Source organism: Streptomyces sp. NPDC057287 (assembly GCF_042667905.1).
In the GTDB taxonomy this organism is placed as follows: domain Bacteria; phylum Actinomycetota; class Actinomycetes; order Streptomycetales; family Streptomycetaceae; genus Streptomyces.
This window is the reverse complement of record NZ_JBHUYV010000003.1, coordinates 55,773-168,760: the sequence shown is the minus strand read 5'-3', so window position 1 is coordinate 168,760 and position 112,988 is coordinate 55,773. Positions and strand designations below refer to the sequence as shown.

At 71.4% G+C, this 112,988-nt stretch carries 102 protein-coding genes, 1 tRNA gene, 1 pseudogene and 1 riboswitch (2 of these 105 cut by a window edge); of the genes and pseudogenes, 41 read left to right on the top strand and 63 right to left on the bottom strand.

The window, feature by feature from the left end:
* From ACFUNE_RS07310 to ACFUNE_RS07195, 24 genes are all read right to left on the bottom strand, one after another.
* Positions 1–205, bottom strand: the 5' portion of a protein-coding gene (locus ACFUNE_RS07310; RefSeq protein WP_014154046.1) for a F0F1 ATP synthase subunit epsilon. 170 nt of this gene lie to the left of the window's left edge; only the first 205 of its 375 coding nucleotides appear in the window; the start codon lies at positions 203–205; its stop codon lies off the left edge, out of view.
* 109 nt (positions 206–314) lie between these two features.
* Positions 315–1,757 (bottom strand): F0F1 ATP synthase subunit beta, encoded by a 1,443-nt coding sequence (gene atpD, locus ACFUNE_RS07305; RefSeq protein ID WP_383563493.1) that lies wholly within the window; start codon positions 1,755–1,757, stop codon positions 315–317.
* Entirely contained in the window at positions 1,757–2,674 is a 918-nt protein-coding gene (locus ACFUNE_RS07300) for a F0F1 ATP synthase subunit gamma (RefSeq protein WP_383563490.1), read from the bottom strand. Before ACFUNE_RS07300 ends, atpD begins: the two co-directional genes overlap by 1 nt.
* A gap of 3 nt (positions 2,675–2,677) precedes the next feature.
* Entirely contained in the window at positions 2,678–4,249 is a 1,572-nt protein-coding gene (atpA, locus tag ACFUNE_RS07295) for a F0F1 ATP synthase subunit alpha (RefSeq protein ID WP_383563487.1), read from the bottom strand.
* Positions 4,250–4,396: 147 nt separating this feature from the next.
* Positions 4,397–5,212, bottom strand: coding sequence for a F0F1 ATP synthase subunit delta (locus tag ACFUNE_RS07290; protein ID WP_383563484.1), 816 nt, complete (start codon positions 5,210–5,212; stop codon positions 4,397–4,399).
* Positions 5,209–5,754, bottom strand: coding sequence for a F0F1 ATP synthase subunit B (locus ACFUNE_RS07285; protein ID WP_383563481.1), 546 nt, complete (start codon positions 5,752–5,754; stop codon positions 5,209–5,211). Before ACFUNE_RS07285 ends, ACFUNE_RS07290 begins: the two co-directional genes overlap by 4 nt.
* Before the next feature lie 42 nt (positions 5,755–5,796).
* Positions 5,797–6,042, bottom strand: coding sequence for an ATP synthase F0 subunit C (atpE, locus tag ACFUNE_RS07280; protein WP_014048348.1), 246 nt, complete (start codon positions 6,040–6,042; stop codon positions 5,797–5,799).
* Between the two features lie 77 nt (positions 6,043–6,119).
* Positions 6,120–6,935 carry a F0F1 ATP synthase subunit A gene (gene atpB, locus ACFUNE_RS07275; protein ID WP_383563477.1) on the bottom strand — a complete coding sequence of 272 codons (816 nt, stop codon included), beginning with the start codon at positions 6,933–6,935 and terminating at the stop codon, positions 6,120–6,122.
* Positions 6,936–7,157: 222 nt separating this feature from the next.
* Entirely contained in the window at positions 7,158–7,595 is a 438-nt protein-coding gene (locus ACFUNE_RS07270; RefSeq protein ID WP_383563474.1) for a hypothetical protein, read from the bottom strand.
* A gap of 262 nt (positions 7,596–7,857) precedes the next feature.
* Positions 7,858–9,237 carry an MraY family glycosyltransferase gene (locus ACFUNE_RS07265; RefSeq protein ID WP_383563471.1) on the bottom strand — a complete coding sequence of 460 codons (1,380 nt, stop codon included), beginning with the start codon at positions 9,235–9,237 and terminating at the stop codon, positions 7,858–7,860.
* Positions 9,238–9,330: 93 nt separating this feature from the next.
* A complete protein-coding gene (gene glyA / locus ACFUNE_RS07260; protein WP_383563468.1) occupies positions 9,331–10,614 on the bottom strand; it encodes a serine hydroxymethyltransferase in 1,284 nt (427 codons plus the stop codon).
* A 109-nt stretch (positions 10,615–10,723) separates the two neighbouring features.
* Positions 10,724–11,365, bottom strand: a complete 642-nt coding sequence (locus ACFUNE_RS07255; RefSeq protein ID WP_383563465.1) for a protein-tyrosine-phosphatase — start codon at positions 11,363–11,365, stop codon at positions 10,724–10,726.
* Complete coding sequence (locus tag ACFUNE_RS07250; RefSeq protein ID WP_383563462.1) at positions 11,362–12,009, bottom strand: L-threonylcarbamoyladenylate synthase; 648 nt, start codon at positions 12,007–12,009, stop codon at positions 11,362–11,364. Before ACFUNE_RS07250 ends, ACFUNE_RS07255 begins: the two co-directional genes overlap by 4 nt.
* Positions 12,010–12,067: 58 nt before the next feature.
* Positions 12,068–12,913, bottom strand: coding sequence for a peptide chain release factor N(5)-glutamine methyltransferase (prmC, locus tag ACFUNE_RS07245; RefSeq protein ID WP_383563459.1), 846 nt, complete (start codon positions 12,911–12,913; stop codon positions 12,068–12,070).
* Between the two features lie 46 nt (positions 12,914–12,959).
* Positions 12,960–14,036, bottom strand: a complete 1,077-nt coding sequence (prfA, locus tag ACFUNE_RS07240) for a peptide chain release factor 1 (protein ID WP_205022357.1) — start codon at positions 14,034–14,036, stop codon at positions 12,960–12,962.
* Between the two features lie 154 nt (positions 14,037–14,190).
* A complete protein-coding gene (gene rpmE, locus ACFUNE_RS07235) occupies positions 14,191–14,412 on the bottom strand; it encodes a 50S ribosomal protein L31 (RefSeq protein ID WP_383563455.1) in 222 nt (73 codons plus the stop codon).
* Positions 14,413–14,590: 178 nt separating this feature from the next.
* Entirely contained in the window at positions 14,591–15,694 is a 1,104-nt protein-coding gene (locus ACFUNE_RS07230) for an LCP family protein (protein ID WP_383563452.1), read from the bottom strand.
* A gap of 619 nt (positions 15,695–16,313) precedes the next feature.
* Positions 16,314–18,386 (bottom strand): transcription termination factor Rho, encoded by a 2,073-nt coding sequence (rho, locus tag ACFUNE_RS07225; RefSeq protein WP_383563449.1) that lies wholly within the window; start codon positions 18,384–18,386, stop codon positions 16,314–16,316.
* A 388-nt stretch (positions 18,387–18,774) separates the two neighbouring features.
* Entirely contained in the window at positions 18,775–19,692 is a 918-nt protein-coding gene (gene thrB, locus ACFUNE_RS07220) for a homoserine kinase (RefSeq protein WP_383563447.1), read from the bottom strand.
* A 306-nt stretch (positions 19,693–19,998) separates the two neighbouring features.
* Positions 19,999–21,069: a threonine synthase gene (gene thrC / locus ACFUNE_RS07215; RefSeq protein ID WP_383563444.1), complete on the bottom strand. Its 1,071-nt coding sequence runs from the start codon at positions 21,067–21,069 to the stop codon at positions 19,999–20,001.
* Between the two features lie 6 nt (positions 21,070–21,075).
* Positions 21,076–22,386, bottom strand: coding sequence for a homoserine dehydrogenase (locus ACFUNE_RS07210; protein ID WP_383563441.1), 1,311 nt, complete (start codon positions 22,384–22,386; stop codon positions 21,076–21,078).
* A gap of 95 nt (positions 22,387–22,481) precedes the next feature.
* Positions 22,482–23,873, bottom strand: coding sequence for a diaminopimelate decarboxylase (lysA, locus tag ACFUNE_RS07205; RefSeq protein ID WP_383563438.1), 1,392 nt, complete (start codon positions 23,871–23,873; stop codon positions 22,482–22,484).
* A gap of 24 nt (positions 23,874–23,897) precedes the next feature.
* Complete coding sequence (nrtL, locus tag ACFUNE_RS07200; RefSeq protein WP_383563435.1) at positions 23,898–24,953, bottom strand: ArgS-related anticodon-binding protein NrtL; 1,056 nt, start codon at positions 24,951–24,953, stop codon at positions 23,898–23,900.
* A gap of 67 nt (positions 24,954–25,020) precedes the next feature.
* Positions 25,021–25,554, bottom strand: a complete 534-nt coding sequence (locus ACFUNE_RS07195; RefSeq protein WP_383564149.1) for a response regulator — start codon at positions 25,552–25,554, stop codon at positions 25,021–25,023.
* A gap of 124 nt (positions 25,555–25,678) precedes the next feature.
* On the opposite strand from ACFUNE_RS07195, the gene ACFUNE_RS07190 reads away from it, so the two are divergent.
* Positions 25,679–25,750, top strand: a tRNA-Arg gene (locus ACFUNE_RS07190).
* A gap of 623 nt (positions 25,751–26,373) precedes the next feature.
* Here ACFUNE_RS07190 and ACFUNE_RS07185 read toward each other — a convergent pair.
* From ACFUNE_RS07185 to ACFUNE_RS07160, 6 genes are all read right to left on the bottom strand, one after another.
* Positions 26,374–27,105, bottom strand: a complete 732-nt coding sequence (locus tag ACFUNE_RS07185) for a hypothetical protein (RefSeq protein WP_383563432.1) — start codon at positions 27,103–27,105, stop codon at positions 26,374–26,376.
* 45 nt (positions 27,106–27,150) lie between these two features.
* Positions 27,151–27,858 carry a formylglycine-generating enzyme family protein gene (locus tag ACFUNE_RS07180; protein ID WP_383563429.1) on the bottom strand — a complete coding sequence of 236 codons (708 nt, stop codon included), beginning with the start codon at positions 27,856–27,858 and terminating at the stop codon, positions 27,151–27,153.
* Between the two features lie 89 nt (positions 27,859–27,947).
* Positions 27,948–28,907 (bottom strand): D-2-hydroxyacid dehydrogenase family protein, encoded by a 960-nt coding sequence (locus ACFUNE_RS07175; RefSeq protein ID WP_383563426.1) that lies wholly within the window; start codon positions 28,905–28,907, stop codon positions 27,948–27,950.
* Between the two features lie 94 nt (positions 28,908–29,001).
* Positions 29,002–30,069 (bottom strand): NERD domain-containing protein, encoded by a 1,068-nt coding sequence (locus ACFUNE_RS07170; protein WP_383563423.1) that lies wholly within the window; start codon positions 30,067–30,069, stop codon positions 29,002–29,004.
* Positions 30,070–30,231: 162 nt separating this feature from the next.
* Positions 30,232–31,548, bottom strand: a complete 1,317-nt coding sequence (glyA, locus tag ACFUNE_RS07165) for a serine hydroxymethyltransferase (protein ID WP_383563420.1) — start codon at positions 31,546–31,548, stop codon at positions 30,232–30,234.
* A 4-nt stretch (positions 31,549–31,552) separates the two neighbouring features.
* A riboswitch (ZMP/ZTP riboswitch) is annotated at positions 31,553–31,675 on the bottom strand.
* Between the two features lie 166 nt (positions 31,676–31,841).
* Positions 31,842–33,329, bottom strand: coding sequence for a hypothetical protein (locus tag ACFUNE_RS07160; protein ID WP_383563417.1), 1,488 nt, complete (start codon positions 33,327–33,329; stop codon positions 31,842–31,844).
* A gap of 20 nt (positions 33,330–33,349) precedes the next feature.
* On the opposite strand from ACFUNE_RS07160, the gene ACFUNE_RS07155 reads away from it, so the two are divergent.
* From ACFUNE_RS07155 to ACFUNE_RS07140, 4 genes are all read left to right on the top strand, one after another.
* A complete protein-coding gene (locus ACFUNE_RS07155; RefSeq protein WP_383563414.1) occupies positions 33,350–37,816 on the top strand; it encodes a hypothetical protein in 4,467 nt (1,488 codons plus the stop codon).
* 244 nt (positions 37,817–38,060) lie between these two features.
* A complete protein-coding gene (locus ACFUNE_RS07150; RefSeq protein WP_383563409.1) occupies positions 38,061–38,741 on the top strand; it encodes an RES domain-containing protein in 681 nt (226 codons plus the stop codon).
* Positions 38,742–39,440: 699 nt separating this feature from the next.
* A complete protein-coding gene (locus tag ACFUNE_RS07145) occupies positions 39,441–39,845 on the top strand; it encodes an XRE family transcriptional regulator (protein ID WP_383563406.1) in 405 nt (134 codons plus the stop codon).
* Between the two features lie 195 nt (positions 39,846–40,040).
* Entirely contained in the window at positions 40,041–41,738 is a 1,698-nt protein-coding gene (locus ACFUNE_RS07140; protein WP_383563403.1) for a hypothetical protein, read from the top strand.
* 34 nt (positions 41,739–41,772) lie between these two features.
* Here ACFUNE_RS07140 and ACFUNE_RS07135 read toward each other — a convergent pair whose 3' ends face one another.
* Positions 41,773–42,864: a Ku protein gene (locus ACFUNE_RS07135; RefSeq protein ID WP_383563400.1), complete on the bottom strand. Its 1,092-nt coding sequence runs from the start codon at positions 42,862–42,864 to the stop codon at positions 41,773–41,775.
* A gap of 59 nt (positions 42,865–42,923) precedes the next feature.
* On the opposite strand from ACFUNE_RS07135, the gene ligD reads away from it, so the two are divergent.
* The 6 genes from ligD to ACFUNE_RS07105 all read left to right on the top strand — a co-directional run bounded on the left by ligD (position 42,924) and on the right by ACFUNE_RS07105 (position 50,435).
* The gene (gene ligD / locus ACFUNE_RS07130) at positions 42,924–43,817 is read left to right on the top strand and encodes a non-homologous end-joining DNA ligase (RefSeq protein ID WP_383563397.1); all 894 of its coding nucleotides are present in this window, start codon (positions 42,924–42,926) and stop codon (positions 43,815–43,817) included.
* A gap of 183 nt (positions 43,818–44,000) precedes the next feature.
* Positions 44,001–46,124: a PBS lyase gene (locus ACFUNE_RS07125; protein ID WP_383563394.1), complete on the top strand. Its 2,124-nt coding sequence runs from the start codon at positions 44,001–44,003 to the stop codon at positions 46,122–46,124.
* Complete coding sequence (locus ACFUNE_RS07120) at positions 46,121–46,441, top strand: zinc-ribbon domain-containing protein (RefSeq protein ID WP_383563391.1); 321 nt, start codon at positions 46,121–46,123, stop codon at positions 46,439–46,441. The genes ACFUNE_RS07125 and ACFUNE_RS07120 overlap by 4 nt, the downstream gene beginning before the upstream one ends.
* A gap of 83 nt (positions 46,442–46,524) precedes the next feature.
* Positions 46,525–47,889, top strand: a complete 1,365-nt coding sequence (locus ACFUNE_RS07115) for an FtsW/RodA/SpoVE family cell cycle protein (protein ID WP_383563388.1) — start codon at positions 46,525–46,527, stop codon at positions 47,887–47,889.
* Positions 47,886–49,343: a peptidoglycan D,D-transpeptidase FtsI family protein gene (locus ACFUNE_RS07110; RefSeq protein WP_383563386.1), complete on the top strand. Its 1,458-nt coding sequence runs from the start codon at positions 47,886–47,888 to the stop codon at positions 49,341–49,343. The genes ACFUNE_RS07115 and ACFUNE_RS07110 overlap by 4 nt, the downstream gene beginning before the upstream one ends.
* Before the next feature lie 24 nt (positions 49,344–49,367).
* Positions 49,368–50,435 carry an amidase family protein gene (locus ACFUNE_RS07105; protein ID WP_383563383.1) on the top strand — a complete coding sequence of 356 codons (1,068 nt, stop codon included), beginning with the start codon at positions 49,368–49,370 and terminating at the stop codon, positions 50,433–50,435.
* On the opposite strand, the gene ACFUNE_RS07100 is transcribed toward ACFUNE_RS07105, so the two are convergent.
* The 3 genes from ACFUNE_RS07100 to ACFUNE_RS07090 form a co-directional block, all read right to left on the bottom strand.
* Positions 50,420–51,262: a hypothetical protein gene (locus ACFUNE_RS07100; protein ID WP_383563380.1), complete on the bottom strand. Its 843-nt coding sequence runs from the start codon at positions 51,260–51,262 to the stop codon at positions 50,420–50,422. The two genes, ACFUNE_RS07105 and ACFUNE_RS07100, sit on opposite strands and share 16 nt — an antisense overlap.
* 108 nt (positions 51,263–51,370) lie before the next feature.
* Complete coding sequence (locus ACFUNE_RS07095) at positions 51,371–52,261, bottom strand: ADP-ribosylglycohydrolase family protein (RefSeq protein ID WP_383563378.1); 891 nt, start codon at positions 52,259–52,261, stop codon at positions 51,371–51,373.
* A gap of 53 nt (positions 52,262–52,314) precedes the next feature.
* Positions 52,315–53,424, bottom strand: coding sequence for a ferritin-like domain-containing protein (locus ACFUNE_RS07090; protein WP_383563375.1), 1,110 nt, complete (start codon positions 53,422–53,424; stop codon positions 52,315–52,317).
* A gap of 190 nt (positions 53,425–53,614) precedes the next feature.
* On the opposite strand from ACFUNE_RS07090, the gene ACFUNE_RS07085 reads away from it, so the two are divergent.
* The 5 genes from ACFUNE_RS07085 (at position 53,615) to ACFUNE_RS07065 (ending at position 59,739) form a co-directional block, all read left to right on the top strand.
* On the top strand, positions 53,615–54,550 hold the full coding sequence (locus tag ACFUNE_RS07085; protein WP_383563372.1) for a diiron oxygenase: 936 nt from the start codon (positions 53,615–53,617) through the stop codon (positions 54,548–54,550).
* Positions 54,551–54,633: 83 nt separating this feature from the next.
* Entirely contained in the window at positions 54,634–55,395 is a 762-nt protein-coding gene (locus ACFUNE_RS07080; RefSeq protein WP_383563369.1) for a TetR/AcrR family transcriptional regulator, read from the top strand.
* 24 nt (positions 55,396–55,419) lie between these two features.
* Positions 55,420–55,695, top strand: coding sequence for a hypothetical protein (locus ACFUNE_RS07075; protein WP_383563366.1), 276 nt, complete (start codon positions 55,420–55,422; stop codon positions 55,693–55,695).
* A 71-nt stretch (positions 55,696–55,766) separates the two neighbouring features.
* Entirely contained in the window at positions 55,767–58,412 is a 2,646-nt protein-coding gene (locus tag ACFUNE_RS07070) for a PQQ-binding-like beta-propeller repeat protein (RefSeq protein WP_383563363.1), read from the top strand.
* Between the two features lie 151 nt (positions 58,413–58,563).
* Entirely contained in the window at positions 58,564–59,739 is a 1,176-nt protein-coding gene (locus ACFUNE_RS07065) for an NlpC/P60 family protein (RefSeq protein ID WP_383563360.1), read from the top strand.
* 70 nt (positions 59,740–59,809) lie between these two features.
* On the opposite strand, the gene ACFUNE_RS07060 is transcribed toward ACFUNE_RS07065, so the two are convergent.
* From ACFUNE_RS07060 to ACFUNE_RS07040, 5 genes are read right to left on the bottom strand one after another with little or no spacing between them, the layout of a single operon-like run.
* Positions 59,810–61,051 (bottom strand): styrene monooxygenase/indole monooxygenase family protein, encoded by a 1,242-nt coding sequence (locus ACFUNE_RS07060; RefSeq protein WP_383563357.1) that lies wholly within the window; start codon positions 61,049–61,051, stop codon positions 59,810–59,812.
* A 37-nt stretch (positions 61,052–61,088) separates the two neighbouring features.
* A complete protein-coding gene (locus ACFUNE_RS07055) occupies positions 61,089–61,739 on the bottom strand; it encodes an ATP/GTP-binding protein (RefSeq protein WP_383563354.1) in 651 nt (216 codons plus the stop codon).
* Positions 61,720–62,133 (bottom strand): DUF742 domain-containing protein, encoded by a 414-nt coding sequence (locus ACFUNE_RS07050; RefSeq protein ID WP_103513691.1) that lies wholly within the window; start codon positions 62,131–62,133, stop codon positions 61,720–61,722. The genes ACFUNE_RS07055 and ACFUNE_RS07050 overlap by 20 nt, the downstream gene beginning before the upstream one ends.
* On the bottom strand, positions 62,130–62,609 hold the full coding sequence (locus ACFUNE_RS07045) for a roadblock/LC7 domain-containing protein (protein WP_383563351.1): 480 nt from the start codon (positions 62,607–62,609) through the stop codon (positions 62,130–62,132). Before ACFUNE_RS07045 ends, ACFUNE_RS07050 begins: the two co-directional genes overlap by 4 nt.
* Entirely contained in the window at positions 62,606–65,503 is a 2,898-nt protein-coding gene (locus ACFUNE_RS07040; RefSeq protein ID WP_383563348.1) for a nitrate- and nitrite sensing domain-containing protein, read from the bottom strand. The genes ACFUNE_RS07045 and ACFUNE_RS07040 overlap by 4 nt, the downstream gene beginning before the upstream one ends.
* Positions 65,504–65,874: 371 nt before the next feature.
* Between ACFUNE_RS07040 and ACFUNE_RS07035 the strand changes: the two genes are divergently transcribed.
* Positions 65,875–66,660, top strand: coding sequence for a protein phosphatase 2C domain-containing protein (locus ACFUNE_RS07035; RefSeq protein WP_383563344.1), 786 nt, complete (start codon positions 65,875–65,877; stop codon positions 66,658–66,660).
* A 22-nt stretch (positions 66,661–66,682) separates the two neighbouring features.
* Here the strand turns inward: ACFUNE_RS07035 and ACFUNE_RS07030 are convergent, their stop codons facing one another.
* Positions 66,683–67,180, bottom strand: coding sequence for a MarR family winged helix-turn-helix transcriptional regulator (locus tag ACFUNE_RS07030; protein WP_383563342.1), 498 nt, complete (start codon positions 67,178–67,180; stop codon positions 66,683–66,685).
* 414 nt (positions 67,181–67,594) lie between these two features.
* Between ACFUNE_RS07030 and ACFUNE_RS07025 the strand changes: the two genes are divergently transcribed.
* Positions 67,595–68,347 carry a polysaccharide deacetylase family protein gene (locus ACFUNE_RS07025; RefSeq protein ID WP_383564147.1) on the top strand — a complete coding sequence of 251 codons (753 nt, stop codon included), beginning with the start codon at positions 67,595–67,597 and terminating at the stop codon, positions 68,345–68,347.
* Positions 68,348–68,443: 96 nt separating this feature from the next.
* Here the strand turns inward: ACFUNE_RS07025 and lon are convergent, their stop codons facing one another.
* Positions 68,444–70,873: an endopeptidase La gene (lon, locus tag ACFUNE_RS07020; RefSeq protein WP_383563339.1), complete on the bottom strand. Its 2,430-nt coding sequence runs from the start codon at positions 70,871–70,873 to the stop codon at positions 68,444–68,446.
* Between the two features lie 372 nt (positions 70,874–71,245).
* On the opposite strand from lon, the gene ACFUNE_RS07015 reads away from it, so the two are divergent.
* The 5 genes from ACFUNE_RS07015 to ACFUNE_RS06995 all read left to right on the top strand — a co-directional run bounded on the left by ACFUNE_RS07015 (position 71,246) and on the right by ACFUNE_RS06995 (position 78,330).
* On the top strand, positions 71,246–71,929 hold the full coding sequence (locus ACFUNE_RS07015; RefSeq protein ID WP_383563337.1) for a spermidine synthase: 684 nt from the start codon (positions 71,246–71,248) through the stop codon (positions 71,927–71,929).
* A gap of 232 nt (positions 71,930–72,161) precedes the next feature.
* A complete protein-coding gene (locus tag ACFUNE_RS07010; RefSeq protein ID WP_014154105.1) occupies positions 72,162–72,899 on the top strand; it encodes a response regulator transcription factor in 738 nt (245 codons plus the stop codon).
* A complete protein-coding gene (locus tag ACFUNE_RS07005) occupies positions 72,896–73,972 on the top strand; it encodes an ATP-binding protein (RefSeq protein ID WP_383563333.1) in 1,077 nt (358 codons plus the stop codon). Before ACFUNE_RS07010 ends, ACFUNE_RS07005 begins: the two co-directional genes overlap by 4 nt.
* A 260-nt stretch (positions 73,973–74,232) precedes the next feature.
* The gene (locus ACFUNE_RS07000; protein ID WP_383563331.1) at positions 74,233–78,057 is read left to right on the top strand and encodes a multifunctional oxoglutarate decarboxylase/oxoglutarate dehydrogenase thiamine pyrophosphate-binding subunit/dihydrolipoyllysine-residue succinyltransferase subunit; all 3,825 of its coding nucleotides are present in this window, start codon (positions 74,233–74,235) and stop codon (positions 78,055–78,057) included.
* Between the two features lie 90 nt (positions 78,058–78,147).
* Positions 78,148–78,330, top strand: coding sequence for a DUF6104 family protein (locus ACFUNE_RS06995; protein WP_003961784.1), 183 nt, complete (start codon positions 78,148–78,150; stop codon positions 78,328–78,330).
* Here ACFUNE_RS06995 and ACFUNE_RS06990 read toward each other — a convergent pair whose 3' ends face one another.
* Entirely contained in the window at positions 78,331–79,209 is an 879-nt protein-coding gene (locus tag ACFUNE_RS06990) for a hypothetical protein (protein WP_383563328.1), read from the bottom strand. It abuts the gene before it with no gap.
* 168 nt (positions 79,210–79,377) lie between these two features.
* Between ACFUNE_RS06990 and ACFUNE_RS06985 the strand changes: the two genes are divergently transcribed.
* Together ACFUNE_RS06985 and ACFUNE_RS06980 are read left to right on the top strand one after the other, a co-directional pair.
* The gene (locus tag ACFUNE_RS06985; RefSeq protein ID WP_383563325.1) at positions 79,378–80,235 is read left to right on the top strand and encodes a DUF4097 domain-containing protein; all 858 of its coding nucleotides are present in this window, start codon (positions 79,378–79,380) and stop codon (positions 80,233–80,235) included.
* A 1-nt stretch (position 80,236) separates the two neighbouring features.
* Positions 80,237–81,214, top strand: a complete 978-nt coding sequence (locus tag ACFUNE_RS06980; RefSeq protein WP_383563322.1) for a helix-turn-helix transcriptional regulator — start codon at positions 80,237–80,239, stop codon at positions 81,212–81,214.
* Between the two features lie 117 nt (positions 81,215–81,331).
* Here ACFUNE_RS06980 and ACFUNE_RS06975 read toward each other — a convergent pair whose 3' ends face one another.
* The 5 genes and pseudogenes from ACFUNE_RS06975 to ACFUNE_RS06955 form a co-directional block, all read right to left on the bottom strand.
* On the bottom strand, positions 81,332–81,904 hold the full coding sequence (locus tag ACFUNE_RS06975; RefSeq protein WP_383563319.1) for a Clp protease N-terminal domain-containing protein: 573 nt from the start codon (positions 81,902–81,904) through the stop codon (positions 81,332–81,334).
* Positions 81,904–82,113, bottom strand: a complete 210-nt coding sequence (locus ACFUNE_RS06970; protein WP_033298277.1) for a sigma factor-like helix-turn-helix DNA-binding protein — start codon at positions 82,111–82,113, stop codon at positions 81,904–81,906. The genes ACFUNE_RS06975 and ACFUNE_RS06970 overlap by 1 nt, the downstream gene beginning before the upstream one ends.
* 31 nt (positions 82,114–82,144) lie before the next feature.
* Positions 82,145–82,585 (bottom strand): annotated as a pseudogene (locus ACFUNE_RS06965) (GNAT family N-acetyltransferase).
* The gene (locus ACFUNE_RS06960) at positions 82,585–83,547 is read right to left on the bottom strand and encodes a zinc-binding dehydrogenase (RefSeq protein WP_383563316.1); all 963 of its coding nucleotides are present in this window, start codon (positions 83,545–83,547) and stop codon (positions 82,585–82,587) included. Before ACFUNE_RS06960 ends, ACFUNE_RS06965 begins: the two are co-directional and overlap by 1 nt.
* Before the next feature lie 220 nt (positions 83,548–83,767).
* Positions 83,768–85,003 (bottom strand): NADP-dependent malic enzyme, encoded by a 1,236-nt coding sequence (locus ACFUNE_RS06955; RefSeq protein ID WP_383563313.1) that lies wholly within the window; start codon positions 85,001–85,003, stop codon positions 83,768–83,770.
* Positions 85,004–85,525: 522 nt separating this feature from the next.
* Here ACFUNE_RS06955 and ACFUNE_RS06950 point away from each other — a divergent pair.
* The 3 genes from ACFUNE_RS06950 to ACFUNE_RS06940 are packed head-to-tail and all read left to right on the top strand — an operon-like array spanning position 85,526 to position 88,242.
* On the top strand, positions 85,526–86,488 hold the full coding sequence (locus ACFUNE_RS06950; protein ID WP_383563310.1) for an ABC transporter substrate-binding protein: 963 nt from the start codon (positions 85,526–85,528) through the stop codon (positions 86,486–86,488).
* A 27-nt stretch (positions 86,489–86,515) separates the two neighbouring features.
* On the top strand, positions 86,516–87,484 hold the full coding sequence (locus ACFUNE_RS06945; RefSeq protein ID WP_383563307.1) for an amino acid ABC transporter permease: 969 nt from the start codon (positions 86,516–86,518) through the stop codon (positions 87,482–87,484).
* On the top strand, positions 87,481–88,242 hold the full coding sequence (locus ACFUNE_RS06940) for an amino acid ABC transporter ATP-binding protein (RefSeq protein ID WP_383563304.1): 762 nt from the start codon (positions 87,481–87,483) through the stop codon (positions 88,240–88,242). The genes ACFUNE_RS06945 and ACFUNE_RS06940 overlap by 4 nt, the downstream gene beginning before the upstream one ends.
* Positions 88,243–88,305: 63 nt before the next feature.
* Here ACFUNE_RS06940 and ACFUNE_RS06935 read toward each other — a convergent pair whose 3' ends face one another.
* From ACFUNE_RS06935 to ACFUNE_RS06925, 3 genes are all read right to left on the bottom strand, one after another.
* Positions 88,306–89,082, bottom strand: a complete 777-nt coding sequence (locus ACFUNE_RS06935; protein ID WP_383563301.1) for a hypothetical protein — start codon at positions 89,080–89,082, stop codon at positions 88,306–88,308.
* Positions 89,079–89,582, bottom strand: a complete 504-nt coding sequence (locus tag ACFUNE_RS06930; RefSeq protein ID WP_383563298.1) for a SigE family RNA polymerase sigma factor — start codon at positions 89,580–89,582, stop codon at positions 89,079–89,081. Before ACFUNE_RS06930 ends, ACFUNE_RS06935 begins: the two co-directional genes overlap by 4 nt.
* Before the next feature lie 136 nt (positions 89,583–89,718).
* On the bottom strand, positions 89,719–90,498 hold the full coding sequence (locus tag ACFUNE_RS06925; protein WP_383563295.1) for a class I SAM-dependent methyltransferase: 780 nt from the start codon (positions 90,496–90,498) through the stop codon (positions 89,719–89,721).
* A 78-nt stretch (positions 90,499–90,576) separates the two neighbouring features.
* Here ACFUNE_RS06925 and ACFUNE_RS06920 point away from each other — a divergent pair, with 78 nt between their 5' ends.
* Positions 90,577–91,206 (top strand): CGNR zinc finger domain-containing protein, encoded by a 630-nt coding sequence (locus ACFUNE_RS06920; RefSeq protein ID WP_383563292.1) that lies wholly within the window; start codon positions 90,577–90,579, stop codon positions 91,204–91,206.
* On the opposite strand, the gene sodX is transcribed toward ACFUNE_RS06920, so the two are convergent.
* Positions 91,110–91,547: a nickel-type superoxide dismutase maturation protease gene (sodX, locus tag ACFUNE_RS06915; RefSeq protein ID WP_383563289.1), complete on the bottom strand. Its 438-nt coding sequence runs from the start codon at positions 91,545–91,547 to the stop codon at positions 91,110–91,112. The genes ACFUNE_RS06920 and sodX overlap by 97 nt on opposite strands.
* Before the next feature lie 180 nt (positions 91,548–91,727).
* Here sodX and sodN point away from each other — a divergent pair, with 180 nt between their 5' ends.
* On the top strand, positions 91,728–92,123 hold the full coding sequence (sodN, locus tag ACFUNE_RS06910; RefSeq protein ID WP_033298259.1) for a superoxide dismutase, Ni: 396 nt from the start codon (positions 91,728–91,730) through the stop codon (positions 92,121–92,123).
* 192 nt (positions 92,124–92,315) lie between these two features.
* On the opposite strand, the gene ACFUNE_RS06905 is transcribed toward sodN, so the two are convergent.
* The 4 genes from ACFUNE_RS06905 to ACFUNE_RS06890 form a co-directional block, all read right to left on the bottom strand.
* A complete protein-coding gene (locus ACFUNE_RS06905; RefSeq protein WP_383563286.1) occupies positions 92,316–93,197 on the bottom strand; it encodes an SDR family oxidoreductase in 882 nt (293 codons plus the stop codon).
* Positions 93,194–93,556 (bottom strand): DUF952 domain-containing protein, encoded by a 363-nt coding sequence (locus tag ACFUNE_RS06900; protein WP_383563283.1) that lies wholly within the window; start codon positions 93,554–93,556, stop codon positions 93,194–93,196. Before ACFUNE_RS06900 ends, ACFUNE_RS06905 begins: the two co-directional genes overlap by 4 nt.
* Before the next feature lie 9 nt (positions 93,557–93,565).
* A complete protein-coding gene (locus ACFUNE_RS06895; protein WP_383564145.1) occupies positions 93,566–94,558 on the bottom strand; it encodes an NAD-dependent epimerase/dehydratase family protein in 993 nt (330 codons plus the stop codon).
* Positions 94,559–94,643: 85 nt separating this feature from the next.
* Complete coding sequence (locus ACFUNE_RS06890) at positions 94,644–95,597, bottom strand: LysR substrate-binding domain-containing protein (protein ID WP_383563280.1); 954 nt, start codon at positions 95,595–95,597, stop codon at positions 94,644–94,646.
* 254 nt (positions 95,598–95,851) lie between these two features.
* Between ACFUNE_RS06890 and snpA the strand changes: the two genes are divergently transcribed.
* Positions 95,852–96,517, top strand: a complete 666-nt coding sequence (gene snpA, locus ACFUNE_RS06885; RefSeq protein ID WP_383563277.1) for a snapalysin — start codon at positions 95,852–95,854, stop codon at positions 96,515–96,517.
* 71 nt (positions 96,518–96,588) lie between these two features.
* On the opposite strand, the gene ACFUNE_RS06880 is transcribed toward snpA, so the two are convergent.
* The 4 genes from ACFUNE_RS06880 to ACFUNE_RS06865 all read right to left on the bottom strand — a co-directional run bounded on the left by ACFUNE_RS06880 (position 96,589) and on the right by ACFUNE_RS06865 (position 100,577).
* Entirely contained in the window at positions 96,589–97,257 is a 669-nt protein-coding gene (locus ACFUNE_RS06880) for a DUF6304 family protein (RefSeq protein ID WP_383563274.1), read from the bottom strand.
* Positions 97,258–97,335: 78 nt separating this feature from the next.
* On the bottom strand, positions 97,336–97,932 hold the full coding sequence (locus ACFUNE_RS06875) for a GNAT family N-acetyltransferase (RefSeq protein WP_383563271.1): 597 nt from the start codon (positions 97,930–97,932) through the stop codon (positions 97,336–97,338).
* Between the two features lie 101 nt (positions 97,933–98,033).
* A complete protein-coding gene (locus ACFUNE_RS06870) occupies positions 98,034–99,077 on the bottom strand; it encodes a family 2 encapsulin nanocompartment cargo protein polyprenyl transferase (RefSeq protein ID WP_383563268.1) in 1,044 nt (347 codons plus the stop codon).
* 93 nt (positions 99,078–99,170) lie between these two features.
* Positions 99,171–100,577, bottom strand: coding sequence for a family 2B encapsulin nanocompartment shell protein (locus ACFUNE_RS06865; protein ID WP_383563265.1), 1,407 nt, complete (start codon positions 100,575–100,577; stop codon positions 99,171–99,173).
* Positions 100,578–100,846: 269 nt separating this feature from the next.
* Between ACFUNE_RS06865 and ACFUNE_RS06860 the strand changes: the two genes are divergently transcribed.
* Entirely contained in the window at positions 100,847–101,857 is a 1,011-nt protein-coding gene (locus tag ACFUNE_RS06860) for a questin oxidase family protein (protein ID WP_383563262.1), read from the top strand.
* A 5-nt stretch (positions 101,858–101,862) separates the two neighbouring features.
* On the opposite strand, the gene ACFUNE_RS06855 is transcribed toward ACFUNE_RS06860, so the two are convergent.
* A complete protein-coding gene (locus ACFUNE_RS06855; RefSeq protein WP_383563259.1) occupies positions 101,863–103,251 on the bottom strand; it encodes an FAD-binding oxidoreductase in 1,389 nt (462 codons plus the stop codon).
* 136 nt (positions 103,252–103,387) lie between these two features.
* On the opposite strand from ACFUNE_RS06855, the gene ACFUNE_RS06850 reads away from it, so the two are divergent.
* The 4 genes from ACFUNE_RS06850 (at position 103,388) to ACFUNE_RS06835 (ending at position 106,867) form a co-directional block, all read left to right on the top strand.
* Complete coding sequence (locus ACFUNE_RS06850) at positions 103,388–103,840, top strand: RrF2 family transcriptional regulator (protein ID WP_383563256.1); 453 nt, start codon at positions 103,388–103,390, stop codon at positions 103,838–103,840.
* 131 nt (positions 103,841–103,971) lie between these two features.
* Entirely contained in the window at positions 103,972–105,168 is a 1,197-nt protein-coding gene (locus ACFUNE_RS06845) for a globin domain-containing protein (RefSeq protein WP_383563253.1), read from the top strand.
* Positions 105,169–105,324: 156 nt separating this feature from the next.
* Positions 105,325–105,903: an N-acetylmuramoyl-L-alanine amidase gene (locus ACFUNE_RS06840; protein WP_383564143.1), complete on the top strand. Its 579-nt coding sequence runs from the start codon at positions 105,325–105,327 to the stop codon at positions 105,901–105,903.
* A 28-nt stretch (positions 105,904–105,931) separates the two neighbouring features.
* Positions 105,932–106,867, top strand: coding sequence for a 1-aminocyclopropane-1-carboxylate deaminase/D-cysteine desulfhydrase (locus ACFUNE_RS06835; RefSeq protein ID WP_383563250.1), 936 nt, complete (start codon positions 105,932–105,934; stop codon positions 106,865–106,867).
* On the opposite strand, the gene ACFUNE_RS06830 is transcribed toward ACFUNE_RS06835, so the two are convergent.
* Positions 106,843–108,444 carry a Na+/H+ antiporter gene (locus ACFUNE_RS06830; protein ID WP_383563247.1) on the bottom strand — a complete coding sequence of 534 codons (1,602 nt, stop codon included), beginning with the start codon at positions 108,442–108,444 and terminating at the stop codon, positions 106,843–106,845. The two genes, ACFUNE_RS06835 and ACFUNE_RS06830, sit on opposite strands and share 25 nt — an antisense overlap.
* Positions 108,445–108,479: 35 nt before the next feature.
* On the opposite strand from ACFUNE_RS06830, the gene ACFUNE_RS06825 reads away from it, so the two are divergent.
* The 3 genes from ACFUNE_RS06825 to ACFUNE_RS06815 all read left to right on the top strand — a co-directional run bounded on the left by ACFUNE_RS06825 (position 108,480) and on the right by ACFUNE_RS06815 (position 110,343).
* Entirely contained in the window at positions 108,480–108,740 is a 261-nt protein-coding gene (locus ACFUNE_RS06825; RefSeq protein WP_383563244.1) for a UBP-type zinc finger domain-containing protein, read from the top strand.
* Between the two features lie 230 nt (positions 108,741–108,970).
* Positions 108,971–109,384 (top strand): anti-sigma regulatory factor, encoded by a 414-nt coding sequence (locus tag ACFUNE_RS06820; RefSeq protein ID WP_014154139.1) that lies wholly within the window; start codon positions 108,971–108,973, stop codon positions 109,382–109,384.
* A gap of 23 nt (positions 109,385–109,407) precedes the next feature.
* On the top strand, positions 109,408–110,343 hold the full coding sequence (locus ACFUNE_RS06815) for an RNA polymerase sigma factor SigF (RefSeq protein WP_383563240.1): 936 nt from the start codon (positions 109,408–109,410) through the stop codon (positions 110,341–110,343).
* A 77-nt stretch (positions 110,344–110,420) separates the two neighbouring features.
* On the opposite strand, the gene ACFUNE_RS06810 is transcribed toward ACFUNE_RS06815, so the two are convergent.
* The gene (locus tag ACFUNE_RS06810; protein WP_383563237.1) at positions 110,421–110,873 is read right to left on the bottom strand and encodes a hypothetical protein; all 453 of its coding nucleotides are present in this window, start codon (positions 110,871–110,873) and stop codon (positions 110,421–110,423) included.
* Positions 110,874–111,022: 149 nt separating this feature from the next.
* Here ACFUNE_RS06810 and ACFUNE_RS06805 point away from each other — a divergent pair, with 149 nt between their 5' ends.
* Together ACFUNE_RS06805 and ACFUNE_RS06800 are read left to right on the top strand one after the other, a co-directional pair.
* A complete protein-coding gene (locus tag ACFUNE_RS06805; RefSeq protein WP_383563234.1) occupies positions 111,023–111,991 on the top strand; it encodes a diacylglycerol/lipid kinase family protein in 969 nt (322 codons plus the stop codon).
* A gap of 320 nt (positions 111,992–112,311) precedes the next feature.
* Complete coding sequence (locus ACFUNE_RS06800) at positions 112,312–112,569, top strand: WhiB family transcriptional regulator (RefSeq protein ID WP_003953983.1); 258 nt, start codon at positions 112,312–112,314, stop codon at positions 112,567–112,569.
* 193 nt (positions 112,570–112,762) lie between these two features.
* Here ACFUNE_RS06800 and ACFUNE_RS06795 read toward each other — a convergent pair whose 3' ends face one another.
* Positions 112,763–112,988, bottom strand: the final stretch of a protein-coding gene (locus tag ACFUNE_RS06795; RefSeq protein ID WP_383564141.1) for a sensor histidine kinase. The gene runs 1,244 nt beyond the window's last position; the window shows 226 of its 1,470 coding nt (coding positions 1,245–1,470); the start codon falls outside the window, past its right edge; the stop codon is at positions 112,763–112,765.

Here is a 112,988-nt window from a genome sequence, read left to right as displayed (position 1 = left end):
AACCGCCGTGCACAGCGGCGACAACGGTCCCGCCGTCGCTCGTACGGATCGTCACGGGGCCCGATTCCAGCACACCCAGGAGCGGCTGGTGACCGGGCATGACGCCGATGTCGCCGGACGTGGTACGTGCGACAACGAGGGTGGCCTCGCCGGACCAGACACTGCGGTCCGCGGCGACCAGCTCGACATGCAGCTCAGCAGCCAAGGGTGGCTCCTCGGGTCACCACCCGGCGGTCGTGCCGGGTGTTGGGTCAATTCTACGGGGCGTGGTGAGGGGGGCGGGACACACCCACCCCCCTCGGTGAGCCGGAGGCTCAGGAGACGCCGAGCTCCTTGGCGTTGGACTTGAGGTCCTCGATGCCACCGCACATGAAGAACGCCTGCTCGGGGAAGTGGTCGTACTCCCCGTCACAGATCGCGTTGAACGCGGCGATCGACTCGTCGAGCGGGACGTCCGAACCGTCCAGGCCGGTGAACTGCTTGGCGGCGTGGGTGTTCTGCGACAGGAAGCGCTCGACGCGACGGGCACGGTGGACAACGAGCTTGTCCTCCTCGCCCAGCTCGTCGATGCCGAGGATCGCGATGATGTCCTGGAGGTCCTTGTACTTCTGCAGGATCCCCTTGACGCGGCTGGCCGTGTCGTAGTGGTCCTGCGCGATGTAGCGCGGGTCCAGGATGCGGGACGTGGAGTCCAGCGGGTCCACGGCCGGGTAGATGCCCTTCTCGGAGATCGGACGGGAGAGAACCGTCGTCGCGTCGAGGTGGGCGAACGTGGTGGCCGGGGCCGGGTCGGTCAGGTCGTCCGCGGGGACGTAGATCGCCTGCATCGAGGTGATCGAGTGACCACGCGTCGAGGTGATGCGCTCCTGGAGCACACCCATCTCGTCGGCCAGGGTCGGCTGGTAACCCACTGCGGACGGCATGCGGCCGAGCAGCGTGGAGACCTCGGAACCGGCCTGCGTGAAGCGGAAGATGTTGTCGATGAAGAGCAGCACGTCCTGCTTCTGCACATCGCGGAAGTACTCCGCCATGGTCAGGGCGGACAGCGCGACCCGCAGACGGGTGCCCGGCGGCTCGTCCATCTGGCCGAAGACCAGCGCGGTCTTCTCCAGGACGCCCGAGTCGGTCATCTCGTCGATGAGGTCGTTGCCCTCACGGGTGCGCTCACCGACACCGGCGAACACCGACACACCGTCGTGCAGCTTCGCCACACGCATGATCATTTCCTGGATGAGGACCGTCTTGCCGACGCCCGCACCACCGAACAGACCGATCTTGCCGCCCTTGACGTACGGGGTCAGCAGGTCGACGACCTTCAGGCCGGTCTCGAACATCTCGGTCTTCGACTCGAGCTGGTCGAAGGCCGGGGCCTTGCGGTGGATCGGCCAGCGCTCGGTGATCTGCGCCTCGGCCTCCGGCTCGTTCAGGATCTGACCGAGGGTGTTGAACACCTTGCCCTTGGTGATGTCACCGACCGGGACGGTGATACCCGTACCCGTGTTGGTCACCGGGGCCTGGCGGACCACGCCGTCGGTGGGCTGCATCGAGATCGCGCGGACCATGCCGTCACCCAGGTGCTGGGCGACTTCCAGGGTCAGCGTCTTACGAGCGCCGGCCTCGGCCGGGTCGTCGACCTCGATGTGCAGGGCGTTGTAGATCTCCGGCATCGCGTCGACGGGGAACTCCACGTCGACGACCGGGCCGATGACCCGGGCGACGCGGCCCGTGGCAGCGGCCGTCTCAACTGTCGTCGTCATTACTTGTCACTCCCCGCGGACGCGTCGGCCAGCGCACCTGCACCGCCGACGATCTCGCTGATTTCCTGGGTGATTTCGGCCTGGCGGGCCGCGTTGGCAAGCCGGGAGAGGCTCTTGATCAGATCCCCGGCGTTGTCGGTCGCCGACTTCATCGCGCGGCGGCGGGCGGCGTGCTCGGAAGCGGCGGCCTGCAGCAGCGCGTTGTAGATACGGCTCTCGACGTAGCGGGGCAGAAGGGCGTCGAGGACGTCCTCCGCCGACGGCTCGAACTCGAACAGCGGGAGGATCTCACCCTTCTCGGTGCTCTCCTCCTCTGTCTTGTCGAGCGACAGCGGCAGCATCCGCCCGTCGACCGCGTTCTGCGTCATCATCGACACGAATTCCGTGAAGACGATGTGCAGCTCGTCGACGCCGCCCTCGGCCGTGTCCTTCTGGATGGACGCGATGAGGGGCTCGGCGATCTTCTTGGCGTCCGAGTACTCGGGGCTGTCGGTGAAGCCGGTCCACGACTCCGAGACCTTGCGCTCACGGAAGCCGTAGTACGCGACACCCTTGCGGCCGACGATGTAGGTGTCGACCTCCTTGCCCTCGGCCGCCAGCCGCTCACGCAGCCGCTCCGCCGCCTTGATGGCGTTGGAGGAGTAGCCGCCGGCCAGACCGCGGTCGCTCGTGAGGAGCAGGACCGCCGCCCGGGCCGGAGCCTCGGTCTCGGTGGTGAGCGGGTGCTTGGTGTTCGAGCCGGTCGCCACCGCGGTCACCGCGCGGGTGAGCTCGGTCGCGTACGGCATCGACGCCGCCACCTTGCGCTGCGCCTTGACGATGCGCGAGGCGGCGATCATCTCCATCGCCTTGGTGATCTTCTTGGTCGCGGTGACGGCTTGGATGCGGCGCTTGTAAACGCGAAGCTGAGCGCCCATCGATCAGCCCTCGCCCAGGAGCTTGCCGTCCGAGGTCTCGAACTGCTGCTTGAAGGCGGCGATCGCGTCGGCGATCGACTGCAGCGTGTCGTCGGACATCTTGCCGCCCTCGGCGATGCTGGTCAGGAGGTCCTTGCGCTCACGGCGCAGGAACTCGAGCAGCTCGCTCTCGAAGCGGCGGATGTCCTCGACCGGGACGTCGTCCATCTTGCCCGTGGTGCCGGCCCAGACGGAGACGACCTGCTCCTCCATCGGGAACGGGGCGTACTGCGCCTGCTTCAGCAGCTCGACCATGCGCTTACCGCGCTCCAGCGACGCCTTGGAGGCCGCGTCCAGGTCGGAACCGAAGGCGGCGAACGCCTCCAGCTCGCGGAACTGGGCGAGGTCCACGCGAAGCCGGCCGGAGACCTGCTTCATGGCCTTGTGCTGGGCGGAGCCACCGACGCGGGAGACCGAGATACCGACGTTGAGCGCCGGACGCTGACCCGCGTTGAACAGGTCGGACTCCAGGAAGCACTGGCCGTCGGTGATGGAGATGACGTTGGTCGGGATGAACGCCGACACGTCGTTCGCCTTGGTCTCGACGATCGGGAGGCCCGTCATCGAACCGGCGCCCATGTCGTCGGAGAGCTTGGCGCAGCGCTCCAGCAGACGCGAGTGCAGGTAGAAGACGTCGCCCGGGTAGGCCTCGCGGCCCGGCGGACGGCGCAGCAGAAGCGAGACGGCGCGGTAGGCGTCGGCCTGCTTCGAGAGGTCGTCGAAGATGATGAGGACGTGCTTGCCGTCGTACATCCAGTGCTGGCCGATGGCCGAGCCGGTGTACGGCGCCAGGTACTTGAAGCCGGCCGGGTCGGACGCCGGGGCGGCGACGATGGTCGTGTACTCGAGCGCGCCGGCCTCTTCGAGCGCTCCGCGCACGGAGGCGATCGTGGAGCCCTTCTGACCGATGGCGACGTAGATGCAGCGCACCTGCTTGTTCACGTCGCCCGAGCGCCAGTTGTCGCGCTGGTTGATGATCGTGTCGACGGCCAGAGCGGTCTTACCCGTCTGACGGTCACCGATGATCAGCTGACGCTGGCCGCGGCCGATCGGCACCATGGCGTCGACGGCCTTGTAGCCGGTCTGCATCGGCTCGTGCACCGACTTGCGGACCATGACGCCAGGGGCCTGCAGCTCGAGGGCGCGACGGCCTTCGGTCGCGATCTCGCCGAGTCCGTCGATCGGGTTGCCGAGCGGGTCGACGACGCGGCCGAGGTAACCCTCGCCGACGCCGACGGAGAGCACCTCACCGGTGCGCTGCACCGGCTGGCCCTCCTCGATTCCGCTGAACTCGCCGAGGACGATCGCACCGATCTCGCGCTCCTCGAGGTTGAGGGCGAGACCGAGGGTTCCGTCCTCGAACTTCAGCAGCTCGTTCGCCATGGCGGAGGGCAGGCCCTCCACCTTCGCGATGCCGTCGCCGGCAACGCTGACCGTCCCGACCTCCTCGCGCGAGGCCGCGTCCGGCTGGTACGACTGGACAAAGCTGTCCAGCGCGTCCCGGATCTCCTCCGGCCGGATCGTAAGCTCCGCCATCTGGGGTTCCCTGCTCTCCTTGTTGGGCCCGAAGTTTCTCAAAGGGGTCTGGGGGCGACCCCCAGGAATCTTCTGCAATTTCTGCACGGCCCAACCGGGCCGCAATTCTTGCTCGTTCAGTTGGTGCGGTGTGGGCGCTGCGCGCTGTCAGCCGGCCATCCTGCGGGTGACCTCTTCGAGGCGCTCCGCAATCGTGCCGTTGATGACCTCGTCACCGACGCGCACCGAGATCCCGCCGAGGACCTCGGGGTCCACGTCCAGGTTCAGGTGCATCTGCCGGCCGTAGATCTTCGCCAGTGCGGCGCCGAGGCGCTGCTTCTGCCGATCGGACAGCGGCACCGCCGAGGTGACGACGGCGACCATGCGGTCCCGGCGCTCCGCGGCGAGCCTGGACAGGGACTCGAGTCCCGCTTCCAGGCTACGTCCTCGGGGCTGCGTCACGAGGCGCGTGATCACGCGCTCGGTGACGGGCTGCGTCTTTCCGCCGAGCAGGCTGCGGAGCAGCTCGCCCTTGGCGGAGGCCGTGGCCCTGCGGTCGGTCAGTGCGGAGCGCAGCGCGACGTCGGAGCCGACGATCCGGCCGAACCGGAACAGCTCGTCCTCGACGTCGTCGAGCGCACCGGCGCGCTGTGCCGCGGTGAGATCCGCGGTGTTCGCCAGTTCCTCGACCGAGTCCACCAGGTCACGCGACTGCGACCAGCGGGAACGGACCATGCCGGAGACCAGGTCCACGGCTTCGCCGCCCACCTGACCGCTCAGCAGCCGTCCGGCCAGCTCGGCCTTGGCCTCGCCGCCCTGCGACGGGTCGGTGAGGACCCGGCGCAGCGATACCTCGCGGTGGAGCAGCGCGGTGACGCCTGCCAGCTCCTCGGCGAGCTTCGCCGCGTCGACCGACGTGGAGTCGGTCAGTGCGTCGAGGCGCTCGCGTGCGGCGGCCAGCGCCTCGCGGCTCGCTCCGTTCATCGGACAGCCTCGGCCTTCGCCTCGAGCTCGTCGAGGAAACGGTCGACGGTGCCGCTCTGCCGGGCGTGGTCCTCGAGGGACTCGCCGACGAGCTTGCCGGCCAGGGCGGTGGCGAGGGAGCCCACGTCCTGACGCAGCGCCGAGGCAGCGGCCTTGCGGTCGGCCTCGATCTGGGTGTGGCCGGCGGCGATGATCTCCTCGCGCTGCCTCTGACCTTCCGCCCTCATCTCCTGGATGATGACGGCACCCTGCTCCTGCGCCTCCTGGCGCAGACGAGCGGCCTCGTGGCGGGCCTCGGCGAGCTGAGCCTTGTACTGCTCAAGAACGCTCTGGGCCTCGGTCTGGGCCGCATCGGCCTTCTCGATACCACCTTCGATGGCCTCGCGGCGCTCTTCCAGAACCTTGTTGATGTTCGGGAGGAGCTTCTTGGCGAGGAAACCGAAGACGATGGCGAAGGCGATGAGGCCGATGATGATCTCAGGAAGCGCCGGGAGCAGCGGGTTCTGGATCTCTTCTTCGGACGCCAGCTGTAGGGCGTTCACATCAGTGCCTTTCGTCGCTTCGGGCAGTCGGAATGCCGCGAATTAGTCGACCGGGTAGACGAAGGGCATGACGAGACCGATCAGGGCGAGCGCCTCACAGAGCACGAAGCCGAGGATCTGGTTCGAGCGGATCAGGCCGGCAGCTTCGGGCTGACGGGCCAGCGCCTGGGTGCCGTTACCGAAGATGATGCCGACGCCGACGCCGGGGCCGATCGCGGCGAGGCCGTAGCCGATGGAACCGAGGTTGCCCGTGATGTTGACGGCGGCGAGGGTCTCAAGAGCGGACATGCCGTTTCTTCCTTCTCTTTCAGAACCGGTGGGGGTTGGCCACCGGACGACTATCGGGGGTGGTGCCGGGCTGCTGCTCAGTGGTTCTCTGCGAGAGCGCCCTGGATGTAGTTGCAGGCCAGAAGTACGAACACGTAGGCCTGCAGCGCCTGGATGAACAGCTCGAAGGCGGTCATCAGGATGGTCATCACGAACGAGACACCGGCGTAGGCGATGCCGATGCCGTTCAGCAGGTACCAGCTGGCGATCGTGAAGATCAGCAGCAGCACGTGACCGGCGAACATGTTGGCGAAGAGTCGCACGGCGTGCGTGAAGGGCCGGATCAGCAGGTTCGACATGATCTCGATGAGCATGACGAACGGGAGGGCCGGGCCGATCGACGGGTCGTAGCCGGAGATGTTCTTCCAGCCGCCGACGAAACCGTGCCGCTTGAAGGTCAGGCTGACCCAGAGGATGTACACGATCGCGGCCAGCGCCACCGGGAATCCGATGACCGAGACCACCGGGAACTGGGCGAACGGAATGATCGCCCAGATGTTCATGATCCAGATGAAGAAGAACAGCGAGACCATGAGGGGCACGTACTTCTTGCCCTCGCGCTTGCCGAGCGTCTCGTACACCACACCGGTGCGGATGAAGTCGTAACCCGCCTCGGCGACCATCTGGAGCTTTCCGGGCACCACCTTCGGCTTGTTGAAGGCGGCCCAGAAGAAGCCGACGACGACAACGGTGCTCAGGACCGCCAGCAGCATCGGCTTGTTGATCTCGATGCCGCCGACGGTGAACATCGGCTCGAAAACAAAGGAGTGCAGGCCAGGAGCCGGGAAGCCGCATCCGTCGAAGATGTGGCAGTCGGTCTCGAAGGCGAGCACCGTCGTCGGGTCAGCACTCACCGCGGGCTCCTTCAGCGTGGCGCATAGGTACGGCAACCTCGTTGTGTCGGCGCGGCAAGCAGCCGCTGGTCGGCACTGGACTGGTTTTACGGATGGGGGGCGGCTCAGGCATTACGCCTCGCGATGGAGCAGGCGCCGATTTTGATGCCCGCGCCCGCAGTGCCGCAGTTGGCACCGGACGATAGCAGGGTCTCGAACGCTCGCTTATCCCGGCCCTACCCCTCACGTCGAAGACCCCGTGTTCTCGGGCGTCTTACCCGCGGACGAGTCCGGCTCGACGTAAAGGATCTTGGTCTTCATGTGCACACGGATCTGCGCGGCGACCCACGCGAGCGTCGCTGCGATCAGCGACGCGGCGAAGGCCCTCGGGTTGAACAGCGTCGTGTTCTGGAAGGCCGCCACGAAGACGAAGAGCAGCAGCAGTTCGACCGTGTAGAGCACCAGCCCCATGGCCTGGAACAGGTGCGGCAACGACTTGGCCGTGCGCTGCAGGACACCGAGTCCGATCCCCATGAAGAGGATCACCACCAGCGTTCCGACCGCCGCGCCGATCGCCCCCTTGCCGCCGGCGAGCGCAGCGCTGACAGCGACGGCGACGACACCGACGGCAGCGGTGGGCACGGCGGTGTGGAGGAGAGTCCGGACGTCGTTGGACGGCATGGCGGTTACTCCGCGTTGCAGGGGGTGGGCAGTGGTCGTCAGGGACGAGCGTAGGCCCGGTCCGAGTCGATGCCTCGGGCCAATGGACCGTGCTACTCAGGTCCTTCGGCTCCTCACCGGGCTTCGTGAACGGTATCACAAACTATTTGATGAGGTCTTTACTCAGAAAGTGTGCCAGCTGTCACACATGAGAGTTACTTCGCCCGTGTGTGCAGAACATCACGGCGTCTTGTCTGGTATGGGGACTTCTGTGCCATGGCCGCTAACGCGGTGAATCGGCACGGTCCCGATCTGTGAACCGCGAACGGGGGCCGATCGCGGTCGCTCCGTTGACGCCGGAGACACCCACGGACACCGAGGGCCGGTCCGGACCCGGGGATGCCATGTGCGAGCCGTCGGGCCCCTGTTGACCCCGCGGGGTGACGTCCACGGCGTCCGCGGACTCCTCGTGGCCCGCCTGCCGGCGCCTGCGGTAGCGCGGCGGCACGAAGGACTCGGCCCAGTGCGGGGCACGCGGGGTGAAGCGCGGCATCAGCAGCAGGACCAGGCCCACGGCGCTGAGGCCCACGATCACCAGCACGATCCAGAGGGACGCGGAGTGCACGGAGTAGCCGACGGCTCCGAACGCGATCAGCGCGGACCAGAAGTACATGATCAGCACGGACCTGCTGTGCGAGTGCCCGATCTCCAGCAGCCGGTGGTGCAGGTGCCCGCGGTCGGCCGCGAACGGCGACTGGCCGTTCCAGGTCCGCCGCACGATGGCCAGCACGAGGTCGGCGGCCGGGATCGCGATGATCGTCAGGGGCAGCAGCAGCGGGATGAAGACCGGCAGCATCGCGTGGGTCGCCTGCCGCTCACTGCCCTCGAAGAGCTTCATCGCGTCCGGGTCGACCTGTCCGGTGACGGAGATCGCGCCGGCGGCCAGCACCAGGCCGATCAGCATCGAACCGGAGTCGCCCATGAAGATCCGGGCGGGGTGCATGTTGTGCGGCAGGAAGCCGAGGCACATGCCCATCAGGATCGCGGCGAAGAGCGTGGCCGGGGCCGCGGCCTCGATCCCGTACCCGTACCAGAGCCGGTAGGTGTACAGGAAGAACGCCGCGGACGCGATGCAGACCATGCCGGCCGCGAGACCGTCCAGTCCGTCGACGAAGTTGACCGCGTTGATGGTGATCACGACCAGCGCGACCGTGAGGAGCGTGCCCTGCCACTGCGTGAGCGCGACCGTGCCGATCCCGGGGATGGGCAGCCACAGGATGGTCAGACCCTGGATGACCATGACGGCGGCGGCGATCATCTGCCCGCCGAGCTTGATCAGCGCGTCGATCTCGAACTTGTCGTCCAGGACGCCGATCAGCCAGATCAGGGCGGCGCCGGAGAGCAGCGCCCTGGGCTCGTTGGACAGTTCGAAGACACCGTTCAGGTTGAACAGGTGGTCCGCGACGATCAGTCCCGCACACAGTCCGCCGAACATGGCGATGCCACCGAGCCGAGGTGTCGGTTCCCGGTGTACGTCACGCGCGCGGATCGCGGGCATCGCCCCGACCGCGATGGCGAACTTCCGCACCGGTCCGGTCAGCAGATAGGTCACTGCGGCCGTGACACAGAGCGTCAGCAGGTAATCACGCACGGGCTGCCCCACAGATTTCGCCGGCCATCTCAGCCCCACACCCTAGTCTCATGAGCAAGGACACCGAGCCACGGGTGTTGGTTGCACACGGCTCGTCCACGCCGTCTACCCCGGATACGGCGGGTTGCGCTCCGCCAGTCCGCGCACCTCGGCCCGCAGCCGGCCGGCGTCGCCCTCCCCCCTCACCGCCGCACCGAACAGTGCCGCGATCCGCGTCATGTCCGCCTCGTCCATGCCCTGGGTGGTGACGGCCGCGGTCCCGAGCCGGATCCCGCGCGCGTCCCCGTACGGCAGCGCGCAGGTGTCCAGCACCATCCCGGCGGCCGTCAGCCGCTCGCGGGCGGTGCGTGCGTCGACGCCCAGCGGGGCCGGGTCCGCCACGACGATGTGGGTGTCGGTGCCCCCCGTGGTGATCTCGAAGCCCTCGGACTCGAGAGCGGCGGCCAGGACGCGGGCGTGTGCCACGACACGGTGGGCGTAGACCGCGAAGCCCGGGGCCGCGGCCTCCCCGAAGGCGACGGCCTTCGCCGCGACGGTGTGCATCTGGGCGCCGCCCTGGGTGAAGGGGAACACCGCCCGGTCGATCCGCTCGGAGAGCTCGACACCGCAGAGGATCATCCCGCCGCGCGGTCCGCGCAGCACCTTGTGCGTCGTGGCGCACACCACGTCGGCGTACGGCACCGGGCTGGGAGCCGCTCCCCCGGCGACCAGCCCCATCGGGTGGGCGGCGTCCGCGATCAGATACGCGCCCGCCTCGTCGGCGATGTCCCGGAACTGCTCGTAGTCGGGGTGCCGGGGGTACGAGATCGACCCGCAGACGATCGCCTTCGGGCGCCGGGCCCGGGCCAGGGCGCGCACCTGCGCGTAGTCGATGAGCCCGCTGTCGGGGTCGACGCCGTAACCGGCGAACTCGAACCAGCGCCCGGAGAAGTTGCCCGGAGCACCGTGGGTGAGGTGCCCGCCGTACGGGAGGCCCATGGCCAGCACCGTGTCGCCGGGGCGCAGCAGGGCGGCGTAGGCGGCCAGGACGGCCGAGGAGCCGGAGTGCGGCTGGACGTTGGCGTGCTCGGCGCCGAAGAGCGCCATGGCCCGCCGGACCGCGACGCGTTCGGCGGCGTCGGCCTGTTCGCAGCCGCCGTGGTGACGGGCTCCGGGGTAGCCCTCGGCGTACTTGTTGGCGAGCGGGGAGCCGAGGGCGGCGAGGACCGCGGGTGAGGTGAAGTTCTCGGCGGCGATGAGCTGGAGGGTGCTCGACTGCCGGCCGGCCTCGGCCAGCAGGATCCCGCCGACCTCCGGGTCCTGGCGGAGCAGGGCGCCGAAGTCCTGCGGCAGTGCGGCGTCCGACGCGGACAGCGGCGGCGCGGGTGCGGCTGGAGTGGTGACCGGCATCGGGGGCTCCGGGCCTGGAGGAGGGGGGTGCGTGGCGTCAGATCCAATGTAGGCCCGCCCCGGGCCGCCTGCCCGCTGCCGGACGCCCCTGTACGCCGGTCGGCGCACCTCAGTGCGGGGCGCGCACTCCGGTCAGTGCCGTCATGACCGGATCGAGCGCCTGGCTGATCTCGTCGCCGATGGAACGGAAGAACGTGATCGGCGCGCCGTACGGGTCGTAGACCTCGTCCGCCTCCGCCGTGGGGGCCAGCAGCCATCCGCGCAGGGCCGCCGCGGCGCGCACCAGTGCGCGGGCGCGCTCGACGACGCCCTCCTCATGGGCGTCGGGCAGCGTCGCGGGGTCTATGGCCCGCACCAGCCGGGTGAACTCCTTCAGGGTGAAGGTCCGCAGGCCCGCCGAGTGGCCCATGGAGATCACCTGGGCGCGGTGGTCGCGGGTGGCGGTGAGGACCAGGTCCGCGCGGATCACGTGCTCGTCGAGGAGCTCGCGTCCGACGAAGCCGGTGGCATCGGCGCCGAAGTCGGCGAGGACGACCTCGGCGTTGGCCTCCATGGGTGCGCCCTCGTGTCCCCAGGTGCCCGCGCTCTCCACGATGAGGCCGCCGCTGAGCGGGTCTCCGAGGCGGTCCACGAGGGCATGGCGGGTCAGCCGCTCGGTGATGGGCGAGCGGCAGACGTTGCCGGTGCTGACGTGGAGGATGCGGAAAGTGTCGTGCTGCCCCGCTATGCCACGCCCCTCAGGGGCGGTCAATTGGCCACCTCGAGGTCGGGTACCACCTTGCGGAGTTCCTCGACCGTGAGCGCGCCGGCCCGCAGCAGGACCGGGATCCTGCCGGTGACGTCGACGATCGACGACGGGACGATGCCGGGGGTCGGGCCGCCGTCGAGGTAGACGGAGACGCTGTCGCCGAGCATGCCCTGGGCGGCGTCGCAGTCCTCGGGCGAGGGGTGTCCGGTGAGGTTAGCGCTGGAGACGGCCATCGGGCCGACCTCCGTGAGCAGCTCGATCGCGACCGGGTGCAGGGGCATCCGGACGGCGACGGTCCCCCGGGTGTCCCCGAGGTCCCACTGGAGCGACGGCTGGTGCTTGGCGACGAGCGTGAGGGCGCCGGGCCAGAACGCGTCGACGAGCTCCCACGCCTGCTCGGAGAAGTCCGTGACCAGACCGTGCAGGGTGTTCGGGGAGCCGATCAGGACAGGCGTCGGCATGTTGCGTCCGCGGCCCTTGGCGTCGAGCAGGTCGGCGACACCCTCCGAGCTGAAGGCGTCCGCACCGATCCCGTACACGGTGTCGGTGGGGAGCACGACCAGTTCGCCGCGGCGGACGGCGGACGCGGCTTCACGCAGGCCGGTCGTACGGTCGGTCGCGTCGTTGCAGTCGTATCGCCGTGCCATCAGCCGGCCTCCTCGGACATGTACGGGTAGGGATCGTGCGGTGCCGGCGTCCCGGTGATCACGGCATGGCCTTGCGGGCCGTCGCGAACCGGGGGCGCTTGTTCAGGTCGGGGTGGTCGGCCGCGTCGGCCCAGCCCCGCTCCTCGGTGAAGATCCACGGCACCTGGCCGCCCTGGGTGTCGGCGTGCTCGATGACGACGAGCCCGCCGGGACGGAGGAGGCGGTGTGCGGTGCGTTCGATGCCGCGGATGGTGTCGAGGCCGTCCTCGCCTGAGAAGAGCGCCATCTGCGGGTCGTGGTCCCGGGCCTCCGGCGCCACGTACTCCCACTCGGTGAGCGGGATGTACGGCGGGTTGGAGATGACCAGGTCGACCTGGCCGTCGAGCTCGGGAAGGGCGCTCAGGGCGTCGCCGCGGTGGACGGTGACCCTGGACCCCTCGGCGTTCTTCCGGGTCCACCTCAGGGCGTCCTCGGACAGCTCCACGGCGTGCACGCGCGAACGCGGCACCTCCTGCGCCATGGCGAGCGCGATCGCGCCCGATCCGGTGCAGAGGTCGACGATCAGCGGCTCCACGACGTCCATCGCGCGGACGGCGTCTATCGCCCAGCCGACGACCGACTCGGTCTCCGGACGCGGGACGAAGACACCCGGACCCACCTGGAGCTCCAGGTAGCGGAAGAAGGCACGGCCGGTGATGTGCTGGAGCGGCTCGCGGTTCTCGCGCCGGGCGATCGTCTCCCAGTAGCGGGCGTCGAAGTCGGTGTCCGGCACATGGTGCAGTTCGCCCCGCTTGACGCCGTGCACGAACGCGGCGAGTTCCTCGGCGTCGAATCGCGGTGAGGGGACACCGGCGTCGGCCAGCCGCTGGGTGGCCTGGGCCACCTCGGCGAGCAGCAGGTTCATCGCGGTTCTCCGTACGGGTTCACGAGCGGGGCGGGGCGGGTGCGGCTTATGCGGCGGCGAGCTTGGCGGCGGAGTCGGCGTCGACGCAGGCCTGGATGACCGCGTCGAGGTCGCCGTCGAGCACCTGGTCCAAGTTGTACGCCTTGAAGCCGACGCGGTGGTCCGAGATCCGGTTTTCCGGGAAGTTGTACGTCCGGATCTTCTCGGACCGGTCCACGGTGCGCACCTGGCTGCGGCGCACGTCGGAGGCTTCCTGCTCGGCCGCCTCCTGGGCGGCGGCCAGCAGCCGGGACCGCAGGATGCGCATGGCCTGCTCCTTGTTCTGGAGCTGGCTCTTCTCGTTCTGGCAGGAGGCGACGACACCGGTCGGCAGGTGCGTGATGCGGACGGCGGAGTCCGTGGTGTTGACGGACTGGCCACCGGGGCCCGAGGAGCGGTAGACGTCGATCCGGAGGTCGTTGGCGTGGATCTCGACGTCGACCTCCTCCGCCTCGGGCGTGACGAGCACACCGGCGGCCGAGGTGTGGATGCGGCCCTGCGACTCGGTGGAGGGCACGCGCTGCACGCGGTGCACCCCGCCCTCGTACTTCATCCGCGCCCAGACGCCCTGGCCGGGCTCGGTGGCCCCGTTGCCGCCCTTGGTCTTCACGGCGACCTGGACGTCCTTGTAGCCGCCGAGCTCGGACTCGGTGGAGTCGATGATCTCGGTCTTCCAGCCGACACGCTCGGCGTAGCGCAGGTACATGCGCAGGAGGTCACCGGCGAACAGGGCGGACTCGTCGCCACCCGCGCCCGCCTTGATCTCCAGGAGCACGTCCTTGTCGTCGCTGGGGTCGCGCGGGACCAGGAGAAGGCGGAGCTTCTCGGTGATCTCCTCGCGCTGCTTCTCCAGGACCTTGACCTCGGCGGCGAAGTCCGGGTCGTCGGCGGCGAACTCACGGGCGGTGCCGATGTCGTCGCCGGTCCGCTTCCAGGACCGGTAGGTGGAGACGATCGGGGTCAGCTCCGCGTAGCGCTTGTTGAGCTTGCGCGCGTTGGCCTGGTCGGCGTGGACCGACGGGTCGGCGAGCTTCTTCTCGAGATCGGCGTGCTCGCCGATCAGTTCCTCGACCGCCTCGAACATCTTCGGGCTCCTGGTTTCTGCGTCATACGTCTGCGGGCCTGCTGGACGGTGCGCCGCCTGTGCCGCACCTCGCGGGCACGGCCGGCCGCACAGCCGGAAAAAACGCCGGCCCCGGCGCCCGGTGAGGGGCGTCGGGAACCGGCGCAGTGGCTCGCTACTTGCTGGAGCCGGCGGCCTTGCCGAAGCGGGCCTCGAAGCGGGCCACACGGCCACCGGTGTCGAGGATCTTCTGCTTGCCCGTGTAGAACGGGTGGCACTCGGAGCAGACGTCGGCACGGATCGCGCCGCCGTCGAGGGTGCTCCGGGTGGTGAACGACGCGCCACAGGTGCAGCTGACCTGGGTCTCGACGTACTGGGGGTGAATCTCGCGCTTCAAGGTGTCTCCTAGTTTCGGGAGGGCTCCGGGTCGTTCGCGCGGATTGCGCGTCCGTGAACCGGGGCCGACGTACCAGTCTGCCAGGACCGGCCGTATCTCCCAAAACGAGGACCCTGCCCCGCATATTCCCGCGCGGTCCGGGGAACCATGCGCGACCGTACGGTGACGGAACGTGCGGTTATCGCACGACCTTCCCCGCGTCGCCCTTGTCGCCGGCCGACTTGGCGGTGGCGGACGCCGGAATGGGCTTGTCCTGCTTGAGCGCCGCCCACACCCGCTGTCCGGCCTTCTCCTGGGGCAGCACCCGGTTCGGGGACTCGGGGTCGTACTCCACGGGCAGGGTGACCATGTCGACGTTCGACGAGCCGAGCCCCTTGAGCCCGTCGGCGAAGCCTGTGAGCTTCTTGACGGAGGCCAGCTCGGAGTCGGTGGTGACGGCCTTGGTCGCGGTGTCGGCGAGCCCGAAGAGCGTCTGCGGGTCGGAGAAGACCCCGACGCTCTTCGCCTGGTCCATCAACGCCTTGACGAACGCCTGCTGGAGCTGGATCCGGCCCAGGTCGCTGCCGTCCCCGACGCTCTCACGGGTACGGACGAGACCGAGGGACTGCTCCCCGCTCAGGGTGTGGGGGCCGGGCTTCAGCGCGAGGTGGCTGTTGGGGTCGTCGATCGCCTTCGCGGTGGTGATCTTCACCCCGCCGAGCTCGTCGATGAGCTTCTTGAACCCGGTGAAGTCGACCTCGACGTAGTGGTCCATGCGGATGCCGGACATCTTCTCGACGGTCTTCACGGCACAGGCGGGTCCGCCGACGGCGTACGCCGTGTTGAACATCGCCTCCTTCTGCCCGCCCACCTGCTCGCCGGTGGTGTCGCTCGCACAGGCGGGGCGGTCGACGAGGGTGTCCCTCGGCACGGAGACCACGCTCGCGGACGTGTGGCCCTTGTCGACGTGGACGACCATCGCGGTGTCCGACCGCGCGGAACCCTGGTCCTCGCCGTACTTCGCGTTGGCGCCGGAGCGGGAGTCCGATCCCAGCACCAGGATGTCCTGCGAGCCGTCGTCCACGTCGTCGGGGCGTCCCGCGCCCAGGGCGGCGTCGATGTCGACGCCCTTCAGGTTCCCGTTGAGGGTGTAGTAGGCGTAACCGAGCCCGGATCCCCCGACGACCACCAGGGCGGCGGCGCCCCACAGGGCGATCCGCTTCACCCGGCGGGCCCGCGGCGGCTTCCTCCGGCGGCTGCCGGTGCCACGTATTCGGCCGGTGCTCCTGCTCTGCTCGCTCATCTGCTCCCTCTTCCGCTGCTCGCTGTTACCCCCTGCCGTGGTGCACGGGCGTGGTCCGGCGTCACTCGGTGGGACGGCCGGAGCAGCGAGAAGCGTTGCACAGCGAGCTGGGGCCCCCGTCCCGCGACGAGGGCCCCGGCAGTAGCCGGCGATCTTCGGGAAACCGGTGGCTCACCTGGTGTTTCGGGCCCGGGACGGAATCTGCCGGGGCCGGTGCACGGGCTCACCGGATGTGGTCAACGTCTCCGGACGGGCCCGGAGGCCCGATCCGTGCCGGCCCCGCGCCGCGGGCCGCGCGGCACGGCGTCCGGGACGCGGCCCGGGAAGATCCACAGGCCGTGACCCACGCCGCGGACGGCGGCGTCCGCGACGCCGCCCCTCCCGCCGGTGTGCGGAGCCGCGGACCTCCCGCTCCCCGCCCATGGCCCACGGCCTCCGCACCCTCGACAGGGCTACGCGGCGGGGTGGTTGGTCGCGGCGGAGGGGCAAATCCTGCGGGCGTGACGCGCGGTGGAGACGCGGACGCGCGTCCTCGCGCCTGCGACATGCCGGGGCGCGACGCGGAACTGCCCCCGTCACACCGTGACGGGGGCAGTTCCGTTCGACTCCTGATACGACGTCAGTCGTTGGCGTTGCCAGGCGTCGTCTTCTGGATCTGGAGCAGGAACTCCGCGTTGGACTGCGTCTTCTTCATGCGGTCCAGCAGGAGCTCGATGGCCTGCTGCTGGTCGAGTGCGTGGAGCACCCGGCGCAGCTTCCAGACCACGGCGAGCTCGTCGGTGCCGAGCAGGATCTCTTCCTTACGGGTGCTGGACGCGTCGACGTCCACCGCCGGGAAGATGCGCTTGTCCGAGAGCTTCCGGTCGAGCTTGAGCTCCATGTTGCCGGTGCCCTTGAACTCCTCGAAGATCACCTCGTCCATGCGCGAGCCGGTCTCGACGAGCGCGGTGGCCAGGATGGTCAGCGAGCCGCCGTCCTCGATGTTCCGCGCGGCACCGAAGAAGCGCTTCGGCGGGTACAGCGCGGTCGAGTCGACACCACCGGACAGGATGCGGCCGGAGGCCGGTGCCGCCAGGTTGTAGGCACGGCCCAGACGGGTGATCGAGTCCAGCAGGACCACCACGTCGTGTCCCAGCTCCACGAGGCGCTTCGCACGCTCGATGGCGAGCTCGGCGACGGTGGTGTGGTCCTCGGCGGGACGGTCGAAGGTCGAGGAGATGACCTCGCCCTTCACCGACCGCTGCATGTCGGTGACCTCTTCCGGACGCTCGTCGACCAGGACGACCATCAGGTGGCACTCGGGGCTGTTGACCGTGATCGCGTTGGCGATGGCCTGCAGGATCATGGTCTTACCGGTCTTCGGCGGGGCCACGATCAGGCCTCGCTGGCCCTTGCCGATCGGTGCGACCAGGTCGATGATCCGGGTGGTCAGGACGTTGGAGTCGGTCTCCAGACGGAGCCGGTCCTGCGGGTACAGCGGGGTCAGCTTCTGGAACTCGGGACGGCCGCGGCCGCTCTCCGGCGCCATGCCGTTGACGGAGTCCAGGCGGACCAGCGCGTTGAACTTCTCGCGGCGCTCGCCGTCCTTGGGCTGGCGCACCGCACCGGTGACGTGGTCACCCTTGCGCAGGCCGTTCTTGCGGACCTGGGCGAGCGAGACGTACACGTCGTTGGGGCCCGGCAGGTAGCCGGAGGTCCGGATGAACGCGTAGTTGTCGAGGATGTCGAGGATGCCCGCGACGGGGATCAGGACGTCGTCGTCGGCCACCTGGACGTCGGTCGCGAAGTCCTCGCGGCCGCGACGGCCACGGCGGTCGCGGTAACGGCCCCGGCGGCCGCGACGGCCGCCCTCGTCGTCGAAACCGTCGTCCTGCTGGGGGCCGCCGCCCTGCGGGCCCTGGTTCTGGCCGCCGCCCTGCTGGCCCTGGCGGCGTCCGCCACCCTGCTGGCCCTGGTCGTCGCCCTTGCCCCGGCGGTCACGCTGGCGGTCCCGGCGGTCACCGCGGTCCTGGCGGTCTCCGCGGTCCTGGCGGTCTCCGCGACGGCCGTCCTGGCGGTCTCCGCGGCGGCCCTCGGCGGTATCCGTGGCGGACTCCGCCTTGGCGCCGTCCTTCGCCTCGCCGCGCTCGTCGGCGCGGTCCTGACGGCCCTCGCCCTTCGGCTCGGACTTCGGCTCCGACTTCGGCTCGGTCCTGGCATCCGCCTTGGACTCGCCCTTGGTCTCGGGGCTGCCCGCCTGCGCGGTGGCCCGGCGACGGCGACGCTCACCCGCGGGCTGCTCGTCGCTGGCCGGCTGACCGGGGATGTCGATCTGCTGCTGCGCGGCGGCCTTGTCGGCGGCCGGCGCGGCAGCGGTCTCGTCACCGGTGCGCGTCTTGGACGTGGCGCGCCGCTTCGGCTTGCTCGCGGCATCCGTACCGGCGGACGCGGCGGCCTTGGGGGCGGGCGCGGAGGATCCTCCGGCCTGCGCCTCCTTGATGACCTCGATCAGCTGGCTCTTGCGCATCCGCGCAGTTCCCCTGATGCCGAGGCCGGACGCGACCTGCTGCAGCTCGGCCAGGACCATGCCATCGAGGCCGGTGCCGGAGCGGCGGCGCCGTGCGGTGGTGCCAGTGGCAGCACCTTCGGCGGGCACGGAGCTGTCGACGCTCTTGTCGGCGCTCACGCCCATCAGATCGGTGGTGTCGCTCACGAAGGGTCCTTCCCTGGAGCGGACGTCGGCCTTCTGGCTCGGCGACCGGTTGTGCTGTCCGACTGCGGTCTGTTGATCGTGTCGATCGCGGACCTTGCCGGGGCGGTGGTCCGCCGGGTACGGCGGAGAGATGAATGTGCGGGGTTCCGGCGCGAGATCCCCCTGCTCGGCCCACTCCTGGACGAGCAAGAGGGTGTCGTGCCGGTTCCGGAGCGTGTTCGAAGGCTCAGGCAGGCTGCTCAGGCAGTCGGGGAGGCTCCCGGAAGAGTGGTGGTCCCGAAGGGGGACACGAAGCAACGCGCCACGAAGACGTCGATTGCTGACTTGAGGTTAACACTACCGGCTCCAACAAACATTCCCCCTCTCATGCACCGGCAATCACATGGGACTACGCGGCGAGCGGCAACACGCTCGCACCGGCGGCGTCGAGAGCGAGCCGGTTCGCGGCCCAGCCCTCACCCGCCAGCCGGGCGACCTTGTCGGCCGATCCCTCCTCCGTCAGCGCGAGCACGGTGGGCCCCGCACCGGAGATGACAGCGGGGACACCGTCGGCGCGCAGCCGGTTCACCAGCTCCACGCTCCGCGGCATCGCCGGGCCCCGGTACTCCTGGTGGATCCGGTCCTCGGTGGCGGCGAGCAGCAGCTCGGGGCGCCTGGTCAGGGCCTCGACGAGCAGGGCCGCACGGCCGGCGTTGGCCGCGGCGTCCACGTGGGGGACGGTGCGCGGCAGCAGGCCGCGGGCGGTCTCGGTGAGCACCGGCACGGCCGGGACGAAGACCACCGGAACGACGGACTCCGCGGGGTCCATACGGATCGCCCTGGCGGCTCCGCCGTCCATCCAGGCGAGGGTGAATCCGCCGAGGAGACACGCGGCGACGTTGTCGGGGTGCCCCTCGATCTCGGTCGCCAGCTCCAGCAGCGCGGCGTCGTCGAGCCGGGCCTCGCCACCGGTCGTCACGGCGCGGGCGGCGACGATCCCGGCGCAGATGGCGGCGGACGAGGAACCGAGGCCGCGGCCGTGCGGGATGCGGTTGGCGCAGACGATCTCGAGGCCGCGGGGCTGGCCGCCGAGCAGGTCGAAGGCCGTGCGCAGGGAGCGTACGAGCAGGTGGCTCTCGTCGCGGGGCAGCGTCTCGGCGCCCTCACCCGCGATGTCGATGTGCAGCCCGGAGTCGGCGACCCGGACGACGACGTCGTCGTAGAGCCCCAGCGAGAGGCCGAGGGCGTCGAAACCCGGGCCGAGGTTGGCGCTGGTTGCGGGGACGCGCACCCGGACGGCGGCGGCTCGGAACGCGGGACCGGCCATCGGTTGGACGACTCTTCCTGTACGGCGGCGGGGATGTTGTGCAGGGTACTTCGACGTGCGTGGGGTGCCGTTGTGCGGGGGTACGGGAGGCCCGGCAGTCACGACGGCTGCTGCACCGCGGCGGATGCGGCGGGGCGGGTCGAGTACAGCTTATCGAAGGAAGGTTCTGTGGCGACATAGGGCGCACAGGAGGCGCACGATGCGTGTCGCACGCCTCCGATGCGCTCTCCGCCCGGAAGGGCGGCGGGGCCGGTCGGGGCCCTTTCCTCCGGATCGGGCGGGCGGGCCCGATCCGGAGGGGAGGGACTAGACGAGGCCCAGCTTCTCGGCCGCGGTCACGGCGTCGACAGGGACGGTGACCGGCTGCGGAGCGCCCGCGACGGCCCAGTCCGGGTCCTTGAGGCCGTTGCCCGTGACGGTGCAGACGATCTTCTGGCCGGGGTCGACCTTGCCCTCTGCGGCCGCCTTGAGCAGACCGGCCACGGACGCCGCCGACGCGGGCTCGACGAAGACACCCTCCTGGGAGGCCAGCAGACGGTAGGCCGACAGGATCTGACGATCCGTCACCTCGTCGATGAAGCCGCCCGACTCGTCCCGCGCGTCCAGCGCGAACTGCCAGGACGCCGGGTTGCCGATGCGGATCGCGGTGGCGATGGTCGCCGGGTCCTTGACGATCTCGCCGCGGACGATCGGCGCGGAGCCGGACGCCTGGAAGCCCCACATGCGCGGGGTGTGCGTCGAGATGCCGTCCCCCGCGTACTCCTTGTAGCCCTTCCAGTAGGCCGTGATGTTGCCCGCGTTGCCCACCGGCAGGACGTGGATGTCCGGGGCGTCGCCGAGCGCGTCGACGATCTCGAACGCTGCGGTCTTCTGGCCCTCGATGCGGACAGGGTTGACCGAATTGACCAGCGCCACCGGGTAGTTGTCCGAGAGGCTGCGGGCCAGGGTCAGGCAGTCGTCGAAGTTGCCGTCGACCTGGAGGATCTTCGCGCCGTGGACGAGCGCCTGGCCCATCTTGCCGAGCGCGATCTTGCCCTGCGGCACGAGCACGGCGCAGACCATGCCGGCGCGCACCGCGTACGCGGCGGCGGAGGCGGAGGTGTTGCCGGTGGAGGCGCAGATGACGGCCTGCGCGCCCTCCTCCTTGGCCCGGGTGATCGCCATGGTCATCCCGCGGTCCTTGAACGACCCGGTGGGGTTGGCGCCCTCGACCTTGAGGTGCACCTCGCAGCCCGTGCGCTCGGAGAGGACCTGCGCCGGGACGAGCGGCGTGCCGCCCTCACGGAGTGTGACGACCGGCGTCGTGCTCGTGACCGGGAGACGGTCCCGGTACTCCTCGATGATGCCGCGCCACTGGTGGGTGCCCTTGCTGGTCATGGGTCCTTACTCCCCTTCAACACGCATGATGCTGGCGACACCGCGCACGGTGTCCAGCTTGCGCAGCGCCTCGACGGTCCCGGAGAGGGCGGCGTCGGGCGCGCGGTGGGTGACGACGACGAGGGATGCCTCGCCGCCGGTTTCCTGACTGTCCGGCCGACTCTGCTGGCGGACCGTATCGATCGATACGCCCTGTTCGGCGAAGACCGTCGCCACCTGGGCGAGTACGCCAGGCTTGTCGGCCACGTCGAGACTGATGTGGTAGCGCGTGACGACGTCGCCCATGGGGCTGACGGGCAGGCGCGTGTAGGCGGACTCACCGGGACCGGTGGTCGCTCCGATGATGTTGCGGCAGACGGCCACCAGGTCACCGAGGACGGCGGACGCGGTCGGGGCGCCGCCGGCGCCGGGACCGTAGAACATCAGCTGCCCGGCGGCCTCGGCCTCGACGAAGACCGCGTTGTACGCCTCGCGGACGGAGGCCAGCGGGTGGGTGAGCGGGATCATCGCGGGGTGCACGCGGGCGGTGACGGACCTGCCGTCGGCGGCGCGCTCGCAGATGGCGAGGAGCTTGACGGTACAGCCCATGCGGCGGGCGGAGGCGATGTCCGCTGCGGTGACCTCGGTGATGCCCTCGCGGTGCACCTCACCGATCTTCACCCGGGTGTGGAAGGCGATCCCGGCGAGGATCGCGGCCTTCGCGGCGGCGTCGAAGCCCTCCACGTCGGCGGTCGGGTCGGCCTCCGCGTACCCGAGGGCGGTGGCCTCGTCGAGCGCCTCGGAGTACCCGGCCCCGCTCGTGTCCATCTTGTCGAGGATGAAGTTGGTCGTGCCGTTGACGATGCCGAGCACCCGGTTGACCTTGTCGCCCGCGAGGGACTCGCGCAGCGGCCGTACGAGGGGGATGGCGCCGGCCACGGCCGCCTCGTAGTAGAGGTCCCTGCCGTGCTTCTCGGCGGCGGCGTGGAGCGCGGAGCCGTCCTCGGCGAGCAGCGCCTTGTTGGCCGAGACGACCCCGGCGCCGTGCTCGAAGGCTGTCGTGATCAGCGTGCGGGCGGGCTCGATGCCGCCGATGACCTCGACGACGACGTCGATGTCGCCCCGTTTGACCAGGGCGGTCGCGTCGGTCGTGATCAGCGCGGGGTCGATCCCCTCCCGCACCTTGGAGGGCCGGCGGACGGCGACGCCGGCGAGCTCGACCGGCGCGCCGATGCGCGCGGCGAGGTCGTCGGCGTGCGTCGTCATGATGCGCGCCACTTCTGAGCCGACCACTCCACAGCCCAGCAGCGCCACCTTCAGCGGACGCGTACGCATCATCCGACCTCGTTTCTCATACTTCTGATGTGTGGACCAGTCTCACTCACCGGACGGGGGTTTCTGCCACCCGTCCGGATTTTGAGATGTAAATTTCATCAGCCGACATCGAGGCGCAGGAGATCTTCCTCCGTCTCGCGCCGGACGATGACCCGGGCCTGCCCGTCGCGCACGGCGACGACCGGCGGGCGCAGGGCGTGGTTGTAGTTGCTCGCCATGGAGCGGCAGTACGCGCCGGTGGCCGGCACCGCGATCAGGTCACCGGGTGCCAGGTCGGACGGCAGGAACGCGTCCTTGACCACGATGTCACCGCTCTCGCAGTGCTTGCCGACGACGCGGACCAGCATCGGCTCCGCGTCGGAGGTGCGCGAGACGAGCGCGACGCTGTACTCGGCGTCGTAGAGGGCTGTGCGGATGTTGTCCGACATCCCGCCGTCGACGCTCACGTAGGTCCGCAGACCCTCGAGGGGCTTGATGGTGCCGACCTCGTACAGCGTGAACGCGGTGGGACCGACGATCGCGCGGCCCGGCTCGACGGAGATGCGCGGGGTCCTCAGACCGGCCGACTCGCACTCTCGGGTCACGATGTCGCCGAGCGACTTGGCGATCTCGTGGGGCTCGCGGGGGTCGTCGTCGCTGGTGTACGCGATCCCGAGGCCGCCGCCGAGGTCGATCTCGGGGAGCTCGACGCCGTGCTCGTCACGGACCTCGGCGAGCAGCTGCACCACGCGCCGCGCGGAGACCTCGAAGCCGGCCATGTCGAAGATCTGCGAGCCGATGTGCGAGTGGATGCCGATGAGCTCCAGGCCGTCCAGGGTGAGCGCCCTGCGGACCGCCTCGGCCGCCTGTCCGCCCGCCAGCGCGATGCCGAACTTCTGGTCCTCGTGCGCGGTGGCGATGAACTCGTGCGTGTGGGCCTCGACCCCGACCGTGACGCGGATCTGCACGCGCTGGCGGGTGCCGAGCCGCTGGGCGATGTGCGCGACCCGGGCGATCTCCTGGAAGGAGTCGAGCACGATCCGTCCGACGCCCGCCTCGACGGCCCGCTCGATCTCGGCGACGGTCTTGTTGTTGCCGTGGAAGGCGATGCGCTCGGCGGGCATCCCGGCGTCCAGCGCGGTGGCCAGCTCGCCGCCGGAGCACACGTCGAGGTTCAGCCCCTCGTCCTTGAGCCAGCGCACGACGGCACGCGACAGGAAGGCCTTCCCGGCGTAGAAGACGTCGGCGTCCGCCCCGAAGGCGTCCGCCCAGGCACGGCAGCGCGCCCGGAAGTCGGCCTCGTCCAGGAAGTAGGCCGGGGTGCCGAACTCCTCGGCGAGACGGGCGACTTCCATCCCTCCGACGGTGAGCGCGCCGTCCGCGTCACGGGTGACGGTGCGGGACCAGACCTTCGCGTCCAGCTCGTTCAGGTCGGTCGCCGGGGCGGTGTAGTGGCCCTCGGGGAGGACGTCGGCGTGGCGGGGGCCGGCGGGGTGTGCGGATCGGCTCATCGTTCTGCTCTGCTCTCTCGGTTCTCAGAGGTGTTCGGGCGCGCTGATGCCGAGCAGGGACAGGCCGCCTGCGAGCACCGTCCCGGCGGCTTCGGCAAGGGCCAGCCGGGAGCGGTGGGCGGCCGAGGGTTTCTCGTCGCCGACGGGGAGCGCCGGGCAGGCGTCGTGGAAGTCGAAGAAGGCGTGCGCCACCGTCTCGAGGTGCCGGGCGAGCCGGTCGGGTGCCCGGTGGCGGGCGGCGGCGGCGAGGACGCCGGGATGGTCGGCGAGTGCGGCGTGCAGTGCGGGCGCGTCGACGTCCTCGTCGTAACGGGCGGTGAAGCCGAGGCGCTCCGCCTCGCGGGTGAGCGCACGGGCGCGGGCATGGGCGTAGCGGACCAGGAAGAGCGGGTTTCCCTCCCCCTGTACGAGGAGTTCGTCGCCGAGGGTCGCGCGGTCGTGCCCGGCGGGCCGCAGCAGGCCCCAGCGGGTGGCGTCGGCCCCCAGCCGCTCCAGCAGCTCCCCCGTCGTGGCCCCTGCGGGAACGGGCCGGGTCTGCGCGAGCGGGACGGGAGGCCGGCCGTTCGCGTCGACGGTGACGCCGAGGCGCGCCCAGCCGGGGTCGGACGCCTCCTCGCAGGTGACACGCCCCAGGGCGCCCTGCGCACGCAGCAGCTTCATCACCGTGCCCGCCACGACCGCCGCCCGGACCTCGCGCCGGTGGTGGAGCTGATGCACCTGCCCGGCGCACTCGGTGCTCCAGCCGTACCGGAGCCCGTGCTCCAGCACCTGGCGTACGCGGGCGGCGCCGTCGGCGGAGGCGTCGAGCGTGAAGTTCAGAAAGCCGGGCCCGGTGATCTCGACCCGTCCGATCCCGGGTGCGCCGACGACCCGGTCCCGCAGCAGTGCGGCGACCTCGCGCGCCGGGAGCGCGGCGGGGCCGGCCAGCTGGAGGGCCACGGCGCAGGCGTAGTCGCCGCTGCCACCGGGCCGCGTCCGCTCGACCCGCACGCGCGCCGGTACCGGCGCGCGCAGGGCGTTCTCGTCGACCGCGCGGCGCACAGCGTGCAGCACGGTCCGGGAGATGTCTGCGGGGGTCACAGGACAAGCGTATGGGAGGAAGGGGGGCCCTTCGCCAACCGGTTTCGCCATGCGGGCAGGGACCCGGTCAGCCGGCCGTGCTCCCCGCGCCGCGCCTTCCGTCGAACGGTGCGGGATCTTCGAGGCGCGCGAGCCGGCGCACCATGCGCACCAGCTCGCTCGGTTCGAAGGGCTTCGCCAGGAAGGCGTCGACGCCTGCGGCCGCCCCGGAGTCCACCTCACGGGGCGTACAGGCGCTGATGACGGCGACGGGGAGATGACCGGTCCGGGGATCGGCGCGCAGCCGGGCCGCGGTCTGTATTCCGTCGAGCCGGGGCATCACCACGTCGAGAGTGATCACATCCGGGCAGACCTCGTGCACCAGGTCCAGGCACTCGACGCCATCGGCCGCGGTCACGACCTCGAAGCCCTCCAGCTCGAGATTGACCCTGATCAGCTGCCGGATGACCTTGTTGTCGTCCACAACAAGCACGCGGCCGTACGCCCCTGACACCCTTCGAGAGTAGGTCGAGCGGAGTAGCTGCGTCCGGGTTTTGCCCACTTCCGCCCCCGCAGGGGTGGCCGGCACCTCCGCGGGCCCCGCCGCCGCCGGGCTCCGCATCCGGCCGCGCGGCGCCGCCGGATCCACCCGGCGACCGGTCCCGGCGGCGCGTGAATACCTGTTCCCGGACACCGGGTCGGAGCTGGTAGGGTTTCACTCGTCGCCGCCGAGAGCAGCGATTTTCGCCCCCGTAGCTCAGGGGATAGAGCATCGGCCTCCGGAGCCGGGTGCGCAGGTTCGAATCCTGCCGGGGGCACTTCGCAGGAAGTGCCGAAAAGACCTTCTGGTCAGTGGAGACACTGAGCAGGGGGTCTTTTTCATGTCGCGGTGGTTCCGGTCACGGCGAGCGGGTGCGCGGATCCATGACGGCATGAGCGCTCCGCCCGGCCGCGGAAAGATCGGGGGGTGTGGCCGCCGTGCTCTTCGGGCGTGGCGGAGCCCGGGAGTCGTATCCAGCTCCCGGGCCCCTGGGGTTGCCACCCAATTGCGCGTGCCAGCGCCGTTTAAGAGTGCGGATCAGTCGTCATACCATCGCGTTCTTCCATTGAACTACCGCGCCGTGGCAGAGGCGCAGGCCGGATTCGAACCAGCATTCAAAGGTGTTCGTCCGTACTCGGTCGATCTGGCAGTCGGTGGCGATACTGAAGCTGGAGCGAGAGTCTGAGATTGATCGCGGCTGCCTCTGCCATGTTGGGCCACCCCGGCAGGTGGTGCCGGGGGGAGGACTCGAACCTCCACCGTTACCGCGTCTTCAGGCTGAACGTTCAGTTTCAGCTTGCGCTCGTCACACGGGGCGGACCTCAGTTCCGCCTCGTGCAGGGTGCGCACCCCCACGTCATCGCGCGGGGGCGTTCTCGGGGTGTCGCCCGGTGTCCGGGGTCAGCCGAACAGGTAGCCGAACACCGCGTCGCCGACACGCTGGTCGGTGACCTCGGCGCCGTTGGCCTCCTCGCGGGCGAACTTCACCGCGTGCTGGAGCTTCTCGACCTTCTCCAGCAGCTCGTTGACCCGCCGGGCCGGGAGCGCGCCGGAGAACTTCACGGTCGTCCAGTACCCGATCGGCACGTCCTCGTAGTACACGTCGACCTGCGCCGGGTGCTTCTCCGTCGCCTCGGCCTTGACGTGGTTGCGGGGGACCTTCTTCGTCCGGATCGTGCGGACCGGGTCGGTCTTCCACCAGTCCGTGGACGGGTCGAGCGACCAGGACTCGGAGGCGTCGAGGACCGGGAGCTTCTTCACGAAGGTGTGCAGGTCGGTGAGCTGCTTCTCCAGGAAGAGCAGGTAGCTGACAGGGACTTCCGGGACGACGACCCGTCCGTCGACGGACACGTCCGCGCGGGCGGAGCAGTTGGCCCAGTCCTTGGTGGCGGTCACGTCGAAGAGCCGGGTCAGCGACGCCGCCATCTCCCGCACCACGTCCTCGGCCTTGACCTGTACGCGCGTGGACTCGGGCGGAAGCTGCTCGCCCTCCTCGTCCTTCGGCTGGTACGTACGCGAGATGCCTGCCAGCGGTACGGGCTTCTGCACCTTGTGGTGGGCCGCGGTGATGTCCTGGAGCGACTTGCTCTTGACACCCTTCTCCACGGCGATGATCTGGTTGAGCTTCGTCACTTCGCCCCCTTCGAGTGATCAGGAACGTACCGCACCCGTTTTCGATCAGTCGCGTGGTTTTTCGTCGTCCCCGCTCCGGAGGCTCCTGGCCATCCGGAAACCGAGGTCGTCGATCGCGAAGGTGGGGTGGCTGCGGCGGCGCACCGTGGCGCCGCAGCCGCGCTCGGTCTCGGCCCAACCGCCGCCGCGGAAGGTGCGGTAGGCGCCGTAGACCTCCTCGTCGTAGAGGTCCCAGCACCACTCCCAGACGTTGCCCAGCATGTCGTACAGCCCCCAGGCGTTCGGGGACCTGCCGCCGACCTCGTGGAGCCGGCCGCCCGCATTGCCCTCGTACCAGGCGATGTCGTCGAGTTCGCCGTAGCGGTAGCCGGTGGTGTCCGCCTTGCACGCGTACTGCCACTCCGCCTCCGTGGGCAGGCGGTAGCCGTCGGCAGCCGGGTCGCGGGTCACCTCGCCTCTGCGCGCGTCACGGGAGTAGGCCGGGGCCAGTCCGACGCGGGCGGAGAAGCGGTTGCACAGGTCGACGGCGTCGAGCCAGCTGACGTTCGTCACGGGCAGGGCGTGGGACACGGCGGGATCGGGGACCGTATCCGTGAGGGCCCAGTACTGGCCGAGGGTGACGGGGAGGCGGGCGAGGAGGAAGGGCCCGACGCTCTCCTGCCACTGTGCTCCGCGGCGGTCGTCACGGAGATCGACGGTGCCCGCGGGCATCCTGACCATGCCCGCCGCCGTCTCGTCGTCGAGCAGGCTCACGCGGCGCCCTCCCTGTCCGGAGGGCCGAAGTGCCCCCGCGCATACGCTACTTCGACCGGGCCGCAACCGCCGGTGAACCCGGCACCACCTCAGCCGAGCAGACGGACCGGCTGCCCGTCGAGCCAGGCGCGGATGTCCTCGACGGCGTCCCCGTAGTAGGCCGCGTAGTTGGCCTGCGACACGTAGCCCAGGTGCGGGGTGGCCAGGAGGCGCGGTGCGGTGCGCATCGGGTGGTCCGCCGGGAGCGGCTCGACGTCGAACACGTCGACGCCCGCCCCCGCGATGGCTCCTCGGTGCAGGACGTCCAGGAGTGCGTCCTGGTCGACGATCGCCGCCCTGGAGGTGTTGACCAGGTAGCTGCCGGGCCGCATCAGCGCGAGCTCCTTCGCGCCCAGCAGCCCCCGGGTGCGCTCGCTCAGGACCAGGTGCACGGAGACGAAGTCGCTGGTCTCCAGCAGCTCTTCCCTGGACGCGACGAGGACGGCTCCTGCCTCCTCGGCCCGTTCCCGGGTCAGGTTCTCGCTCCAGGCGGCCACCTCCATGCCGAAGGCCCGGCCGACCGCGGCGACCCTGCCGCCGATCTTCCCCAGCCCGAGGATCCCGAGCCGGCGCCCGTGCAGGTCGGCTCCCACGGTGGACTGCCAGGGACCGCCTCCGCGCAGGGCGTTGGCCTCGGTCACGATCCCGCGCGCCAGGCCGAGCAGAAGTGCCCAGGTGAGCTCGACGGGCGGGGTGGCGGTGCTGGCGGTGCCGCAGACGGTGATCCCGTGCCGTTCCGCGGCGGCGTAGTCGATGGACGTGTTGCGCATGCCGGAAGCGACGATCAGCCGGAGCCGTGGCAGCCGCTCGATCAGTGTCGCGGGGAACGGCACGCGCTCCCGGAGGGTGACGACGATGTCGAACCCGTCCAGCCGTTCCGCCAGTTCGTCCTCGGTGGCACAGTGGTCGGCGAAGCCGGTCACCTCGACGTCGTCGGCGACGGGGGACCAGTCCGCGGCGGTGGCCGCCACGGACTGGTAGTCGTCGAGCACGGCACAGCGGAGTTTCATGGCATCTTCCCCTTCGGCGGCACGGCGACGGCTGGTGCACACACTGCGGCGGCACTGCCGCAGCACCGGGAAATCTACCGGCCGCGTCCCGGGGTCACGCGTCCAGCCAGGCCTCCCCGTTCCGCGCGACGTCGTAGACCCGCTCCACCTGCGTGGCGGTGAGCACGCCCGTGAGCGGGGCGAGGGCGGACACCTGGCGCTCCCGGCAGACGCGGACGCCCGCCGGGGTGGTGGACACCTCCAGCCCGGTGACCCCGGTGAACACCAGCACGGTCTGCACGGGCACGTCGAAGGCGCAGTACGCCTCCAGCGCCGCCCGGGCCCGGCGGGCACCGGGGACGCCGTCGAGTGCGTACGGCTGCGCGGTGCCGTCGTCGATCCGCAGCGTGCCGCCACCGATGCGTACCGATGCCCCGGGCCGGTGCTCCGTGCTCACGGCGAAGACCCCTCCGGGCCCGATGAGCAGATGCCCGATCTCCGTGCCGTCCGGAAGCGGGACGGAGTGCAGGACCCGCCAGCCGTGCCGGGCCAGTCGCCTGAGCTCGGCCCCGACCCTCCGCTCCCCCGCGAGGGCTCCGCGCCGGGGGTCGGCGTCCCTGTGCCGGCGCAGGGCCCCGGTCGCCACCCGTACGAGCGCCCCGGCCCCGGACTCGCCGAGCTGTTCCCGGAGTCCGGCCCCGGGCCTTCGTGGAGCGAGGTCGCTCGCGGGTGTCAGCGGGGGCAGGGCGGCCGGCGCGCGGCGCCGCTCCGGCTGCGGGGCGGTCACCGGATCCGGCACGGACACCGGCTCGGCCACCGCGGCGGGTACGGGCTCCGGCTCCGGCTCCCGCACAGCCACCGGGTCCGCCGGGGGCGCGGTCGGCGCGGCGGCCCGCCCCTCACCGCCCCGCTTCCGCATCCCCCGCATGGGCGGGATCCGCGGGACCGGTGGCGGCACGGGAGGGCTCGGCAGCACGGCCGGGGCCTCCTCACCGACGAGGGCCGGCAGGTCCGGGACCTGGCGCGCGAGCGCGTCGGTCACGGCGTCGCGGTAGCGCGGGTGCAGGACCGTGATGGTGCCGCTGCCCCTGTCCGCCCACCCGATCGCGGTGCCGTCCGGCAGGTTCACGTAGAGCCGGTCGTGCCCGAAGAGCTGCCATGACGTGACCTTGAGATCCTGCATCGTGCCCCCTCTGTTCACCCCTCCGGCATCCTTGCTCCCCCAGCCTGTACGGCGGTTCGGCTCCCGCACAGGGCGCAGAGCGGGCGCGCGGAGTCGGGGGCACGGCGTTCCGGAGCGGTCCGGCCCCGGTGCGCCCCGGGCCGGACTGCTCCGGCGCCCCGCTCAGACCAGGGGGAGGCCCGGCGCCGGATAGGCCTCCATCATGGTCCTGACTTCGTCCCGGACCTTGGAAACGGCCGTTTCGTCACCTGTACGAGCGGCGTCGACGACACAGTCGATCCACTGCGCGACCGCCCCCATCTCCGAGGCCGGGATGCCCCGGGACGTCAGGGCCGGGGTTCCGATGCGGATGCCGGACGGGTCGAAGGGCTTGCGGGGGTCGTACGGGACGGTGTTGTAGTTGACGACGATCCCGGCCCGGTCGAGCGCCTTGGCCGCGATCTTGCCGGAGACTCCCTTCCCTGTGAGGTCGGCCAGCAGCAGGTGGTTGTCCGTGCCGCCCGACACGAGGTCGAAGCCGCGTGCCGCCAGTTCCTCGCCCAGCGCACGGGCGTTGGCGACGACCTGGTGGGCGTACGCGGCGAAGTCCGGCCCCGCCGCCTCCTTCAGCGCGACCGCGATGGCGGCGGTCGTCTGGTTGTGCGGGCCTCCCTGGAGGCCCGGGAAGACGGCGCGGTCGACGGCCCTGGCGTGCTCGGCCCGGGTCAGCAGCATCGCGCCGCGCGGCCCGCGCAGGGTCTTGTGCGTGGTGGTGGACACCACGTCGGCGTGGAGGGCGGGCGAGGGGTGGGCGCCGCCCGCGATCAGGCCCGCGATGTGGGCGACGTCGGCCACCAGGACCGCTCCCACCTCACGGGCGATGTCAGCGAACCCCGCGAAGTCGATCACGCGGGGCACGGCGGTGCCCCCGCAGAAGATCAGTCTGGGACGCTCGGCGCGGGCGAGGTCGCGCACTTCGTCCAGGTCGATGCGCCCGGTGTCGCGCCGCACCCCGTACCGCACGCCCCGGAACCACGTGCCGGTGGCCGAGACGCCCCAGCCGTGGGTGAGGTGTCCGCCCATCGGCAGCGACATCCCGAGGACGGTGTCGCCGGGCTCCAGGAACGCCATGTAGACGGCGAGGTTCGCCGGCGAGCCGGAGTACGGCTGGACGTTGGCGTGCTCCATCCGGAAGAGCGCCTTGGCCCGCTCGACGGCGAGGGTCTCCACCTGGTCGATGACCTGCTGGCCCTCGTAGTACCGCTTGCCGGGGTACCCCTCGGAGTACTTGTTCTGCAGGACGGTGCCGGACGCCTCCAGCACGGCGGAGGACACGTAGTTCTCGCTGGGGATCAGGCGCAGGGTGTCCGCCTGGAGCCGCTCCTCGGCGTTCACCAGGGCGGCGAGCTCCGGATCGGCGGCGGTGAGGGCGGGGCGGCGGGCATCGGACGGCTGTACGGCCACGGGGTTCCTCCCGGGTCGGTCGCACGGGGGCGACATGGACCCGGATTGCCCAGGCGGACGGCCCTCCGGCGATGACGCCCCGGGCAGGCCCGGAGAGTGCCGCTCCCTCGTGGTCGTTTCCACGGAGCACCCTGCCGGGTACGCGCCAGTCGCGGCACTCCGCACCCTACTGCGGGGCGGCCCGTCGCGACAGCGCGCCACGGCCCGCCCGGTGAGGGGAATGCGGCAGCACGCCGGAGACGCGGTGGCGACCCGCAAGGGGCACGGGAGCGCGGGAGCGGGGCCCGGAACACCGGCTCAGGCCCGGCGCACGGCGGCCGCCGCACACCTCAGGGCGCCTCCTCCGGGCGGAGCGCGGGGTCCGTCACGAGGACGACCTGGGTGATCCTGAACCCGTCCCGGGTCCGGGCCTCCACCCGGTGCAGCCCGGGGGTGCCGACGGTCACCCGGACACCGATGCCCCCGTCCATCCACCCGGGGCGCAGCTCCTGGCCCGTGCCCGGATCCTCGACGTCCTGGATGCGGCAGGTGAGGCCCGCCAGGGAATCGACCCCGCTCAGGGACAGCGTCCAGGCGCTGCCCGCCTCCGCGATGTCGGGGACGGTCAGGCCGCAGCCGAACTGGCCCTGGGGCGGCCCCAGGTGCGCGTCCCTGGACAGGATCTCCTCGACGGCGTCGAGCGCCGTGTCCTCGACGGCGAGCGAGCCGTGCTGCACGGGCAGGGTCGTCGCGGCGGCGGTGATCTCCGCCGACTCCTTGTAGACGGTGCCGTCTCCCTGCACGGTGAAGTAGCGCAGCCGGTCGTACCGGTCCCGGACGAAGGTGCCGTCGCCGTTCTGCCGGACCCCGTCGGGGAAGGCCTCGACCTGCCCGTCACGGATCGTGAGGCTCTGCGAGGTGGGCTGGTTGATCCCGACCACGGAGCGGTGGTCGGGCAGCTCGACGCGGTGCTGACCGGCGTGGAAATCGCGGGCGAGGGCCGCCAGTTCGGCGCTGCCTCCGATGGCCGCCACATCACCGGGCGTGAGATGGCGGACGTCGTCCTTCTCGCGGACGCTCCGGTAGCGGGGCAGCAGGTCGTGCAGTCCGGGCATGGTGGCGCACAGCGAGCGCAGCTTGCGCCGGGGAAGCGGTACGGGGGTGCCGCGCCCCGTGTTGAGGATGACCGCGGCCTCGACCGCACCGCTGAAGGGCGTGCCGAGGGTGATGACGCCCCGGGTGTCGGTCCCGAGGTCGCTGTCGTAGCCGTCGTCGAGGGCTGCCCGGGTCACCAGTCCGCCCATGGAGTGGGCGACGAACACCAGACGCCCGGGACGTTCGTCCACGCGGTGCCGGCGGGCCCGGTCGTGCGCTTCGTGGCTCCGCCACGCACTCAGGTGCCGGCGGGCCGCGTCGGCCAGGACACGCGCGTTGGTGGCCACGGGCAGCCGCCAGTCGTAGGCGAACGGCAGGATCGCCGCCTCGTGCGCCACGCACTTCCTGACCCGCTCGATCAGGGCGGTGTAGGGCTCGTGGCCGCGCAGATAGGGCGTCCACGCCGTCGAGGTGAGCAGTCCGGTGGCCCGGATCCGGCCGGTCCTCCCCTCGAGCTCGTCCTCGGTCAGGTGGAGCTCCTGGAGTCCCTTCGGGTGGGTCCACGCCTTGATGTACCAGGAGGCTCCGCCCAGTCCCCAGAGGTGACGCCCCGTCACCGCGTCCTCGAGCGTGCTGCCCATGATGCCCGGCACGACCACGACGGCGTCCTGGGTGACCCTCTCGGAGAGGGGCTGCTCGTCGTCGGCCTGCGGTATCGGTGTTCGGTGCTGCGGACGGTCCATGGTTGTGCAGAATAGGGACGATGCAGGGGGAGCGGGTGGAGATCGAGTTAACCGGTCGGCCTCGGCAGCCGGTTGCCGAGCGGGGGCAGCGGTCCGAACGGGCCGGTCTTCTGATCATGCTGGCCGTCGAGGACGGCACACAGCCGTTCAGCGCCGCGATCGACGAGCAGCTGCGGGCCGTCCGCGCCTGGTGGCAGTCCGGCCTGCCTCCCGGAGCACGCTTCGACGTGGTGGAGACGCGCGAGCCCCAGCGACGGCACGACGTCGAACTCTTCATCGAGGGCGCCGAGTTGCGCGAGGCGGAGCCGGACGTGCCGCTGGTCCTCTTCGTCACCGGGCACGGCCTGGCGGGTACGGGATCCCGGCACTACCTGCTCCTCCCGGAGACGGACCGCGGGCGTCTGCTGGCGACGGCCCTGCCCACCTGCGACATCGTCGTCGCCGCCCTGGACTCCTGCGCCCAGGACGTCCTGGTCATCGTCAACCTGTGCGAGGCGGCCGGCATCGGGAGCGAACTCCTCTCCTCCATGCGCGACCTGGCCCCGGGCCGCGAGCAGAAGAACCGGCTCAACGTGCTCGCCACCACCGGCGACCGGACGGCGGTGCTCGGCCTCGAGTTCGCCACGATCCTCCGGGAGGCGCACGCGTGGTCGCGGAGGGCGGGCGGGATCACCCGCCCCCATCTGTCCATGGCCGAGTTCATGGAGGCGTTACGGGCGGCCACCGACACCGTCAACATGAGGGACCACCGGAGGATCGAGGGCCCCCGCCCCATCCTGACGGCTTGCCTCGACTCGCCGACCGCCGCGATCCCCAATCCGGGTTACCGGGTTCAGGCGTCGCCGCTGGACGGCATCCCGGAACCGGGGATCTCCACGGCCGGGGAGACGGAATCCGGGCACTGGCTGGAGAAGGCCAGCGGCCGCCCCCGGCCCGAGGACACCGGCTGGTACTTCTCGGGCCGGGAGGATCTCAACCGGGACGTGGCCGGTTTCCTCCAGGGCCCCCCGGGCGTCCTGATCGTCACCGGCACCGCGGCGAGCGGGAAATCGGCGGTGCTCGGCCGGGCGGTGACCCTGAGCGCGCCGGTCTTCCGGTACTCGGAGGGGTACAGCGCGGCGGTACGCGACTCCCCGGCCGCGGCCGTGCCTCCCCATGGTGCGATCACCGCCGCGGTCAGCGCGCGGAACCGCAGCTCGTTCGACCTCCTGGAGGCACTCTGCGTCGCGCTCGGGGCGCGGGAGCGGCGCATGGAGCAGGGCGACGTCCGCCAGGGGCAGGCGAATCTGCGCGCGCTCGTCACGGAGTCCGCCGCCGTGGTCACGATCGTGGTGGACTCGGTCGACGAGGCGCTGAGCCCGGCCCGTTGTGTGAGCGACGTCCTGGCCCCGCTGGCCGCCCTGATCGCACCGGGGCCGCCCCTGGGCCGCGTACCGGAACAGACCGGCCCCGCGACGCGGGGATCCGGCCGGCGCGGGCTGCGGCTCCTGCTCGGGGTGCGCAGCTCGAGCCCCGGCCCCCTCGCCCCCGCCGGGCTCCGCGGGACGAACCTCGTGTCCGCGCTGCACGCCGCCTTCCCCGCCGCCCGGGAGCTCCGTACGGACGGCGAGGGCACGGAGGACGACATCGACCGGTACACGCGCGCCCTGCTGGAGAACGCGGAGGGCTGGAGCGGGCCGGAGCGGGCCGAGGCCGCGGGTCTCGTGGCCCGGCAGGTCCAGCCGTCGTTCCTGGACGCCCAGCGTGCCGCCGAGCAACTGCGCGTGGGCGGACCGTCCTTGCTGCGCGACCGGCAGTGGCTGGCGCAGCTCGCCGACGGCACGGCCGGCCTCCTGCTGGCCGACCTGCGCGCGGCCGCGGCCGACCTGCCCCCCGCGGAGGCGCTCGCGCTCCTGCGTGCGACGGCGTTCGCGCAGGGCCGGGGCATGGCCTGGGGGGAGGTCTGGCCGGCCGCGGCCGGAGCGGTCCTCGGCCACCCGCTGGCGGGGGCCGACGGCAAGATCGACAGGCTTCTGCACAGTTCGCTGTCGGGGTATCTCAGCCACGACGTCGAGGACGAGCGCATCGTGTACCGCCCCGCCCACGCGCGCCTGACCGACATCCTGCGGCGGATCCCGCCGTGGACCGACGAGGCCGCCGGCACCGACGACGGGGCGCGAGGCGGTCCGGGCGCCGGGGCTCGGCCGTCCGGGGCGGAGGACGAGCGGGCGGCCCACGCCGCGATCAGCGCCGCCCTGGCACACACCTCGGAGCGGTTGCAGGGCGATCCGCCTCCCCCGTACATCCGGCGTCACCTCGCGGAGCACGCCCGGCTCGGCGGGGTCCTGGACGACGCGCACGTGCCGGTGTGCGTGCTGCCGTGGGAGACGGGTGGAAGCATCCGCGGGCTGCTCAGCTCCTCCACGGGCGGCGGACCTCGCGACTGGCTGGAGGCGTACGCCGTCATCGAGCCGTACGCGACGCGGGCGGACGCGACGTCACGGCTCGCCGGCCTGCACCTGGCGCACACCGCGCTGAACCACCCCGGCGTGCCCCGCTCCCGGCTGCCCGGCGGTTCCGCGCCGCCGGGATCCTGCCTGGAGGTCCTGTGGTCGCGGTGGACGCCGCCCACCAACGTGCTCGCCACCGTCGCGCATCGCGTGCAGGCCCTCGCGCCCGTCGTCGACGCGGACGGCGAGACGCTCCTGGCCGCCGGGGACGACCGGGGCGGGATCGAGTTCATCGACCCCGCCACCGGAGGGCTCGTCGGTGACCGGCTGCTCGCGCACGAGGGCGCGGTGCGCTCCCTGACCAGCGTCCGGCACCCCGCCGGCAGCATCCTCGCCTCGGGGAGCGCGGACGGCACCGTACGGATCCGGGAGATGCTCACCGGCACTCTCGTCAGCCAGCTCGGCAGCCCGGGGGCGGTCTGGGCGGATGACGTGACCGGCTACCTGGACGGCGACGGACTTCCCGTGGTGGTGTCCGGGAACGGCGACGGCGCTCTGACCCGCTGGAGCGAGCCGGACGGTGTCCGCGCCCTCGCGTCCATCGGCCCGTCGAACAGGACCTGCGTCACGACCGTCCGCCGCGAGGACGGCAGCCTGCTCCTGGTGACCGCCGGTGAGTTCCTGACCGCGCGGGCACCCTCCACGGGCGAGGTCCTCCACAGGTGGCCCCTTCCCGGTCCGGCCGACCAGGCGCTGCGGGTCCTCGCACCCACCCGGCGCCCGGGGGAGGTCGCGGCCGGACACGCGAACGGCACCGTCGTCGTGTGGAACGTGACCACGGGCGGGCGGACGGTCCTCGGGGGCCCCGGCTGGCCGGTGACCGCTCTGGTCGCGCTGGAACTCGGCGAGCGGCACCTGCTCGCGGTGGCCGACGGAAGCGTGATCGACCTGTGGGAGACCACCGGCGCCCGGCCGGCCGGGCGCCTGGCGGGGCACTCCGGCCCGGTCACGGCACTGGCCGTCCTCCGGGTGTCAGGTGAGGACGTCCTGGCCTCGGCGTCCGAGGACGGGACGGTGCGGCTGTGGGACCGGGCAGCCCTGTCCCGTTGCACGGACGGCGGCGGGACCGGTGCCGAGCCCCCCGCGGCCGCCGCTCTCGGCGGGGGCGCCGCCCCTCTGCTCGCCGTGGCCACCACGGAGTCGGTCGCCTTCTGGGACGTGCAGACGGGGGCGTCCGAGGGCGGATTCAGGACCGGGGGCGGCCGGGAGCTGCCCGCCCTCGCCTGGGCGGGCCGGTCGTCGGCCAGGACCCTGCTCTGGGCCGCGCCCGACCACAGCGTCCGCCTGTGGGACGCGGCGGCGCGCAGGAGTCCGTCCGTCAGGCTCAAGGGGCACACGCAGCGCGTGAGTTGCCTCGCCACGTGCACCACCGCCGACGGACGTGACGTCGTGCTCAGCGGCGGCCGCGACCACCGGGTCGCCCTGTGGGACCTCGACGGACCGGCGCTGAGGCGCATGTGGCGTGCTCACTCGTTGCCCGTCCTCGCGGTGGCGGCGGCCTCCGGCCCGAACAACGACTGGTTCGCCTCGGGCAGTTCGGACGGCACCGTACGTCTGTGGAGCGTCGACGACGCGGCTCCCACAGCGGTGATCGCCTGCGACCAGGGCACGATCGGGTCCCTGGCGGTCAACGCGCTCCCGCAGGCGGGCCTGCCGCCCTATCTGGTGAGCGGGGGAAGTGACGGATCGGTCAGGCTCTGGGACCTGCTGACGGCACAGCCGCTCTGCCCCCCTCTGCTGGGTCACACCGCTTCCGTCGACGCCTTGGCCACGTGGTCCGCCGAGGGCGCGGGGCCGTTCGTGGCCGGCGCGTCACGGGACGGGACGCTGCGGATCTGGGACGCGGCAACCGGCCGTGCCCTCCTGCGGCTCGCCATGACCGTGCCCGTTCGCACACTCTCGGCGCACCCCTCCGAGGTGGAGACGGGTCACGTCACACTCACCGTGGCCGGACACGCCGGCGCTGTCGTGATGGACCTGGATGTCAGGGATCTCTGACCGCCGACCCGGTGCCCGGGTGTGCGCCCCCCAGAAGCTTGCGTGCGCCCCTCGTTCATTCCGTGCGCGGGCCGCGGAGGAGCGAACCGGGCATAAAAATGATCGTCCCGCGTAAGAGGCTGTCGCTTTGCGCGGAGCCGGCCGGACCGGCAGTTCCGCCCGTCCGGCGGCCCGTCCCCCGAGCAGGCCGGCGGAATGAAGTCCCGACGCTTCCGAGCGCCGTCCACCGAGTGAGGAGCCGTGCATGACCGTACGAGGAAACCAGCCGGACGTCAGGCTGATCCCCGCACCCGAGCGGGGCGTATGGCGGCTCGGAAAGGTCCGTGAGCCGCTGAGGTACGAGCAGATCAGCCGCGACGACGCGGACAGCTCCGCCGGCAACCAGTGGAGCCTGGTGGGGTACGGGACCCTCTACTGCGCCTCCGAACAGGACGGCTGCCTGGCCGAAGCCCTCGCCCCGTTCCGTGTGCATCCCGACTGGCGGGACCTCGCGGCCGCCGACTGGGAGGACGAACCCGACCTGGTCCCCCCGGACTGGCCGACGCGGCACACCCTGGAGCGCTTAGAACTGTCCAAGGACGCGCGGTTCTTGGACGTCGACGACGAGCGCACCCTGATGACCCTGTCCGACGAGCTGAGGGAGACGCTGACGCTCAACGGGGTGGACAAACTGGCCCGCAACCACATCGAGGGCTTCAACCGCAAGATCACCCGCGCCATCTCCGCCTGGGCCATCAGCCAGCGGGACCCCGAGCAGGGCGGCCGCCTCATCCACGGGATCGCCTACCGGTCCCGGCTCGGCATGCACCAGTGCTGGGCGGTCTACAACGACGTCGCCTTCACCCGGATCGAGTCGAACCTGATCTTCCCCGAGGACCCGGCGCTGCGCAGAGTGGTACGGGAGTACGACCTGCGCCTGCAATGACGGCGCAGGGCCCCGACGGACGACGACGGCATCGGGCTCCGACGCACCTCACCGGAAAACCACCGGAAAACCACTGCTGAAGCGCCGGAGAACCACCGGGAACCGCTGGGGAAGAACGTCACACCCTGACCCCAAAGAGGTGAACATCCCCGGCCGTCCGTCTTGCCCGGATCGCTCACCACAGGCTCGAACCAGCAGGTCATCGCCCCAACACGCCGCCACACACGTCAACTTGACGCGTCCTTACGTGTCTGAAACAACAGTCAAAGCGGTGGAGTTGAACAGACTTGATGGGTAGTCTAAATGCATCTTCTTCAGATGGGGGTACGATCATGATTGAGCAGAGGACCGTCTTAGGCCCGTCACAAAGACTGCTTCTCCGCGGTGCGCATCCGCACCGGAACACCGGCCGCAGTGTCGACGCGACGCCGCACCAGCCTCCATGCACCGGATCCCAGACGACCGGCAGGCATCGAGACTGAGAGCTGGCGCGCACCAGCTCATCCCACCCGCCGAGGTCACGCTTCCCCGCGGGTGCGCACCAAGAAGCGTTCACAGCACCTGGCACATGGTTCCCGCACCGACCGGAAGTCGGCGCGCGGCGCCTCCTGGTGCCCTCGCACCGCCCATGCCCATCACCCGTCGTCCGGCACGCGACCGCCTCCAAGGCGTGCAGCCATGACAACGAGGGAGACCCCTATGACCACCATGACGCATACCGTCACGCACACGCCTCGGAGCACCGACCTCGCCGAGATCGCGCACGGCACGGCCACGCGCATGCGCATCGCGGAGATCGCGCGCTTCCTGCAGGAGAACCTCGGGCCGCGCATCACCGCCCGCATCACGCGGGTCAGCGATCCGCGGCAGGTGGGCAAGTGGGCCGCAGGCGACACGCGGCCACGCGACGAGGCCGAAGAGCGGCTGCGAGCGGCGCTCCAGACGTTTCACGTCATCCAGAGCGCCGAGGACAACCACACCGCCCGCGCCTGGATGATCGGCATGAATCCGCAGCTCGAGGACGAGACGCCCGCGCAGTGCATCGCGGACGGCCGCTTCAAGGACGTCATGGTCGCCGCCCGGGCATACGTCGACGGTTGTTGATCCCGCCGCGGGCCGCAGAACGACGCCGGCGGCCTGCGGCGTGACCGGGTCGTACCGCCGGCGCACCCCGCCGGATCCCCATCAGTCACACCATCCCGCACCAATACCGCACGGACGCCCCAAGGACGCGTGAACGGGAACGTAGCTGGGCAGTTTCCCGGGGACCTGACAGGGTTCGGCGGTGGGGGGACCGTGATGGAAGCGAGTGATCACCCGGGCGCGCCGGGGGCCAGACCCGGGGACGGGCGGGAGGCCGACCCGGGGCACACCTGGGAGCCCGGGCCGGGGCACACCTGGGGGATCGAGCAACCGCCCCCGCCACCTGCCCGGCCACCGGCGGTCGGGCCGCCGCCACCGGGCGCCGCGCTGCGGTGCGTCGCCGCCGGGCTGCTCAACCTCTCCGGTCTGGGCCTCGGTCACGTCCTGGTGCGCCGTTGGGGCAGGGCCGCGGTCAGCTGGGCTGCCACCGGCCTCGTCCTGCTCGTCGCACTGCCCGCCGATCCGGACGGAGTGCCCTCCGCCCTCGTCGCCGGCTACCTCCTGCTGCTCGTTCTCGCGGGTGCCGACGCGGCCCGCATCGCCCTGCGCACGGACGTCGGCCGGTGGCCCCGGCCGGTCCTGGCCTGCGCGCTGGGGCTGCTGCTGCTGGGTGTCCCTGCGGCCGGGACCCTCGCCTACGGCTCCGCGCGGGACGAGGCGGTCGAGCAGGAGCTGCTCGGCAAGCTGGAGGAGGGCGACGATCTGGTCGCGAAGGCGGCGAAGAGCTCGTTCCTCCTCTCCGAGCCCGACTACCGGCACGCGCTCACCCTCTACCGGGAGCTGGCCGATGACCATCCCGGCTCACGCGCCGCCGCCCTCGTGCCCCGGCGCCTGGAGTCCTTCTACACGGCGGTCGCGACTCCGTACCGCGCGAAGAAGCACTGCGAGGCGGTCGAACCGCTGACCTATCTGCGCACGGTGCCCGACACGGTGGACCGGAAGCTGCTCGACGGCCTCGCCGCCTGGCCCGACACCCCGCTCGCCGAGTCGTTGTACGGCTGCGGGGTCTCCCGCCTGGACGGTACGGGGCCGGACTCCGGCAGCAAGGAGCTGGGCACGCTGCTGCGTACGTTTCCCGAGTCCTCGCAGGCCGGGCAGGTGGGCCCCGCCGTCAGCGGGAAGATACGGCAGCAGGTCGCCGACCTGAAGGGCGGGGATCCCTGCACCGTCACGGAGGAACTGCGCCGGACGAGCACCCTGGTCTCGCAGCTCCCCGGGACCACCCTGCCCTCCCTGGGCCGGCAGGCCGGCGCCGGTGTCCAGGACGGCGTGTACGCCTGCGGAGTGGACGAGTTCAAGGACAAGCGTTTCACCGACGCGCGGCAGACGCTGACGGAGTTCGCGGACACCTACAAGGAGGACCGGCGCAGGCAGCAGGCCCGGAACATCGCCATAGCGGCCGAGATCGCCGAGGACCGGCCCTCCGCCGGCAAGCGGTTGCCCGGCAGCGGCGAGCCGGGCGGCGTCCGCATGGAACTCGTCATCAGCAACGGCGCACCCAACGAGGTCGAGGTGCTGTACACGGGTCCGGTCACCGGCACGGTGAAGCTGAAGCCCTGCGGCGGCTGCGAGCGTTTCAGCAGCGAGGCCGCCGGCTCGGCCGGCGCCTGCAGGGCGGGCGGCACGTCGTACCCGAAGGCGCGGCTGCGACTCCCGGCGGGCGAGTACCACTTCCTGTACAAGCACGGCACGGGAGCGACGGCGGCCGTGGACAGCTACTCCTCCGGCTCCAGGGCCCAGCCCGGCTACACGTACACGAGCTGCACGTACGTCGTGGAGAGGGACAGGTACGGACTGGATCTCCCCACCGTGCCCGACCTGTCCGACCTGCTGAAACCGGCGTCCGCGTCCTGAGAGGCGGACCTCGGCCGGCGCGGGCGGTCCCGCGTCAGGCCGAGGTGCGCTTCCGGGGGCCCGGGGAGCTCTTCTTCGCCGTGCTCCTCCCGGCGGCAGCCTTCCCGGCGGGCTTCTTCTCCGCCGCCGCCTTCTTCGCAGGGGCCTTCTTCGCGGGGGCCTTCTTCGCGGGTTCCTTCTTCGCAGCCGCCTTCTTCGCAGGGGCCTTCTTCGCCGGGGTCTCCCGGGCGGCCTTCTTCCCCGGGCCCTTCCGTGCCGTCTTCCCCGGGGTGCGGCTCCTGCTCCCGCCGGCCCGCGGCGCGCGGCCCTCGATCGGGTGGACGTCGGCGTCCTTGCCGTCCTCCTCGCCGCCCTTCGACGCCTCGGCGGCCCGCACGCTGCTCTCCAGCGCCGCCATGAGGTCGATCACCTTGCCGCCGGGCTCCTCGGCCTCCTCCTCGGCGACGGGCTCACCGGCCGCCTTCGCCGCGACGAGTTCCTCGACGGCCTCGCGGTAGTCGTCGTGAAGGGTGTCCATGTCGGCGTCGCCGAGGGTGTTCATCAGCGCGTCCGCCAGGTCGAGCTCCGCGTCGCGGACCTTGACGCCCGCGTCCGGGGCGACGCCTTCCGGAGCGCGGATCTCGTCCGGCCACAGCAGGCCGTGCATCGCGATCACGTCGTCGACCACCCGCAGCATGCCGAGCCGTTCCCGCCCGCGCAGCGCGTACTTCGCGACCGCGACCTTGCCACTGCGCCGCAGCGCCTCGCGCAGCAGGGCGTACGGCTTGGCGGCCGGGACGCCGTTGGCCGAGAGGTAGTACGCCGAGTCCAGCTGGAGGGGGTCGATCGCCGAGGCAGGCACGAATCCCTCGATCTCGATCGTCTTGGCGGTGTGGAGCGGGAGCGAGGCCAGGTCCTCGTCGGTCACGGGGATCACCGTGCCGTCGGCGTCCTCGTACGCCTTGACCGTCTCGGAGGCCGGCACCTCCTCCTCGTCCAGCTCGCAGACCTTGCGGTAGCGGATGCGTCCGCCGTCGGCGAGGTGGATCTGCCGGAAGGAGATCGCGTGGTTCTCCGTGGCGTTCATGAGCTTGACCGGGATGCTGACCAGCCCGAACGAGATGGAGCCGTTCCAGATCGACCTCACCGCTCACCCCTTACGCCCGCTACGCCCACACTCATCCGATTTCGTGTGATTCTTATCGTATGACGCCGATCACGGAGGTGGAGGGGCGGCGCCTGGCGCTCAGCAATCTCGACAAGGTGCTGTACCCGGACACCGGGACGACCAAGGGCGAGGTGCTGCACTACTACGCGGCCACGGCGGCGGGGGCGATGCTGCCGCACCTGCGTGACCGCCCGCTGTCGTTCCTCCGGTACCCGGACGGTCCGGAGGGGCTGCGCTTCTTCACGAAGAATCCGCCGCCCGGTACACCCGACTGGGTGCGGACGGCCCCGGTCCCCCGCAGCGACGACCCCGGGGCCCGGCAGGTGCTCGCACAGGACCTCCCGTCGCTGATGTGGGCGGCGAACCTGGTGGTCGAGTTCCACACCCACCAGTGGCTGAAGGACTCCCCCGCCGTCGCCGACCGGCTGGTGTTCGACCTGGACCCCGGGCCCCCGGCCGGTGTCGTCGAGTGCTGCGAGGTCGCCCTCTGGCTGCGGGAGCGGCTGGCCGGGGACGGACTGCCCTCGTACGGAAAGACCTCCGGCTCCAAGGGGCTCCACCTCCTCGTGCCGCTGGAGCCCACCCCCTCCGAGGAGGTGACGGCCTACGCGAAGGAGCTGGCGTTGGAGGCGCAGGGTGCGCTGCCCGAGCTGGCCGTGCACCGGATGACGCGCTCGCTGCGCCCGGGAAAGGTGTTCGTCGACTTCAGCCAGAACGCCGCCGCGAAGACCACCGCGGCCCCGTACACCCTGCGGGCCAAGGGAAGTCCGACCGTGTCGGCGCCCGTCACCTGGGACGAGATCGAGGCGTGCGGCGCTCCTGGCGACCTGGTCTTCCTCGCCGGCGACATGGCCGCGCGGCTGGAGCGGCACGGAGATCTGCTGGCTCCGCTGACCGACCCCGGGCAGGCCCGGCCGCTCCCCGGGGGCTGAGGGGGAGCCGACGGGAACACAGCGGGCACGGCACCTTCACAGCCCCGGGCGGCGCGGCGAGGAAAGGCCGCAAGTGGAGGGTGGATTGTCCTGGCGGTGGTGCACACTCTGCGCAGACGCTGCTTCACGGGCACGGTTCTCCGCCGTGTCGGGCGCAGAAGGAAGACACGGGGAGGGCGTGGCGTGTTCACGGGGATCGACGAGGTCGGCTGGGCCTCGATGAAGCATGCCTACGGCCCGGCCGACGACGTGCCGGGGCTCCTCTACGGGCTCGCGTCCGCCGATCCGGCGGAGCGGGAGAGCGCCCTCGACGGGATGTACGGCGCGGTCCACCACCAGGGCAACGTGTACGCGTGCACGCTCGCCTGCATCCCGTTCCTCTTCGAGCTGGCCGCCGACCCCGGCATACGCGACCGGGGCGGCATCGTGGAGCTGCTCACCAGCATCGGCGGCATCGATCTGGACGAGGACGAGGAGGAGGACGAGCTGGACGAGGACGAGATCGAGGGCGTGGCGAACTACGCCATGGCGGCGGCGGCCGTGTCGGCGGGCTCGCCGGTGTTCTTCGAGCTCGTCGCCGACGAGGACCCGGGGGTGCGGCTCGCCGCCCCGCTGGCGCTGGCCACGCTGCACGCCCGGCCGGGCAGGGTTCTCGCGCTGCTCCGGGAGCGGCTGCCGGTGGAGGCGGACGACGAGGTGCGGCTGGCTCTCGTCGAGGCCGCGGGACGGATCGCCCTGCGCCACGGGCAGCTGGCGGAGCGGGCGGCGGACTGGCTGAGCCGGCTCGCGGCGGAGGCGTATCCCCCCGGGCTGCGGCTCGCGGCCCTCGCGCAGCTCGCCAGGTGCGCCCCCGACGCACTGCCCGGCGATGTCGTGCGGGTGGTGTCCGGGCTGCTGCGGGAGCTGCGCTCCGGGCCGGCCCGTCCGGAGCCCTCCGCCGCGGAGCCGCCGGGCGGGGACGAGGCCGCGTCGGACCGGACCACCGCCCCGACGCTGGTCGGGCAGTTGCGCGAGCTGTCCACCGACGAACAGTCCGGGCGCGGCACCCCGTGGGCCACCGACCTGCTGCGCACCCTGCACGTCGGCCTGGACGACCGCGTGGCGGACCGCACGGCGCTGCTGACGGACCAGCTGCGCAGCCCCGACCCCTGGCAGCGCATTGACGCGGTACGGATGAGCAGTGGGCTGATGCGCGCCTGGCGCGGGGCCTACGAGGACCTGGTGCGGCTGGTCGGCGTGCAGCTCGCGGATCCGGAGCCCCGGCTGGCCGAGGCCGCCGCGTACGCGCTGGAGGATCTGTTCGCGCTGGCCGCCCCGGCCGGCGACGCCCTGGCCGGGCGGGTGGCGGCGGATCCCGGGGCGTGGGTGAAGGAGTGGGCGAGCGGTCCTCCGGGGCTCGGCTCCGCGGTGAAGGCGCTGGCGAGGCTGGGGGACGTGCGGGTGCTGCCCGCGCTGGCGGAGGCTCTGGAACGGCCGGACGTGCCGCACGACGTGGGTTTCGCGATCACCTGCCTGGGCGATGCGGCCGTGCCGCTCGCCGGGGCTCTGCGGCGCCGGCTGGGCGAGGTCGGCCTGGACGAGGGCGCGTACGACCGGGCGAGCCCGCTGCTCGCCGGGCTGACGGCGCTGCGCGCGGGCGAGGCGGCTCCCGAGGTGCTGCGGGTGCTGCGGGGGGCGCCCGAGTACCGGGGCGAGTGGCTGCGTACGGCGGCGCTTCGGGCACTGGGCTCGTTCGGGCCGGCCGCCGGCTGCGCGGTCCCCGAGCTCCGGCGCCTGCTCCGCCGGCCGGGTACGGCGGCGGCGACCGAGGCCGCGGAGGCGCTCTGGGCGGTCACCGGGGACGTCGGCACGGTGCTGCCGGTGCTGGCGGAGGGTCTGCGGGCGGAACAGGTCCGCGACTGCCGGGCGGCAGCTGCCGCGCTGGGCGCCCTGGGTCCGCGTGCCGGGGCGGTGGCGCCGCGTTTGCGGGCCCTGCTGGCGCACGACGAGCTGTGGCTCCGGGTCGAGGCGGCCATCGCCCTGTGGGAGATCTCGGGACAGGCCGGCGAGGTGGTTCCGGTGCTCCTGTCCGCGTGGGAGCAGAACTGCCACGTCAGGGTCCGGGTGGCGGAATGCCTGGCGCGGATGGGCCCCGGCGGTGCAGGCTCGGACACCACACGGGTGCTGCGCGCCGAGCTCCTGTCCGTACGCCGCCACAAGGCGATGGACGGCGGATACGGCAGTCACGACACTTATGAGGACGAGAGACTGCTGGCACTCTGCCGGCGGGCACTCCTGGGAAACACGGGGAAAGGAATTACAACATGATCATTTTCGGTACGCGGGGCTACCTCTACCAACTGGCGGTCCTGACGATGGTGTGCGGCTGGTGCGGCAATCCGGCGGCGCACACCCTGCGCAAGCGGGTCACCAAGTTCACACTGTTCTTCGTGCCGCTGTTCCCCTTCTCCACGAAGTACGCGACGCAGTGCACCTTCTGCGGCGGGGAGCGGCAGATACCGAAGGAGCAGGCCGAGCAGCTTCTGGCGCAGGCCCAGGGCGGACAGGACGGCAATCCGTACGGGGCGGCGCAGCAGCAGCCCGGATACGCGCCTCCCGGCGGCCAGAACCCCTACCAGAGCTGATCCCGTCCGGCGGCACCCACCGGGGAAGTGCCACGAAGCTGACATAAGGGAAATAGCACCCGCCTCTTGCTACGTTGCGGGGCATGACCGCACCGACGGCGGACGCACGCCCGCCCGAGCTACGCCTGCCCAAGCGGCGCGGGGTCGAGCTCTCGCTCCTGGCCGGGGCCGTGCTCATCTCCGTCTACGGCTACGCCGCCGTCGGCCTCGCCCGGAACGACGCGGTACCCCCCGACGTCGCCGGGTACGGCGCGGGGCTCGGCCTCCTCGCCCTGCTGGCCCATCTCGCGGTGCGCTTCCGCGCGCCGTTCGCCGATCCGCTCCTGCTGCCCATCGCCGTCCTGCTCAACGGACTGGGGCTGGTGCTGATCTACCGGCTCGACCTGGAGACCCCGGGCGACCGGGCCGCGACGACGCAGCTGATCTGGTCCACGCTCGGGGTCGCCTTCTTCATCGCCGTCGTCGTCCTGCTGCGGGACCACCGGGTGCTGCAGCGCTACGCGTACCTCTCGGTCGCCGCGGCGCTGGTGCTGATGATCGTGCCGATCTTCTTCCCCGCGGTGAACGGGGCCAAGATCTGGATCCGGGTCGGCGGACTCTCCTTCCAGCCGGGCGAGTTCGCCAAGATCCTGCTCGCCGTCTTCTTCGCCGCCTACCTCGCCGCGAACCGCAACGCGCTCGCGTACACCGGGCGCAGGATCTGGAAGTTCCAGTTCCCCACAGGCCGGGTGCTCGGACCCATCGTCGCGATCTGGCTGCTCAGCGTCGGCGTCCTCGTCCTCGAACGCGACCTCGGCACGTCGCTGCTCTTCTTCGGCCTCTTCGTGATCCTGCTGTACGTCGCCACCGGCAGGACCGGGTGGATCGCCGTCGGGCTGCTCCTCGCCGCGGCGGGCGCCTTCGCCGTCGGCTCGTTCGAACCCCATGTGCACAGCAGGGTGGAGGACTGGCTCGACCCGTACGCCACGATCGACGCGGGCCAGGGACCCAGCCAGCTCGCCCAGTCGCTCTTCGCGTTCGCCGCGGGCGGCATGCTCGGAACAGGCCTGGGGCTCGGCCACTCCATCCTCATCGGGTTCGCCGCCAAGTCCGACTTCATCCTGGCCACCGCGGGCGAGGAGCTCGGCCTGGCCGGCCTCACCGCGGTCTTCCTGCTGTACGCCCTGCTGGTGGCCCGCGGTTTCCGCGCGGGGCTGGCCCTCCGGGACCCGTTCGGGAGGCTGCTGTCGGTCGGTCTCGCCTCGATCCTCGCCCTCCAGGTCTTCGTGATCGCCGGCGGGGTGATGGGGCTGATCCCGCTGACCGGGATGGCGATGCCGTTCCTCGCCCAGGGCGGCTCGTCCGTCGTCACCAACTGGATCATCGTGGCGCTGCTGATCCGGGTCAGCGACGTGGCCCGCACACCCGACCCCGGCACCGGAACCGTGCCCGCCGCGGAGGAACAGTGATCCGCTACATCCGGCACGCCGCCGGCTTCTGTCTGCTCCTGCTCCTCGCCCTGCTGGCGAACGCCGCGCGCGTCCAGCTCTTCGAGGCCGACGAGCTCAACTCGAACTCCGCCAACCGCCGTACGGTCATCGACCGTTACGACCAGCCGCGGGGGAACATCCTGGTCGGCGGCGAACCCGTCACCGGTTCGAAGGACACCGGCGAGCAGCTCGCGTACGAGCGCACCTACCGCCACGGTCCGCTGTACGCGCCCGTGACGGGCTACGCCTCGCAGACGTACGGCACCACCCTGCTGGAGAACGCCGAGGACGGAATCCTCTCCGGCACCGACCCGATCCTGGCCCCGCTCCCGCTGTGGGGGGACATCACACGCAGTCTCCAGCCCGGTGGCGATGTCGTCACCACCGTCGAGGAATCGATGCAGCGCGCGGCGTACGAGGGCCTGGACGGCAGGCGCGGCGCGGTCGCGGCCCTCGACCCGGCGACCGGCCGGGTCCTGGCGCTGGTCTCCTCCCCCTCGTACGACCCCGAGGTCCTCTCCGGGACCGGCTCGACCGTCACCGGCGCATGGGCACGGCTCAACCGTGCGCCGAGCCGGCCGATGCTCAACCGGGCCATCCGGCAGACCTATCCGCCGGGCTCCGCCTTCAAGATCGTGACAGCGGCGGCGGCGCTGGACGCGGGCGTGGTCGACGATCCGGACGCGGACACGGGCACCCCGTCGCCGTACGTCCTGCCGGGGACCTCGACCGTGCTGCCCAACGAGGCGAAGGGCTGCGAGAAGGCGTCGCTCGCGGAGGCGATCCGGGTGTCCTGCAACACGGTGATGGCCCATCTCGGTGTCCGGGTGGGGCTGGACGGGATGCTGGACGCGGTGGACGGATTCGGGTTCAACGACGACGATCTGACGATTCCCTCCCGGGTCGCCCGCAGCAACTTCGACGAGGACATGAGCGACGACCAGCTCGCCCAGTCCTCGATCGGCCAGTTCGACACGACCGCGACCCCGCTCCAGATGGCGATGGTCGCCTCGGCGGTGGCGAACGGCGGCGAGCTCATGCGCCCGCACCTGGTGGACCGGGTGACCACCGACGACGGCGACACGGTCCGGCAGCAGGGATCCGACTCGTACCACCGGGCGATGAAGCCCACGACGGCCCAGCAGCTCCAGCGGATGATGGTCGACGTGGTGGAGAACGGCACCGGCACGAACGCCGCGATCGACGGCGTGACGGTCGGCGGCAAGACGGGCACCGCCCAGCACGGGGTCGACAACTCCGGGATTCCGTACGCCTGGTTCATCGCCTGGGCGCAGGCGCCGGACTCGGGGCGCCCGGCGGTCGCCGTGGCGGTGGTCGTGGAGGACGCGGAGGCCGACCGGGCCGACGTCAGCGGGGGCGGCAACGCGGCCCCGATCGCCCGGGCGGTGATGGAGGCGGCGCTGCGGGAGTGAGGCCGGCTCCACGACACTGGGGAGATGTCATCGGCCCTGGCGGCGGCCCTCGCCCGCATCGACCGGCTCGACCCGGACCTGTGCGCGTTCACCGAGGTCTGGCACGAGGAGGCGCGGGCACGGGAGGCGGAGGCGTCCCGGCTCCCGCTCGCCGGGCTGCCCTTCGCGGTGAAGGGGCCCGCGGGCATCCGCTCGTACACGGCCCGCCGCCTGATCGCCGCGGGCGGGATCCCGGTCGGTGCGACCTCGGTCCCCGGCCTGGGCACCCGGTGGCAGACCTGGGGACAGGGGGCGCACGGCCGTACGGTCAACCCCTGGCGCCCCGACCGGACTCCGGGCGGGTCGTCGGCGGGCTCGGCGGTGGCGGTCGCGGCGGGCATGGTGGACGTGGCCACGGGCAGCGACGGCGCCGGGTCGGTGCGGATCCCGGCGGCGTGGTGCGGGGTGTTCGGTCTGCGGACGACGAGGGGACTGCTCCCCTCCCCCGACCGTACGGGCCTCGCGTCAGCGGGACTGCTGGCGAGCTCCGCCGGGCGCGCGGAGACCTGCCTGAGCCACGTCCTCGACGGGTACGTGCCGCGGCCCGCGCGACTCCCCGTTCCCGCCGTCTACAGCCCCGATCTGGGCTTCGCCCGCGTCGACCCGGAGGTCGCGGAGGTGACACGGGCCGCGGTCGGCCGGCTGGTGGCGGCGGGAGCGGTGCGCCTGGTGCCGGGCTCCTGCGGACTGCTCGACCCCGCGGAGGCGTGGCTCGCGGTGCGCGGGGGGACACCGACCCCGTCCACGGAGCGGCTTCGCGCCGCCAACGACCGGACGCTCGACGCCCTCTTCGCCCGTGCGCCCCTGCTGCTGACCCCGGTCACGCCCAACCGGCCGCACGGCCACGAGGGGCCGGGCGACGTCTACTCCACCGCGCTCACCTGGGCGTTCAACGTCAGCGGTCATCCTGCGGCGAGCCTGCCGGCCGGGTTCACCCCGGACGGCTGCCCGGCCGGTCTCCAGTTGGTGGCCGGCCGGGGGAAGGACGCCGAACTGCTCGGCACGGCCCGCGCCCTGGAGCGCCACCTGCCCCGGTCTCAGCCGATCGGCTGACGGATCTCCGCCCGCACCTTCAGCGTCTCCTCGGCCGACTTCTCCAGGTCGATGTCCGCCGCGTCCTTCGTCACGTCGCCGGAACGCACCACGGCGACCATGGCGGCGGTGTTGCCGTCGCCCCAGGCGCACATGGGCATGTTGGCCGTCCCGCCGCCCTCCGTGTACGCCACGACCTGGCACTCCACCACGACGCCGGACCCGCCGGGCCTGAACTCCGTCGCCGGTACGACGACCTCGCCCCCGTCCGACTCGGCGGCCCCTTCGAGCATCTTGGTCCGCGCGAGCGCGGGACTGGCCAGGCTCCCGTACATGCCGGAGACCACCAGCATGTCACCGTCCTCGCCCGAGGTGTACTGCCCGATCGCCGCCTTCGGGTCCCGGATGCTCGGGTCGTAGGTGTCCTCGATCCCCTTGCCCTCCGTCTCCGACAGGTCCTGGCCGAGGGTGAACTCCTCCTCCAGCAGGGTCTTCGGCACCACCAGCTTGTGGGTGGCCTCGGGGAACGCCAGGTCCGCCCCCTTGCCGGCCAGCTCGAACCCCCCGAATCCGACGGCCGCGACGAGCGCGATCACCCCCACCACGATGCCGACGACGAGCCAGCCGCGGTTCTTCCGCGGCGGCTGCGGCGACATGCCCGGCTGCCCCCACGGGCCGGGAGCATGGGGCCCGGGGGCGTGGGGCCCGGCGGGGTACGGCTGCGGCGGGTAGGCGTACGCCGGCTGCGGCGCCTGGTACGGGCCGGGCGGGGGCTGCTGTCCGTACGGGGAGTGCTGCGGGGGAGGCGGCCCGTACGGACCCGGCGGCGGCTGCGGCGGCATGCTCATGCGCTCACGTTACGTCACCGAGGCGAACAGGAATTCGACGTACCTACGGACCAGCGGTACCGGGTCGGAGGACCCGGCCCGGCAGCGCCAGGAACCCCGGCGCTGCCGTCAGTTCAGCGGTTCCCTCCGCTGCCGCCACTCCGCGGGAGCGCCCTCCACCCCGGTCCGCGCCCCGACGACGCCGCCGGTGATCGCGCAGGTCGTGTCCACGTCCCCGAAGCCCTCGGCCGTGGACCACAGGGCTCCCTCCAGGTCGTCCGGGTGCCGGGCGGCCGTCCACAGCGCGAACGGCACCGTGTCGTCGGCCCTGATCCGCCGCCCGTTGCCCAGGAGATCGGCGGCCTTCCACGGCTCCGTGGCGAACGGCACCTCGGCGGCACGGAGCACTCCGTCCCGCACGAGGCCCTCCGGTGTCCGCCCGGCGACGGCCTCCAGCGTGAACTCCCCGCGTACGGAGAGCGCCGCGGCCACGGCGACCGCCACCGCGCCGGCGACGCCCTCCGGATGGGCGTGGGTGACGACCGCCGAGAGCGCGGCCTGTTCGGCGGCGTGGCCGAGGTCCGTGTGGAAGCGGGCCCCGAGCGGGGCGACCCGCATCGCCGCGCCGTTGCCGAGACTGCCCCCCTCGAAGAGCCCGGGTGCCAGAGTGCGCCAGTCGCCCGGCGAGGTCAGCAGCTCCGGGAGCAGGATGTGCATGCCGTGTCCGTAGCCACGGGCCTGGTCCGCGTCGAAGGCCTGGGCGTAGTACAGGGCGAGCCTGTCCTGTTCGACCTCCCCGTGTTCGTCCAGGACCCGTTGCAGGGCGAGCGCCAGCGCGGTGTCGTCGGTCCAGTGCCACACCGGCTCGTGCGGGGTCCGGCGCGCCCGGACCTCGGCGTACGCCTGCCGGGGTGGCCGGAAGAGCGGGAACCAGCGCTCACCGAAGGCGTCGCCGAGGGCGAGTGCTTCGAGGCTGCGGCGTGCGGCGGCACGGTCCCCCGTGACGGTGGTCGGGCTCATGCGGCCATCCTCATCCGGCGCCCCGTCGGCGTACACCCGTTTTCCGGGCGCGCTCAGCCCTGCGCGCCGCCCTCCGCTATCGCCTCGGCGACCTCCCCGACCCGCGCCTGCTCCTCCACGGCGAAGCGGTCCCGGTCCAGCTGCTCGGCGATCTCCTCGTCCTGGGCCATCAGCAGGTCCAGATTCGAGTCCCCCAGCTCGAACACACCCATGTCGACGTAGGCCTTCTGGAGCCGTTCGCCCCAGAGGCCGATGTCCTTGACGCAGGGGACGATCCGGCTGAACAGCAGCTTGCGGAAGAGCTGGAGGTACTCCGAGTGCTCGGAGAGGTCCTTGGCCTCCTGCTTGCCTATGCCGAAGTTCTCCAGCACCTCGACGCCGCTGAGGCGGTCGCGCATCAGGTAGCAGCCCTCGATGACGAACTCCTCGCGCTCGCGCAGTTCGGCGTCGCTCAGCTGCTTGTAGTAGTCGCGCAGGGCCATGCGCCCGAAGGCCACGTGCCGGGCCTCGTCCTGCATGACGTAGGCCAGGATCTGCTTGGGCAGCGGCCTGGTGGTGGTGTCGCGGATCATGCCGAACGCGGCGAGTGCCAGCCCTTCGATGAGGACCTGCATGCCGAGGTAGGGCATGTCCCAGCGGGAGTCTCGCAGGGTGTCACCGAGCAGCCCCTGGAGACTGTCGTTGACCGGGTAGAGCATCCCGACCTTCTCGTGCAGGAAGCGACCGTAGATCTCCGCGTGGCGCGCCTCGTCCATCGTCTGGGTCGCGGAGTAGAACTTCGCGTCCAGGTCGGGGACCGACTCCACGATCCGTGCGGCGCAGACCATGGCGCCCTGTTCACCGTGCAGGAACTGGCTGAACTGCCAGGAGGTGTAGTGCTTGCGCAGCTCGCCGCGGTCCCGCTCGGTCATCTTCGCCCAGTGCGGGGTGCCGTAGAGGGTGAGGGCCTCGTCCGGGGTGCCGAGCGGGTCGGCGGGATCGACCTCCAGGCTCCAGTCGATGCGCTTGTTGCCGTCCCACTGCTTGTCCTTGCCCTTCTGGTAGAGGGCGAGGAGGCGCTCGCGGCCGTCGTCGTAGTCCCAGTTGAACCGGGCCGCTCCGGAGGCGGGCACCTGCCATGTCGGGGCCGCGGGCGGGGTGATGTAGAGGTCGTGTGTCGACACGGACAGCTCCTTCGCCTGGCGAGGATCGTGCGATTCCGTGGTACTGACGTCAGTTGGCAGGTTCACACGTTGGTAGACGCGCGGTCAACAAGTCGTGCACAGGGGATTGACTGCCTTGCTGACAGGCAGTCTCATAATTCATGACCGGAAACCTGACCGCCGGTAACCCCTGTGCGAGGTGCCTTCAGCCATGACGACCGTGACCGACGAGGACATCCAGGCGCTGCGCGACGCGCTCGGCCCGCTCAAGGACCGCGAACAGGTCGCGGCCCGCCTGCTCGAGGCCTCGGCCAAGCACTCCTTCGATCCGGACACCGAGCTGGACTGGGATTCGCCGGCCGAGGACGGCAAGTGGTTCTGGCCACCGGAGCTGGTCTCCCTCTACGACACCCCGCTGTGGCGGAAGATGTCGGAGGACCAGCGGATGGAGCTGGCCCGGCACGAGGCGGCGTCGCTGGCCTCGCTCGGGATCTGGTTCGAGATCATCCTGATGCAGCTGCTCGTCCGGCACATCTACGACAAGTCCGTGACCAGCAAGCACGTCCGGTACGCCCTCACGGAGATAGCCGACGAGTGCCGGCACTCCATGATGTTCGCCCGCATGATCGAGTGGGGCGGGGCTCCCAGCTACCCGGTCCCCCGGCGCTACCACAACCTGGCGCGGGTGCTGAAGACCATCTCCACCACCCCGGGCTCCTTCGCCGCGACCCTGCTCGGCGAGGAGATCCTGGACTGGATGCAGCGGCTCACCTTCCCCGACGAGCGCGTCCAGTCGCTCGTGCGCGGAGTGACCCGCATCCATGTCGTCGAGGAGGCCCGGCACGTGCGCTACGCACGGGAGGAGCTGCGCCGCCAGATGGTCACCGCGCCGCACTGGGAGCGCCGGCTCACCCGGATCAACTGCGGGGAGGCGGCCCGCGTCTTCTCCGTCTGCTTCGTCAACCCGCAGGTCTACGACAACGTGGGCCTGGACCGGCACGAAGCCGTCGCGCAGGTGAAGGCGAGCGGCCACCGGGCGGAGGTCATGCAGACGGGGGCGAAGCGGCTCACCGACTTCTTCGACGACATCGGTGTGCTCAACGGGGTGGGACGCAGGCTGTGGAAGAGCTCGGGTCTGCTGGCCTGAAGCCGTCCCCGGCCGGGCGGCAGGGGGCGCCGGCACCTCGCGACGCCGCCCCCTGCGCGCCGGTCGGCCTTAGGCTTCGGGGTATGACCTCCGCACCCGCAGCACCGCCGGCCCGCGCGTACCGACGGCTCGGTGTCGAGGAGCGCCGCGCCCAACTGCTCGGCGCGGCACTCACGCTCTTCGCCCACCGGGCGCCGGACGACGTGTCCATCGACGAGGTGGCGGCCGCGGCCGGGGTGTCCCGCCCCCTGGTCTACCGCTACTTCCCCGGCGGCAGACAGCAGTTGTACGAGGCCGCCCTCGGATCGGCCGCCGAGCAGCTGACGCTCTGCTTCGCGGAACCCGCCGTCGGCCCGCCCACCGAGCGCGTGAGCCGGGTCCTGGACCGGTACCTCGGCTTCGTCGACCAGCACGACGCCGGGTTCAGCGCGCTGCTGCGCGGCGGAAGCGTGGCCGAGACCTCGCGGACGTCGACGATCGTGGACGGCGTGCGCCGGTCGGCCGCCGAGCAGATCCTGCTCCACCTCGGCCGGGGCGGCGGTCAGGGGCAGGAGCCCGCCGGGCCGCGCCTGCGGATGATGGTGCGCACCTGGATCGCGGCCGTGGAGGCGGCGTCCCTGATCTGGCTGGACGAGGGGAAGCGACCGGACGCCTCCGACCTGCGGGGCTGGCTGGTCGACCATCTGATGGCCCTGCTCGCGGCCACCGCCGCCTCGGACGAGGAGACGGGGACCGTGGTGGCGGAGCTGCTGGGCAAGGAGACCGCCGACGGCCCCGCCGGACGGCTGGCGACGCTGATCATCCCGGTGGCCGGCCGGGCCGCGCACCTGCTGCCGCCGGGCTGAGGGTCCCTGGGTCAGACTGGCCCGGTGAAAAGCGAGAACACGCCCTTCCGCGGCGGCCCCCTGGACGGCCGGGTCCTGCCCGTCCTGCTCGGACCGACCGGCCATCCGCCGAAGTGGTACGAGGTCCCGGTGCCGGACGCCGACGGTGGCCCCGCCACCGTGTACGCCTACCGGCGCGCCCCGGCCGGCCATTCGAAACGGCTCGGGCTCCAGCGCGGCTGGGTGTACGAGTACGCCCCCGACGGCCGGGAGCACTTCACCCCCAAGTGGCCCTGGACCAGGCGCCGCAGTGGGTCCTGAGCGTCATCAGGGCACGCGCCCGTAAGATCGGCGGTCAGGTGCCGAGGGCACGGTCACAAGGGGGGTGCGCCATGGAGGCGCTGCGTCAGGACGATCCACGCCGCTTCGGCCCGTACACCGCGCTGGCGCGCTTCCGCGAGAGTGCGAGCTCGGTGCACTACCTGGCCCGGGGCGCGGACGGCGACGATCTCGCCGTGGTGACCGCCGCACGCCCCGCCCTCGCCTCCGTACCCGCCTTCCGGCGCCGCTTCCGGTCCGAGGCCCGTACCGCCGAGCGTCTCGCCGGCGGCTGGGTGCAGCCTCCGCTCGCCGCGCCGGAGGACGACGCGCTGTGGACGGCGGCGGCCTACGTGCCCGCGGTGACGCTCGCCGAGGCGATCGGTCTCGCCGGTCCGCTGCCCGAGCGTGCCGTGCGGATAATCGGTGCCGGCCTGGCCGAGACCCTCTCCCGGGTGCACGCCACCGGGGCAGTGCTTCAGGGGCTGGCGCCGGAGACGGTGCTCCTGGCCGCGGACGGGCCCCGGCTCACCGCGTTCGGGCCCCTGGGGGCGGCGGCCTCCGCCGAGTCCCGGGAGAGCGGACAGCTGTCGGTGCGGCTGGGCTATCTCACCCCGGAGCAGGTGGAGGGCGAGGAGGCCGGCCCGGCGTCCGACCTGTTCGTCCTGGGCCTGCTGCTGGCGTACGCGGCGACCGGGACGACTCCGCTCGCCGACGGACCCGCCGACGAGGCGGCCGAGCGCATCGCGCACGGCTCGGCGGAACTGGGCTCGGTGCCGGACGAGTTGCGCGCGCTGATCGCGGGCTGCCTCGCGAAGGACCCGGACGACCGGCCCGGTGCGGGAGCGGTGGCGGCGGAGCTGGCGCTGGAGGGCGCGGCCGGCCTCGCCAAGGGCGGCTGGCTCCCCGGACCGCTGTCGGCCGCGGTGGCGGACCAGGCCGCCCGCGCGCGAGCCCTGGAGCCTCCGGCCGACCCGGTTCAGGAGCCTCCGGTGAACCCGGTCGAGGACGCGGTCCCCGCCGCCGAGGGGACGCCCACGGACGAAGTGCCCACGGACGGCGCCTCGACCGGCGGCGCGGTCACGGACGGGGCGCAGGGCTACGGGGACATCGGCGAGGACAGCCGGACGACGCGCTTCCTGGGAACCGGCGCACGCGTGCCGCAGTCCGACCGCGCGACGACCCAGCTCGCCCTCCCCCACGAAGCGACCGGCACCGCGCCCCCGCGCCCCGCCGCAGCCGCCCTGCCACCGGCACCCCAACCCGCACCCGCACCCGCACCCGCACAGCCGTACCCCTACGCGTACCCGGCTGCCACCACGCCCCCGGCACTGCCCGCGCCCGCCCCGCTCCCCCTGCCCGCCACCGCACCGGCCGCCGCGCCCCGCGCCGAGTCCGCGCCGGGCACCAGCCGGCGGGCGCTGCTCACCGCTGTCGCCGCCGGTGCGGCAGGGCTGGTCCTGGGCGGAGCCGCCGTCTCCGCCCTCGGGTCGGACGAGCCCGCCTCCGCCGCCGACGACAAACCGGCCGGCAGGACCGGCCCCACCGTCCCCGGCCGGGCCCCGGATCCCCGGTGGATCTACACCCACCCGGCCGCCTCGCCGGCTCCGCTCACCGCCGGCATCTGGCGGGACAGGCTGCTGGTACTGACGGACGAGACACGGGCGACCGCCGTCGACCTGCGGACCGGGCGGAAGATCTGGGAGCGTGCCGACGCCGCGGGCGCCCAGGCGGTCCTGGCGGCCGGCGACGGCCTGTGTTTCCTGGCGAGTCCGACCGAGTTCCTCTGGCTGTCGCCGAAGGACGGGCGGATCGAACACCGGGTGCGGTTCGTGGACCAGTTCACCGGCGTCCCGAACATGAAGGTGGGCACGCTCACCGGTCTGTCCGGATCCGTCCTCTGGTTCACCGGCTCCCACACCGTGACCGTGAAGGCGCCCAAGCCGAAGAAGGGCAAGAAGCCCGGCAAGGACACCCAGGCGGTCAAGGCGTACCTCTTCGCGTACGACATCGTCCGGCGCAAGGAGCTCTGGCGCGCCGCCGTCCCCGCGGGCCGTGCTCCCGGCACCCCGGTCCACCGCCTGACCGCCGTCAGGGACACCGACCTCGTCGTGCGCCAGGACGCCGGCACGCTCACCCCCGCCGATGCCGCGGCGGGCAAGGGCAAGGCGTCCTTCCGGTGCTTCGACCGCGCCACGGGAAAGCTGCTGTGGACCCGTCAGTTCGGCACCGTCACACCCACCGGCTCGGCGGTCGGTGACGAGGACGGACGGCTGTACGGCGCGGTGGGCGACGATCTGCAGGCGTTCGAGACCGGCACCGGAAAGCCGGTCTGGACCCTCAACGGCACGGCGGCGTCCGTCTTCGGCACCCCCGTCCCGGCGGGGGCGGTGCTCCACACCACCAACCGCAACCAGGAGGTCGCCGCCGTCGAGCGGGCGACCGGGAAGCTGCTCTGGCGGCGTTCCACCGAGGTTCCGCTCGGCGACTACGCCCCCGCCATCGCGCTCAGCGGCGGCGGAAAGACCCTGCTCGCCGCGGACGGCTCGCAGGTGACCGCGTTCGGCGCGGCGGACGGACGCCGGCTGTGGAAGTTCCAGGACAACGGGGCCCGGGACCCGAAGGGCGCCACCGTCACCGCGTGGTACCGGGTGCTGGCCGCCGGGAGGACGACGGTCGTCCAGAGGGAACGGGCCTTCTACGCCTTCCCCCTGGCGTGACGTCCGCGCGTCCTCCGTTCGGGGTGCGCCCTGGGCGGCGCGCGGGACGGTCCTTGCATCACCTCCGGCCGAGTGACCGGATGGTCGAGATCCGACCATTTGTGGGGTAGTCCGATTAATCGGCATCACCCCTGTCACCGGAGGTGATGTCGTGTCAGGAAGACTCGTACGTACCCTCTGCACGGCGGCGCTGGCCGCGGTCGTCGCCGCCTCCCCCGCCCTCGCCGAGCCTGCCGGACCCGGCCGCGGCACCACCGGGCCGCCGACGGGGCCGGGCCCCGCTCCGGCTGCCGGAGCGGCGCCGCAGAGCGTGGCGGGGCTGCTGAAGCAGTTGCAGACGCTCTACCGGACGGCCGAGGAGGCCGGCGAGCTCTACAACGGCACCGAGGAGGAGCTGAAGAAGCGTACGGCCGAGGCCGGGAGACTGCGGGCCGAGCTCGCCAGGGCCCGGACGGCACTGGACTCGGGCCGCCGTGACGCCGGGCGGCTGGCGCGTGACCAGTACCAGGGGCACACGGACTTCTCCGTCTATCTGCGCCTGCTGCTCGCCGATGACCCGGCGCGCGCCCTGGAGCAGACCCACGTCATCGAGCGGGCCCAAGCCGGCCGGTCGGCCGTGGTGGACCGGCTGACCGGCGCGGAGAAGCACGCCGAGAAACTGGCGGCCAGGTCCCGGACGGCGCAGGACCGGCAGCGGGCACTGGCCACGCAGCGGAAGAAGCAGCGCGACACCGTGGAGACCCGGCTGAAGGGCATCGAGGCGATGCTGGCCTCGCTGTCCGCGGAGCAACTCACGGCCCTGTCGGCACTGGAGCGGAAGAACGTCGGCGAGGCACAGGACGCGCTGACCGCCTCGGGGGCACTCAGCTCCGTCCGGCCGCCGTCCGAGGAGGGCGGCGAGGCAGTGCGGTTCGCGGTCGAGCAGATCGGCAAGCCGTACGTCTGGGGCGCCGAGGGGCCGGAATCCTACGACTGCTCCGGGCTCACCTCGCAGGCCTGGTCGGACGCGGGGCGGACGATTCCGCGGACGTCGCAGGAGCAGTGGCGGGAGCTGCCGAAGGTTCCGGTCGGCTCGCTGCGCCCCGGTGACCTGGTGGTCTACTTCCCGAAGGCGACGCACGTGGCGCTGTACATCGGCAACGGCCTCGTCGTGCAGGCTCCCAGGCCCGGGGCCTTGGTGAAGGTGTCCCCCCTCGCGTCCAACCCCCTGCTGGGCGCGGTCCGCCCGGATCCGGACAGCGAGCCGCTGAGCGCGTACACCCTGCCGGAGCTGCCCGACGACGCCACCTCGGGGTCGGACACGGGGTACGACGCCCCGGACGCATGAGAACCGGGCCGTCACATCCGTCCGTGTCTGCGTGACGGAGGTGACGGCCCGGTTCCTGAGCGCGTGGGTGTCAGCCCTGGGCGCCGGTGAGCGAGGCGAGGTACGCGTTCGTCTTCTCGGGCTCGAAGAAGAAGTTGTCGAAGTCCGCCGGGTTGTTGAACCCGTTGGCGAAGCGGTCGGCGGCCGGTTGGAGCTGACCGGAGGCACCGATCAGGTTCAGCACGTGCTCCGGCGGCGGCCCGAGCATCGCGTTCGTCCACTTCACGACGTGCTGCGTGTTCTCCCAGTGACGCTCGAAGGTGGCTTCCATCCACTCCTCGTCGAACGGACGGTCGCCGTGCTCGAGGATCGAGTGCAGGTAGGAGTGCGCGCACTTGGACGCGGTGTTGGAACCCTGGCCGGTGATCGGGTCGTTGGCGACGACCACGTCCCCGACGCCGAGGACCAGGCCACCGCCGGGCAGCCGACCGACGGGCTTGCGGACGGTCGGGGCGTAACGGCCCGCCAGTGTGGCGTTGGCGTCGGTCAGCTCGACCTTGGTGGCGCGCGCGTATTCCCACGGGGTGTACTGCTCCATGAGCTCCAACGTCCTGGCCAGGTGCTCCGACGGGTCCTTGATGCCCTGGAAGGCATCGAGGGGACCGCCGGGGATGCCCTCCCAGAACAGGATGTCCGCGCGGCCCGACGTCGTCAGGGTCGGCATGATGAAGAGCTCACCGACGCCCGGGACCAGGTTGCAGCGCACCGCGTCGAACTCGGGGTGCTCCGGGCGGGGGCCCAGACCGTGGACGTAGGCGACGGCCAGCGCGCGCTGCGGGGCATCGTACGGCGAACGGGAGGCGTCCCGGCCGAACATGGAGACCAGCTCGCCCTTGCCGGCGGAGACCATCACCAGGTCGTACGTACGGGAGAAGTAGTCCAGGTCGGAGACCGCGGCACCGTGGATGACGAGCTGCCCCCCGCGCTGGGCGAAGGTCTCCATCCAGCCGGCCATCTTCACGCGCTGGTCGACGGACTGGGCGAAGCCGTCCAGCTTGCCCACCCAGTCGATGACGCGCGAGGAGTCGGGCCCGGCGACCGAGACGCCGACACCCTCGATCTGCGGGGCCTGCGACTCCCAGAAGTTGAGCTGCAGGTCGCGCTCGTGCTGGAGGGCCGTGTGGAACATGCACTGCGTCGACATGACCCGGCCGGACCGGATCTCGTCCGCGGTGCGATTGGACATCAGGGTGACTTCGTACCCGTTGGACTGCAGTCCGAGGGCCAGCTGAAGACCGGACTGGCCGGCTCCGACTATGAGTATCTTCCGCATCGCGGTTCTCCGTTACGTGTACTGGGTGCGTCTGTCGTTACTCGGGGGCGACGTCGAGTGCGTGGCCCACCAGGGCGAGCAGCGACTCGACGACGGTGATCCTCTTACGCGCATCCATGATCACAACAGGCACGTGCGGAGCTATGGTCAGGGCCTCCCTGACATCGGCCTCCTCGAAACCGGGCGACCCCTCGAAGTGGTTGACCGCCACGATGTAGGGGAGGCCGCAGCTCTCGAAGTAGTCGAGCGCGGCGAAGCAGTCGGCGAGCCGCCGTGTGTCGGCCAGGACGACGGCACCGATCGCGCCGCGCACCAGGTCGTCCCACATGAACCAGAAGCGCTGCTGACCGGGGGTCCCGAAGACGTACAGGACGAGGTCGTCGTCGAGCGTGAGACGGCCGAAGTCCATCGCGACGGTCGTGGTGACCTTGTCGGGCGTGGCCGTGAGGTCGTCGGTCTCCTCGCTGGCCTGCGTCATCAGCGCTTCGGTCTGCAGCGGGGTTATCTCGGAGACCGAGCCGACGAACGTCGTCTTGCCCACGCCGAATCCGCCCGCGACCACGATCTTGGTGGCGATCGGCGCGCGCGTGTGGTCGAGCTGCCAGGACTGGACCGATTCCTCGGGCCGGTCCTGCGGACCCCGCTGACGTGGGGTGGAGAGCGGCGCCTCAGAGACGACGGAGTCCATTGAGCACCCTTTCGAGCAGCGCGCGGTCGGGCTGGCCGGTGCCGTGACCGGTCCCGTAGACGCGGATCTTTCCTTGGTCGGCCAAGTCGCTGAGCAGCACCCGCACGACACCGAGCGGCATCTTCAGCAGGGCCGAGATCTCCGCGACCGTACGCATGCGGCGGCAGAGTTCGACGATGGCGTGCAGCTCCGGCATGACCCGCGAGGCGAGGTTGCCGTTCGTGAGCTCGCGGCGCTCCTCGGGAGCGTCCAGCGCGGCCACGAACGTCTCGACGAGCAGGACGTGGCCGAAGCGGGTCCGGCCGCCGGTGAGGGAGTACGGACGGACCCGTGCGGCCTTGCGGTCGGCACCCCTGACGGGGAGTTTTCGTACGGGTTCAGCAGCTGACGTCACTGGGTGCTCTCCATCGATTTGCGCAGCTCACTGCGGAGTTCGGGGGTGAGTACGTGTCCGGCACGGCCGACGAAGAGCGCCATGTGGTAGGCGATGACACTCATGTCGCAGTCAGCGGTGGCGTGTACACCGAGCAGCGATCCGTCACTGATCGACATGACGAAGACGCTGCCCTCGTCCATCGCGACCATCGTCTGCTTGACGCCGCCGCCGTCCATCAGTTTGGCGGCGCCTATCGTGAGGGAACCGATGCCGGAGACGATGGTGGCGAGGTCGGCGCTGGAACCCCTGGGGCCCGTATGCCGTTCCGCCGTCCTGGCCGCCGCGAGACCGGGGTCCGAGGAGAGCAGCATCAGCCCGTCGGACGAGACGACGGTGACGGAATGGACCCCGGGCACCTCCTCCACGAGATTGCTCAGCAACCAGTGAAGATTCCGGGCCTCGGTGCTCAGCCCGAATGTGCTGGGCGCAGTCAACTGCGTGCCTCCTCGACTGTGTCCCCCGTCTCATCGATACGACCGTCGGTACGGTCGTGGTCGGTCTGTGCGCCGCTGTCGGCGATCTCGGCCTCGACATCGCGGCGGCCGTCCTTCGCGCCCTGGTGGAAGCCTCCGAGCCGGCGACGCAGGGCGTCCTTGTCCAGGCTGCCCTTCCGCTCGGTGACCGGGGCCGACGGAGCGGCGGCGATCCTGGGGGTGCGCTTGGGCAGCCCCTTGTCGGTGAGGCGCTCGGGCGAAGGCGCCGGGTCGGGCACCTCCTCGCCGATTCCGGTCAGCGGCTGCCGGGGGGCCGGAACGGCTTCGGCGGCCGGAGCGGGTGCCGTGGCGGGACTGGTGTCGGCGGCGCGCTCGTGGCGGTCGGGCCCGATGGCGTACGGGCTCGGCGCGTCCCTCTTCGCGTCCTTCTGCGCGTCCTTCTGCGTGGGGAGCCGGACCTGCATGGTGGTCTCGGCGTCGGGCTCCTCGTCGGCGGAGGGCGCGGGCGTGGCGGAAGGCGTTGGCGCGGCGGGGACCGCGGGCTCGGTGTCGGCCGTGGGCTCGGCGGGAGCCGGGACAGAGGCGGGCTCGGTCGCCACCGGCTGCGACGCGGCGGGCTCCGTGCCCGCCGCCTCCAGGGTCCGCTCCGCGGCCGCGATCAGCGGGTCCCCGGCGGCCAGGGCCGAACGGGGCGGCAACGCGTTGGAGTTGGCCTCGGCCACCGATCCCGGAAGGTTCAGGGCGGGCGCGTCCCCCGGCAGCGTGACGGGCGGCGGGGAGGCCGCCGGCGGCGCCTTGGGCAGCAGCGCCTGCGGAAGAACGACGACCGCGGTCACCCCGCTCCCCTTCTGTTCGCGCAGCTGCACTCGTACGCCGTGGCGGGCAGCCAGCAGCGAGGTCACCTGAAGACCCAGCCCGGCCCCGTCCGCGGCCTGTTCGCCCGCTTCGAAGGATGCCGGGTCGGCCAGCCTGGCATTGAGTTCGCCCATCCGGACCGCCGACATGCCGATGCCCTCGTCCTGCACGGAGAGCATCACCTCCCCGGTCTCCAGCAGCCAGCCGGAGAGCTCGACATGGGAGTCGGGCGGCGAGAAGGACGTCGCGTTCTCCAGGAGTTCGGCCACGAGGTGGCTCAGGTCGTCGGCGGCGAAGCCCGCGACCTGGGAGTGCGGCGGCAGCGACTGGATGGTGACCCGCTCGTACCGCTCGATCTCGCTGACCGCGGCGCGCAGTACGTCGACGAGCGGGATCGGGCCCGAGTGCCCCTGGTTGTGGTCGGTGCCGGCGAGGACCAGCATGTTCTCGCTGTGGCGCCGCATGACGGTGGCCATGTGGTCCAGCTTGAAGAGGGTCGCGAGGCGCTCGGGGTCCTGCTCGCGCTCCTCCAGTCCCTCGATGACGCCGAGCTGGCGCTCGACCAGGCCGAGGGTGCGCAGCGACAGGTTGACGAAGGTGTGGTGGACCGTGTTCCGCAGCCGCTCGAGCTGCCCGGAGAGCTCCGCCACCCTGACCTGGAGCTCGGCCCGCTGGAGCGTGAGGGCCTCGCGGCCCGCGACCAGTTCGTCCCGCTCGGTCTGCATGGTCCCGAGCCGGCCGGCGACGTCGTGGTGCAGGCCGTGCAGCTTTCCGTGCAGGGCGTTGATGGACCGTACGACCTGCGCGAACTCGTCGTTGCGCCCGGTGTAGCGGATCGGTTCGGCGGTCTCGGGTTCGGCGGCGATCCGGCCGGCCCCGATCCGCAGGACGGCGAGCGGCTGGGTGAGGGTGCGGGCGACGGCCGTGGAGACACCGACGGCGATCAGCAGGCAGCCGCCGAGCAGGGCGAGCCGGAGCTCCAGTGCGGTGACGTCGTCGTCGCGCAGCAGCTCCAGGCGCTTGACCTGCGCGGTGCCCAGCGCGGACTCGACGCCGCGCATGCGGTCGATCCGTGCGGAGAGCGCGGCCTCGACCTTTGCGGGGTCGGCCGCCCGGTCCTCGTCCGACAGCTCGGGGCGGTCGGTGAACCGGGTGAGGTACCTCTCCGCCCTGGTGACCTCGGGGCCGGTGACCGTGGAGGCCAGCCGGTCCCGGGCGGAGGGCCCGGCGGACTGGTCGAAGTCGGCGAGGGAGGCGAGTTCGCGTACCCGTGCCTGCTGGGCGGCGGCGCTCAGCTCGTCGCGGTTGCGGTCGTCCTCGCTGCCGCCCTCGTCCTGGCTCTGCACGGGCAGGCCGGTGAACGGGTCGATCTGCTGCTGCTGCGGCTTGGTGCCGGGCACGGCGAGCGCGGCCAGGAGCAGGCCCCTGGCGGCCGAGGCCTGTTCGACGGCGCCGCCGAGGGCGAGCGGGGCACGGGTGGCGTCGGCGGCCCGCGGCGGGGTCTTCTCGGCGAGTTCGTCCGCGAGGTCGTGGAGCTTCTCGATGACCTCGGAGTAGGCCTGGTAGGCCTCCATCGCCGAGCCCTTGCCGGTGAGGGCGGTCCGGCGGAGCGAGGGGATCGCGGCGAGGTCCCGGCGCAGGGCTGCGGGCGCCGCCTCCCGGATCTCGTCGACCTGCTGGTCGACACGGGCCGCGGGGCTCGACGTGCCGTCGTCGCCGTCGTTGGGGTCCTCGTCCTCACGCCCGCCCGCGATGTGGGCGGTGACCTCGTCGCGCTCGTCCGCGAGGGAGTGCGCGAGGGTGATCGCCTGCTGGTTCAGCTCGGCGAGCGTGACCAGCCGCTGGGACTCGTTGAGATCGGAGGACGCGCCGAGGGCCGCCGGGGCGCCCGCCGCGATGACGGTGATCCCCACGACGGCGACGCCGGCGACGAGCCGGCTGCGTACCCGCGCGGTCCGCTTGGCGGCACCCGCTGCCTGAGGCATCGCCCCGGACTCCTCGCGCGTGCTGTCCTTGCTCCGAGGCCGCTTCTTCTGCACCGGTGCTCGCAATCTTGACTCGTCCGCCCTTGAAGCAGAGGTGACGCGCAGTCACGTGAATGGGCACCCCGCCCTGGTGGGCACCGTACGGCTTCCGACCATTCCAGCGCATTTGGGAGGGGGGCCGCGCATCAACCGCTCCGCCACTCGAACGAGTGAACATCAATCCGGAGTTGGCGAACAAGTCTCCCCACGGACGCCGCCGGGCATGCATGGACCACCGGGTGGAACTTCGCGCCCGGCTTTGGCAGTATGCCCGCCCGCATATGCGGGGAGCCCCGGGTTCCGGGCCCGGGGCCATTCTGACCTGCTGGTACGGTCCAACCCCGGGATCGTGCAGGCTCCGTGAAGGCATCGTGCAGACTGGCTGGATGCGCATCGAACTCGCCACCGAGCCGGGCAGCCCCGAACGCCCCAACGAGGACTGGGTATCGGCCATCGCCCCTGCGGGCGGCCGGGGTGGCGCCCTCGTCCTGCTGGACGGCGTGACGCCGCCCGCGGGCGGCGACGGCTGTGTGCACTCGGTCCCGTGGTTCACGGCACGGCTCGGAGGCACTCTGGCCGAACTGTCCGCTTCGCGGAGGGATCTGACGCTCACCGAGATCCTCGCGGAGTCCATCCGGCGCACCGCCGACACGCATCGTTCCCTCTGTGACCTTTCTCACCCCCGCACGCCTCAGGCAACGGTGGTCCTGGCGCGTTGGGACGACGAGAGGGTCGAGCACCTGGTGCTGTCCGACTCGGCCCTTCTCGTCGAGGGCCCCGACGGCACGGTCGGACCGCTGCTCGACGACCGCCTCGACCGGCTGCCGCCCGGCTCCCTCGCCTCGGAGGAGATCGCGGACGCGCGCGTACGGAACAAGGAGGGCGGCTTCTTCACGGCCGCCGCGGACCCTTCGGCGGCGTCACGCGCGGTGACCGGCGAGACGCCCCGGACGGAGGTCCGCGCGCTGGCGGCGCTGACCGACGGGGCGAGCCGCTGGACGGAGAAGTTCGGGGAGGGCGACTGGAAGGCCGCCCTGAGGGTGCTGCGGAAGGAAGGGCCCCAGGGGCTGATCGACCGCGTCAGGGAACTGGAGCGCGCCGACACCGACCGCGTGTACCTGCGTCGCGGCAAGACGCACGACGACGCGACGGCGGCCCTCGTCGAGCTGTAGTCCCGCACCTCCAGGACGTGCGTCACTCCTCGGCGCGCTCGTTGAAGTGATGCAGCAGGCGGGCCAGTTCCGCGACCTCGGTCCGGTCCCAGCCCGCGAGCTTCCGGGCGTAGCGGCCTCGTCGCGCGTCGCGGACGCTGCGGAACCGGGCGAGGCCCTCGTCGGTGAGACGGACCAGCGAGGCACGGCCGTCCGCCGGGTCGGTCTCCCGTGCCACCAGGCCGAGACCCTCCAGGGCACGCAGCTGACGGCTCATGGTCGCCTTGCCCACCCCGAAGTAGGCGGCGAGATCCGTGGCCCGCTGACTCCCGGCCGACTCCAGCCGCACGAGGAGCCCGTAGGCCGCGGCTTCCAGATCCGGGTGGACCTCGCGGGCCATCTCCCCCGAGGTGGCCCGTGCGCGGCGCAGAAAGACAGCCAACTCACGCTCCAGCGCGAGGAACTCATGGTCCACCACGCTCCCGGCCATGAAGCCGGGCTCACCGTCGCTTCCGCTCCCGTGCACGTCAGCACCCCTCATACGCTTTCCCGCCGATGAAAGTTTCTTTCGGCTCCGGCCATCTCCGCAGCTGAGCCCAGTATTTCGCAGGCGCGGGCCTCCGGCGGCGGCCGGACCCCCTTCCGGGCCGCGGGTCAGCGTGCGGCTTCGTCGCCGGACCCGGGCGGCCGGCGACCACGACCACCCGAGCAGCGCACCCGACCGCGTGGGGCCCGGCGCCGCCGCACGCGTCCTCAGGCGTTGGCGAGTGCCACCAGGTGGCGAGCCCCTGGCCGTGGGGTTTCGACGCCACCCCGAACCCGCTATGCACTGCACGTATACACCCTATGTATAGTCACGACGTGCCGCACCGCCGGTGTGCGGCCGACCCACGGGGAGTGACGTGCTGTGCCTGCTGTGCCTGCTGTGCCTGCTGTGCCTGCTGTGCCCGGAAAGATGACGTCCATCGGCAGAGGGTTGACCGCCGCCCTGGTGACGGCCCTCACACTCACGCTCGGCGGTTGCTCGATGGAGACCACGGCTCCCGGATCCGCCCGCGCCGACGCCGCCTCCGACGCCAAGGGGGCGTTCGGACCGGTGGACTGCCGCAAGGCAAAGTGCATCGCGCTGACGTTCGACGCAGGACCCGCGGAGGACACCCCGCACCTCCTGGACGTCCTCAAGGAGAAGAAGGTGCCGGCCACGTTCTTCCTCCTGGGGAAGAACCACGTCCTGAAGCACCCGGAGACGGTGCGGCGCATCGCCGACGAGGGCCACGAGGTCGCCAACCACACCTGGTCGCACGAGATCCTGACGGGCAAGAAGCCCGACGAGATACGGGCCGAGCTGGAGAAGACCCAGCTCGCGATAGAGCGGATCACCGGGAAGAAGCCCCGGCTGATGCGTCCTCCGCAGGGCCGCACCGACGACACCGTCTCCGGGATCTGCGAGGAGCTCGGGCTCTCCCAGATCCTGTGGAGCGCGACCGCCAAGGACTACTCCACGAACGACTCCGCGCTGATCAGGCAGCGGATACTCGACCAGGCGGGCAAGGACGGGGTCATCCTGCTGCACGACATCTACAAGGGGACGGTACCCGCGGTGCCGGGCATCATCGACACGCTGAAGGAGCGGGGGTACACCTTCGTGACCGTCCCCCAGCTGATGGCCCCCGCGGAGCCGGAGCCCGGCACGGTCTACCGCCCCTGACCCGTCCCGGCACGCGGAACGGCCCGCCCTCCGGGGGGAGAGCGGGCCGTCCGTACCGGCCGCGGACGTGGAGCCACGTCCGTCACAGCGTGACGCCTACGCGGCGGCCGGGAGCCTGTCCCGCGCCCTGGCCGAGGCCGGGGCCAGTGCGATCTCCAGCACCTGGCGGACGTCGGTGACCGGGTGGACCTCCAGCTTGTCGAGGACCTCGGCCGGGACGTCGTCCAGGTCGGCCTCGTTGCGCTGGGGGATCACCACGGTGGTGATGCCCGCGCGGTGGGCGGCCAGCAGCTTCTGCTTCAGGCCACCGATCGGCAGCACCCGTCCGGTCAGCGACACCTCACCGGTCATCGCCACGTCCGTGCGGACCAGCCGCCCGGAGAGCAGCGAGGCCAGCGCGGTCGTCAGGGTGATACCCGCGCTCGGTCCGTCCTTCGGGACCGCGCCCGCCGGAAAGTGGATGTGCACGCCCCGGTCCTTGAGGTCCGCGACGGGAAGCTCCAGCTCCGCACCGTGCGAGCGCAGGAAGCTCAGCGCGATCTGCGCGGACTCCTTCATCACGTCGCCCAGTTGACCGGTCAGGGTCAGTCCGGACGCGCCGGTCTCCGGGTCGGCCAGCGACGCCTCGACGAACAGCACGTCGCCGCCCGCTCCCGTCACCGCGAGCCCGGTGGCCACGCCCGGCACCGCGGTGCGGCGCTCGGCCGGGTCCTGCGCGGACTCCGGCACGTGGTGCGGTCGTCCGATCAGACCCCGCAGGTCCTCCTCGGACACCGTGGACGGGAGTTCCCGCTCACCCAGTTCGTGCTGGGCCGCGACCTTGCGGAGCAGGCGTGCGACGGCCCGCTCCAGGTTCCGCACCCCGGCCTCCCGGGTGTACTCGCCCGCCAGCTTGCGCAGTGCGGACTCGTCCAGACCGACCTCGTCCTTCTCCAGACCCGCCCGCTCCAGCTGGCGCGGGAGCAGGTGGTCCCGGGCGATGACGACCTTCTCGTCCTCGGTGTAGCCGTCCAGGGTGACCAGCTCCATGCGGTCGAGCAGTGCCTCGGGGATGGATTCGAGGACGTTGGCCGTGGCCAGGAACACGACGTCGCTGAGGTCGAGCTCGACCTCCAGGTAGTGGTCCCGGAAGGTGTGGTTCTGCGCCGGGTCGAGCACTTCGAGCAGGGCGGCCGCGGGGTCGCCGCGGAAGTCCGAACCGACCTTGTCGATCTCGTCGAGCAGGACGACCGGGTTCATCGAACCGGCCTCCTTGATCGCCCGGACGATCCGCCCCGGGAGCGCGCCGACGTACGTGCGCCGGTGGCCCCGGATCTCCGCCTCGTCCCGGACGCCGCCGAGCGCGACCCGGACGAACTTGCGCCCCATGGCGTGCGCGACGCTCTCCCCGAGGGAGGTCTTCCCCACGCCGGGTGGGCCGACCAGTGCCAGCACCGCGCCGCCGCGCCGGCCTCCGACCACACCGAGCCCGCGGTCCGCACGGCGCTTGCGCACCGCGAGGTACTCGGTGATGCGCTCCTTCACGTCCTGCAGACCCGCGTGTTCCGCGTCGAGGACCTCCTGGGCGCCGCGGATGTCGTACGCGTCCTCGGTCCGCTCGGTCCAGGGGAGCTCCAGGACGGTGTCCAGCCACGTCCGGATCCAGGACCCCTCGGGGCTCTGGTCGGAGGCGCGCTCCAGCTTCTCGACCTCCTTGAGCGCGGCCTCACGGACGTGCGCGGGGAGATCGGCGGCCTCGACGCGCGTGCGGTAGTCGCCGGACTCGTCCTCCGGATCGCCGTTGAGCTCGGAGAGCTCCTTGCGTACGGCGTCGAGCTGGCGCCGCAGCAGGAATTCGCGCTGCTGCTTGTCGACGCCCTCCTGGACGTCCTTGGCGATGGACTCGGCGACGTCCTGCTCGGCGAGGTGCTCGCCGAGCCACTGGATGGCCAGCTTCAGACGGGCGACCGCGTCCGCGGTCTCCAGGAGCTGGACCTTCTGGGCCGTGGTGAGGAAGGGCGAGTAACCGGAATTGTCGGCAAGGGCGGAGATGTCATCGATCTGCTGGACCCGGTCCACGACCTGCCAGGCTCCGCGCTTCTTCAGCCAGCTGGTCGCGAGGGCCTTGTACTCCTTGGCCAGCTCGGTGACGGAGCCGGGCAGGGGGTCGGGCAGCGCTACGTCGACACGGGTGCCCTCCACCCACAGTGCGTTGCCGGGCCCGCTCGTCCCGGCGCCGATCCGCACCCGGTCACGGGCCCGGATCAGGGCGCCCGGATCGCCGTCCGACAGGCGTCCGACCTGCTCGACGGTGCCCAGGACACCGGTCCCGGTGTAATTCCCGTCGATGCGTGGGACGAGCAGCACCTCGGGCTTGCCGCCGCCGGGCCGTGCGACGGCCTGCGCCGCCTCCACGGCTGCGCGCACCTCCGCGTCCGACAGGTCGAGCGGCACCACCATTCCGGGCAGCACGACCTCGTCGTCCAGCGGCAGCACGGGCAGGTCGATCGGCGTGGACGCCTCGGACGCGTTGGACTCTGCAGTCATGATCTCCCCTTCGGCAGGCAAGTTGAGCTATGTGGACTCAATGCTTGTGAGCCTTGGGATGTTCCCCCGAGCCTGTTCGCTCTCAGCGATCGACCGCCCCGCCTGCGCGAATCCGGTGCCGCGGCGCCCTCCCCTGCCACGCGGCACCCTCCCGTGCAACAGCGCCCCGCCGGGCGCGGCCATTCCCGGCCGCGCCACGGACCGGAGCCACAGGCGGTCCCTCAGGACGGACCCCCTCGCGGGCCGCGCCGCGACCCGCGGGGCGGAAGGCCCTCCGGAGGGCGGCATTCCGGGAATTCGCTGGTCCGGAGGAGCGGGAGCGGGGAAGGATGGCCGCCGGGAACAGTCCCGCCCGAGACCGGAGACCGCGCCATGCCAGCCACAGAGGCCCACCGGCCCATCGTCCTCGACCGGCGCGAAGGGCCGTTCGGCGAAGTCGTCCTGCGCGAGCGTGGTGACGACTTCGAGATCATCGCCAACGGATGCTTCCTGATGGACACCTCCGACGGGCGCTCCGAACGGCTCCTCGTCGACGCGGCGCTCGCCGCCCTGCCCGCCGCGCGGCCGGCCCCGTCCGTACTGATCGGCGGGCTCGGCGTCGGGTTCTCACTGGTGCGCGCCGCCGACGAGCCGCGCTGGGGCCGGATCACGGTCGTCGAGCGGGAGCAGGCCGTCGTGGACTGGCACCTCGACGGGCCGCTCGGCCGGATCTCCGGGGCGGCGCTCGCCGATCCGCGGACCGCGATCCTCGGCGCGGATCTCGTCACCCACCTCCACACGACCACGGAGCGTTACGACGCCCTGTGCCTGGACATCGACAACGGCCCCGGCTGGACCGTCACCGAGGACAACGAGAGCCTCTATTCGCCCACCGGTCTCGCGGCCTGCCGGGCGCGCCTGACGCCGGGCGGAGTCCTCGCGGTGTGGTCCGCACAGCCGTCCGCCGACTTCGGGGAAGCTCTGCGGAATGCCGGATTCCACGCAGTAACGACCGAAGAAGTAGCCGTTGCCCGAGGTGTTCCGGACGTGGTCCATCTCGCACTCCGGAAGGACTGAACCCCCACCCGGTATGCACATCCCGGTCGCGCCACGGGCCGGGCCCCACAACTGCGCCGATCCGTCTCCTTTCCGCGGGTAACACCTTCACGACGGACAACACCCTGCGTAGCCGGGAGGCGTCCTCTGCCTCTACGCTGCTGACCGGCACAAGGGATCACCGACGAAATCCACAAGCGATAACCGTGCCTCCGGGGGAATGGCCTCCGCGAGAACGGGCAGGGGCGGGGCGATGGAACAGACACACACCACCCACAACGGCGTCGCGGCCACCCCCGGGGCTCAGCGCCGGGTGCTGGTGGTCGAGGACGACGCGACAATCGTCGACGCCATTTCCGCCCGGCTGCGGGCCGAGGGCTTTCTGGTGCAGACCGCACTGGACGGCCCCGCGGCCGTGGACGCGGCCGAGGCCTGGCAGCCCGACCTGATGGTGCTCGACATCATGCTTCCCGGCTTCGACGGCCTGGAGGTCTGCCGTCGTGTGCAGGCCCAGCGTCCCGTTCCGGTGCTGATGCTCACCGCACGCGACGACGAGACCGACATGCTGGTCGGACTCGGGGTCGGCGCCGACGACTACATGACCAAGCCGTTCTCCATGCGGGAACTGGCGGCGCGGGTCCACGTCCTGCTGCGCCGGGTCGAGCGGGCAGCACTGGCCGCCGTGACACCGCGCAGCGGCATCCTCCGTCTCGGCGAGCTGGAGATCGACCACGCGCAGCGCCGCGTCCGGGTTCGCGCCGACGACGTCCACCTCACCCCGACCGAGTTCGACCTGCTGGTCTGCCTGGCCAACACCCCGCGTGCGGTGCTGTCCCGGGAGCAGCTGCTGGCCGAGGTCTGGGACTGGGCGGACGCCTCCGGGACCCGTACGGTCGACAGCCACATCAAGGCTCTGCGCCGGAAGATCGGCGCCGAGCGGATCCGCACCGTGCACGGCGTCGGCTACGCCCTGGAGACACCCGCGCCATGACGCGGCCCGGCTCAGGACTGCGGCCTTTCTCGATCAAGGCCAAGCTGGGCACGCTGGTGGTGGTCTCCGTGTTCATCACGACCGGACTGCTGATCGTCGCTCTGCGGACCAGGACCGAATTCCGGTTCATCACGGTCTTCTCGGTGATCGCCACCCTGCTGATCACCCAGTTCGTGGCGCACGGTCTGACCGCGCCGCTGGACGAGATGCGCGCCGTGGCGCGGTCGATCTCGCACGGCGACTACACGAGACGGGTGAGCGGCGCCGGACGCCGTGACGAGCTCGGGGACCTCGCGCAGACGATCAACCGCATGGCGGACGATCTGGAGGCGGAGGACCGGCACCGCAAGGAGCTGGTGGCCAATGTCTCCCACGAGCTGCGCACACCGATCGCGGCGCTCAGAGCCGTCCTGGAGAACGTGGTGGACGGGGTGTCCGCCGCGGACCCCGAGACGATGCGCACGGCCCTGAAACAGACCGAGCGCCTCGGCAGGCTGGTGGAGACCCTGTTGGACCTCTCCCGGCTGGACAACGGCGTGGTGGCCATCAAGGCGCGCCGCTTCGAGGTGTGGCCGTACCTCTCGGGCGTGCTGAAGGAGGCGAATCTCGCCGCCTCGCAGCGCCGGCTCTCGTCCGGTTCGGGCAACCACTCCCGTACGGACGTCCATCTGCACCTCGACGTGTCGCCGCCCGAGCTGACGGCGCACGCGGACGCGGAACGCCTGCACCAGGTGGTCGCCAACCTCATCGACAACGCCGTCAAGCACAGTCCGCCGCACGGCCGGGTCACCGTGCTGGCGCGGCGCGGGGAGTATCCCGAGTCGCTGGAGCTGGAGGTCATCGACGAGGGGCCCGGCATCCCGGAGGCGGAGCGCCACCGGGTCTTCGAGCGCTTCAACCGCGGCCAGGCGCCGTCCCCGCACGGCCCCGGCAGCGACGGCGGCACGGGGCTCGGGCTCGCCATCGCCCGCTGGGCTGTGGATCTGCACGGCGGGCGCATCGGGGTGGCCGAATCCGCCCGAGGCTGCCGGATCCAGGTCACTCTTCCGGGTAAGCATCACCTGCACGGTTGACCCCGCGTTCGAAGCGGAGGGACCCGTTTCTCCCTCACGGCCAGGAAAGAGATACGGTCGAGGGGGCCGTACCACCGGCCTCGCGTACCCGAAGGGCAGCGGAACCCTGCTTGTTTCCCGCCATTTCATGCGCCGAAACCCGGCTTCCGATGTGATGTGCACGACGAAGACCGGCCCGGCCTGCACGTAACGGCTCGGGAGGCGTAGCCTTGATTTCCGCTGTCCATCACCTTGTGAAGCGGAAGAGGGCGGTTGCCGCCGTGTCGTCTCAGTCCCCCAGTAACTCGAGCATCTCGACCGATCAAGAAGCAGGCTCCGGGTCCAACCCCGCTGCTGCTTTCGGCCCCAATGAGTGGCTCGTCGACGAGATCTACCAGCAGTACCTCCAGGATCCGAATTCGGTCGACCGCGCCTGGTGGGACTTCTTCGCCGACTACAAGCCGGGCACGTCCGGCACGGCGGACAAGTCCGTCCCCGCACCTGCGGGAGCGGTGACCCCGGCCCCGGCCGCCACCACCGCGAACAACACCGCTCCGGCACAGGCCGCGGCGCAGGCTCCGGCCGCACCTGCCGCGGCCCCGGCCGCGGCAGCTCCCGCTCCCGCCGCTCCTGCGGCTCCCGCGAAGACTCCCGCAGCTCCCGCCGCTCCCGCGAAGGCGGCGCCCGCCAAGGCCGCACCGGCCCCCGCGAAGACGGACGCCCCGGCCGAGGCCCCTGCGGGCCCGGAGTTCGTGACGCTGCGCGGCCCCTCGGCCGCCGTCGCGAAGAACATGAACGCCTCCCTGGAGCTGCCGACGGCCACGTCGGTCCGCGCCGTGCCGGTGAAGCTGCTCTTCGACAACCGCATCGTCATCAACAACCACCTGAAGCGGGCCCGCGGCGGGAAGATCTCCTTCACGCACCTCATCGGGTACGCGATGGTGCAGGCCCTCAAGGCCATGCCGTCGATGAACAACTCCTTCACGGTCAAGGACGGCAAGCCGACCCTGGTCAAGCCGGAGCACGTCAACCTCGGTCTGGCCATCGACCTGGTGAAGCCGAACGGCGACCGCCAGCTCGTCGTCGCGGCCATCAAGAAGGCCGAGACGCTCAACTTCTTCGAGTTCTGGCAGGCGTACGAGGACATCGTCCGCCGTGCCCGCGTCGGCAAGCTCGGCATGGACGACTTCTCCGGAGTCACCGCCTCGCTGACCAACCCCGGCGGCATCGGCACCGTCCACTCGGTGCCCCGCCTGATGCCCGGACAGGGCCTCATCATGGGCGTCGGCGCGATGGACTACCCGGCGGAGTTCCAGGGCACCTCGCAGGACACCCTGAACAAGCTGGGCATCTCCAAGGTCATGACGCTGACCTCGACGTACGACCACCGGGTCATCCAGGGTGCGGCGTCCGGCGAGTTCCTGCGCGTGCTGTCCCAGCTCCTGCTCGGCGAGAACGAGTTCTACGACGAGATCTTCAAGGCGCTGCGCATCCCCTACGAGCCGGTCCGCTGGCTCAGGGACATCGACGCCTCGCACGACGACGACGTCACCAAGGCCGCGCGGGTCTTCGAGCTGATCCACTCCTACCGGGTCCGCGGTCACGTGATGGCCGACACCGACCCGCTGGAGTACCGCCAGCGCAAGCACCCCGACCTGGACATCACCGAGCACGGCCTCACCCTGTGGGACCTGGAGCGCGACTTCGCGGTCGGCGGTTTCGCCGGCAAGACGATGATGAAGCTCCGCGACATCCTCGGCGTCCTGCGTGAGTCGTACTGCCGCACCACCGGCATCGAGTTCATGCACATCCAGGAGCCGAAGGAGCGCAAGTGGCTCCAGGACCGGGTGGAGCGCCCGCGCCCGGCACCGGAGCGCGAGGAGCAGCTGCGGATCCTGCGCCGCCTCAACGCCGCCGAGGCGTTCGAGACGTTCCTGCAGACCAAGTACGTCGGCCAGAAGCGGTTCTCGCTGGAGGGCGGCGAGTCCGTCATCCCGCTGCTCGACGCGGTCATCGACTCCGCCGCCGAGGCCCGCCTCGACGAGGTCGTCATCGGCATGGCCCACCGCGGCCGTCTGAACGTCCTGGCGAACATCGTCGGCAAGTCGTACGCGCAGATCTTCCGGGAGTTCGAGGGCAACCTCGACCCGCGGTCGATGCACGGCTCCGGCGACGTCAAGTACCACCTGGGCGCCGAGGGAACCTTCACCGGTCTGGACGGCGAGCAGATCAAGGTCTCGCTGGCCGCCAACCCCTCGCACCTGGAGGCCGTCGACCCGGTCCTCGAGGGCATCGCACGCGCCAAGCAGGACATCATCAACAAGGGCGGCACGGACTTCACGGTCCTGCCCGTCGCGCTCCACGGCGACGCGGCCTTCGCGGGCCAGGGCGTCGTCGCCGAGACGCTGAACATGTCGCAGCTGCGCGGCTACCGCACCGGCGGCACCGTGCACGTGGTGATCAACAACCAGGTCGGCTTCACCGCCGCCCCGGAGTCCTCGCGCTCCTCGATGTACGCCACGGACGTGGCACGCATGATCGAGGCGCCGATCATCCACGTCAACGGCGACGACCCGGAGGCCGTGGTCCGCGTCGCGCGGCTCGCGTTCGAGTACCGGCAGACGTTCAACAAGGACGTCGTCATCGACCTCATCTGCTACCGCCGCCGCGGTCACAACGAGGGCGACAACCCGGAGTTCACCAACCCGCAGATGTACACCCTGATCGACAAGAAGCGCTCGGTGCGCAAGCTCTACACCGAGTCCCTCATCGGTCGCGGCGACATCACGCTGGAAGAGGCCGAGCAGGCGCTCCAGGACTTCCAGGGCCAGCTGGAGAAGGTGTTCGCGGAGGTCCGCGAGGCCACCTCGGCGCCGTCCCAGCCGCATGTCCCGGACGTGCAGGCGGAGTTCCCGGTCGCGGTGAACACCTCGGTGTCCTCGGAGGTCGTCAAGCTGATCGCCGAGTCCCAGGTCAACATCCCCGACGGGATCACCGTCCACCCGCGCCTGATGCCGCAGATGCAGCGCCGCGCGGCCTCGGTGGAGAACGGCACGATCGACTGGGGCATGGGCGAGACCCTCGCCATCGGTTCGCTGCTGATGGAGGGCACCCCGGTCCGGCTCGCCGGCCAGGACACCCGCCGCGGCACGTTCGGCCAGCGTCACGCCGTGCTCGTCGACCAGAAGACCGGCGAGGACTACACCCCGCTGCTCTACCTCTCCGACGACCAGGCCCGTTACAACGTCTACGACTCGCTGCTCAGCGAGTACGCGGCGATGGGCTTCGAGTACGGCTACTCGCTGGCCCGTCCGGAGTCCCTGGTGATCTGGGAGGCCCAGTTCGGCGACTTCGTCAACGGCGCCCAGACCGTCGTGGACGAGTTCATCTCCTCGGCCGAGCAGAAGTGGGGCCAGACGTCCGGCGTCACCCTGCTCCTCCCGCACGGCTACGAGGGCCAGGGCCCGGACCACTCGTCCGCCCGCCCTGAGCGCTTCCTGCAGATGTGCGCGCAGGACAACATGACGGTCGCGATGCCGACCCTCCCGTCGAACTACTTCCACCTCCTGCGGTGGCAGGTGCACAACCCGCACCACAAGCCGCTGATCGTCTTCACCCCGAAGTCGATGCTGCGCCTCAAGGCCGCCGCGTCGAAGGCCGAGGAGTTCACCACCGGCGGCTTCCGCCCGGTGATCGGCGACGAGACGGTCAAGGCAGAAGCGGTCCGCAAGGTCGTCTTCGTCTCCGGCAAGCTCTACTACGACCTTGACGCCGAGCGCGAGAAGCGTGGCGACACGGAGACGGCGATCATCCGTCTGGAGCGTCTGTACCCCCTGCCGGGTGCCGAGATCCAGGCAGAGATCGCCAAGTACCCGAACGCCGAGAAGTACCTCTGGGCGCAGGAGGAGCCGGCGAACCAGGGTGCGTGGCCGTTCATCGCGCTCAACCTGATCGACCACCTGGACCTGGCCGTCGGCGCCGATGTGCCGCACGGTGAGCGCCTGCGCCGCATCTCGCGTCCGCACGGCTCGTCCCCGGCGGTCGGCTCGGCCAAGCGCCACCAGGCCGAGCAGGCCCAGCTGGTCGCCGAGGTCTTCGAGGCCTGATCAGCGGCTGTACGCCACCGGAGGGCCCGGCCCCGCGAGATGCTCGCGGGGCCGGGCCCTCCGGCTTTCCGGCCTCGTTATTCTGGTCCCATGTACTTCACTGACCGTGGCATCGAGGAACTGGAGAAGCGGCGCGGCGAGGAAGAGGTCACTTTCGAGTGGCTCGCCGAGCAGCTGCGTACGTTCGTCGACCTCAACCCCGACTTCGAGGTGCCCGTCGAGCGCCTCGCCACCTGGCTGGCCCGGCTGGACGACGAGGACGAGGACGAGTAGTCACCTTCCGGGAGTTGCTCCGCCCGCACCCCTGAAGTGGTTGTACGCGAGCCCGAGCACGCCCTGCACGAGAAGGACCAGGCCCGCCGCGATCCAGCCGCCGCTGCGCCGGCGCGCTCCCCACAGAGTGAGCGGAAGCCCTGCGGCGACCTGGGCCGAGGCCGCCGCACGAGCCCTCGGACCGAACACCCAGGGGCCGAGGCTGCCGCTCTCGACCGCGTCGAGTTCCACGCGTACGGCATCGCGCCAGCCGGCCCACTCGATCTGTTCCGCCCGCGGGAGGACCCGGGCGACCGAGCGCAGCCGGTCGGCGGGCTCGCCGGGCGTGAGGCCGGGGGGCAGTTCCACCCCTGCCCGGGTGAGCACGGCGAGAAGTCCGCGCAGCCGGGCGTCGGCGTCCGCCGCCGGGTCCGCCCGGGTCAGCTCCTCCAGCGCCTGGACGTCCAGGACGGGGTCGAGGCCGAGCCGGACGGCAGACGTCCGCATGGCTTCCTCCTCGGCGGCCGGGGTGCCGTCGGCAAGCCAGATGTAGCCGACGGGGCGGCGGAATCCGGAGGCCAGGGTGTACCCGGACCGGTCGCCGTCCCACCACAGTGCGAGCACCGGCCAGGTCGAGCCCACCGCGAGTGCGGTGGCCCAGCCGCCGACGACACGGTCGACGGGTTCCGTGCCCCCGTCCGCCGTGCTCCCCTCGCCCGCCGTTCCCGCACCGCCCTCCCGGCCGTACTTCCGCCAGGGCTTCCCCTCGGGGACGAGCACGCTCCAGCCGTCCCCGGCGGGCACGAGCAGCATGCGCTCCTGCAGCAGATGGGCCACGGGCCGTACGGTCTCGGGGTCGGCCCGGCACAGCAGCAGGGCGCCCACGGATGTCGCGGTCATGTCCCACACGCTAGGGCACTTTGCACCTTGATGAGCGATTTGATCTGCTCACTCATGGCCGCACGGGCGCACTTTCGACTCTCCCTTGACTTCTCCGATCCGCGATATATCGTGTTCTTGAGAAGACGCGATATATTGCGTCACGCCACCCAGCGGGAGGTCAGATCCATGCCCGAGACGACGTGGTCCGTCGCCGAGCCCCGGAGGCTCACCTTCGACGAGCCGGTGACAGCAGTCGCCGTGCGCATCGTCGACGGTGCGATCAATGTCGTCGGCACGGACGAACCGGGCGCCCGGCTGGAGGTGTCCGCGATCGACGGGCCACCGCTGATCGTGGCCCTTCGGGACGGCACCCTCACCGTCACCTATGAGGACCTGCCCTGGCAGGGGCTCCGTACCTGGCTCGATCAACGCCGTCCGCGCCGCAGCGCCGTGGTCTCCCTCGTCGTGCCCGCGGGCGCGACGGTGGAGGTAGGCGCGGTCGGGGCCGAGGCGGTCGTCTCGGGAATCCGGGGGCGCACCGAGCTGAGGGGCGTCTCGGGCGACAGCACCCTGGTAGGACTCTCCGGAGCTGTCCGGGCCGAGACCGTGTCCGGCAGTCTGGAGGCCCAGGCCGTGACCGGCGGCCTTCACTTCCAGTCCGTGTCGGGCGATCTGACGGTCGTCGAGGGCGCCGGCACCTCGGTTCGCGCGGAGTCCGTCACCGGCCACATGGTGCTCGATCTCGACACCTCGCCGAAGCCCACGGACATCAGGCTGACCTCGGTGTCCGGGGAGATCGCCATCCGGCTGCCGCACCCGGCGGACGCGAAGGTCGAGGCGAACACCGCCGGCGGCACCCTCTCCAGCGCCTTCGAGGACCTGCGTGTGCACGGTCAGTGGGGCGCCAAGAAGATCACCGGGACTCTGGGAGCGGGCACGGGGAAGCTGAAGGCGACCACCGTCTCGGGTTCGATCGCCCTGCTGCGCCGTCCCCCCGCCCAGGACAACACCCACGATGCCGAGCCGACCGGAAAGGTGCTCTGACATGGCCCCCGTATTCGCCCACGGCCGCCTCCGCCTCTACCTCCTCAAGCTGCTGGACGAGGCCCCGCGCCATGGGTACGAGGTGATCCGCCTCCTGGAGGAGCGATTCCAGGGGCTGTACGCGCCGTCGGCCGGCACCGTGTACCCCCGGCTGGCCAAGCTCGAGGCCGAAGGCCTGGTCACCCACGCCACCGAGGGCGGCCGCAAGGTCTACTCCATCACCGATGCCGGACGTGCCGAGCTGGCCGGCCGGGGCGGCGAGCTGGCCGACCTGGAGCTGGAGATCCGGGAGTCCGTCTCCGAGCTCGCCGCCGAGATCCGTGAGGACGTGCGGGGCGCGGCGGGCCAGCTCCGCAGCGAGATGCGTGCCGCGGCCTCCGAGTCCCGCCACACCTCTTCCGGCGCCAGGAGCGGCTGGGATCCCGGCTTCGGGGAGAAGGAGGCCTGGCACACGGCGAAGGAGGAGCTGCGCAAGGCCAAGCAGGAGTGGAAGGAGCAGGCCCGCAGGGCGAAGGACGAGTCCCGCAAGGCCCGTGAGGACGCCGAGCAGGCCCGCCGTCAGGCCCGGGAGGCGCACGAGAAGGCGCGGGAGCAGATGCAGAACGCCGCGCGCCAGGTCCAGGAGCACTTCGCGCGGGGCGACTGGCCCGCAGGTGTGCGCGACGGACTGGCAGAGATCACCGGCCAGCTCGGTGGCTTCGCCAGGACCGGCACCTGGCCCTCGTACAGCCGGCCGGCACCCGAGGAGCCGGACATCGAGTGGGCGGCCGACACCACCGGCACCGGCGATCCGGCCCGCGACCTGGACCGCCTGCTGGACCGATTCCGTGACGACATCCGAGACGCGGCCCGGGACCGCGGTGTCACCGAGGCCCAGCTCACGGAGGCCCGCAGCCACTTGGCCGCGGCCGCAACCCGGATCGATTCGCTGCTGCAGCGTGCCTCCGGTGAGGCAAAGGACGCTTCCGGCACGTCCTGACCCGCAGGTGTAAGCGCCGCGCCGGCCGGACGCCTCCGGCCGGCGCGGGGCGGTCCGGCGGGCCCGGGACCGGCCGGCACGGCACGGTGGGGCACGGCCCGGCGAGGTGGGGCGCGGTCAGCTCGCCCGGGCCTGTCCCTTGCCCTCGTCCCCGTACAGCGCGCGTTCCACCGTCGCGTAGGTCGCTCCGTGTTCGGCGAGAACGTCGGCGACGACGCCGGGGCAGGCGGTCAGGGCCAACAGCAGGTGCTCCTCCCCGATGAAGCGGTCGCGTCGGCCAAGGGCGACGCGCAAGGACTTCTCCAGGGTGCTCTTGGCGCCACTCGTGAAGGGGCGGCGCCCGGTCCGCCACCGGCGGTTCCCCAGGGCGCCCGCCAGCACCCCTTCGCCATGGGCGTCCTCGACCCGGGCCACGATCTCGCTGACATCGATGCCGATGCCCGCGAGAGCCTCGGTGTCGGCTCTGGTGAGTCCGCCTCGGCGGCGGGCCTCCACCAGCGCCGTCTCCATGGAGGCGCGCCGGTCGGCAAGCCCCAGGGCAGCTACGGCGAAGGAGGCCCGGCTGCCCTCCTGGTCCAGCAGGGAGAGCAGCAGGTGCTCCTCCGTGACCGAGTCCGCCCCGGACCGCTCCGCATGGGTCACCGCGCCGGTCACGACGGCCCGGGCACCTTTGGTGAATCGCTCGAACATCAATGCCTCCCGTACTTCTTGTGCACGGCCTGCCTGCTGACGCCCAGCTCGGCAGCGATCTCCTGCCACGACCACCCCTGGACACGGGCGCTTCTCACCTGGACGGCTTCGAGTTGTTCGAGCAGACGCCGCAGTGCCGCGACGGCCCGCAGCCCGACTCGCGGGTCGTGGTCACCGGCGCGTGCGGCGAGATCCGTTGCTTCGGTCATGCCGTCAACTTACGTTGACACCAGAACTGTGTCAACCGTCATTGACACAGTCGGTGGCGAGGCGGGCGTGGCGCTCCACGTCGTACCGGACGTCCCCGTAGCGGAGCTTCTCCCGGTCGACGCCCTCCGGGACGGAGCCGGCCCCGCACGGCCACGGCGCAGGACGCTGGGTTGTTCGTCCTGTGTCCGAGCTCCAGCCGGTGTCGTGGACATGATTCACCGACGCCACGGCCACGTGTCCCAGAGGGGCTCCGTCCCGGACGACGGCCCAGGCGTAGGCCTTGCCGCCGGCCCGTTCGGCCTCCCGCTCCGCGATCCACTCCAGCGCCTCGGCGGTGGTCGTCACCGACCGGCCCGCCTGCCGCGCCATCTCCAGGGACGAGAAGGCGCGGAGTGCCGCCCCGGCGTCGGTGGACCGCCAGGGCCTCAGCAGCAGGCCGTCGGGTGCCGACAGCTCCCCCGGCGCTTTCATCAGAGGGTCAGGACGATCTTTCCGAACAGGTCTCCGGCGGCGAGCCGCTCGAAGCCTTCGCGGGCGCGGTCCAGTGGCAGCGTCTCGTCGATGACGGGCCGCACACCGGTGGCCGCGCAGAACGACAGCAGGTCTTCCAGTTCGTCCTTGGAACCCATCGTCGAGCCGACGATCTTGAGCTCCAGGAAGAAGATGCGGGTCAGTTCGGCGTGCGAGGGCCGGTCGCCGCTGGTGGCGCCCGAGATGACCAGGGTGCCGCCGGGCCGCAGCGACTTGACCGAGTGGGACCAGGTCGCGGCACCGACGGTCTCGATGACGGCGTCGACGCGCTGCGGCAGCCGCGCGCCCGGCTCGTAGGCCTCGAGGGCGCCCAGCTCGACGGCCCGCTTGCGCTTGGCCTCGTCACGGCTGGTGGCGAACATCCGCAGCCCGGCGGCCTTGCCGAGCACGATCGCGGCGGTGGCCACACCGCCGCCGGCGCCCTGCACGAGGACGGAGTCGCCGGGTCGCACCCCCGCGTTGGTGAACAGCATCCGGTAGGCCGTCAGCCAGGCGGTCGGCAGACAGGCGGCCTGCTCGAAGGTGAGCTCCTTCGGCTTGGGCAGCACGTTCCAGCTGGGAACGGTCACCTGCTCCGCGAAGGTGCCCTGATAGCGCTCGGTGAGGATGGAGCGCGGCTCGTCCGGGCCGACACCGTGCCCCGTCTGGCCGATGACGGAGTGCAGGACGACCTCGTTGCCGTCCTGGTCGACACCCGCCGCGTCGCAGCCGAGGATCATGGGCAGCTTGTCCTCGGCCAGGCCGACGCCTCGCAGGGACCAGAGGTCGTGGTGGTTGAGAGAGGCGGCCCTCACCCGGACGGTGGTCCACCCGGACCGCGCCTCGGGCGCCGGGCGTTCGCCCAGTTCGAGTCCGTCGAGGGGCCGGTCACGGTCGATGCGGGCTGCGTAGGCGGCGAACATGGCCACGACGATAGGCCGTGACCCGCCGTGACGTAACCGTTCGAAGGTGTGACACACGCCCCAGCTCACCGGTGGGTGAGAGGACGCCCGGCGCGGAACGGCCCGTCGGCCACCGGACGGAGGTCCGGGAGTGGCCGACGGGCCGGGGCACCGCTGTCACTTCAGGAAGGGGCGCCCCGCGAGCCCGCAGGGGCCCGGCTGCGAGGAGCCCCGTCCGGGGTCAGCGCCTTGCGACACCCTCGGCGCGGGCCGCGGCGGCCACCGCCGCGGTGACGGCGGGAGCGACCCGCTCGTCGAACGGCGAGGGGATCACGTAGTCCGCGGCCAGCTCGTCACCGACGACGTCCGCCAGCGCGTTCGCCGCGGCGATCTTCATGCCCTCGGTGATCCGGGAGGCCCGCACCTGCAGCGCGCCCGCGAAGATACCGGGGAACGCCAGCACGTTGTTGATCTGGTTCGGGTAGTCCGACCGCCCGGTCGCCACCACGGCCGCGTACTTGTGCGCGACGTCGGGGTGGACCTCGGGGTTCGGGTTGGCCATGGCGAACACGAACGCACCGGGCGCCATCGAGGCCACGGCCGGCTCCGGGACCGTACCGCCGGAGACTCCGATGAAGACGTCGGCGCCGGCCAGCGCCGTCTCCAGCGAACCGGTGATGCCCGCCCGGTTCGTGATCTCCGCCAGTTCGCGCTTGACGTCCGTGAGGTCGTCGCGGTCGCCGCTGACGATGCCCTTGCGGTCGGCCACGGCGACGTCGCCGATGCCGGCCTCCAGCAGGAACTTCGCGATGGCCACGCCTGCCGCACCGGCACCGGAGATGACGGCGCGCAGGTCACCGAGCGTCCGGCCGGACAGCTTCGCCGCGTTGCGCAGGGCCGCGAGGGTCACGACGGCGGTGCCGTGCTGGTCGTCGTGGAAGACGGGGATGTCGAGACGCTCCTGGAGCTTCCGCTCGATCTCGAAGCACCGGGGCGCCGAGATGTCCTCCAGGTTGACCCCGCCGAAGGAGGGCGCGAGGCGCACGACGGTGTCGACGATCTCGTCCGCGTCGGTCGTGGCGAGCGCGATCGGCACCGCGTCGACCCCGCCGAACTGCTTGAAGAGAATCGCTTTGCCCTCCATCACCGGGAGGGAGGCCTCGGGACCGATGTCCCCCAGGCCGAGGACGGCGGTGCCGTCCGTCACGACGGCCACGACCTGTGACTTCCAGGTGTAGTCGTGGACGAGCTCGGGATGCTCGGCGATGGCGCTGCACACCTTGGCCACGCCGGGCGTGTACGCGAGGGACAGGTCGTCCTTGTCACGGATCGGGACGGTGGCCTGCACGGCCATCTTCCCGCCGCGGTGGAGGGCGAAGGCCGGATCGAAGGGCTCGTCCGCGCCGATGGGTCCGGCCGTCCCGGCCGTGCCGTGCGTCTTGCTGTCGCTGCGAGGATTGACGATCTCCGCTGCCATTGTGTTGACCCCTTAAGTCTTCATCAGTTGAGGGTGGCCACTCCTGGTTGAGGAGGGGTGGGCGGGCACCGCGTACGTTCCCGGCACTGAGCGGTTGGCCCGCTCCGGCAGGGGAGACACGTACGCGCGGGCGCGCCGCACACGCGCCCTGAGCCCCGGATGAGGGGTGTAAAGGTCTTTCTTACCGGACGGACCGGGCCTCTTACGAGTCGGTATCGACTCGGTGACATGACTCATAGCCGAATATCTGGACAAGTCCACTAAGGGCTACAAAGGCCGTCCGTAGGTCGAGACGCACCGGAGATTCTCCGGAGGAGCGCTGACTTTCCAGCAGATGGTCCGGCCTTGCAGTACCGGCCCGCTGAGCTTCGGGGGTCACCCGTTACCCGATTTTGACATGCCCGGCCCCCTGATCGGGTGAGTCCGAATGGCAAGATGCCCTAATCACACAAGGTGGCGACACCCGAAGGTGCGTGCGTACCCACCTGACCAGCATTCCCTCACCGCCGGAGGATTCCGATCATGACCGCAAGCATTCTCTGTCGTTCGACCGCGAAGTCCCGGATTGCGGCGGTCTGCGCAGTCGCGGTCGCCGGCACCCTGCTGCTGACCGCCTGTGGCGACCAGACCGACAGCGGTTCGACGAAGACCGGTGGCGACACCGCTTCCAAGAACAGCGCGCCGCTCTTCGGCAAGCTGCCCGAGAAGTACCAGAAGGCCGGTGTCATCAAGGTCGGCACGAATGCCGAGTACGCCCCGATGGAATCCGTCGAGAACGGCAAGATCGTCGGTGTCGACCCGGACCTCGCCGAGGCCCTCGGCAAGCAGCTGGGCGTGAAGTTCGAATTCACCTCCGGTTCCTTCGACGGCCTGATCACCGCACTGAACACCGGCCGCCACGACATCGCCATGTCGTCCATCACGGACAACCCGCAGCGTCAGCAGGGCCTGGACGACAACGGCAAGAAGCTCGGCAAGGGCGTCGACTTCGTCGACTACTTCCTGGCCGGTACCGCCGTCTACACCAAGAAGGGCAACCCCGAGGGCATCAAGTCCATCGAGGACCTCTGCGGCAGGAGCGCGGCCGTCCAGCGCGGCACCACGTACGAGAAGGCCCTGAAGAAGCAGTCGAAGACCTGCACGGACGGCGGCGAGAAGGCCATCGACATCCAGTCCTTCGAGAACGACACCGAGGCCCAGACCCGCGTGAAGTCGGGCGGCGCCGTCGCCGGTGTCAACGACTACCCGGTCGCCCTCGACCTGGCCCGCAAGGCCAACGGCGGCAAGGACTTCGAGGTCGTCGGCGAGCAGGTCGACGCCGGCCCGTTCGGCATCGCGGTGAACAAGGACAACACCGAGCTGCGCGACGCCCTGAAGGAAGCCGTGGACGCGATCATCGCCGACGGCTCCTACAAGAAGGTGCTCGACAAGTGGGGTGCCGGCACCGGCGCGATCGACAAGGCCGTCGTCAACGGCGGCAAGTGACCCGCGCACCATCGAAGGGCAGTCACCATGACTGACAAGATCGACAAGGTGCCCGGCGGCCCATCGGTCGCCGCCGCACCCGTCTCCAAGGCGACCACCGTCGCACCGGAGGCCATCAAGGCGATACCCGTCCGGCACTTCGGCCGCTGGATCAGCGGCGTGGTCGTGGTCGCACTCCTGGCCGCCCTGGTCTACGCCTTCTCCCAGGGCGACATCCAGTGGCAGGCCGTCCAGGACAAGCTGTTCGACGACACCGTTCTCGCGGGAGCGGGCCGCACACTGATGATCAGTGTGCTCGCCATGGTCCTCGGTGTGGTCCTGGGTGTGGTGCTCGCCGTCATGCGGCTCTCCAGGAACCCGGTGACCAGCTGGGTCGCCTGGCTGTACATCTGGTTCTTCCGCGGCACTCCGGTCTACGTGCAGCTGCTGCTCTGGTTCAACCTGGCCCTGATCTTCCCGGTCCTCAACATCCCGTTCGTCTACAAGGACGAGATGACCGATGTGATGACGCCGTTCATGTGCGCCCTGCTGGGCCTCGCGCTCAACGAGGCCGCCTACATGGCGGAGATCGTCCGGGCGGGCATCCAGTCGGTGGACGAGGGCCAGACCGAGGCTTCGCACGCACTCGGCATGACCCAGGCGAAGACCATGCGCCGGGTGGTGCTGCCGCAGGCGCTGCGCGTCATCATCCCGCCGACCGGCAACGAGTTCATCAACATGCTGAAGACCTCGTCCCTGGTCTACGCGGTGACCTACAACGAGCTGCTGCGCTCCACGTCGCAGATCGGGTCGACCTCGTACGCGGTGATGGAGATGCTCTTCGTCGCGTCCATCTGGTACATCGTCATGACCAGCGTGTTCAGCGTGGGCCAGTACTACCTGGAGCGCCGCTACGCCAGGGGCACACTGCGGAGCCTGCCGCTGACCCCCTTCCAGCGCGCCAAGCTCGCCCTCACCTCCTTCAGCAACCGTCCCTCGGGGGGTGTTTCCGCATGACCGCCATGGTGAAGGCCGAGGGTGTACACAAGTCCTTCGGCGCCGCGCACATCCTCAAGGGCATCGACCTGGAGGTCGCCCCGCGTGAGGTCTTCTGCCTGATCGGACCGTCCGGTTCCGGCAAGTCGACGTTCCTGCGGTGCATCAACCACCTCGAGCAGATCAACGCCGGCCGGCTGTACGTCGACGGCGACCTGGTCGGCTACCGCCAGAAGGGCGACAAGCTCTACGAGCTCAGGGACAGCGAGGTCGCGCTGAAGCGCCGGGACATCGGCATGGTCTTCCAGCGCTTCAACCTGTTCCCGCACATGACGGCCATCGAGAACGTCATGGAGGCGCCGATCCAGGTCAAGGGCGAGGCCAAGGCCGTCGCCCGGGCCCGCGCGGAGCGGCTGCTGGACCGGGTGGGCCTGTCCGACAAGGCGAAGAACTATCCGTCCCAGCTCTCCGGCGGCCAGCAGCAGCGCGTGGCGATCGCGCGCGCCCTGGCCATGGAGCCGAAGCTGATGCTCTTCGACGAGCCCACCTCGGCGCTCGACCCGGAGCTGGTCGGCGACGTCCTGGACGTCATGCGCGGACTGGCCGAGGACGGCATGACGATGATCGTCGTCACCCACGAGATGGGCTTCGCCCGTGAGGTCGGCGACGCGCTGGTCTTCATGGACGACGGCGTGGTGGTCGAGTCCGGCCACCCGCGCGACGTCCTGACGAATCCGCAGCACGACCGGACGAAGTCCTTCCTGTCCAAGGTGCTGTAAGCGGCCGAGGACGCGGAAGAGGGCGGTGCGGCCTCCGGGCCGCACCGCCCTCTCGCGTGTCCGCTATCCCTTCGGCAGCAGCTCGGGCCGCAGCAGCAGGTCGCGCAGCTCCTTCCGGCCGAGCGGCGGCGCCTCGAGCAGCGGCCCCTGGGACCGCTCGCCGAGATAGCCCGTGCTGGACCGCGCGGCCAGCACCGAACCGTCCTTCAGCGTCAGCCGGCCGACGATCTCACGCCCCCACCGGGGTGTGCCCCCGTCCCCGTAATCCATCGAGTCGCCCCAGGTCGTCAGGGTGCTGCCGTCCGGCAGCTCCTCACGGACACAGTCCGAGCGGGGTGGTTCCGCGCCCCGGGTCACGCAGAGGTCGCGCTGCCCGGTCCCGCCGCCGAGCTTCTTGACCACAGCGGCGTGTTCCATGAGGTGCAGGACGAGGTAGCCGGCCCCTTCGCCCCGCCGGACGAGGTACTCCCCGTCCAGCGGCCCCACGTACGTCGTCCTCGCCTGCTCCGGCGTCGCCCCCTTGATCAGAACGGCCAGTGACACCTGCTCGACGCGGCCCACGCCCGACGGCAGCAGCGCGGCCAGGCGTTCCGCCTTTCCCTCTGAGCCGGTCTCCCCCTCCGGTGCGGCGGCCACGGCGGCGTGTCCCGTCCTGGGTCCGTCCGCGGAGCCGGGCAGCGCGACCGCACCGGTGACGACGACCGCGAGCGCGGCCGCCGACACCGCGGCCCTTCGCCTGAACCTCACCCTGGCGGCTCGCGCGTACACCGCCTCGGTCGAGCCCGTGGAGCGCCCCGCGGGCCCGGCGGCCCGCTCCAGCAGTTCGTGCACGTCGTTCATACGAGTTCCTCCGCCATGTCCGCAGCCATCCCGACGCGCAGCGCCGCCAGCCCCCGAGCCGTGTGGCTCTTGACCGTGTTCTCCCGCATCCCGAGCAGCTCGGCCGTGGCCTCGACACTCAGGTCCTCCCAGTAGCGCAGCACCAGAACCGCCCGCTGCCTTGCCGTCAGCCGGGCCAGCGCGGCCCGGACCATCAGGCCGGTGTCCGAATCGGCCTGGTCGCCCGCGTGGTCGGGCAGATCGGCGTACGGGCGCTCACGCCGCCAGAAGCGTCGGCGCGCGGCGATGTGGGTGTTGACCAGGGTCTTGCGTGCGTACGCCTCGATGTTGTCGAGCCGTCCGTGCCTCCTGCCTCCGAGCACGACCTTGACCAGGGTCGTCTGGACCAGGTCCTCGGCCTCGTGCCGGTCTCCGCACAGCAGATAGGCGCTGCGGAACAGTGCCGTGCGTCTGCCCTCCACGAACGCGTGCAGCGCGGCGTCGTCGTCGATCCGCGTCATCGGCGCCCCCTCCCGGGTCCGCGGATGCGGACCGTCTCACCCTTCCAGTGCGTCGGGAGGGGCGACAGGTTGCGGCTGCCGGCGGAAACAGGAAGAGGGGCGGCCGGAGCCGCCCCTCTTCCTGTTTCCGCGCGCCCTACTTCACGGCGAGCACCAAGCTGTCCGACGGCGAGGCCCAGACGGCCCGTGCCTCACCGAAGCCGGCCTCGCGGAGGGTGCGGGCGTGCCAGTCGGCGGACGGCATGTCGCCGTCCGCGTGCTCGCCGTAGATCTCGTAGCGCTCGGCGGTGGGTGCCGCGAGGACCGGGTCCTTCGCCGCCAGGGCCCACCACTCCCGCCAGTCCACGGCCCCTTCGGCCTTGGCACGGTCCATGGCCGCGTGCCGGTGGGCACGTTCGGCGGCGTTGATGCGGGGGGTGCCCGTGTCGATCATGTGGTCCGCGTTCATGAAGACCCCGCCGTCCCTGACCACTCCGCCGATCTGCCGGTACAGAGCTGCGAGCGGTTCGCTGTGCAGCCAGTGCAGGGCGGTGGCGGTGAGCACGGCGTCGTAGGAGGTGTGGGGCAGCCGCCCGGTCCAGGCGGCGTCCTTCAGGTCGGCGGTCACGAAGGTGACCCGGTCGTCGCCCTCGAAGGTGCCGCGCGCGATGGCGAGCAGCGCGGGGTCCAGGTCGACGCCGGTGCTGGTGGCGTTGGGGAACCGCTTGAGGAGCCGGTCCGTGATACTGCCCGTACCGCACGCGAGGTCGAGCACTCTCGGTTCGGGCCCCACCACGGCCTCGACCATGTCCAGCATCACCCGGAACCGCTCCTCGCGGTCCGGCATGTACCACTCCTGCTGCCGGTCCCAGCTCTCCTGCCAGGACTGCCAGTCGGTGCCCGTCGCCGTCACTCGAACCTCCACCTGTACACGCATTCGTAAGACCTGTTAGCCACGACCACCTATTACACTGGTCGGCACACCGACCATAGACCCACGCCGTAAGGACTACAAGTGGAATTGGCCTATTACTCGGACTACGCCGTGCGTCTGGTCAACACCGAGGAGCCGGCCCGCGGCAAGGACTCGCTCACCACGGTCGCGGCCGTCCGCGAGCTGTTCGGCGCCAACGCGCAGGCGGCCCGCCGCGCGACGGACGCGGACGTGACCCGCTTCCGGTCCGTGCGGGCCCGGCTGCGCGCGGTGTTCGAGGCGGCCGACGACGGCGACGAGACCCTCGGGGTCGACCTGCTCAACTCACTGCTGCTGGAGTTCCCCGTGAGCCCGCAGATCTCCGGGCACGACACCAGGGACGAGGACGGCAAGCCGGACTGGCACATGCACCTCGCCGACCATCCGTCGAACGCGACGGCGGGCTTCGCCGCGATCGCGGCGATGGGCCTGGCCTTCCACCTCACCTCGCACGGTGTGGACCGCCTCGGCCTCTGCGAGGCCGCACCGTGCCGCAACGCCTACCTCGACACCTCCACCAACCGCTCGCGGCGCTACTGCTCGGACCGCTGCGCGACCCGGGCCAACGTCGCCGCCTACCGGGCCCGCAAGCGCCTGGAGACGGAGCGCTCCGCCGACACGCGGCGGACCGCGGACACCGCCCAGCCCAGCAGCCCGAGCACCGACCGCTGATCCTTCCTCAGCGGCCGGTAGCGGGCCCGCACACGGGCCAGCACGAGCTCCTCGGGCACCGCCCCGTAGTCCGTGCTGTCCCCGCCCGCGTACGCGTTGTCCCCCAGCACCCACCAGCCGCCGCCGCGTCGCTCGGCCGCCCGCTTGACGACCAGCAGGTCCTGCTGGAACGGGTGACGCAGGATCACCACGTCCCCCGGGCGCACCTGCGCCCCGCGCTGCACGAGCAGCCAGTCGCCGTGGTAGAGCGTGGGCACCATCGACGGCCCCGTCACCTCCACCACCTGGAACGACCTGCGCTCCGCCTCCCCGCTCCATGGCTCCTGCGCCGGTTCCGGCATCTGTGGCACCTCCCGGTCAATCCTCCAGCACACGGCTGCGCGCACCGCTCCGTATTTTCGGCCACCGGTCCCATCCTCACCCTGGACTTTTGGCCTAAGCCCCAGGGGGCAGCCGCAAAAAGCAGCTTCCTACGGAGTAATGTCCCACCTGAGAAGACGATCACGAGGAAGGACAGCTCCATGCTTTCCCGCCTGTTTGCCCCCAAGGTGAAGGTCAGCGCTCACTGCGACCTGCCCTGCGGCGTGTACGACCCGGCCCAGGCCCGCATCGAGGCGGAGTCCGTCAAGGCCGTCCAGGAGAAGTACCAGGCCAACGAGGACGCGGACTTCCGCACGCGCGCCGTTCTGATCAAGGAACAGCGTGCCGAGCTCGCGAAGCACCACGTCTCGGTGCTCTGGAGCGACTACTTCAAGCCCCCGCACTTCGAGAAGTACCCGGAGCTGCACCAGCTGGTCAACGACACCCTGAAGGCGCTCTCCGCGGCCAAGGGCTCGAACGACCCGGCCACGGGCCAGAAGGCTCTGGACCTGATCGCCCAGATCGACAAGATCTTCTGGGAGACCAAGAAGGCCTGATCCAAGGCCGGGCCGGCCGACCGGGATCACACCGGCCGCGTCGCCCGATCTGCCCGCACCCGGCCCGTCGGCCGCCGTTCACGGCGGCCTCGCGGACCGGGTGCGGGCTTTTCGCGGCCGGGCCGTCGGGGCACGCGGGCTCGGCACGCGGGCTCGGCACGCGGGCTCGCAACTCCCCGGCACCCGCCGGGATCAGGAGCCCGCCAGCAGGTGCCGGTAGCTCTCCGGGTTCTCCTGGAGGTAGACGGCGAGGCTCCGGGCCGGGCGGCCCGTGAGCGTGGGTACGGCGTCCGAGACCTTCTCCAGCTCACCGGCTGCGATCGCCTCGTACGACGTGACCCAGCCGGCCACTTCCCACTCCTCGGCGCCGTAGTGGGCGCGTGAGGCCCAGGCCTCCTCCCTGGTCTCGGGGACGTACCGGACCGCGCGTCCCGTGCGGCGGCTCAGCTCGTCCGCCGCCTCCGCCAGGGTGAACGCCTCGGGGCCCGTGAGGTCGTACGTCTCGCCGTCGTGGCGGGTCCCCTCGTCCAGCAGGACGGCTGACGCCGAGTCCGCGATGTCCTCGTGGGAAACGGCCGAGACCCGCCCCTCGCCACCGGGTCCGCGCAGGATGCCGTCGGCGCCCGTCATGGCGGGGAGCGCAGCCTGGTACCAGCTGTCACGCAGGAAGGTGTGGCGCACGCCGGTCATCCGGATGTGCGCTTCGGTGTGCCAGTGGTCACGGGCGAACGTGAACGTGGCGTCCGGTGCCGCCCCGAGGAACGACACGTAGACGATGCGCTCGACGCCCGCCGCGAGGGCGGCGTCCACGGCCGTGGTGTGCTCCAGCACCCGGCCCGGGCTCTCGTGAGCCGAGACGAGGAACAGGGTGTGCGCACCGTCGAGGGCACGGCGCACGGCCTCCCCGTCCCCGTACGGTGCGGGGGGCGCGGCGACCGTGCCGGGCAGCCGGGGGAGCCGGGAAGGATCCCTCCCGAGGAGACGCACCGGGACTCCGGTCCGGGCCAGCCGTGCGGCCACCCGGCCGCCGACCGCCCCGCTCGCACCCGTGACCGCGACGAGAGGGCTGATCACCGGGCCCCGCCCTTCTCGTGCGCCGTCCGCGCGGCGTGTGCCGCCCAGGTGCGCACCTCCACGACCGCGTCCGCCGGCAGCGGCCCGTAGAGGTGCGGAAACTCCTCACCCCCGGGCTCCATGGCTTCGTACCGCACGGGCGACGGGAGCCGTCCGGCGTCGATGACCAGCACCACCAGGCCCTCGCGCTCGGATCCGTACAACGCCCGTGCGACGGAAGGGAGCTGATGGGGCAGCGAGCAGTGGATGAACCCCTCCTCCCGCAGGGTGCGCCCCCGGGTGGACATCTCGTACGTCCCCGCTCGGCGGGCGGCCTCCCACAGGGGCTGTTCGGTGAGGTGCAGCAGCTCTTGGGTCATCCGGCCACGCTAAGGGTTCCCGGTCGACGCGAGGAGCTTCGCCTCGGCCAGCGCGTCGAGACCGGGCGCCGGCCGGTCGGGCCGCTGCGGGGCGGTGCCCCCCAGACCGCGCAGCCAGGCCCACGTGTCGGCGACGGTCTCGCCGACGGGTCTGCACCGCAGCCCGGCGGCGTGCGCCTTGGTGACGTCGCCCTGGTGCAGCGTGTCGTAGAGCTCTCCGGCGGGCAGCCAGACCGGCAGGTCGGTCCACGGCTCGACACCCGCCGCGAGGAGCACCCCGGGGTCGGTCCAGCGCAGCCGGGCCCGTGAGCCGGTGACGCGGACACAGGCGTCCAGGAGCTCCCCCATCGTCGTGTGCCCCGGGTGGCTCACCGTGTTGTACGCCCCTGACAGGCCGTCCGCAGCGGCCTCCAGCAGCCAGTCCGCCAGGTCACGGGCGTCGATGTACTGGAGTGCCGCATCCGGTGGCCCGGGCGCGAGCACGTCCCCGCCCCGGGCCGTCCGGCCCAGCCACCACGGCAGACGGCCGATGTTCTCCCCGGGGCCGAGGATCAGACCGGCACGGGCCAGCAGCACCCGGGCTCCGAACGCTTCCTGTGCCGCGAGCTCCCCGCCGCGTTTGGCCAGTGCGTACGGGACGTCGGGGCCGGCGTCGGGAGAGGCTCCGGACACGAGCGGACCGTCCTCGTCGAGCCCGGCGGGGGTGGGGTGCTCGTACACGGATCTGCTGGAGACATAGCTGAAGTGCCCGGCTCTGCCCGACAGCAGCCGGGCGGCGTCCCGCACGGCCGAGGGGGCGCCGCTCCAGGTGTCGACCACCAGGTCCCAGGTGCCGTCGGCCAGCTCCGCGAGGCCCTCCTCACCCGCCGTGCGGTCACCGGTCAGCGTCCGCACCCCGGCAGGTGCCGGGTGGCGGCCGCGGTGGAAGACGGTGACCTCCCATCCGCGCCGGAGAGCCGCGTCGGTGACCGCGCGTCCCACGAATTCCGTACCGCCCAGCATCAGGAGCCTCATGCGGTGGTCCTGCCCGTCGGCGCGGGGGGAGGAAACAGGGCCTCGCTCTCGGCAGAACGGGGAACTTCTCCGCTCAGGACGTGTGCGCGAGAGGACTGCTGTGGCGCAGCAGCCACCGGTGGTACTGCTCCGCCCGCCGTGCCGCGTCGCGGTAGGCCGCTTCCAGCTCCTCGTACACGGCGTCCGTGTCCGCACCCGGCCGGGAGACCAGCAGCAGCCGCACCGCCAGCGGGTCGCCGCGCAGTGGGCGGATCGCCATGTCGTCGCGCGGGCCCGAGGTCGGCTGGCAGGGGGCGACCGCCTCCCCGAGGACGACGAGGGAGGCCGCCGTGAGGTAGTCGCCGTGCAGGACGGGCGGATCGAGACCGGCGGCGCCGAGAACACGGCGGACCCCGTCCCACTCACCGTCCACCGAGGGGTCGACCATCCACCGGTCGCCCGCCAGCTCGTCGAGGTCCACCACGGCCCGTCCGGCCGCCGGATGGTCCCGGGCCAGGGAGATGAACTGCGGTTCCCGTTCGACGAGTACGCGCTGGATCAGTCCGTCCGGGACGGCGAGCGGGCAGCCCTCCACCTCGTGCACGAAGGCCACGTCGAGCCGCCCGGCCGCCACCGCGGCGAGCAGCGACCGTGCCGAGACGTCCACGCGGAGCGAGATGTCGGTGCCGGGCAGCCTCACCCGCAGACCGCGCAGCCAGCCGCCGATGACCCGGCTCGCCGTCGACCCGATCCGAAGGCGGGGGCCGCCGGCCCTGGCGGCCTCGGCCTCCGCCAGCGCGGCCCCCACCAGGGCGGACATGCCGTCAACCAGGGGGCGTGCCCGGCTGAGGACGGCACGGCCCAGGAGGGTCGGCCGGCAGCCCGTCCTCTCCCGGCGGAACAGCTCCGCTCCCATCGTCCTCTCGATCCGCTGGAGCTGGGTGGTGAGGGAGGGCTGGCTGACGCCCAGCCTCCGGGCCGCCTGGTGCAGGCTCCCCGTGTCCGCGATGGCGCAGAGCGCCCTGAGGTGTCTCACCTCGAGCTCCATGACGGGAGCGTATGGCTGTTCGCACGTCGAGCACCAGACGTCCCAACCCCACCAAAGGGGGACGGTTCAGGGGGTGTCGGGGCGACCGGCACCTGCTGAATCCGTGCGCTTCCTGTCCGGGTGATAGGGGGGCGCTATCGCGGGTTGACATCATCCGCCGAGAGCCTGCCGGCCCGAGACTCTGTCCGTACCCCCCAGCCGTTCCCCGTCCGGCCCCCGGGCCGGGTTCTTCGGACAGGTAGGAGACACCCCCCATGAGACACATCAGGACAGCTGTCATCTCGGCCGTGGCCGGTCTCGGTCTCGCCGCCGCTCTGGGCACCGCACCCGCCGTCTCGGCCGCCCCGGCTCCCGCGTCCACCGTGGACACCGCGCAGGCCGGCTTCGCCGCGTACGCCGGCTCGAGCGAGAACGCCGCCGCGAACAAGGCCTTCTTCGACGCCGTCATGAAGTCCGTGGCCGAGAAGCGGGCCGCGAACCCGGGCGCCCAGGCGGTGACCGTGGTCTACAGCACCACCAACGCCCCCAGCTTCCGCAGCCAGATAGCGAGCAGCGCGAGCATCTGGAACAGCTCGGTCTCCAACGTCAAGCTGCAGCAGGGCTCCAACGCGGACTTCGCCTACTACGAGGGCAACGACTCCCGGGGCTCGTACGCGAGCACGAACGGGCACGGCAGCGGCTACATCTTCCTCGACTACGCCCAGAACCGGCAGTACAACTCGACCCGCGTCACCGCCCACGAGACGGGGCACGTGCTCGGGCTGCCCGACCACTACACGGGACCGTGCAGCGAGCTCATGTCCGGCGGCGGCCCCGGCACGTCCTGCACGAACGCCTACCCGAACGCCACCGAACGCTCGAGGGTGAACTCCCTCTGGCAGAACGGCCTGGCAGCCGCTCTCGCCCGCGCCTCCTCCTGACACCCGGCACCACGTACCGAGGGGGCCGTTCCGCCTGCGCGGAGCGGCCCTCTCGGGGTGACGGGAGCCCGTCAGGCGAGCTCCAGGGGGAAAGCGCCGCGATGTCCGGTGCCGGCGCCGTGCGCAGGCCGCGGTTCGAACTCCCGGCAGCTCCAGATCTCCTGGACGAATCCGGTGCGCCGGTCCCACAGGCCGGCGACGTCGTCCCCGCCCTCCACGTCGCGGTAGGCGTCCTTGGCCCCGCGGAAACAGGCGAGCCCGCCCGAGAGACCGCGGACCGGAGCGGGGAAGTAGTCGGAGAAGGCGCAGGCTATGCAGGTCTGCAGGTGCATGTCCGGCGGCAGGATCCGCTGGATCGTGGCCAGTGCGGCGGCGAAGTCGCCCTCGGCACGGTTGGACTCGTACACCGCTCCGTCCAGATGGAGGGCGAGATACAGATCCGGGTCCGCCCTGCGCAGGGACAGCAGGCAGCTGAGTGTGGCCTGGCGGACCGTACCGGACACGAGGACCGGAAGCGGGAGGTCCCACTCCAGGACGCAGTCGTCGAGCACGCCGTCGACCAGGTCGAACAGGCCCTCCTGGACCGGCGTACCCGCCACGGGGCCCAGGCCGTCGAAGCTCTCGCCCTCGAAGTCCGTGCCCCGCACGCGGATACGGAGTTGCTGTCCGTCCGTGGTGAGAATGACGGCTTCGGAACCGTGACGGTCCCGGTACCAGCCTGCCCACGACTCATCTGTCATGAGCAGGGACTGTAGTCCGTGCCCCCCGGCCCTCCCGGGGCACCCTCCCCTTCCGGGGCCCGATCGGCCGGGTTCCGCTCATCCGCCCTGGGGCTCACGCCACATGGGCCACATCGGCGGACCCCCGGGAAGGTCGACGGTCCGACCCGTGAAGGAGAAGCCGAGCCGCTCGTAGAGAGCGCGGCTACGCGCGCTGCTCGCCTCCAGATAGGCGGGAGTCCCCTCCCGGTCGCACCGCTCCAGGACCTCCCTCATCAGCGCCTCGCCCAGCCCCTCCCCCTGACGCTCCGGAGAGACACCGATCATCAACAGGTACTCGTGCGCCCGGTCGTGGGGGTGCACGGCGCCCGTCAGCCTCCCCACCAGCTCGGCCCTCTCGTTGCCGGGATCCGCCGTCTCCCTCATGAGGGCCGGGGTGTCGTCGTCCTCCTCCGGCGCGCCCGCCGGCACGGAGAGCCAGAGGGCCGTGGCCGTGCCGTCCTCCAGCAGGTCGATCCGGCCTCCTTCCAGCGTGATGTCGGCGAAGACGCCGAGGAACTTCCCGTGGACCGCGCGCCGGTGGTCCTCGTCCGGGAAGACCCAGCTGCTCACCGGATCGTCGTGGAACGCCTCGTCCAGGATCCGTACGACCTGGTCCCTGTCCCGCTCGTCCGCCTGTCGCACGCGTACGCCCATGACCGGCCCCGCCCCTTCGTCCCGTGGTGCTGGTGGGTGAGATCCCAACCGGCTTACGGAATCCTAGAGTTGGGTCCGGGGCCGGGCGCGGGCGGTCCGGTTCAGTGGGTTCTTCGGGTGACGAATTCGGCCAGCGCCAGCAGGTCTCCGGCAGCGTCCGGCGCCGGGACGGCGCGGGACAGATGGTGGACGGCCCTCGCCATCCGGTCCGCGGCCGCGGTCTGGGCCCAGTCCCGGCCGCCGGCCCGGTCGACGGCGTCGGCGGCGCTCCCCACTTCTCCCGGGGTGTTCATGGCGCCCCGGTAGAGCGCGGCGAGCTCGACGGCGGCCGGGGTGTCCGAGGTGAGTGCCGCGACCACCGGAAGGGACTTCTTGTGGGCGGTCAGGTCCGCCCCGACCGGTTTGCCCGTGCGGGCCGTGTCGCCCCAGATGCCGATCAGGTCGTCGATGAGCTGGAAGGCGAGGCCCGCCTCCCGTCCGAAACCGTCCATGGCGCGGACCTCCCGCTCACCCGCTCCCGCGTAGAGCGCCCCCAGGGCACAGGCACAGCCGAGCAGGGCGCCCGTCTTGGCCATGGCCATGGCGAGGCATTCGTCCAGTGTGACCTCCTCGGGCCCGCGCTCCTCCAGGGCGCAGTCGGCCTGCTGTCCGGCGCAGAGCTCGATGACGCAGGTGGAGAGCCTGACCGCGGCCTGCGCGGACGCGGGGTGCGGGTCGTCCGCCAGAATCCGCAGGGCGAGGGAGGACATCGCGTCCCCTGCGATCACGGCGTCCGGCACCCCGAACACCGCCCAGGCCGTGGGCCGGTGACGCCGGGTGGTGTCCTCGTCGATGACGTCGTCGTGGAGCAGGGTGAAGTTGTGCGCGAGCTCTACGGCGACGGCCGCCCGCATCGCTGCCTCCGGGTCGCCTCCCAGGGCACGGGCGGCGGCCAGGACGAGCGCCGGCCTGATGGCTTTGCCGGCCTGCCCGGAGGCCGGTGTGCCGTCGGCGTTCTGCCAGCCGAAGTGGTACATGGCGACCCGGCGTATCGCCCCGGGCAGCGTTTCGACGGCGGCGCGGAGGTGCGGGTCGACGGCGGTGCGGGTGTACTCCAGCAGCGCGGCGGCCTTGTGCCCCTCCATCGCGGCATCCGTACTGGTCATGGTCACGGTCACTCCTTCCGGGCGCCACGGGGCACCGTGTTCGCGGCCTCGGCTGCCGGAGCCCGGGCGGTGTCCGCCCGGGCCCGGTGAGCGTCACCGCCAGCGGCTCACCTCCACGTTCTCCAGGACGCCGAGGGCGTCGGGCACCAGCACGGCGGCGGAGTAGTACGCCGTCACGAGGTACGAGATGATCGCCTGCTCGTCGATGCCCATGAAGCGGACCGAGAGGCTCGGCTCGATCTCGTCCGGGATACCGCTCTGCTGGAGCCCGATGACCCCCTGCTCCTCCTCACCGGTCCTCATGCAGATGATGGAGGTGGTGCGGGCGTCGGTGACCGGGATCTTGTTGCACGGGAAGATCGGCACACCGCGCCAGGAGGCCACACGGTCCCCCCCGATCTCGACGGTCTCCGGCACGAGGCCCCGCTTGCTGCACTCACGGCCGAACGCGGCGATGGCCCGCGGATGGGCGAGGAACAGCTTCGATCCGCGCCGGCGCGACAGGAGCTCGTCCATGTCGTCGGGGCCGGGCGCCCCGTCGTGGGGCTGGAGCCGCTGCCCGTAGTCGCAGTTGTTGAGCAGCCCGAACTCCCGGTTGTTGATGAGCTCGTGCTCCTGGCGCTCGCGCAGCGCCTCGACCGTGAGCCGCAACTGCTGCTCGGTCTGGTTCATCGGCTGGTTGTAGAGGTCGGCCACCCTGCTGTGGACCTTCAGCACGGTCTGGGCGACGCTCAGTTCGTACTCCCGCGGCGCCGACTCGTAGTCGACGAAGGTGTGCGGGACGACGCTCTCCCCCACATGACCCGCCGAGAGGTCGATCTCCGCCTCGCCGTAGCGGTTGGTCCGCTGGTGCGGGATGGCGAGCAGCCCCGCGAGGTGGTCGCGGAGCGAGTCCGCGCGGGCCGCGAGGTTGAGCACGTCCGACCGGCGCAGGGTCAGCACCGTGCAGGCGGTCACCGCACGGGCCGTGTACTCCCAGTTCGCGTCTCCGTCGATCAGGACGTGGTCGCCGAAGTAGGCTCCGTCGGCGAGGACTCCGAGCACCGTCTCGGCACCGTACGGCCCGGTCCCGATCTTCTCGATCTTGCCGTGTGCCAGCAGATGGACGCGGTCCGCCGCGTCACCGGCCACGGCGAGCACCTCGCCGGCCGCGACATCACGCTGTTCGCACCGGCGCGCCAGCTCGGCCAGCACCTCCTCGTCACCGAAGTCGCGCAGAGCGGGAAGCTCGCCGAGCTCGGCGGGGATGACCGTGACCCGGTCACCGGTCTGGACGAAGGTCACCCTGCCGTCCCCGACCGAGTAGCTCAGCCTGCGGTTGACCCGGTAGGCGCCGCCCTGCACCTGCACCCACGGCAGCATGCGCAGCAGCCACCGCGAGGTGATCTCCTGCATCTGCGGGGCGGACTTGGTCGTCGTCGCGAGGTTCCGCGCAGCCGCTGTGCCGAGACTCTGCTGCGGCGGCGGCTGCGTGTCGCGAACCTCTTCACCAACGGACATCCGACATCCTCTCGATCATGGGCTGACCTGCGAGAAGCACACTTCCAGCCCGAGGACACCGAGCGCTATTACACAAAAGAGTGTGACTAATCGGGCTTGGGACGGGAACGTTGCCCGCATCCGGGCTCCCGCATCCGGTTCGGCACAAACCGTGCGAAGTTGTTGCGGACGCAAGGCGGCCGGGCCCATGGACCTAGGCCTTCAGCCCGCTCCGGATCCCGGACCTCCGCCCGTTACGGCGCCGGAGACCGCCGCATAGCGTGCTCGTCATGGATACGACAGGCACCCTCGACGAGGCACTCCAGCGGTTGCACGTCTCCGGTCCCGAACGCCTCGGCCGGCTCACCAACCACGCGCCGATGGCCGTCGAGGCACTCGCCGCCAACGGCCGGGCGGAGGCCGTGCACCGCTGGCTCGACGTGTACGCGTCCCGGCTCGAGGAGTTCCCGGCCGTCGTGGAGCCGGTGACGGAGGCGGACTGGCGTTCCGCGCTGGGCGATCCGCGCCGCGCCGCCGACTGGATCGGCCACTTCGGCCGGGAGATCGACGAGCGCCCCTGGCGCCACGTGCTCGCCCAGTGGTGGCCCCGCCTTCTGCCCGGCATGTACGGCGGATCGACGCACCCCGTGATCCGCGTGGGCCACGCCGTGCGCACGCTGCTGGCCGGGGAGAGCACCGGGCCGCGGCTGAACGAGCTGGCGCACGGCCTCGGTTACTGGGCGGCCCGCCACCGGCCTGTCACCGGGCTCACCCCCGTGGCGGGTGCCGACAGCGCCGGCTCGGCCCTCGACGCGGTACGGCCCATCACCGAGCGGGAGGGCGGCTTCCCCGCCCGGCTCGGCCGCGTCACGAGTGTGCCGGTGTGGGCTGCCTCGGTCACGGACCCGGACGAGGCGCGCCGCCGTCTCACCGAGCTGGTGGGGGCTGCGACCCACCGGTACGCAACGCACGGCCACGGCGACGAGACGATGCTGGTGCACGCGGCGACCGCGCCCAACGCCGTCCTGCGGACGCTCCCCGCGCTCCCGCGCGCCCTGTGGGTGCCGAGCCTCCGGGCCGCCTGGACCGCCTCCGCCGCGGTCACCGCCATGTACGCGCCCGACGCTCCGGTGGCCTGGGTCCCGCCGGGCACGGTCACGCCCGAAGAGGTCTTCGAGCAGGCCCTGGCACACGGCGACGAGCACGTCATCAAGCTGACCGACACGGCCCTCGACGTCGGCGACGAGCAGGCGCTCGCGGCGGCCCTGCGGGCCATCGAGCTCAGCGAGCCCCTGCGGTAGGGCGGTCAGCCCGACAGCGGGGCACCCGACACGACGACCTTGCCCGGGTTGAGAATGCCGTGCGGGTCCAGGGCCGCCTTGACCGCTCGCTGCATGGCGAGGTTGACGGGACCCACCTCACGGCCCATTCCGCCCATCTTCAGCAGGCCCACCCCGTGTTCACCGGTGACGGTGCCGCCGAAGGAGATCGCCGCGTCGAGGATGTCCTCGAAGGCGAGCTGTGCGCGGGCGCGGGCGGCGTCGTCCCCCGGTTCGGTGATGATCAGGGGGTGGAGGTTGCCGTCCCCGGCGTGCGCGATGTTGGCGATCAGGACATCGTGTTCGCCCGCGATCTCCTCGACACGCGCCAGCATCTGCGGGACGCGGGACCGCGGCACGACCACGTCCTCGGTGAGCACCGGCCCCAGCCGCTCCAGGGCCGGATAGGCGAGGCGGCGGGCCTGGAAGAGGGCATCCGCCTCCGCCTGGTCGGTGGAGACCTCGGCCCAGGCGGCTCCCGCCTCCGCGAAGCAGGCCCGCATGGCCTCGGCCTCGGCGTCACCCGCGGCGCCCGGGGTGTCCACGCGGCCGAGGAGGATCGCGTCCGCGTCCGCCGACAGCCCCATGTTCTTCCACTCGTCGACGGCCTTCAGACAGTGCTTGTCGAGGAGCTCGAGGGCGGAGGGCACGATGCCCGCGGCGGTCACCCGGCTCACCGCGTCTCCGGCCGCGACGACCGAGTCGAAGAAACCCGCCACCGTGCGCTCGACGGGGCGTGCGCCACGCAGCTTCACGGTGATCTCGGTGATCACACCGAGGGTGCCCTCGGATCCGACGAACAGCCCGCACAGGTCGTACCCGGCGACACCCTTCGCGGTCCGCCGGCCCATCCGCACGACCTCGCCGAGGCCGTTGACGGCCTCCAGCCCGATCACGTAGTCACGGGTGACGCCGTACTTGACGCAGCACATGCCGCCCGCGTTGGTCGCGGTGTTGCCGCCGATGGTCGACCAGGGCGAGCTCGCCGGGTCCGGCGGGTACCAGAGGCCTTCGGCGGCGCAGGCGGCGCGCAGGTCGTCGTTGACGACGCCCGGCTGCACGACGGCGAGGCGCTCCACCGGGTCGATGCGCAGAATCCGGTTCATGTCCTCGAACGAGAGGATGACGGCGCCGTCCACCGCGTTGGCCCCGCCCGACAGCCCCGTACCGGCGCCACGCGGGATCACCGGGATCCGGTGCCCGACGCAGTACGCCACGACGGCCCGCACCTCGTCCGTGTCCTGGGGTCGCACGACGGCGAGGGGCAGCCCCGCCGGGGCCCACTCCGCCTCGTCGTGCGCATACCGGCCCAGGCTGTCCGGGTCGGTGATGACCTTGCTCGCCGGTATCCCGTCGGCTGCGTTCGGCTTCGGCACGGCCGCTGACCACCTCTCTCACGCCACGCGCGCCCCGCATCGGTCACGGAGCCGCTCCCTCCATCATGGCCCCCCCTCGGACCGAGGACAGCCACCCTAAGTTGCATCTCTCATGCAACTTACCTACGCTGCGGCCATGCGGCTGACCCGATTCACCGATGTGGCCCTGCGGGTACTGATGCGCCTGACCGTCACGGCGGAGGACGAGGACCCGCCGACCACCCGCGAGGTGGCGGCCACCATGCAGGTGCCGTACACCCATGCGGCGAAGGTGGTCGCCCGCCTCCAGCACCTCGGCCTGATCGAAGCGCGACGCGGCCGGGGCGGGGGGCTCTCCCTCACCACCGCCGGACGGTCGGCGTCGATCGGCCACCTGGTCAGGCAGCTGGAAGGGCCGGGCGAGGTCGTCGACTGCGAGGGCACCACCCCGTGCCCCCTGCGCTCCGCCTGCCGGCTCCGCTCCGCCCTGCGTCGGGCCGAGGAGGCCTTCTACACCTCGCTCGACCCGCTCACCGTCGGCGATCTGGTCTCGTCCCCCACCGGCCCGCTGCTGCTCGGGATCAGCCGAGGCCGGCCCGCCCCCGACTGATCCACCCTCGGCCCGGCGCCGCTCGTTCCAGGCGTCCACCACCGGGTCGCGCTCGGCCAAAAATATGCATCTCATATGCTGATTAAAGGCTGGTCGTCTGCGGCCCGCCCTCACAACCGAGGAGTCAACCGATGCTCTCCGAAACGTCGACCGCCACCGTCCGAGCCACGCTGCCCGCCGTGGGGGCGGCCGTCGGGGACATCGCGGACCTCTTCTACCGGAAGCTGTTCGACGCCCACCCGGAGCTCCTCCGGGACCTGTTCAACCGGGGCAACCAGGCTTCCGGCACACAGCGCCGGGCGCTCGCCGGCTCCATCGCCGCCTTCGCCACGCACCTGGTCGAACACCCCGGCACCCGGCCCGACGTGATGCTGGGCCGCATCGCCAACAAGCACGCCTCACTGGGCATCACCGCCCCGCAGTACGCGATCGTCCACACCCACCTCTTCGCCGCGATCGCCGAGGTGCTCGGCGACGCCGTCACCCCCGAGGTCGCCGCGGCCTGGGACGAGGTCTACTGGCTGATGGCCAACGCCCTGATCGCGATCGAGGAGCGGCTCCACGCGCAGCGGGACGTGACGGCGGGCGACGTATGGCACGAGTGGACGGTGGCCTCCCGCACCGAGGACACCCCCGACGTCGTCACCTTCCGGATCACCCCCGCCGACGGCGCGCCGGCACCCGCCTTCCGGCCGGGCCAGTACGTCTCCGTCCAGGTGGAACTCCCCGACGGCGCCCGCCAGATACGCCAGTACAGCCTCACCGGGGCGCCCGGCCCGGGCCCGCGCTCCTTCTCGGTCAAGCGGGTACGGGGCGCGGAGGGCCCGGAGGGCGAGGTCTCCGCCCACCTGCACGCGCGGCTGCGCGCGGGCGACCGGCTGCGCGTCTCGGCACCCTACGGCGACCTGGTGCTCGACGCCTCCGAAGCCCCGCTGCTCCTCGCCTCGGCCGGTATCGGCTGCACCCCGATCCTGTCGATGCTGGAGCACCTGGCCGAGGTGGGGCACCCCTCGCCCGTCACCGTGGTGCACGGCGACAGGTCACCCGCCGACCACGCGCTGCGCGCCCGCCACGAGGCGCTCGCCGGTGAACTCCCCGGCGGCTCGTCCCACTTCTGGTACGAGGCCCCGGAGCCCGGACACCCCGCCGAGCGCACCGGGAGGGTCGACCTGGACGGACTGGAGGTCGCACCGGGCACCCGGGCCTACCTCTGCGGCCCGCTGCCCTTCATGCGCGCCGTCCGCACCCAGCTCCTGGACCGGGGTGTCGCTCCCGCCGACGTCCACTACGAGGTGTTCGGCCCCGATCTCTGGCTCGCCCAGGACTGAACACGACCCGCCGTGGCCACGTACGAAGTGTCCGGATCGAATCGCACACCACACGAACAGCGCCCGAACAGGTTTGCCGGAGCCTCCTGTTCCGGTACAAGCGCTGTACGGACACACGCTCCACCCGTAACGAAGGAGTTGGCCATGTCCTCACCGATGTCCGCGAGCAGCTTCCTCAAGGCCCTGAAGGACGAAGGACTCACCGTCGTCCAGGTGGGCGGCTGGCGTACGCACAACCGCAACCACAAAGGCCCCTGGGGGCCCGTGCACGGGGTGATGCTCCACCACACCGTCACGAAGGGCACCGCCCGCACCGTCGAGATCTGCCGGGACGGCTACTCGGGCCTGCCGGGCCCGCTCTGCCACGGTGTGATCGCCAAGGACGGCAGGGTCCACCTGGTCGGCTACGGCCGCGCCAACCACGCCGGTCTGGGCGACGACGACGTCCTGCGCGCCGTCATCGCCGAGACGCGCCTGCCATCGGACAACGAGTCCAACACCGACGGCAACCGGCACTTCTACGGCTTCGAGTGCGAGAACCTCGGCGACGGCAAGGACCCCTGGCCCGCCGTACAGCTGGAGGCCATCGAGAAGGCCGCGGCAGCGGTCTGCCGCTTCCACGGCTGGGACGCCCCCTCGGTCATCGGGCACCGGGAATGGCAGCCCGGCAAGGTCGACCCCCGCGGCTTCTCGATGACGGGCATGCGCAACCGGATCCACGACCGGCTGAAGTAGGGCGGTACGGGCGGCACACAATGAAGGCATGGACGACGACGCGCTCGACCTCTCCCGGCTGCAGCCGGTGCTCCCCTCACCCCTGCAGCCGGCCGAGGACGAGCGCTTCGCGCGGCACGGCCTGACGCTGCTGCTCAAGCGCGACGACCTGATCCACCCGGACCTCCCGGGCAACAAGTGGCGCAAGCTCGCCCCCAACCTCCGGGCAGCCGCCGGCCGTCCGGTGCTGACCTTCGGCGGGGCCTACTCGAACCACCTCAGGGCCACGGCGGCCGCCGGCCGGCTGCTGGGCTTTCCCACCGTCGGTGTCGTACGGGGCGACGAGCTGGCCCACCGCCCGCTGAACCCCTCCCTGGCGAGGTGCGCGGCCGACGGCATGCGCCTCCACTTCGTGGACCGCGCGACCTACCGCGCGAAGACCTCTCCCGACGTCCTGGAAGGCCTGCTGAGCCTCTTCGGGGACTGCGTGGTGGTCCCGGAGGGCGGCAGCAACGCGCTCGCCGCACAGGGCTGCACAGAGCTCGGCGGCGAACTGCGCGGGCGGGCCGGGACCGTGGCGGTCGCCTGCGGCACCGGCGGCACCCTGGCGGGGCTGGCCGCAGGGCTCGGCCGGGGTCAGCGTGCGCTGGGCGTCCCCGTCCTGCGCGGCGGCTTCCTGGGGGAGGCGGTGCGCGACCTCCAGCGGGAGGCGTTCGGCGGTCCGGCCGGGGAGTGGTCGCTGGACGAGCGCTTCCACTTCGGCGGGTACGCCCGCACGACCCCCGGGCTGCACGCCTTCGCCGACGACTTCGAGGACCGGCACGGCCTGCCGGTCGAGCGGCTCTACGTGGCCAAACTGCTGTACGGGCTGACCGTCCTGGCCGGGGAGGGCGCCTTCGCCCCCGGGTCCACGGTCGTCGCGGTCGTCACGGGGCGTCCCGAGCCGGCCGCGGACCACCGTCACGCACCGTCCGACTCCCGGTAGGCGGCGGCCTCCTCCAGGTCCAGCCGCCGCAGGAGGGCACGCAGCATCTCGTCGTCGATCCGCCGCTCGTCCCTGAGGCGCACGAAGACCCCGCGCTCGGCGGCGATCATGTCCCGCGCCAGCCGCCGGTAGGTGTCGTCCACCGACTCCCCGGTGACCGGATTGGGCGCGCCGAGCCTTTCCCACACGGCGTTGCGACGCCGTTCCATGACGGCCCTCAGCCGTTGGGTGAGGGGGTCGGGGAGCTCGTTGCGCGGGTCTGCCAGCAGCGCCTCCAGCCGCTCGTCGGCCGCCGTCGACGCCTCGCTCTGCGCCTGTGCCTCCGCCAGGGTCTCGGCGCGTTCGCTGCGCCCCGGGAGCTTCAGCACGCGCACCAGGAGGGGCAGGCTGAGCCCCTGGACGACCAGTGTCCCGATGACGGTCGTGAACGTCAGGAACAGCACCAGGTTGCGTGCGGGGAAGTCCTCCCCGCCGTGCGTGTCCATGGGGATGGAGAACGCGATGGCCAGGGAGACGACGCCCCTCATCCCGGCCCAGCCGACGATCAGGGTCGAGTTCCACGGGGGCACGCCCTCGCGCTCCCTGATCCGCCTGGAGAGCCGGGGTGGCAGGTAGGTCGCCGGGTACACCCAGACGAAGCGCACGACCACCACGGCCACGAACACGAGGACGGCGTAGCCGAGGGCCTCGGCCACGCCGTACGCGCCCAGTCCTCTGAGCACGAAGGGCAGCTGCAGCCCGATGAGCGCGAAGACGGCGGACTCCAGGACGAACGCGACCATCTTCCAGACGGCCGCCTCCTGGAGGCGCGTCGCGAAGTCGACCTGCCAGGAGCGGTGCCCCAGGTAGAGGGCGACGACGACCACGGCGAGCACCCCGGAGGCATGCACCCGCTCCGCCGCCGCGTAGGCGACGAAGGGGATCAGCAGCGACAGGGTGTTCTGGAGCAGCGCCTCCTTGAGGTGGGTGCGCAGCCAGTGCAGCGGCACCATCAACAGCAGACCGACCGCGACGCCTCCGACCGACGCGAGCAGGAATTCGCCGGCCCCCGCGCCCCAGCTCATGCCCTCGCCGACGGCGGCGGCGACAGCCACCTTGAAGGCGGTGATCGCGGTGGCGTCGTTCACCAGGGACTCGCCCTGGAGGATCGTGGTCACCCGTCCGGGCAGGCCGACCCTGCGGGCGATCGCGGCGGCCGTGACCGCGTCGGGCGGGGCGACCACCGCGCCGAGCACCAGGGCGGCGGTGAGGGGCAGGTCCGGCACCAGGAGATAGGCGAGCCATCCCACGGCTACCGTCGCGAACAGCACGTACCCGACGGAGAGGAGCGCGACCGGCCTCAGATTGGCCCGCAGGTCGAGGTACGAGCTGTCGACCGCCGCCGTGTACAGCAACGGCGGGAGCAGCAGGGGCAGCACGACGTGCGCGTCCAGCGTGTAGGTCGGCACCCCAGGCAGGTACGAGGCCAGCAGGCCGGCTGCGACCAGCAGCAGGGGTGCGGGGACCGGGGTACGGCGCGCGGCCCCCGCGACCGCCGCGCTGGCCGCGATGAGCGCCACCAGCGGCAATGCGTCCATCTCACTGTCCTCACATCCGACGTAACGTGGCCATCATGAGTGAGTGCGCCCACGTATCCGAATTGCCGCGCCCCGAGCCCGCCCCGCTCCACGACACCTGTCCGGAGTGCCTGGCGGCGGGCACCCACCCCGTGCAGCTGCGTCTCTGCCTCGTCTGCGGGCATGTCGGGTGCTGCGATTCCTCGCGCCTGAAGCACGCCACCGCGCACTACCGGGAGACCGGGCATCCGGTGATGCGCAGCTTCGAATGCGCGGAGAGCTGGCGCTGGTGCTTCGCGGACGGTTCGATCGTCTGACGCCTGGGTACGTCAAACCGGCGCCGGTTCTTCGCAATTGACCGCCGCAGACCTCTAGCCACTGTGTGTACTCATATGCCTACCATGAGTAACGGTGGGGTTGCGGTCTCGGCGACACGGCATCATGGGTCGCGACAGCGTCGCCGAACCACAGAACCGGCGACGGTCCGCATGGCCCCGGGCGTTCGTCCCGGAGCCTCGAACGAGTTTGTGCCACCTTGGAGGTGAGGGTGTCCCAGATCGCAGGCGAGCCCGGGAACCAGGACTTCGTAGAGGTCCGGCTGCCCGCTGCGGGTGCCTACCTGTCGGTGCTGCGTACGGCCACGGCCGGTCTCGCAGCGCGCTTGGACTTCACTCTCGACGAGATCGAGGATCTCCGTATCGCGGTCGACGAGGCCTGCGCGATCCTGCTCCAGCAGGCCGTGCCGGGTTCCGTCCTCAGCTGCGTGTTCCGCCTCGTCGGCGATTCCCTCGAGGTGACCGTCTCGGCCCCCACGACGGACGGCCGCGCCCCGGAACGCGACACCTTCGCGTGGACGGTGCTCTCCGCACTGGCCGGCAAGGTCGACTCCACGGTCGCCGACGACCGTACGGTCAGCATCAGCCTCTACAAACAGCGCGGCGCGGGACCCGGGCCGGCGTGAGCGACGGGAACGGGGACGGTCCTGTGCGTGACGAGACGATCCGGCCGGGGGCGGTGCGCCCAGCGGCCCTCCCGGAACAGCAGGCCCGGCCGCATCCGGAAGGCGGACCGGACGGTGCGGACGGTGCGCAGGACCGTCCGGTCGCGGCAGAGCAGTCGCAGGCGGAGCGGGCGGGCCAGATGAGCGAACACAGGCACCACGATCCACACGACCGCAGCGGGGCGCGGGCGCTCTTCATCGAGCTCCGGGAGCTTCCCGACGGCTCGGCGGAGAAGGCCGAGCTGCGCAACAGGCTGGTGCGCATGCACCTGCCGCTCGTGGAGCACCTGGCCCGCAGGTTCCGTAACCGCGGGGAGCCGCTGGACGACCTGACCCAGGTCGCCACGATCGGCCTGATCAAGTCGGTGGACCGGTTCGACCCGGACCGCGGCGTCGAGTTCTCGACGTACGCGACCCCCACGGTCGTCGGCGAGATCAAGCGCCACTTCCGGGACAAGGGCTGGGCGGTACGGGTGCCCCGGCGCCTCCAGGAGCTGCGGCTGTCGCTGACCACGGCCACCGCCGAGCTCTCCCAGCAGCACGGCCGCTCCCCCACCGTGCACGAGCTCGCGGAGCGCCTGGGCATCTCCGAGGAGGAGGTGCTGGAGGGGCTGGAATCGGCCAATGCCTACAGCACGCTCTCACTGGACGTCCCGGACACGGACGACGAGTCCCCGGCGGTCGCGGACACGCTGGGCTCCGAGGACGAGGCACTGGAGGGCGTCGAGTACCGCGAGTCGCTCAAGCCCCTGCTGGAGGACCTCCCGCCGCGCGAGAAGCGGATCCTGCTGCTGCGCTTCTTCGGCAACATGACCCAGTCGCAGATCGCGCAGGAGGTCGGCATCTCCCAGATGCACGTCTCCCGGCTCCTCGCCCGCACGCTCGCACAGCTGCGCGAGCGGTTGCTCGTCGAGGAGTAGCCGGCCGGAAGGAGTCCCCCGGAGCGGCCCGGCCCGGACGCGGGTCGGGCGTCGGGGGTCGCCGGCCCGGACACGGGTCAGGCGTCGGGGGTCGTCCGCGGCCCCCGACGGATGCCCAGCGCCTTCGTGGTGGCGGGGTCGAGCACCAGGACGAGCGCCGTCACGGCGACCGCGGCGAGGACGATGCCGGCGGGGATCAGCGCACCCTGGGCCCGCAGCAGCGTCCAGGCCACCGGCAGCGCCATGAGCTGGGTGATGAGTGCGGGGCCACGGCTCCAGCTGCGCCGCCGCAGCAGCCCGCGGGCGGCGAACAGCGGGATCAGGCCGAGCGCCACCAGCGTCAGACCGCCCATCTCGGCCTGCTGGATGTCGTCGGGGCTCCCGAAGAGCCCGATGGCCAGCATGTAGATCCCGCCGATGGCGAGCGCCGCGCCCTCGAGCGCGTTGAGTGCGGCCAGGGCGGCGATCCGGCCCGGCTTCTCCGCGCCGGCCGAGGACGACGGAGAGGGCGTGTTCTGCTGAGTGCTCACGTCTTTCAGATTCGCATCCCGGCCGCCCGATCGGAAAGCCGGGGCCGCGCCGGACGCACCACAGCCGGGCGGTCACGCTCCGTGACCACCCGTGGACCCCGTGGATCAGGACTTCAGGGCGGCACCCCGGCGTAGGTACTCTGGCGGACATGCGCGCACTCCTCGTGGTCAACCCAGCTGCCACCACTACCAGTGCGCGGACCCGTGACGTCCTGATCCACGCCCTGGCCAGCGAGATGAAGATCGAGGCCGTGACCACGGAGTACCGCGGGCACGCCCGGGACCTGGGGCGACGGGCCGCCGACTCCGACGACATCGACCTGGTGGTCGCCCTGGGGGGCGACGGCACGGTCAACGAGGTGGTCAACGGGCTGCTGCACAACGGTCCCGACCCGGAGGGCCTGCCGAGCCTCGCCGTGGTCCCCGGCGGGTCCACCAACGTGTTCGCCCGGGCCCTGGGCATCCCCAACGACGCCGTCGAGGCGACGGGCGCCATCCTGGACGCCCTCGCCGACCGCAGCGAGCGCACGGTGGGCCTGGGCCTGGCGGCCGGCACCCCGGGCACGGCGGACGAGGCCGTTCCGGGGCGCTGGTTCACCTTCTGCGCGGGGCTCGGTTTCGACGCGGGCGTCATCGGCAGAGTCGAACAGAAGCGCGAGCGGGGCAAGCGGTCGACCCACGCCCTGTACGTGCGCCAGGTGCTCCGGCAGTTCATGGACGACCCGCACCGGCGCAACGGCCTGATCACCCTCGATGTGCCCGGTCAGGCCCCGGTCACGGACCTCGCGCTGTCGATAATCTGCAACACCGCACCCTGGACCTACCTGGGGAACCGTCCGATATACGCCTCCCCGAAGGCCTCCTTCGACAGCGCCCTGGACGTCCTCGCCCTCAAGCGCCTCTCCACCCCCGCCGTGACCCGGTACGCCACTCAGCTGCTCACTTCGAGCCCCGAGAAGGGCCCGCACGGCAAGCACGCCGTCTCCCTGCACGACCTGACGGACTTCACCTTGCATTCAAAGGCGCCACTGCCCTTCCAGATGGACGGCGACCACCTGGGACTGCGTACAAGCGTGACGTTCACAGGCGTACGCCGTGCACTGCGTGTGATTGTGTGAGTGGAAGGGGCCAAAGTCCTTTAACTCGAACGTTTGGGCTGGCCCCCACCCCTTAGAAGTACGGCTGTGACCTAGTCGACACCGAGGAATCAAAAAAAAGTTTCCAGAAGGGGTTGTATCCGCAGCCGAGGTTTGCGAATCTCTACATGGCGATCGGGACGGCCCGCAACATCGGCCTCCACTGAGAGCCAGAACCCCTCCTCACAACAACAGGACCACATCCAGTCCATCTGGGCGTCGGACCTTCGTCTGCGGGGGGATTCGTGAAAGCGTTCACATTCACAAGCACCAGCATGTAATACCAAGGAGAGGTAGCAGCCATGGACTGGCGTCACAACGCCGTTTGTCGTGAGGAAGACCCCGAGCTGTTCTTCCCCATCGGCAACACCGGTCCTGCGCTGCTGCAGATCGAGGAAGCCAAGGCCGTCTGCCGTCGCTGCCCCGTCATGGAGCAGTGCCTGCAGTGGGCGCTCGAGTCCGGCCAGGACTCCGGCGTCTGGGGTGGCCTCAGCGAGGACGAGCGCCGCGCAATGAAGCGCCGTGCCGCTCGCAACCGGGCGCGTAACGCCAGCGCCTGACCGACGCCCCCCGCACGACGAGCCTCAGCCCGGCGGCGCGTACAGAGCGTACGCACAGCCCCGCCTTCGAGTCGCAGCGCGCAGTACCCCCGAAGCGCATCGCACCGTGAGCACCACGCAGTGGGCCCGGACCGTTACCACGGTCCGGGCCCACTGCTTTTGCGCGGCGACGACGGCGACAGCCGCGCCGCCGTTACTGCTTGTCGTTCTGCACGGGGATGTCGAGCACCACCTGTGTGCCGCGTTCCGGGGCCGGGACCATGCCGAAGGTGCCGCCGAGCTCGCCCTCGACCAGTGTCCGTACGATCTGGAGGCCCAGATTGCCGGCCCGCTGAGGATCGAACCCCTCGGGCAGCCCGCGCCCGTCGTCCGTCACGGTGATGAGCAGCCGTCCTTCGGCGGGTGAGCCGCCGCGCACC

Excerpts from the sequence above, each read along its gene's own strand:
- atpD (WP_383563493.1), bottom strand. The coding sequence starts at position 1,757 with ATGACGACGACAGTTGAGACGGCCGCTGCCACGGGCCGCGTCGCCCGG.
- ACFUNE_RS07300 (WP_383563490.1), bottom strand. The coding sequence starts at position 2,674 with ATGGGCGCTCAGCTTCGCGTTTACAAGCGCCGCATCCAAGCCGTCACC.
- atpA (WP_383563487.1), bottom strand. The coding sequence starts at position 4,249 with ATGGCGGAGCTTACGATCCGGCCGGAGGAGATCCGGGACGCGCTGGAC.
- ACFUNE_RS07290 (WP_383563484.1), bottom strand. The coding sequence starts at position 5,212 with ATGAACGGAGCGAGCCGCGAGGCGCTGGCCGCCGCACGCGAGCGCCTC.
- atpE (WP_014048348.1), bottom strand. The coding sequence starts at position 6,042 with ATGTCCGCTCTTGAGACCCTCGCCGCCGTCAACATCACGGGCAACCTC.
- ACFUNE_RS07270 (WP_383563474.1), bottom strand. The coding sequence starts at position 7,595 with ATGCCGTCCAACGACGTCCGGACTCTCCTCCACACCGCCGTGCCCACC.
- glyA (WP_383563468.1), bottom strand. The coding sequence starts at position 10,614 with ATGCCGGTCACCACTCCAGCCGCACCCGCGCCGCCGCTGTCCGCGTCG.
- ACFUNE_RS07250 (WP_383563462.1), bottom strand. The coding sequence starts at position 12,009 with ATGGCACGGCGATACGACTGCAACGACGCGACCGACCGTACGACCGGC.
- prmC (WP_383563459.1), bottom strand. The coding sequence starts at position 12,913 with ATGAACCTGCTGCTCGCCGAGGTGGCCCAGGCCACCCAGCGGCTGGCC.
- prfA (WP_205022357.1), bottom strand. The coding sequence starts at position 14,036 with ATGTTCGAGGCGGTCGAGGAACTGATCGGCGAGCACGCCGATCTCGAG.
- ACFUNE_RS07230 (WP_383563452.1), bottom strand. The coding sequence starts at position 15,694 with ATGAGCGAGCAGAGCAGGAGCACCGGCCGAATACGTGGCACCGGCAGC.
- thrB (WP_383563447.1), bottom strand. The coding sequence starts at position 19,692 with ATGGCCGGTCCCGCGTTCCGAGCCGCCGCCGTCCGGGTGCGCGTCCCC.
- thrC (WP_383563444.1), bottom strand. The coding sequence starts at position 21,069 with ATGACCAGCAAGGGCACCCACCAGTGGCGCGGCATCATCGAGGAGTAC.
- ACFUNE_RS07210 (WP_383563441.1), bottom strand. The coding sequence starts at position 22,386 with ATGATGCGTACGCGTCCGCTGAAGGTGGCGCTGCTGGGCTGTGGAGTG.
- lysA (WP_383563438.1), bottom strand. The coding sequence starts at position 23,873 with ATGAGCCGATCCGCACACCCCGCCGGCCCCCGCCACGCCGACGTCCTC.
- ACFUNE_RS07195 (WP_383564149.1), bottom strand. The coding sequence starts at position 25,554 with ATGCGGAGCCCGGCGGCGGCGGGGCCCGCGGAGGTGCCGGCCACCCCT.
- ACFUNE_RS07175 (WP_383563426.1), bottom strand. The coding sequence starts at position 28,907 with ATGAAACTCCGCTGTGCCGTGCTCGACGACTACCAGTCCGTGGCGGCC.
- ACFUNE_RS07170 (WP_383563423.1), bottom strand. The coding sequence starts at position 30,069 with ATGCAGGATCTCAAGGTCACGTCATGGCAGCTCTTCGGGCACGACCGG.
- glyA (WP_383563420.1), bottom strand. The coding sequence starts at position 31,548 with ATGTCGCCCCCGTGCGACCGACCCGGGAGGAACCCCGTGGCCGTACAG.
- ACFUNE_RS07160 (WP_383563417.1), bottom strand. The coding sequence starts at position 33,329 with ATGGACCGTCCGCAGCACCGAACACCGATACCGCAGGCCGACGACGAG.
- ACFUNE_RS07155 (WP_383563414.1), top strand. The coding sequence starts at position 33,350 with ATGCAGGGGGAGCGGGTGGAGATCGAGTTAACCGGTCGGCCTCGGCAG.
- ACFUNE_RS07150 (WP_383563409.1), top strand. The coding sequence starts at position 38,061 with ATGACCGTACGAGGAAACCAGCCGGACGTCAGGCTGATCCCCGCACCC.
- ACFUNE_RS07145 (WP_383563406.1), top strand. The coding sequence starts at position 39,441 with ATGACCACCATGACGCATACCGTCACGCACACGCCTCGGAGCACCGAC.
- ACFUNE_RS07140 (WP_383563403.1), top strand. The coding sequence starts at position 40,041 with ATGGAAGCGAGTGATCACCCGGGCGCGCCGGGGGCCAGACCCGGGGAC.
- ligD (WP_383563397.1), top strand. The coding sequence starts at position 42,924 with ATGACGCCGATCACGGAGGTGGAGGGGCGGCGCCTGGCGCTCAGCAAT.
- ACFUNE_RS07120 (WP_383563391.1), top strand. The coding sequence starts at position 46,121 with ATGATCATTTTCGGTACGCGGGGCTACCTCTACCAACTGGCGGTCCTG.
- ACFUNE_RS07115 (WP_383563388.1), top strand. The coding sequence starts at position 46,525 with ATGACCGCACCGACGGCGGACGCACGCCCGCCCGAGCTACGCCTGCCC.
- ACFUNE_RS07105 (WP_383563383.1), top strand. The coding sequence starts at position 49,368 with ATGTCATCGGCCCTGGCGGCGGCCCTCGCCCGCATCGACCGGCTCGAC.
- ACFUNE_RS07100 (WP_383563380.1), bottom strand. The coding sequence starts at position 51,262 with ATGAGCATGCCGCCGCAGCCGCCGCCGGGTCCGTACGGGCCGCCTCCC.
- ACFUNE_RS07095 (WP_383563378.1), bottom strand. The coding sequence starts at position 52,261 with ATGAGCCCGACCACCGTCACGGGGGACCGTGCCGCCGCACGCCGCAGC.
- ACFUNE_RS07085 (WP_383563372.1), top strand. The coding sequence starts at position 53,615 with ATGACGACCGTGACCGACGAGGACATCCAGGCGCTGCGCGACGCGCTC.
- ACFUNE_RS07080 (WP_383563369.1), top strand. The coding sequence starts at position 54,634 with ATGACCTCCGCACCCGCAGCACCGCCGGCCCGCGCGTACCGACGGCTC.
- ACFUNE_RS07070 (WP_383563363.1), top strand. The coding sequence starts at position 55,767 with ATGGAGGCGCTGCGTCAGGACGATCCACGCCGCTTCGGCCCGTACACC.
- ACFUNE_RS07060 (WP_383563357.1), bottom strand. The coding sequence starts at position 61,051 with ATGCGGAAGATACTCATAGTCGGAGCCGGCCAGTCCGGTCTTCAGCTG.
- ACFUNE_RS07055 (WP_383563354.1), bottom strand. The coding sequence starts at position 61,739 with ATGGACTCCGTCGTCTCTGAGGCGCCGCTCTCCACCCCACGTCAGCGG.
- ACFUNE_RS07035 (WP_383563344.1), top strand. The coding sequence starts at position 65,875 with ATGCGCATCGAACTCGCCACCGAGCCGGGCAGCCCCGAACGCCCCAAC.
- ACFUNE_RS07030 (WP_383563342.1), bottom strand. The coding sequence starts at position 67,180 with ATGAGGGGTGCTGACGTGCACGGGAGCGGAAGCGACGGTGAGCCCGGC.
- ACFUNE_RS07025 (WP_383564147.1), top strand. The coding sequence starts at position 67,595 with ATGACGTCCATCGGCAGAGGGTTGACCGCCGCCCTGGTGACGGCCCTC.
- lon (WP_383563339.1), bottom strand. The coding sequence starts at position 70,873 with ATGACTGCAGAGTCCAACGCGTCCGAGGCGTCCACGCCGATCGACCTG.
- ACFUNE_RS07015 (WP_383563337.1), top strand. The coding sequence starts at position 71,246 with ATGCCAGCCACAGAGGCCCACCGGCCCATCGTCCTCGACCGGCGCGAA.
- ACFUNE_RS07010 (WP_014154105.1), top strand. The coding sequence starts at position 72,162 with ATGGAACAGACACACACCACCCACAACGGCGTCGCGGCCACCCCCGGG.
- ACFUNE_RS07005 (WP_383563333.1), top strand. The coding sequence starts at position 72,896 with ATGACGCGGCCCGGCTCAGGACTGCGGCCTTTCTCGATCAAGGCCAAG.
- ACFUNE_RS06995 (WP_003961784.1), top strand. The coding sequence starts at position 78,148 with ATGTACTTCACTGACCGTGGCATCGAGGAACTGGAGAAGCGGCGCGGC.
- ACFUNE_RS06990 (WP_383563328.1), bottom strand. The coding sequence starts at position 79,209 with ATGACCGCGACATCCGTGGGCGCCCTGCTGCTGTGCCGGGCCGACCCC.
- ACFUNE_RS06985 (WP_383563325.1), top strand. The coding sequence starts at position 79,378 with ATGCCCGAGACGACGTGGTCCGTCGCCGAGCCCCGGAGGCTCACCTTC.
- ACFUNE_RS06980 (WP_383563322.1), top strand. The coding sequence starts at position 80,237 with ATGGCCCCCGTATTCGCCCACGGCCGCCTCCGCCTCTACCTCCTCAAG.
- ACFUNE_RS06975 (WP_383563319.1), bottom strand. The coding sequence starts at position 81,904 with ATGTTCGAGCGATTCACCAAAGGTGCCCGGGCCGTCGTGACCGGCGCG.
- ACFUNE_RS06970 (WP_033298277.1), bottom strand. The coding sequence starts at position 82,113 with ATGACCGAAGCAACGGATCTCGCCGCACGCGCCGGTGACCACGACCCG.
- ACFUNE_RS06960 (WP_383563316.1), bottom strand. The coding sequence starts at position 83,547 with ATGTTCGCCGCCTACGCAGCCCGCATCGACCGTGACCGGCCCCTCGAC.
- ACFUNE_RS06955 (WP_383563313.1), bottom strand. The coding sequence starts at position 85,003 with ATGGCAGCGGAGATCGTCAATCCTCGCAGCGACAGCAAGACGCACGGC.
- ACFUNE_RS06950 (WP_383563310.1), top strand. The coding sequence starts at position 85,526 with ATGACCGCAAGCATTCTCTGTCGTTCGACCGCGAAGTCCCGGATTGCG.
- ACFUNE_RS06945 (WP_383563307.1), top strand. The coding sequence starts at position 86,516 with ATGACTGACAAGATCGACAAGGTGCCCGGCGGCCCATCGGTCGCCGCC.
- ACFUNE_RS06940 (WP_383563304.1), top strand. The coding sequence starts at position 87,481 with ATGACCGCCATGGTGAAGGCCGAGGGTGTACACAAGTCCTTCGGCGCC.
- ACFUNE_RS06935 (WP_383563301.1), bottom strand. The coding sequence starts at position 89,082 with ATGAACGACGTGCACGAACTGCTGGAGCGGGCCGCCGGGCCCGCGGGG.
- ACFUNE_RS06930 (WP_383563298.1), bottom strand. The coding sequence starts at position 89,582 with ATGACGCGGATCGACGACGACGCCGCGCTGCACGCGTTCGTGGAGGGC.
- ACFUNE_RS06925 (WP_383563295.1), bottom strand. The coding sequence starts at position 90,498 with ATGCGTGTACAGGTGGAGGTTCGAGTGACGGCGACGGGCACCGACTGG.
- sodX (WP_383563289.1), bottom strand. The coding sequence starts at position 91,547 with ATGCCGGAACCGGCGCAGGAGCCATGGAGCGGGGAGGCGGAGCGCAGG.
- sodN (WP_033298259.1), top strand. The coding sequence starts at position 91,728 with ATGCTTTCCCGCCTGTTTGCCCCCAAGGTGAAGGTCAGCGCTCACTGC.
- ACFUNE_RS06900 (WP_383563283.1), bottom strand. The coding sequence starts at position 93,556 with ATGACCCAAGAGCTGCTGCACCTCACCGAACAGCCCCTGTGGGAGGCC.
- ACFUNE_RS06895 (WP_383564145.1), bottom strand. The coding sequence starts at position 94,558 with ATGCTGGGCGGTACGGAATTCGTGGGACGCGCGGTCACCGACGCGGCT.
- ACFUNE_RS06890 (WP_383563280.1), bottom strand. The coding sequence starts at position 95,597 with ATGGAGCTCGAGGTGAGACACCTCAGGGCGCTCTGCGCCATCGCGGAC.
- snpA (WP_383563277.1), top strand. The coding sequence starts at position 95,852 with ATGAGACACATCAGGACAGCTGTCATCTCGGCCGTGGCCGGTCTCGGT.
- ACFUNE_RS06880 (WP_383563274.1), bottom strand. The coding sequence starts at position 97,257 with ATGACAGATGAGTCGTGGGCAGGCTGGTACCGGGACCGTCACGGTTCC.
- ACFUNE_RS06875 (WP_383563271.1), bottom strand. The coding sequence starts at position 97,932 with ATGGGCGTACGCGTGCGACAGGCGGACGAGCGGGACAGGGACCAGGTC.
- ACFUNE_RS06870 (WP_383563268.1), bottom strand. The coding sequence starts at position 99,077 with ATGACCAGTACGGATGCCGCGATGGAGGGGCACAAGGCCGCCGCGCTG.
- ACFUNE_RS06865 (WP_383563265.1), bottom strand. The coding sequence starts at position 100,577 with ATGTCCGTTGGTGAAGAGGTTCGCGACACGCAGCCGCCGCCGCAGCAG.
- ACFUNE_RS06860 (WP_383563262.1), top strand. The coding sequence starts at position 100,847 with ATGGATACGACAGGCACCCTCGACGAGGCACTCCAGCGGTTGCACGTC.
- ACFUNE_RS06850 (WP_383563256.1), top strand. The coding sequence starts at position 103,388 with ATGCGGCTGACCCGATTCACCGATGTGGCCCTGCGGGTACTGATGCGC.
- ACFUNE_RS06845 (WP_383563253.1), top strand. The coding sequence starts at position 103,972 with ATGCTCTCCGAAACGTCGACCGCCACCGTCCGAGCCACGCTGCCCGCC.
- ACFUNE_RS06840 (WP_383564143.1), top strand. The coding sequence starts at position 105,325 with ATGTCCGCGAGCAGCTTCCTCAAGGCCCTGAAGGACGAAGGACTCACC.
- ACFUNE_RS06835 (WP_383563250.1), top strand. The coding sequence starts at position 105,932 with ATGGACGACGACGCGCTCGACCTCTCCCGGCTGCAGCCGGTGCTCCCC.
- ACFUNE_RS06830 (WP_383563247.1), bottom strand. The coding sequence starts at position 108,444 with ATGGACGCATTGCCGCTGGTGGCGCTCATCGCGGCCAGCGCGGCGGTC.
- ACFUNE_RS06825 (WP_383563244.1), top strand. The coding sequence starts at position 108,480 with ATGAGTGAGTGCGCCCACGTATCCGAATTGCCGCGCCCCGAGCCCGCC.
- ACFUNE_RS06805 (WP_383563234.1), top strand. The coding sequence starts at position 111,023 with ATGCGCGCACTCCTCGTGGTCAACCCAGCTGCCACCACTACCAGTGCG.
- ACFUNE_RS06800 (WP_003953983.1), top strand. The coding sequence starts at position 112,312 with ATGGACTGGCGTCACAACGCCGTTTGTCGTGAGGAAGACCCCGAGCTG.